The organism is Vitiosangium sp. GDMCC 1.1324, assembly GCF_003044305.1.
In the GTDB taxonomy this organism is placed as follows: Bacteria; Myxococcota; Myxococcia; order Myxococcales; family Myxococcaceae; genus Archangium.
The window spans coordinates 1-115,343 of record NZ_PZOX01000017.1; the positions used below are offsets into that span (position 1 = coordinate 1).

Genomic DNA, 115,343 nt, shown 5'->3' on the forward strand with positions numbered 1-115,343 from the left:
GCTGCGAATGAACCGGGCGACCGGCAGCTTCACTCCCTTGAGAGGGTGAACCGGCAACGTGACGGTCACGCGCTCAATTAAGGGTGGAGGACTTGTGGCAGTGTGTCGATGCCGTCGTGAAGGGAGCAGGAGGGGTGAGAGCGATTGTGGAGCACCTGGGGTTGCCCACGGCGAGTGCGCACCTGGCCCCTGCGCGAGGGCCGCCCCAGAGCGCGTGGTGTTGAAGCTCAAGCCGCCACAGCCAGCCAAGAGAGCCAGGCACCTGCCGCGCCCCTCCTGGGAAGGCGGCTGGGGTAGGCGTGTACCCCAAAGTGGCTGCGCGGCCTCTCCACCGGCTTGGCACACAGCCCACATGTCCCCCTCTGCGGTCGTCCTCGGCCCTCCTCGGCCCCTCTGCACCAGCCCTCACCCTCAGCACAGCTCCTATCTGTCTTAGAACCTGGAATCTGTAGAGCCAGCGCGTGTCCAGGCTCGCATGCTGGCTCGGTAGACGCCCGCCAGGATGGCGGCCCCGCAGCCCTTGGCATTCAGCGCCCCGGCAGAAGTAAGGCGACCAACCGCGCCAGTGCCTTGATCCTCGGACTGTCCAGGCGAGCGAGGCGGCGCAATAGGCGGCGCTTCTCGGGCGTGTCACTCAGGCCGGGGGGCACCGTGTTTGCCCCGGGGGCGCTCTGCCCCGGCTCCACCTCGGCAAACCCCATCAGTTCATGGGGGCCGCTGCCGAGAATCAGGCACATGCGCAACAGCGTTGGAACGCTCGGCAGCACGCCCCCCCGCTCCATGCGCCCGTACACCTCGGGAGCGATGCCGATGCCCTCGGCTGCTTCTGCTTGAGTCATGCCTGCCCGCTTGCGTGCCTGCTTCAAGGCCGCGCTTAGGGTAACGGGTAATCGGCGCTGCCGGATCTCGATGACGTATAGGCGGGAGAGAGGCCCTGTTGAGGGTGAGGGCTGGAGCGGAGGGGCCGAGGAGGGCCGCTGACGGGGCCTCCCGAGCGATGCTCCCGGCCGGTGGACAGACCGCTTGAACCCCCTTGGGGTACACGCCTGCCCAGGCCTCGCTCCCATCAGGTGCGTGGCTGGGGCCGCCGGCCTGGTGGCTGTCTTGCGCCTCAACACCTCGCGGCCTGGGGTGGCCCCCGTGCCGGGGCCAACCTCGCACAGGCCGTGGGCAAGCCCAGGTGCTCCACAATCGCCCGCCCCCCGGGGGCCCCCTTCACCTACGCCAGCTCCTTTCGCCTGCCTCCACACCGCGGACAGGCGAAGCCCGTCCAGGGCTTTCCGTCCTGCGCAGCAGCCCGGCCCACTCCACCCGCGCCGTCCTCTGCTTCCTCGGCTCCTCCACCGTCGCGGCCTAGCAGAGGCTCTCCTTCTGTGGGCCCGCCTCCCTCCCCGCTTGAGGGAACAGGGCGTAATGGAGGGCTCTTTTCCCTCTGTCAGCCCCCTCGCACCGCGCCTATGACAGACCCCCCTCGAACCACGCCATCGATTGCTTGTCGACAGTGCCCTGGTCAGCTTCGTGAAAGGCACATCATCCCTGGCTCATGATGATCCGCGAACCCCACTCGCAGCAGGAAGAAGGCCATGGAAGGCTCAACCCCGAGAGAGCAGCGGAATCCGTCCGATAGGAGCGATCGGCCGAAAACGCTGTGGAAGCTGAGCCACTGGTGGTGGCGCTACTTCCCGCTGCTGGGCATACAGGTGTTCGACACCTTCGGTCTATTGCTCATCGGTCTGCAGGCCGACAAGGGCAGGGTCCCTCTCGCGCTGCTGTGGAGCATGGCCTGGTTTGGAATGGGCTCGCTGCTGGGGTTCCTCTTTGGAATTCCCCGGGTAGTCCAGGGCACGCTTCCAGCGCCCCATGCCCCGCGAGATCCGACCGCTGAAGATCCCCCTCCGACTGCTGCTGCATCCGGCGCGCCCCTCTTCTATGACCAGAGAGTCAATACCAACCTGGAGCAGATCTCCGACTGGCTGACCAAGATCCTGCTCGGTGTCGGGCTGATACAGATCAAGGAGCTTCCGAGCACTGTAAAAGCCATTGCCTGGTACATGGCAACCGGACTGACCGCCTCGACGGACGCAGGAGCGCCTCCCGCCCAAGCACAGGGCCTGGCGACGGCCATCGTGCTCTACTGTGGCACCATGGGCTTTCTTGGCTCCTACGTCTGGTCGCGGATGTACATCGCCCGCACGTTCCGCTGGGCGGACCAGGCAGAGAGGCCGCGCGTGGCACCCAGGGGTTGAGTGCTCTTCTCCCGGCGGTCAGCAAGCCTTCAGGCTCGGCTCGTCGCCACCAGCCGCGCCTCGTGTCGGCCCTCGTCCGTCCAACCCTCGGTGAGCGAGAGGATCTCCAATCCATGGAGGAGCCGGGGCAGCTCGCCGTCCTCCAACAGGAAGCGGGCCGAGGGATGCGGGTTGCGTTGCAGGTTACTGCGAGTGGGCTGCGCGAAGACGAACAGTCCTCCCGGCGCGAGCACCTGGGGAATCGCAACGAACAGAGGCAGCCAGAGGTAGTTCAAGCAGAGCACGACGTCGAAGGGTCCGGGAGGCAGCGGCTCGCGCTCCACGTCCAATCGCTGGATGTGTTCGCCTGCGTGAGGTGTAGAGGCAGGCGTCAAGTGCTGGCATACCTGACGGCCCTGCCTCAATGGTCCCCCAAAAATTCGAGGCCCCCCCTAACCCCTGGGGCCATCTCGAAGATGGAGGGGGCCCACTTCTTGGGCGGGGCCGGTGGCCTCCGTGTCTCCACAGGCCGCGAGCGAGAGCGACAGACAGGCTGCGAGCAATCGAGTGCGCATCGGGCGCTTCCTCCGTCAGCGGCGGGATGTCGCGTGGGGAGGAATCATGCAGCCCGGCTATTCACGTAAGTCCAGCAACTCTAGTGGTTATTTAAATATGTGTCTTTTTCACTTCAGGTGTGCACCCGGGGGTCGGCGGAGGCTGGCAGGCCGTGCTACCCTGGCATGTCATGCGCTCGCGTGTGCAGTCCACTCTCCTCCTGTGGCTGTCCTCTCCTGGCTCCGATGGCGCTGGAGCGCTCGAACACGCGCACTCCAAGCGCTTCTGGAAGCGAGGGCGCGTGATGTGGATATGTGCCCTGATTCTGTGCCTGTTCTCCGCTCCCGCGAGCGCGTACCGCACCGTCTTCAAAAATAGCTGTGAGGGTAAGAAGGTTGGTGACGCGTGCAACGACCGCTACAGCGATAGCCAGCCAGGGATATGCGTCGAGAGTCGATGCATGGACTCCTCAAATTTCTTCGCCATGGGCGCGGATGAGGATGTCGAGCCGGTGTGGTTTGACTGCTACTCTTGTCGGAACCCGGAACAGCTCGCGAAAAAGCAGCTCGGGATTCGCATCATGACGATGCTGGCGCTGGGCGCGGTGGGTGCCTCCACGTTCGCCTTGTACCGGTGGCGTCGCCGCTCCAGGGCCATGAGCTCCCCACCCCAGGGGCAATCCTGAGCCTCGCCGTGCATGCGACCTCGTTTTCCACCGAGGCCATCCGACAAGGCTTCTGAGCCTGCCCGGTGCTGGGGCGCGTGATGATGAATCCCATCATCGTGGACGTGACGCGGGCAACGCACGACGAGCGCCCGCTCACGGCGACGCTGCTCGGCAAGGATGGGAACGAGCACCTGCACGCGGAGCACTTGGCGGACGGGGCGCCCACCTGCGGCAAGTGCTACACAGTATCCGGGCAGACCCAGCCGCCACCCCAGTCGCTCGGGCAGTGAGCGGCGCGAGAGCGGCCCTCGCACGGCAGGGCTCACGCGGAGGGCGGAGGGGACGCCCGCTCCGCTCCGCGCGGAAGCACCACCGTGAAGGTCGAACCCTCTCCGGGCGCGCTCTCGACGGTGATGGTTCCCCCATGGGCCTCGATGATCTGCCGGGTGATGAAGAGCCCGAGCCCGAGCCCGCCATAGTGACGCTCGGAGACCGCCCGCTCGAACTTCTCGAAGATGCGGGCCTTGGCCTCGCTCGGGAAACCGATGCCCTGGTCCCGCACCACGAGCCGCACCGTGTCCGTCTCGGGCTCGACCCGGACCTCCAGCGGATTTCCCTGTCCGAACTTGATGGCGTTTCCGAGCAGGTTGCTCACCACCTGCTCCAGCCGGTGCCGATCCCACCACCCGATGGCAGGACATCCGGTCCGAAGCTCCAACCGGGAACCGCAGCGCGACAGTTGCTCGCGGAGGGCCTCCACCACGTCCTGGACCACCTGGCAGAGCTCCACCTCCTCACGGTTCAGCTCGATGCGCCCCGCGCCGATATGCGAGACATCGAGCAGCTGCTCGATGAGCTGGTGGAGCCGATCGGCCTGGGCTTCGATGCGGGGCAGTTCTCGCAGCAGGGCGGCGGTGCGAATCCCCTGCTCCGGCGCCTCATGGGCCAGGCGGCGAAGCTTCGCGAGGCGGAGCTTCAGGGACGTCAGGGGCGTGCGAAGCTCATGGGCGGCGATCATCAGGAAGACATCCCGGATGCGAACGGCCTCCTGGGCTTGCTGATACAGCCGGGCATTGTCGTACGCGATGGTGGCGCGCCTGGCCACCTCCTGCGCCAGCTCGAGCTCCTTCGGCCCGTAGCGCCTTCCCGGTGTCCCCGAGCCCAGGGTGAGCACTCCGATCAGGTGTCCTCGCGAGATGAGCGGCACCGAGAGAGCGCTCCGGGTTCCGAGCGCGAGGATGAGCTGCGCATGCTCCTCGCTCTCACTCGTGGCCCGGACGTCAGCCTCCGACAGCTCGGGGTAGAGAAGCGGCTGACGGGTCCGAAGCACCTCGCTGGCCGGACTGAGGCCTCCCATCCGGGCCGGATGGCGTTCGGCGAGCGCCTCGAGCAGGGGCCGCTTCGTGGGGCTGATATGGGCCCCGGCGATCCGGCGGACCCGATCCTCCGTCACCACGTCGATGACGCACCAGTCGGCGAGGTAGCGCACACACAGGTTCCCCAGGCGGGAGAGGGTCACGGAGTAATCGAGCGTCTCGGAGAGGATGACGCTCACCTCCGCGAGAAACGAGACGTTGCGATGCGCCTCCGCGAGGTCAACGGTTCGCGCCTGCACCTGCCGCTTCAGCGCCTTGTTCCAGGTGATGACCGACCCCACCACCACGCCCACGCCCACCGTCACGATCGCCACGAACCGCCAGAAGAGGGGATCCAGGTAGAACGGCGACTCCCACGTGTAGACCCATTTCCTCCAGATGCGCGCCCGTTCCTCATCCGAGACCTGGCTCAGTCCTTTCTGGAGGATGCTGTGCAGGATCGGCTCGTCCCGCCGGATCGCCATCGCAATGTCATAGAAGTAGGGAGTCGTTCCCGCCACATGGAGGTTCGTCAGGTTCTCCTGGGCGATCAGATAGGAGGAGGTCGCAACATCGGCGATCACCGCATCGACCTCACCGGTCGCCAGGCGCAACAGGGATTCGAGATCCGTGGACACGGGGACGAGCTGAAGCTCGGGATGCTGTCTCGTCAGGTAGTCATGGACTCCGAAGCTCCTGCCGACAGCGATCCGCAGCCCCTTCATCTCCTCGAGCGTGAGCCGCTCCCACGTCCCCTGGCGCACGATGATGAGGGTCGGGATACGGACGTACGGCTCGGTGAAGAGGAGGTACTCCGAGCGCTCGGGCGTGGGGGCCAGCCCGCTGGCCACATCCACCTTCCCCTCGCGCATGTTCTGGAGCAGCACACTGACGCTGGTGGGAGCAGCCCTGCGGAACGTGAAGCCGAGGTTCCGCTCCACCAATCGGAGATAGTCCGCGGCGATTCCGCTGAACGTCCCCTGGTCATTGATGAAGGAGAGGGGGGGAGAGTCGGGATAGGACTGGAACACGAGGGAGTCGGCATGGCTCTTGAGCCACTCCCGCTCCTCGGGAGTGAGCGCATCCGGGGCGCGTCTCTGGAGGATGCCGCTCCCGAGCACGAGGGCCACTCCCGCCAGGAGGACCAACCCGGCGAGGAGAAACCAGCGGTGTGCTCGGTCCAGGCGCATAGGAGGTCTGTGCGTAACCTCCGCTCCCCATCGGCAACGTCCTCGAAGGGAGTCAGAAGGCCTCGCGCAGCAGCGCGAGCAGATCCTCCTGGGTGCACGGGCGCGGGTTGCCCCGGTGCGAGGCATCCTGGAAGGCCTTCTCGGAGATGCGCGCCAGGTCCTTCTCCTGCACGCCCGCGTCGCGCAGACGCGAGGGAATGCCGATGGCGGCGTTCAGCTTGCGCACCCGCTCGACGGCGTTGCCCGCGAGCACGTCCTCACGCGCATTCGAGGTGTCTCCCATGGCCGCGGCCACGCGGGCCAGTCGCGCGGTGCTGACCGGGCGGTTGAACTCCATCACCACGGGCAGGACGATGGCGTTGGCCAGGCCGTGGTGCACGCCGGAGATGGGCGTGAGCGCGTGCGCCAGCGCATGGCAGGCCCCGAGCCCCTTCTGGAAGGCCATGGCGCCCTCCATGGCCGCCACCATCATGTCGGTGCGGGCCACCAGGTTGCTCCCATCCTGCACGGCCGTGGGCAGCGAGCGCGCCACGCGGGCGATACCGTCGATGGCCACCGCGTCCGAGAGCGGGTGGAAGCCATTGGACACGTAGGCCTCCAGGCAGTGCGTGAAGGCATCCATGCCGGTGGCGGCGGTGGGCCCCGGAGGCAGCCCCAGCGTCAGCTCGGGGTCGCAGATGGCGGCCCTGGGCATGAGGAACGGGCTGAAGATGACCGTCTTGCGCCCCGTGTCCGAGAGCGTGGCCACGCCCGAGCGGCTCACCTCCGAGCCCGTGCCCGCCGTGGTGGGAATGGCGATCAGCGGCGGCATGTTGTCGCGCACGTACTGGTCCCCGCCCGTCGCGTCGTCATAGCGGGAGAGCGGCGGCTCGTGCGTGGTGAGGACCTGGACCAGCTTGGCCGCGTCCAGCGGACTGCCACCGCCCAGGGCGATGATGCCGTCGCACTTGTTCGTCCTGTAGGCAGCCAATCCCGCGAAGGCATCGCGCTCGGTCGGGTCCGGCTTCACTTCCTCGAAGGTGGCGAAGGACACTCCGGCCGCCTTCAGCACGACGTACAGGCGCTGCGCCAGTCCGGCCTTCACCACACCCGCGTCCGTCACCACCAGCGGGCGCTTCATGTTCAGCCTCGCCACCTGGGCCGGGAGCCGATTCAGGGCACCCGCCCCGAGGACGATCTTCGTGGGCCAGGACATCTCGGTGATGCGCGGCTCGCCCGGCATGTCGAACGGTTTCATCGGTGCCTCCCCCTAAATCAGCTCCATGTAGCGCTCGAGCTCCCAGTTCGTGACGGCCCGCTCGAAGCGCCGCGCCTCCCAGTCGCGCGTGCGCACGTAGTGGTCCACGAACTCCTCGCCCAGAATCTGCCGGGCCCGCTTCGAGCCCTGAAGGAGTCTCACCGCCTCCTTCAGCGAGCGCGGCAACGGAGGCGCCTCGGTCGAGTACCCGTTGCCCGCGACCGGCTCGGGAGGCTCCACCTCGTTCTCGATGCCCCACAGGCCCGCCGCGAGGCTCACCGCCATGCCAATGTACGCGTTCATGTCCGCGGCCGTCTGGCGGTATTCGATGCGCATCGACTTGGGGCTGTCTCCAATGACTCGCACCGCCGTGGTCCGGTTCTCCCGGCCCCACGTGACCGTCACCGGCGCCCACGTGTTCTCCACGCTGCGCTTGTAGCTGTTCACCGTGGGCCAGTAGAGCGCCGTGAGCTCCGGCATCAGCTCCAGCACCCCGCCGAGGTAGTGCCGCATCGTCGTGCTCATGCCGTCGCGGGACTCGGGGTCGTGGAAGACGTTCTCGTGGCTCTTGAGCGACCACAGCGACTGGTGGATGTGCCCCGAGCACCCCGGCAGCTTCTCGTTCACCTTGGCCATGAAGCAGGCCGTCAGCCCGTGCCGCGAGCAGATCTCCTTCGCCACCGTCTTGAAGAGCGCCGCCTTGTCCGCGGCCTTCTCCAGGTCGTCGTAGCGGATGGCCGCCTCGAAGACGCCCGGGCCCGTCTCGGTGTGGAAGCCCTCCAGCTCCACCCCGAAGTCGCGGCACCCATCGATGATGGCGTGCACCAGCGGCGCGTTGAGCGACGTGCGCAGCCACGAGTACCCGAACATCCCCGGCGTCAGCGGCGTGAGGTGCTCGTAGCCCTTCTCTTTCAGGGACTGGGGCGTCTCCTTGAAGATGAAGAACTCGTACTCGGCGCCGAACTTCGGCAGGAAGCCCATGTCGCGGGCACGCCGGCCGATCTTCTGCAGGAGCTGGCGCGGGCTCGGCTCGAAGGGCGAGCCATCCGGGTTGAGGAAGTCCAGGAGGAAGGCGGCCGTGTCCGGCTCCCACGGGATGATGCGCCCGGTGGTGGTGTCCACGCGGCACAGCCCGTCCGGATAGCCGGTGTGCCAGCCCGTCACGCGCGTGTTGTCGAGCAGCTCATCCGTGATGTCCCAGCCGAACACCACGTCACAGAAGCCGAGCCCGCTCTTGCAGGCGGAGAAGAACTTCTCCAGCGACACGTACTTGCCGCGCCAGACGCCGTCCACGTCGAAGCCGCCCATCTTCACCTGGCGGATGCCCTTGTCCTCGAACCACTTGTGCAGCACGTCCGAGTCCGAGGGCTGGCCCAGCGGCCGGGCAGCGCCGTGCTCCTTCTCCTTCGCTCGCACACGCCTGCCCGCCGGCGCTGGCAGGGTGATGACCTTCGCCTTGGAACGGTTCGCCATTGGTCTCCGCCTCCTCCTTCGCCCGACACCCATGACCGTGCCCGGCCCTTTCTCTCAGATATCCGCGGGCAGCTTCGTCCACACCGCCTTGGTCTGGAGGTAGCCCTCCAGGGCGTGGTGCGACAGGTCCCTGCCCCAGCCGGACTCCTTGTAGCCACCGAAGGGCGCGGCATCGTCGAACTCGTTGAAGCAGTTGACCCACACCACGCCGCTCTTCACCCGGCGCGCCATCGCGTGGGCCTTCGCCACGTCCCGCGTCCAGATGGAGGCCGCCAGCCCGTACGGCGTGCCGTTGGCGATCTCGATGGCCTGCGCCTCGTCCTTGAAGCGCAGGCAGCTGAGCACCGGACCGAAGATCTCCTCCTGCGCGATGCGCATGTGCGGCTGCACGTCTCCGAAGATGGTGGGCTTCACGAAGTTGCCCTTCGCCTTGGCGCCCTCGGTGTCGCGCCCGCCGCCCGCCAGCACCTTCGCGCCCTGCTGCTTGCCGCTCTCGATGTAGCCGAGCACCGTCTCCAGTTGCTTCGCGCTCACCTGTGCGCCCATCTCGGTGGCGGGGTCCAACGGGTCGCCCACCTTCATCTTCCGGGCGCGCTCGGTCAGCCGCGCCACGAAGGCGTCATAGGCCTGCTCGTGCACCAGCACGCGGCTGCCCGCGTTGCAGATCTCCCCCTTGTTGCTGAAGATGCCCCAGAAGCACGCATCCACCGCCCGCTCGAAGTCCGCGTCCGGGAGGATGATCTGCGGGCTCTTGCCACCCAGCTCCAGGGTCAGTTTCTTCAGGTTGCTCGACGCCGAGGCCTGCAGGAGCCGCCGCGCCGTGCGCCCCGAGCCCGTGAAGGAAATCTTGTCCACGTCCGGGTGCCGGGCGAGCGCCTCGCCCGTGGGGTCGCCGTAGCCCGTCACCACGTTGAGCACACCAGGAGGCAGCCCCGCCTCCAGCGCGAGCTGCCCCAGCCGCATGGCCGTGAGCGGCGTGAGCTCCGAGGGCTTCAGCACCACCGTGCACCCCGCCGCCAGCGCCGGCCCCAGCTTCCAGCACGCCAGGCACGTGGGGTAGTTCCACGGGACGATCGCCCCCACCACGCCCACCGGCTCCTTCAGGCAGTAGGTGAGGAAGGGCCCGTCCACTGGCAGCACCTCGCCGATGATCTTGTTCGCCCAGTCGGCGAAGTAGGACAGCGTCGCCGCACCGGGCCCCACGTCGCCGCGGATGGCCTCGCGGAACGTCTTCCCGTTCTCCGTCGACTCGAGCAGCGCCAGCTCCTCGCGGTGCTGCCACAACTGCTCGGAGAAGCGGCGGATGATGCGGCCGCGCTCGCTGGCGTTCATCCGGCCCCAGGGACCGGACTCGAAGGCCCGCCGAGCCGCCTTCACCGCCTTGTCCACGTCCGCCGCCGTGGCCGAGGGCACATCGCACAGCTTCGCACCCGTGGCCGGGTTCACCACCGGGAGGGTTCCGCCCTCCACGGGGTCCACATGCTGGCCGTCGATGAGCAGCTTGAGGACCGGGAGCTGGAGGGAGAGCGAGCGAGCGTCGGTCATGGGAACTCCTCGGGGCAACAGGAAGCGGCAGCCGAAGCTAGGGAGCGACATCCGACGCGGCAACCCGACCCACCGAGAGGCGCGATGAGGAACGTTCTGCTGTTGAAAGCCGGTGATGCGGCCCACTCCGTGAAGCTCAGCGTCGGTGACTATGAGCACTGGTTCGTCGAGTCGCTCGGACCCGGGGGCTGCCAGTTCGACATCCTCCACGTGCACCGGGGCGCCCGGCTGCCAGACCGTGCGGCGGGCTACGACGCGGTGATGATGACGGGCTCACCCGCGTCCGTGACGCAGCTGGAGCCGTGGATGGAGCGCGCCGCGGACTTCATGGTGGGCGCGGCGGCCCGGGGCATACCGGTGCTCGGGGTGTGCTTCGGGCACCAATTGCTCGCGCATGTCCATGGGGCGCGAGTGGTGCGCAACACGCGGGGGCGGGAGATCGGCACCGTGGAGGTCGCCCTGAGCGAGGCGGGCCGCGCGGACCCGCTCTTCCACGGCCTGCCCGAGCGCTTCACCGTCCAGGCCACCCACGAGGACATCGTCGAGCAGACCCCAGCCCACGCCACCGTGCTCGCGGGCAACGCGAGCACCGCCGTGCAGGCACTCGCCTTCGGGCCCCTCCTCCGCGGCGTGCAGTTCCACCCCGAGCTCCACCCGGCCGCCATGCGCGCCCTGATTCTGGCCCGAGCCGAAAAGTTGGAGGTCGAAGCAATAGCCCGGGGCCACACTCCTGGAGAGCGGGTGCAGAGGCTGCTGGCGGGGATTGCTCCCTCGCCCGGCGGGCAGCGCATCCTGCGCAACTTCGTGGAGCGGTTCACCTGAGAGCGGGGCTGGGGTAGGTAGTGTCCCATGGCCTCGCGTTGGGACTACCTCTTCGAGACGAAGCCCGTCCCGCTCATCGACCATCTGCTGGAGGAGGTGGCGAAGCTGCTGGCGAAGGATCTCCAGCAGTGGCCGCCGCCCGTGCAGGAGCTGGACCTGGAGGTTGGAGGCCAGTACGCGACGCTCTTCACCGAGCCGCCCCCGCGCCCGGTGCGCGCCGTCTATGACGAGGCGCTGCGGCTGTCGCGCTGGGAGCTGAGCCGGGAGCTGGACGCCTACGACGACTACATGCGCAACAAGCGCTACCTGGAGCGGGGGCTGGCGCCGACGGACCGGCTCGCCCTGCTCTTCCTGAACCGGTGGATCGTCGACCAGATGCTGGGCCTGGGCGAGGCCACGGAAGGCCGGGTCAACCGCCGGCTCATGTTGCAATGCCTCGACCGCCTGGAGGCCCGTCAGAGGCTGATCCAGACGACCCTCTCTTGAGACCTGACGGTCCCTCTGCCATAAGCCGCGCCATGCTGCAGCCCCAAGAGCTCTCCATTCCGGCGGACGTGCGCCGCAAGCGCCTCTACATCCTCGCGGGGCTGTGGCTGACCATCGCTGTCGTCCTGGCTCTGTTCCACTCGGTGCTGCTGCCCTTCGCGAGCGCGGCGTTGATCGCCTACCTGGTGCACCCGCTGGTGACGCGCATCACCCGCCTGCGGGTGCGGGGGCGGAACATCCCGCGCTGGGTGGGCATCCTGCTCATCTACGCCCTCTTCTTCCTGGCGGTGTACCTCTTCTTCATCGCCATGGTGCCGCAGCTCTACCGGGAGCTGGCACGCATCAGCCGGGATGGGGTGGCGTTCGTCAACTCGCTCACGCCCGAGCGGATCCACGTGCTGGCGGACCACGCCGAGGACTGGCTGCGCGCCAATGGCATCCCGGTGGCCATCGCCACGCCCGAGGACATCCGCAACGGCGTGCCCACCACGGGCTTCTCGCTGGACCTGGAGAAGACCATCCGGGACATCGCCATGAGCCTGACGGCGCTCACGCGCGAGCACATGGGCGACATCGTGACGGTGTCGCGCAACATCATCACGTCGGTGCTGGCCGGCGTGTTCATGATGTTCTTCATCCTGATGGTGGCGGCGTTCTTCTCCATCGATGCGCAGCCCATCGTCCGGTACTTCACCAGCCTGGTGCCGGTGGAGTACGGCACCGACGCGCAGGTGTTGCTGGAGCGGATCGACCGCTCGCTGTCCGGAGTGGTGCGCGGGCAGGTGACGATCTGCCTCGTCAATGGTGCGCTCACCTTCGTGGGGCTGATGCTGTTCGGGGTGAAGTTCGCGTTCCTGCTGGCCACGGTGGCCACGGTCTTCAGCCTCATCCCCATCTTCGGGACCATCCTCAGCTCGGTGCCCATCGTGCTCATCGCGCTGGCGGACGGCTTCCAGAAGGGGTTCGCCATCCTGCTGTGGATTGTGGGCATCCACGCGCTGGAGGCGTACTTCCTCAACCCGAAGATCATGGGCTCGGCGGCGCGCATCCACCCGGTCATCGTGGCCTTCAGCCTGATTGCCGGGGAGAAGATGTTCGGCCTGGTGGGCGCGCTCTTCGCGGTGCCGGTGGCCTCCATCGTGGTGGCCTGCTTCGACTACGCCCGGCTCAAGGCACAGCCCAAGCTGGGCGAGGTGCAGCTCGTCGAGACGTCGAAGTAGGGAGGGAGACCGGCGCTCCTGGCCCCGAGGGGAGTCGCGGCGCTCAGCCCTGGCAGGCGGCCTCGCAGCGCGAGTCCCGGCAGTAGACGTAGCAGCGCCCGCAGTCGAGCCCGTTCACCGGACAACTGCCGTTGCACCGGACGCCGCTGCAGTCGGGCCCGTCCTGCACATGGGTGGGGTTGGTGCCCTCACCGCAGCAGGCGTTGCCCGTGCAATCCGCGTCCGTGTAGCAGGTGCGGTCGGACAGCGGTGTTGGGATGTTGCCAAAATTCGGGTCGACGGGGCCGCACCCGGCGGCCAGTGTGAGCATCGCCCCCAGGGCGAGGGCGAGCGAAACGGAGCGGGTGCGGCACATATGTCGACTCCCTACCGGTCCTACCGGTTCATCGAGCCGAGGAATTCGGCGTTCGACGCGGTCGGACGCATATGCTTGAGCACGAATTCCATCGCGTCGATCGGCGTGAACGGGTGCAGTACCTGACGAAGCGCGGTGATGCGGATGAGGTCCGCGGGCCCCAGCAGCAGCTCCTCCTTACGAGTACCGGACTTGTTGATGTCCAGCGTCGGAAAGATGCGCTTCTCCATCAGCTTGCGGTCCAGGACGATTTCCGAGTTACCGGTGCCCTTGAACTCCTCGAAGATGACCTCGTCCATGCGGCTGCCGGTGTCGATGAGCGCGGTGCCGATGATGGTGAGGCTGCCGCCCTCCTCGATGTTGCGCGCGGCGCCGAAGAAGCGCTTGGGCTTGTGCAGCGCGTTGGCGTCCACACCGCCGGAGAGAATCTTGCCCGAGGCCGGCACCACCGTGTTGTAGGCGCGCGCCAGACGGGTGATGGAGTCCAGGAGGATGCACACGTCGTACTTCTGCTCGACCAGGCGCTTGGCCTTGTCGATGACCATCTCCGCCACCTGCACGTGACGCGTGGCCGGCTCGTCGAAGGTGGAGCTCACCACCTCGCCGCGCACGTTGCGCTCCATGTCCGTCACTTCCTCGGGGCGCTCGTCCACGAGCAGCACGATGAGGTAGACGTCCGGGTGGTTCTTAGAGATGGCGTGCGCGATGTTCTGCAGCAGCACCGTCTTACCGGCCTTCGGCGGCGCGACAATCAGGCAGCGCTGGCCCAGGCCGATGGGGCAGAACAGGTCGATGATGCGCGTCGTCATCTCCGACCCCTCGTGCTCCAGCTTGAGCTTGCGGGTCGGGTAGAGCGGCGTGAGGTTGTCGAAGAGGATGCGCTCGCGCGTGGCCTCGGACAGGGGGTCGGCGAAGTTGACCTTGTCCACCTTCTGCAGCGCGAAGAAGCGCTCGCCCTCGCGCGGCTGGCGGATGGGGCCCGTCACCGTGTCGCCCGGCCGCAGGTTGAAGCGGCGCACCTGCGACGGCGACACGTAGATGTCGTCCGGGCTCGGCTGGTAGTCGCTGTCCGCGCTGCGCAGGAAGCCGAAGCCGTCGCTGAGCAGCTCCATCACGCCCTCGGCGTGCACCTCGAACCTCTTGTCCGCGATTCCCGACAGCAGCGAGAAAATGAGGTCTTGCTTCTTGAGACCCTGATAACCCTCGACACCGAAGTCGTGGGCCATCTTCGCCAGGTCGGTGATCTTCATCCGCTTCAGGTCATTGAGCTTGATGACCTGCATGGGGGCGCCATCGCGCGTCACCTCGGTGACGACGGGGGCCTCGGCATGCTCGGGGGCCGCGGGCTGCACGGCGGGCTCCTCGTGAGCGGCGTGGGCGCGGACCTCCTGGTACTCCTCGTCCCGCACGGGGTGGGACGGAATGGGCGTCAGCACCGGGCGCGGAGTCTCGACGGCCGGAGCTTCGGCTTCGGCTTCGGCTCCGGTGTCCTCTTCCCGACGGGCGGCTGTCCGGCGGCGCGCCGGCTTCTCGGTGTCATCCCGCTCCGCCGTCTTGGCCCGCGTCGTGCGACGCTTGGGCTTCTCTTCTTCGAGTTCGACAACGGTGTCCAGGATCTTTTCTTTGGGGGAACGGGCTTTGGCCATGATTGGGGGGTTGCTGACGGGCGCCCGAGGGGCGCTCACGGGAATGTCGTGAAAGATGTCCGTGGGGTACGCGGGACGCGAAACACCCTCAGGGCGACACCCTGGATCCCTTCTTGCCGGGACCTCGCGGGTGGTGGAACCTTGTGGTGGGAAGAGATGGCGTCCTGAGGGTGCGACAACAGCCCTCATGAGCCGCTGCAAGAGGTTATTGACCACCTCCGGAGCTGTCAAGGCATCCTCGCTACCTGACCCGCCAGGCAACTGACACCCCGATTCTTTCAGCCCAGCCGAGTCCTCATCCGTGAACTCCTCGAAGACCGCCGACGCCACCCGAATCGAGCAGCTCCGCAAGGAGCTGGCCCACCACAACTACCGCTACTACGTGCTCGACTCGCCGGAGGTCAGTGACGCGGAATACGACCGGTTGATGCGGGAGCTGCAGGAGCTGGAGGCCCGCCACCCGGAGCTCGTCACGGTGGACTCGCCGACCCAGCGGGTGGGCGGCGCTCCGGCCGAGAAGTTCGAGAAGGTGGTCCACCGCGTTCCGATGCTCTCGTTGGCCAACGTCTTCAACGACGAAGAGCTTTCCGATTTCGACGAGCGGATCCGCCGCCAGACGGGCCTCGGGCAGGTCGCCTACGTCTGCGAGCCCAAGCTCGACGGACTGGCCGTCACCCTGCACTACGAGCAGGGCCGCTTCCTCCGGGGCGCCACCCGCGGCGACGGCACCGAGGGCGAGGACGTGACTTCCAACCTGCGCACCATCCGCAGCATTCCCATGGAGCTGCTGCCCCAGGACGGGGTGAAGGTGCCCGGCGTCCTCGAGGTGCGCGGCGAGGTCTTCATCGCCAAGAAGGACTTCAAGAAGCTCAACGACAAGCGCGAGGAGGAGGGCGAGCCGCTCTTCGCCAACCCGCGCAACGCCGCCGCCGGCAGCTTGCGGCAGTTGGATCCGCGCATCACCGCGTCCCGCCCGCTCTCCCTCTTCCTGTACGAGTGCGTGCCCGGCGAGGGCGTGCCCGCGTTCCGCTCGCACACGGAGAAGCTCGAGTACCTCAAGTCGCTCGGGCTGCCGGTGAACCGGTACGTGCGGGAGGGGAGCGTGGAGGGGGTGCGCGAGCAGAACCGCAAGTCCATCGAGGGCCGCCACGCCCTGCCCTTCGAGGTGGACGGCATGGTGGTGAAGGTGGACGAGGAGGACCTGCGCCAGCGGCTGGGACAGATTTCCAAGAGCCCGCGCTGGGCGGTGGCCTACAAGTTCCCGCCCGAGGAGGAGGCGACCCTGGTGGAGGACATCCAGGTGTACGTGGGCCGCACGGGCGCTCTCACGCCGGTGGCGCACCTCAAGCCGGTGAAGGTGGGCGGCGTCACCGTGAGCCGCGCCACCCTGCACAACGAGGACGAATTGCGCCGCAAGGACGTGCGCAAGGGCGACACCGTCTTCATCCGCCGCGCCGGTGACGTCATCCCCGAAATCGTCAAGGTGGTGGAGTCCAAGCGGCCCGCGGATGCGCAGCCCTTCATGTTCCCCACCGAGTGCCCCGTCTGCCACGCGGCCGCCGTGAAGGACGACGAGGGCGCCATCATCCGCTGCACCGGCGCCACCTGCCCCGCGCAGTTGGTGGAGAAGGTGCGCCACTTCGCCTCGCGCACGGCCATGGACATCGACGGCCTGGGCGAGAAGCTGGCCGCGCAGTTCGTGGAAACGGGGCTGGTGAAGAGCTTCGCGGACCTCTACCACCTCACCAAGGGCCGGCTGCTGGAGCTCGAGCGCATGGGCGAGAAGAGCGCCGACAACCTGCTGGCCAACATCGAGCGCTCCAAGCAGACCACCCAGCCCCGCTTCCTCTACGCGCTCGGCATCCGCCACGTGGGCGAGGCCACCGCCAAGACGATCGCCGAGGCCTTCCCCGACGTGCGCCAGCTCTACGAAGCCAGCCTCGAGGACATCACCCGCTGCAAGGACGTGGGCCCCACCATGGCCCAGGTCATCTACGCCTTCTTCCGCGAGCCGCAGAACCGCGACGCCATCGACGCGCTGCTCGCCGCGGGGGTGGTGCCGGCCGCGCCCCGCGTCGTCAAGACGGGCGTCTTCGCCGGCAAGACGGTGGTGCTCACCGGCGGCATGAGCGGGATGAGCCGCGACCAGGCCAAGGAGGAAATCGAGCGCCGGGGCGGCAAGGTGTCTGGAAGTGTCTCGCGCAAGACTGACATGGTGGTGGCGGGCGAGGACGCGGGTAGCAAGCTGAAGAAGGCCCAGGAACTCGGGGTAAGAATCCTGGACGAGCAGGCGTTCCTGCAGCTGCTGCAGACGGACGCGAGAGGGTAAAGGGGCGGCACCATGGACAGGCGGCGAGCAAGCCTCCGGATTCGAGGCAAGGTGCAAGGGGTGTTCTACAGGGAGAGCGCCCGCACCGAGGCCCTGCGGCTCGGACTGACGGGTTGGGTGCGCAACCTGTCGGATGGGTCCGTGGAGGCGGTGGCGGAGGGCGCACCGGAGTCCATCGAGGCATTCATCACCTGGTGCCGCCGGGGTCCCACCCAGGCCCGGGTCTCGGACGTGGAGCGCGCCGATGAAGAGGCGCGCGGGGAGTTCACCACCTTCACCGTGGAGCGCAGCTCATGACTCCCTACGCGCTGGCGTCCCTGCCGGCCATGCTGGGCATCAAGACGGGCAGCAAGGTCTCTGTCATCAACCCGCCCCGGGGCTTCGTCCAGAGGCTCAACCCCCTGCCCGAGGGCGTGGAGTTCCTCATCACCGCCCAGACGGGCCTGGACGTCATCCTCTTCTTCACCCAGGACGCCCACGAGCTCGTCCAGCGCCTGCCCGCCCTCTCGCGCGCCATGGCCCTCACCGGCGGCATCTGGGTGTGCTGGCCCAGCGGCGAGGGCATCAAGACGCCTCTCTCCGAGGACTTCATCCGCCAGGCCGCGCTCGACATCGGCCTGGTGGACAACAAAATCTGCATCATCGACAGCACCTGGACGGGCCTGCGCCTGGTCCGCCGCCCTCGGGGCAGGCTCGACAAGCCGGAGAACCGGAAACGCGCCCCGACCGCCCAGGCCTAGAGCCCGCCGAGCTGCCAGACGGCCGACATTTTCCATGTCTCGCCTTTACAGGTCGTATCAGGCGTGAAAACCTTTTGCCGTTTTCAGGGCCCGGGACGTTCCACCAGGGGTGGGGCGTTCGGGGTTCATGGATTCTTGATTTTTGAGACGGGTGCGTTCCCAGGACACCAGGGCGCGCTGACTGCACCGGGCCTCTGTCGCCCCCCCAAGGCGCCCGCGGATGGGCTCCGACCGGGTGTGGAAGGAAGAGGCAGGGCGGTACGAGCGCCAGGGCGACCTCGAACGCTCGATTGGGAGTAAGTCCCCGCCCGGCAGGGTGCCGGCCAACGCGGGGCGTCATGAACTCGGAGGAGCAGGTCGTGGTCCCCTCAACCCCCACCCGCGCGGAGACAGTCGGCCCCCAGAAACATGGGTCGGCCTCCGTCCGTGCGCGTCGGGGAGCCGGGGCCGCCTCTCCCCTCGCAGCGCGCTCGGAAGCGGGAGACGCCGTCGCCTCCCGTCCGCCGGAGCTCACGCATCCGCGCGCGCGCCCAGGATTCGTCAATGAGCAGCATCCTCGTCATCAACGCGGCGGGCCGGGAGACCCGCGTGGCCCTGGTCGAAGGCGGGCACATCGCGGAGTTCTACCTCGAGCGTAAGAAGGACAAGGGAATCGTTGGAAACATCTACAAGGGCCGTGTCGTCCGGGTGCTTCCGGGCATGCAGGCGGCCTTTGTGGACATCGGGCTGGAGAAGGCGGCCTTCCTCTATGTCAGCGACGTCGTCTACGACCCGGACTTCGCGCGAGCGCAGTTCGAGCTGACCGAGGGCGAGCACGACGAGGACGCTCCGGAAGTCCCCGAGGAGTCCGAGGCCGTGGCCGCCGAGGCCGCTCATGAAGCCGGCGCCGAGGTGGAGGCCGAGGTCCACGAGCACACCGCCGTGGGTGGCGAGGCCCCCGTTTCCGTGGAGGGCAAGCCCGAGCTGCACGCCGGGGAGCCCCGCGCCGAGGAGCCGGAGCACTGTGCCGAGGAACCCACGGTCCATGCCGAGGCACCCGCGCCCCGCGCCGAGGAGCCCGTCTCCATCGCTCCCGTCACGGCCGAGCCGGTGTCCGTGTCCGCCCCGTCCGAGCCGGTGAGTGCCGCCCCGGTGCCGGTGGCGCCGGTGGAGTCCGCGCCCTTGAGCGTGGCGGCCCAGGCGGCTCCGGCACTGGAATCCTCCGCAGCGGTGGCCACCACCGAGGGCTCCGTGGCCCTGGCGCTGCCCCCCGAGCCGTCCCTCATCGCCCCGAGCGAGCCGGGTGTCGCGGCTCCCGCGGCCCAGGCCGAGGCAGCCCCGCAGCCGCGTCCCGAGACGACCGCGGGTGAGCGCCGCGCTCCGCGTGAGAACCGTGAGGCCGCCCGCGAGGCCCGTGAAGCCCGCCGCGAGCAGAAGGATCGCGAGCGCGAGAAGGATCGGGAGAAGGACAAGGGCCGCAAGCAGCGCGAGGAGCAGCCGCGCAAGCGCGACGAGGAGAAGTCCAAGCCTCGCAAGACGGCCAAGATCGAGGAGTTGCTGAAGGTGGGCCAGGAGGTCGTGGTCCAGATCTCCAAGGATCCCATCGGCACCAAGGGCGCGCGCCTCACCTCGCACATCTCCATCCCGGGCCGCCACCTGGTGTTCATGCCCACGGTGGACCACGTGGGCATCAGCCGCCGCATCTCCAACGAGAAGGAGCGCAAGCGGCTGCGCGACATCGTCGACCGGCTGCGTCCCCCCGGGACGGGCTTCATCGTGCGCACGGTGGCGGAGAACGTGCCGCAGGAGAAGCTCGAGAGCGACATCCGCTTCCTCATCGAGGTGTGGAACCAGGTGGTGCGCCGCAACGAGAAGCGCGGTGGCCCTGGCCTGCTGCACCCGGACCTGGACCTCATCCTGCGCGCCACGCGCGACCTCTTCGCCCACGACGTGGAGAAGCTCGTCGTCGATGACCGCGAGGAGTACGAGCGCATCCTCGGCTTCGTGAACGCGCAGGATCCGGCGCTCAAGGACCGGGTGGTGCTGCACGAGTCGGACGAGCCCATCTTCGACGCCTACGGGATTGAGCACGAGCTGCAGCGCGCCACCCAGCGCAAGGTGTGGCTCAAGAGCGGCGGCTACCTCATCATCGACCAGGCCGAGGCGCTCACCGCCATCGACGTCAACTCGGGCCGCTACGTCGGCAAGAAGAGCCTCGAGGAGACGATCACCAAGATCAACGTCGAGGCGGCCAAGGAGATCGTCTACCAGCTGAGGCTGCGCAACATCGGCGGCATCATCATCTGCGACTTCATCGACATGGAGAAGCCGCAGAACCGGGACAAGGTCTTCAAGTCGCTGCAGGAGGCGCTGGGCCGGGACAAGGCCAAGACGAACGTGCTGAAGATCTCCGAGCTGGGCCTGGTGGAGATGACGCGCAAGCGCGTGCGCGAGTCCATCGGCCGCGTGCTGCACGAGGACTGCCCGTACTGCGACGGCAAGGGCTTCGTGAAGACGGCGACCACGGTGGCCTACGAGATCTTCGGGGAGATCCGCCGCGAGGCGCCGGGCTACAAGGACCCCACGCTGGTCATCAACTGCAATGCCGAGGTGGCGCGGCTGCTCCAGGGCGAGGAGCGGCAGGAGCTGCGCCACCTGATGGACCGCTACAACAAGTCCATCCAGGTGAAGGCGCAGCAGAACTACCACCGCGAGCAGTACGACATCTACGGACGCAGCGCTCAGGGCGGGGACCACAAGGTGGCCTCATCGCCGGGCTCGGGTGATGGCGAGCTGTCGATGCAGCGCCGGCCCGAGAGCGGCGGTGGCGAGCGGGGCTTCCGCTCCGAGGGAGGCGGCCGAGACCGGGACCGCGACCGCGACCGTGAGCGGGGGGGTGGCCGCGACCGCGACCGCGAGCGGGGGGGTGGCCGCGACCGCGACCGCGAGCGAGGGGGTGGCCGCGACCGTGACCGCGAGCGAGGGGGTGGCCGCGACCGTGACCGCAACCGGGGCGAGCAGCGCCGGCCCGAGCAGCGAGAGGGGCGCGGACAACAGGGTGGGCAGCAGGCACAGCAGCAGCAGGCACCTGCTGGCGAGCAGCCCACCGCGAGCGGCACGCCTCCAACGTCCTCTGGCGGTGGTGGCAACAACGAGTCCGGCGGAAATACCTGAGCCCGACCGCTCCGCTCCCTCCCAGGAGCGGAGCGGGGCGAGGGTGCTAGACCCACTCCGGGAGACCCTTCGGGTCGCGAGCACCCTCACCCCCTGGCCGAGCCTCCCTGGCATTGGCTAGCCTTGGCGCCCCCGGATGAGCTCCTTCACTCCCCTCTTCCTCCAGCGGCTGCGCGCCCGCGCGCTCGAATGGGCCAGGCGAACCTGGGCTCCGCTGGAGCGGACCCGGGCGGGCCGCTTCGCGGCGGACACGGTGCTGGCGCTGCGCAGCCTGGCGCGTGGCTTCCAGGGCGAGAACATCCGCCTGAGGGCCGCGGCGCTCACCTACATCAGCGTCTTCTCACTGGTTCCACTGCTGACGGTGGTGCTGGCCCTGTTGGGTGCCTACCACCAACAAGCGTTCCAGCAGCGCCTGCGGGAGATCATCTTCGCGGTGCTGGCCCCCGGCGTACGTGAGGAATCCGCGGCCTTCCTGGAGCGCTTCCTGAAGCCGGGCCACGCGACAGCCATCGGGAGCGCGGGCTTCCTCGGGCTGCTCTTCTCGGCGGGCTCCCTGCTACAGAACATCGACGTCTCGCTGAACGAAATCTGGGGCGTGAAGAACCATCGCCCCTGGCTCGTCCGCGCACTCATCTACGCGGGACTGCTGCTGCTGGGGCCACTGATGCTGGCCCTCTCGTTCGCAGGGACGAGCGTGGTGCACTCCTTCCTGGAGGGAACCCACTCGCCGCACTTCCTGGGCCTCTTCGAGCTGCTGTTCGGCGCTCTATCGCCCCTCACGGCGGTGGCCGGGCTCACCCTGCTCTACTACGTCACGCCCAACACCCACCTGCGCCTCCGGTCGGCACTGGCGGGAGGGCTGGTGGCGGGTGTGGCCTGGAGCGTGGCGCGGCACGTGTACACGGGAGCCGCCGCATACAGCTTCCGCAACAACCCGCTCTACGCCTCGCTGGGCGCCCTGCCCATGTTCCTCGCGTGGCTCTACGTGGACTGGCTCCTCATCCTCGTGGGAGCCCGCCTCTCCTACGCGGTGGAGCACGCCACCTTCCGGGACTCGCTCTGGGCCTTTGGCGCCCATCCGCGGGCACGGGAGTTGGTGGCTGCCCGGGTGGCCCAGGAGACCACGCTGGTCTGGTTCGACGGAGGGACGCCGCCCCTGCCTCGGGACCTGGCGCTGCGCCTCCGGGTCACCGAGTCGCTCGTCGACGAGGTGGTGGAAGACCTGGAGCGGGCGGGGTTGCTCGAACGCCACCGCCGGGGAGGCGTCCTACCGGCCCGCCCCCCCGCCGAGCTGACCCTGGCCGACCTGACGCTCGCCGTCCACGGCGTCTACAACCCCGTCGAGCCCGGCACGCACAGGAGCCCACGCGCTCCCGGTTTCGAAATCCTGGACGCCTTCTTCCGGGAGTCGGACAGGGCGGGCCTCGAGGTGCTGCGTCAGACGCGGTGGCTGGACCTCGCCATCCTCGTGCGCCCGGGGCTCGCACAGGTGCAACCAGAGCCCACCGAGGCCCCGCCTGCCTCTCCCCCGCCCCCTGTCGAGGCGGCGACAGGAAGCGGAAATCCGTAACGTTTCCAGGAGGTTGTCGGGCCTCGTGGCTTGCACGCGGGATTCGTTCTGTTATCTTTCCGGGATTCGACCACGGGCCAAGCGCCCTGTTTCCGAGGGGTTACGCGGTTTGCGGGAGCGTGCGATGCTCAAGTCCGATCTGATCAACGTCCTCGTCGGCAAGAAGGGGATGACGCAGAAACAGGCCGAGGCCACGGTCGAGACGATCTTCGAGTCCATGAAGGACGCGCTCTGTCGCGGAGAGAACATCGAGATCCGCGGGCTGGGTGCCTTCCACGTGAAGAGCTACCAGGGCTACCAGGGGCGCAACCCGAAGACGGGGCAGATCATCCCCGTGAAGCCCAAGCGGGGCCTGCTCTTCCGCACGGGCAAGGAGCTGCGCGACCGGGTCAACCGGCCAGCGCCCCAGACTCCACAGTCCGACATCTCCTTCGACCCCAAGAGCGGCAACGGCACCAACTACTAGCCTCCGCTCAGGACCCCAGGGCCACGGGTGACAGCCGTCCCAGCGGGCGAATCTGCAGGTTCATGTCCAGCTCGCCGTAGGTGAGCACCGCGACGTCCGGAAAGGCGCCCTCGCACAGCTTGCGCAGGGTGCGCCGGACGTCGGGCGCCGTGAGCAGCACCGCCTGCCCTCCCGTGGCGATGCGCTTCACCCCTTCCAGGATCTCCGCCACCCGCTCGGGAGCGGGCGCTGGCCCACGAGGCCCCGCGGAGCGCAGCGTCTCCTCGATGTCCGGATCCACCAGATAGGCGAAGAGCGGCCCGGACGGGGCGAACTTGTGGCTGAGGTAGCGGAACAAGGCCTGACGGCAGCGCTCGGCCAGGGCCGTGGCATCTCCCTCGGTGGTGGGAGCCACCAGCGCCTCGAGGATGGCCCGCATGTTCCGGATGCTCACCTGCTCCTCCACGAGCTTGCGCAGCACCTCGGTGAGGAGCGGCAGTGGGACCTTCTGGAGCGCTTCCTTCACCAACGTGGGGGCCTGGGCCTCGAGCCCGTCCAGCAGCCCCTGCACCTCCTGGATGCCCAGGAACCCCGCAGAACGAGCACGTATGACGCTCCGCAGGTGCTCGGCGATGAGTTCCCCGGAACTTCGAAGCGGAACCTGCGCCATCTCCAGGCGGGCGCGCCCCTCCGCCGACACTCGGCTGATCGGCTTGCCGGTGGCGGGGTCCACCACGGACTCCGCCTTCAGCTCCAGGAAGGCCAGCTCCTCCGGCTGCGCCAGCGCGTAGAGCGCCCCGGGCACGACCTGGCCCATCCCCGCGGGAACCTCGTCAATCAGGATGCGGTAGGTCCCCGCTGGCAGGTACGCGGCCTCGGTGCGCACGCGGATACCCGGCACGCGCACACCGAGCTCGTAGAAGACCTCGTCCCGTATCCGATTGAGCACCTGGTGCACGAACGCACCGCCCTGCTCCTGTGCCAGCGGGGTGAGATCCGGAGCGAGATCCACTGTCAGGGGAGCCACTCCCACCGGTGCCGCCACGCTCTCCGGTGGTGCACCTGGTGCCCCCTGCGCCGTCGCTCCGGCATCGGGCTTGCCCTCGGCCTGGGCCTCGGCGGCTTGCTCCTCCTTCGCGGCGGCCTTCAGGCGCTTGAGGGAATGTGCGAGTCCTCCCAAAGCCGCTCCCAGCCCGAGAAACGTCAGATGCGGCATCCCGGGCATCGCCGCGAGCGCCACGCAGAGCGCGGCCACGACCCAGAGCGCCTTGGCCTCGCCGAAGAGTTGCGAGCCGATCTCCGAACCGAGCGAATCCTCCTCCTTCTCCGAGGCCACGCGCGTGACGACGAGGCCCGCCGCCACCGCGATGCACAGCGAGGGAATCTGCGACACCAACCCGTCACCGATGGCGATGAGGGCGTAGGTGGAGGCTGCCTCGGCCAGCGTCATCCCATTCTGCAGGATGCCGATGCAGATGCCGCCCAGGAGGTTCACCGCGACGATGACCAGGCCGGCGATGACATCTCCCTTCACGAACTTCATCGCGCCATCCATGGCACCAAACATCTGGGACTCGCGCTCGAGGTCGCGCCGCCGGCGGCGCGCCTGCTTCTGATCGATGGCTCCCGCGCGCAGGTCCGCGTCGATGGACATCTGCTTGCCCGGCATCGCATCCAGGGTGAAGCGCGCGGAGACCTCGGCCACGCGCTCCGCGCCCTTGGCCACCACGAGGAACTGCACCAGCGTAAGGATCGCGAAGACGACCGCACCCACGACATAGTCGCCCCGTACCACGAACTCACCGAAGGCCTGGATGACCTCTCCCGCGTGTCCCTCCGCGAGTGCCAACCGCGTGGACGACACGTTGAGCGCGAGCCGGAAGAGCGTGGTGAACAGGAGCAACGTCGGAAAGGACGTCACCTTCAGCGCATCCCGGGCGTAGAGCGCCGCCACCAGCAAAGCCACCGCCGCCGCCAGGTTGATGGCCAATCCCAAGTCCAACAGCCAGGGCGGCAACGGGATGATGAGCGCCCCCAGCACCGCGGCCATTGCCGCGGCCAGCACCACGTCCGAGGACTCGCGAGCCCTCAAGAGAATCTTCATCAGTCTGTTCACGATGTCTGCCTCCGTGGACGGCCGTCCACGTCCTGCGACTCCTGCGCCACCCGGAGGACCGCCGCGGCGGCCTGATACAGCTCTTCGGGGATCTCCTCCCCTACGTCGTAGTGGATGAGGCTGCGAGCCAGCGGCACGTCCCGAACCACGGGAACTCCGAGCCGTTCGGCCTCGCGCCTCAGCGCGAGCGCGTCCACCTCGCGCCCCTTGGCGACGAGGTAGGGCGCCTCACACTCCTCCGTGGCGTAGCGGAGCGCGACCGCAATGTGCGTGGGGTTGACGACCACGACACTCGCTTTCTGCACTCCACGTGCCGAGCCTCCCGCAGCCAACTGGCGATGCAACGCCTTGCGCTGGCTCTTGTGGTGGGGGTCGCCCTCGCTCTCCTTGTGCTCGCGCTTCATGTCCTCGCGCGACATCATCAGGTCCTTCACGTGCCTCCGGCGCGCGAGCGCGTAGTCCCCCACGCCCAACACCACGAGAACGCACGCGAGCCGGACAGCGAGCGGCCCGAGCCGGCCCAGGATGTGCTCCAGCCCCAGCGTTCCCTCCAACCAGGCCGTGCGGAGCACATCCGGCCCGGACTCCACGGCCGCGCTCCAGACGAGCCACACCACCACCGCGGCCACGAGCAGCGCCTTTCCCAACTCGATGAGCGGCCTCACGCTGAAGAGCTTCTTCAAGCCCGCCGCCGGGTTGATACGCTCGAGTTTGGGCGTCACGTGGTCCGCGTTCAGTTCGAAGCCCACCGTGGCCACGGACACAGCAAGGGACGCCAGCAGTGCGCCACCGAGCGCGGGCCCCACCAAGAGAGCCATCACCCAACCCGCCTCCTGCAACGCACCCGTGGGCTCCTGGTGCAACATCAACCGGGCCGTCCAGTCCTTCAGCCTCGCGAAGCCCTCGGGCGCCGATGTACCGAGGCCCAGCAGCCCCCCGAGTGTCACCGCGCTGGAGGATAGCAGGCGGCTGCGCGGAATCTGTCCCTTGCGACGGGCGTCGCGCAGGCGCTTCGCCGAAGGTTGTTCCGTCTTCTCGCTCACCGCGCCACCTCACCGAGCCGAAACAGCGCGCCCTCCACCGAGAGGAAGCTCGCGAGCAGCCGCTCACAGAGGATGCCCACCGCGAGCCACAGCAAGGCGCCTCCCGCGAGGATGCGCAGCGGTGCACCCATCTCCTGGAGGTTCACCTGGGGCGCGGCGCGAGACACCATTCCCAACAGACAGTCCACCGCCATGACCGCCGCGGCGACGGGTGCCCCCACCGCGAGCCCCGTGGCCATCGCCCCCCCAGCGAGCCCCACCACGTGCATCACCGCCGCTTCCGCGGGCACATACGCGCCAAGCCGCACCCATCCGAAGCCTCGCACCAGCCCCGAGAGAACGACGGGCATGAGCCCTCCCGTCACCACCAGTCCGACGAGCAACTGATAGAGCGCATCCCCCGTGGCCGACTCGCGCGTCCCCGTTACGGGCAGGCTCGCCTCCGCCGAGGTGCCTCGGAAGAGGTCGATGAAACGCCCGCCCATCCGCGCCGCGTCGAAGGGCAGCGCCGCCACGAGCCCCACGGACGTACCGTAGGAGAGCTCCTTCATCACCAGCGCGGCCAGCTGTATCGGCGTTTCCACCGGAGCCGGGAGGGACACGCCCGCCACATGGTGCAGGAAGAGTGCGAGGCTCAGCACCAGCGCGAGCTTCACCGTCGTCGGTGCCGCCTGTCCCCCCAACAAGGGGCACAGGAAGGCCACTGGCAGCAGGCGTGCGAAGCACAATGCCACCGCCACCACGCTCGGGCTCAGAAGGTCGATCTGGGCGCGAAGGAGCTCGAGGTTCATCCACCCACCTCCGCGATGACCATCAGGACCTGATGCGCGAAGAGGGTGAGCTGACCGGCGATCCACGGGCCGGCCACCACCAGCGCCAACACCGCCGCGCACAGCTTGGGCACCACCGTGAGCGTGCTCTCCTGAAGCTGCGTGGTGGCCTGGAAGAGGCTCATCAGGAAACCCACCACCAGGCTCGCCCCGATGGGTGGCAGCGACGCGAGGACCATCAGGAGCAGCGCCTCGCGGCCAAGTGCGAGCAGGACGTCCTGGGTCATGGCATCACCGGTAGCCGAGGATCAGACCGCGTGCGAGCAGCGACCAGCCATCCACAGCGACGAAGAGGAGGATCTTGAAGGGCAGGCTCACCTGGCTCGGGGACAACGACTGCATCCCGAGCGCGAGCAGGACGTTGGCGACCACCATGTCCAGCACCAGGAACGGAAGGAAGACGAGGAAGCCGATCTGGAAGGCTTCCTTCAGCTCAGTGATGACGAAGGCCGGGATGACCACGAAGAGGTCGTCCTCGTGGACCTGGCCGGCCTCCTCCGGCGGCCGGAGCTCTCGTGCGAGGTCCACGAAGCGGGCCCGCTCCTCCGCGCTGCCATGCTTCACCAGGAAGGCTCGCAACGGCTCGGTCACCTTGCCCACGGCGCTGATGATCTGCGCACCGGAGCCGACGTCCTGGTAGACGGCCTGCCCCACGTCGTACATGCGCTCCATCGTCGGAGCCATGATGTGTCCCGTCAGCACCGCCGCGAGCCCGGTGAGGACGATGGTGGGCGGCGCCTGCTGCGTGCCCATCGCCGAGCGTGCCAGTGACAGCACCACGGCGATCTTCGAGAAGCTGGTCAGCATCAGCACCGCGAAGGGCAGCAGCGACATCACCGCCAGCAGCCCCATCATCGACAGCGGGCTCCCCGCGAAGGACATCTGCGAGAGCGACGTCTCCGCCGCCAGGGCCAGTCCGGGAACGAGGAGGCCCAGCACGAGCAGCGCACGGCTCATGACAGGGTCTCCTTGTCCTGTGTGTGCAACACCACGCGCCGCCGCGACCGGGACTTCGCTCGCACGGGCGTATGTGCCCGGTGGATCTCCGCGAAGGAGTCTCCAAAGGCCACGAGGTAACGGCTCCCATCCACCTCCACCAGCGCCAGGCCGCAGCGCTGGGACAGGCCCGTCCTGGACACCACGTGCATGCGCTCGGCGAGCGAGAAACGGGACTCGGCCCGGCCACGGCGCACGAGCCACCAGCCAAGGCCCCCCAGGGCCGAGGCCCCCAACAACCCTCGCGCCACCGAGGTCGCCGAGGCCCCTCCCAACGGGGCCAGCGCGGCCAGCCCGAGGACAAGGCCGATTGCCAGGAACATCTTGGTCCGCGGAGACGCGGAATCGAACAGGGTCTTCATGGGAGGGCTCACGGCAGCAGGGTGAGGATGCGGGCTCCCACCTCGCCCTCGATGTCCACGAGCTCCGCCCTCGCCACCACCCGATCGCCCACGCGCAGCAGAACCGGTTCGCTCGCGTTGATGCGCAACGGCAGCAACGCTCCCGGCTTGAGCCCCGCCAACTCGGAGAGCGGCAGCATCAGCCGCGTCAGCTCGATTTCCACGTCCACTGGCAGCGGGGGAGTTCCCTCGCTCCGCTCGACCACGGTCACCATGTCCGACTCCTGGAGAAGTCCGCGCTTGTGCGCGCGGTTCAGCGAAAAACCCTCGGGGGTGAAGTCACCCGTCAGCTCGAAGCCACGCAGGACCAGTCGCCCGGCACCGAACAGTTCCCGTCCACCCCAGCGCAACCCATCGAAGAGGATGACGTCCCCCTGCCCCAGCCCTCCCAACGCCTCCCGAGACAACGACGTGCACCCCATGAAGCAACGCGCCTTCAGCCGCGCCGCCAGCACTTCGGGAGCAATCTCCACTTCACGCTCCGCCGGCAGGCCCTTCAGCGCCGCCTCGAGCACCACCGAGGGAAGCAGCAGCCGCCCGCCCGCCGTCGTCTGCCCCACCGTCACGGTCAACTCCACGCTCAGGTGGCGCTGCCGGGCATCGAGGCGCGCCAGCGCCTCCGTGCGATTCATCGTCACCCCGGTCAGGCGCGGGCCGAACCGCCGCCGCAGCTCCTCCTGGTCACGCAGCGCGTACAGCGCCGACAGACCCAAGAAGGCAAAGGAGGCTTCCTCCAGGCGAGTCAGGTCCGTGATGGGACCGGGCTTCGTCCCCGCCCCCGCCAGGCGTTCCAGCGCGGCGAAGAGCACCGACGGCTCCAGCTCCAGCACCGCTGTCCCCCCCATGGCCGACAGGTCCACCAGCGCGAAGGCCGCCGTATGCGCCAACCCCGCCGCTGGCATCACCACCGCCTCCAGCAACCGAGCCTCCGCACGGACGGAACATCCCAGCTCCCGGCCGAGCGCATCGCACACCACCGAGAGTGCCTGCCGCGCAAGCCGCACCGCCTGGGGCCGTTCGTTCAGCGTCACGTGGGCTCGCGACAACCGGCGCGTGCCAAGCCGGCGCAGCCGCATCGGCTTCAACGTCGTGGACTGGGTGGTATCTCCGAGAGGACTCTGCATGGTTCGCTCCGTGCCGCGGATGAACCGTTCCTCTTCATGACCGGTGCCAACGGCCGTACTCGCGAAATCGCCGGGTTGAGAGACGGGAGCATCCGCGAACGGGATGGGGTGTCCCGGTACGTGGCCGGCGCACCCACGCGCGATGTCAGCTTCATCGCGGTGTCCGAGCTCCTTGGGTACGAGCACCTGGAAAAAGACGGTCGTTCGAATCCGCCCGTCCCCTCCATACGGGTCGGCAGTGACGTGGGCCAGCGACTGCCCCGACTGCGCGACCGGGAGCGGACCCCGCACCGAGGAAGCGCGCGAGTACGCGGCCGTCACCCAGGGGCACCACTCCTGACCAGACCACCGACAGCATGGAGCACGCTGTCGTCACATCCCCGTCATCCAGCGCTCCCTGGCCGACAGCACAGCCGGCCAGGGCTGAACGAAACGAGGTGTTTCAGCGCGTGGCTTCGCGGATGAGCCGCTCGGCCAACGCGCACACCGACGGGGTGGCCGCTGCGTCGGGCGGCTCCACCTGACGCTCCGGAAAGAGGCTCCGGTGATAGGGCGGCAGCCTCCGGAAGATCTCCCGCCTCAACACCTCTGGAGACTCCTCCATCACCGCACGCAACCGCGCCGCCGCATCCGGCCGTACCCCGAACTCCACCGCCACCCTCGCCTGTCGCCTCGCCGACGAGAGCGCGGCGAACCCGGCCAAGTGATTCTTCGCCTGCCGCGCCTCAGGTCCCCTCAAGCCGTCGAGCAGCGCCTCCGCCCGCTCTCGCGCGAAGACCAACGCCACCAGCGCGAGCCGCTCCAGGGGCAGCGAACGTGGAGGTGGGGACTTCACCGGCTCCGGGCACGGCGGCTTCGTCGTGGGGTTGAGCGCTGGCTTCCTGGGAACCCGGCCCACCACCGTCTTCTCCGGTCCCGGTGTCTTCGCACCAGGACGCTCGATGCGCGTCGCTTCCATGTCTCATGCTCCCATGGAAGCTCACGCCACCTTGCGCGCGGCCCCAGGCGTCACCACGGGTCGGGCGGGTGCCGGAGGAACAGCGGGCTTCGCTTCCGCCCTGGCGCGATAGTGCCGCAGGCGCAGCGTCATCAGGATCAACCCCACGGACAGCCCCGTGACGGCCAGCGACAACACCGCCAACAGCACTCGCAACCGTGTCAGCGGAGAAGCCCCCGGCGTCGGTGCCACCACTCGCGTGGACACCTCGTCCACCATGAGCGACACCGCCTCGGAGGAGAGCCCCTCCACGCCTCCGGCGATGAGCGAGCGCAGCAACTCCCGGGAGCCCTTGATGGTGTCCGCGTAGCCGGGCGCCACGCGCAGCATCGCCGAGGCCTTCGCCGGCGCCGGCTGCTGCCCGGGTCTCGGAGGCGGCGGCACCACCAGGTGAACTCGCGCGAGGATGACCCCCTCCACCGTCTGCAGCGTCTTCTCCAATCCCTGCTCCATCACCCTCACCCGGCAGAGCTGCTCCTCCACCGGCGTCCTCACCAGCCCGCCTCCTCCGAAGACAGCACAGCCCGCCTCCTCCGCGGGCCTCGGCAATCCCAGCTCGGCGAGGATCCGCACCGCGTCCGAGGCCTGTTCCTCCGTCACCTCGATGGCCCACGTGGGCTTCTTGCCCGTTTCGGGCACCTTGCGCGCATCGAGCCCCCGCTCGACGAGCACCGTCTGCAGCTCGTTGGCCTGGCGCTCGTCCAGGCCATGTTGGATGCGCTCCTGGCACCCAGTGGCGCACAGGAGCAGCACGAAGAGACAGCGTCTGAAGAACATGGGAACTCCCTCACACCTGGGTCTGCAGCACCTGCTTGACGCCGCCGGTCGCCTTCTCAACGACCTTGCCGGCGAGATCGAGCTCCTGACTCGACCGGTACACCTGGGCCTGAAGCGCGAGCAGCTCGTTCGGGGAGAACGACCTGCCGGACTCGGCCAGCGCCAGGATGTGATCCATCCGCTTCTGCGCCTCGCTCACGCGGTCCAACATCTGCACCGCGTGCTGAGACCGCGCGGCCTGCACCGAGTCCACCCGTCCCCTGGCCTGAACCTCCGCCGTCCCCGCCGTGGCCTTCCCCACCCCCTCCGCCTTGCACGTGCCTCGGGCCGCATCCGTCCGTTCCGCGGAGACCGGCTGCGGAGCCCCCTCCGTCGCCACCCGAGGCCCCAGATGCTTCGCTGGCCCCTTCACCCCCTCCAGTACCTTGCCGAAACCCGCCTTCCCCGAGGGCTCCAGCGCGGGCGTCGCTGCCGCCCCGCCTATCGCCCCCACCTTGTCGATGGCCATGGCGCGCCCCTATCGGATGTTGTTGATGGCCGCCTTCGCCGAGTCGTGACGGACCTTCATGATGTTGGAGATGGCGTTGTGCGCCCGGCTCTCCTTCTGCATGTCGTTCTGCAGGCTCATGTAGGCCAGGTTCATCTTCGCCCCCTCGGCCTGCATCTCCTTCTGGGCCGCGAGCAGGTCCCACTGGTCTCCCTGCCCCGTGACCCCCAGCGAGCTCCCCGCGCCGCTCGTCCCGCCGGACAGTGCCGTTGCCGATGCACCCCGCCCCGACGATGCGCCCGCCGTCGACACCACCGAGCTGACGCTCGCCACCGCCGCGCTCACGACCGGCGAGCCCGGCACCAGCGCCGCCACCACCCCCGCCCCCGTCCGCACCACCTCCTGCGCCGAGCGCGCGAACACCGCGCCGAAGTCGTTCTGCGGCGTCTGCCGCGGCACCGTCGGGGTGATGGACAGCGTGCCAATCCGATTGCCGTTCTCCATGTGAAGCCTCCTCCGCTTGGGATGCGCCGGGGCCTCTTCAGCCGGCGTGCCAACCGGCGGGCGGAGTCATCCCGGGCATCTGGACGCACCCCCACCCGGGGGAGTCTCCACACCGTGGAGCGCGCATCCACGCGCGTGGACGGTCAGGCGGAAGGCGGACGAAAAGTTGCGAGCCCCGGAAGCTGCTCCAGACTCGTAGCTCCCTGTCGCACCCCAAGGAGGTCTCCATGACGCCGTCCACCGGCTCCACCCGTCCCCAAGGGCGCTACCACCCCCGCGTGGAGGCCAATTGGATGGTCAAGGTGCACATCGGCGAGCGCACCGTGCTCGTCAAGGCGCGCGACCTGTCCATGGCCGGCCTGTTCCTGCACGGCCACCCCGCCGACACCACCCGGCAGCTCACCCTCACGCTCCCGCTGCCCGGTATCGGGGACATCACCACGACGTGCGCCATCGTCCGCCGCGAAGCGCACGGCGTGGCGCTCGAGTTCGTGGACCTGGATTGGGATCACTTCCTGCTGCTGGCGCGCTACCTCCATCCGCGCCTGCCCTGAGCCGGGCTCGACACCCAGCGGCCTCTCTCCGCTCCCTCAGGCCGCCTTGCGCAGCCGCTCCACCAGGGCCATCAGCTCCGCGCCCTTGAAGGGCTTCTGGATGTAGCCATCCGCCCCCGCCAGCGTGGCGCTCTCCATGTCCGACTTCTTCGACTTGGCCGTGAGCATGTAGACGGGCACCTTCGACGTCATCGGATCGCTCTTGAGCATCCGGCACACCGAGATGCCGTCCAGCTGCGGCAGCACCACGTCCATCAGCACGAGCTGGAAGGGGCGGCTCTTGGCCAGCTTCAGGCCCTCGATGCCATTGGCGGCACACACCACCTCCACGGCCCCGTCGCTCAACATGGAACGCACGAGCTCCCGGATGACGGGCTCGTCCTCGACCAGGAGGATGTGGAAGGGATTCTGCAGGTTGGCAGCCATGGGACTCACTCGTAGGCGAGCGCCTCCACCACGTTCAAGGCGGCGGCACGGCGCGCAGGATACAGCCCAGCCAGGATGGCGCACAGGGTGGATGCAATTCCCATGACCACCGCCAACCGGGCGGGAAAAATATAGGGGAAACTCCACCCCGTGGCCTGACCGCCTACCACGTCGGTGATGAGGATGCCCATCCAGAAGCCCGCCAGCGCCCCGATGAGCCCTCCTGACAGCCCAATGAAGGCCGCCTCTCCCATGAAGAGTCGGACGATGTGGGACCGGGCCGCGCCCACCGCTCGCAGCAGCCCAATCTCCCGCGTCCGGTCCAGCACCGCCGCCAGGAGAGTGTTCACCACCCCCAGCAGCGCCAGCAGCACCGCCACCACCTCCATGGCGTAGGAGATGGCGAAGGCATCGTCGATCAGCGCCGTGGCCTCCTGGCGAAGGTCGGCGTTGCTCATCACGTAGAGCTGGTGGCGCTCGCCCCAGCGCTCGGTGATGGTGCGGCGCAGCTCGTCCAGGCGCGAGCGGTCCGTCAGGTACAGCTCGAAGGTGTCCACCCGGTCGTCCTCGAAGTGCTGCTGGTACACCTCGCGCGCCAGGAAGACGACTCCCTGGTCCGAGGTGTAATCCACCGCCACGGCGGCCACCGTATATGTACGCGCGCCGGTGGGCGTGGACATCTCGAAGGTGCTCCCCACGTGCAGATTCCTCCGGCGTGAGAGGTTCTCCGAGATGATGACCCGCCCGGCCAGGCGCTCCTCGCGCGTGGGCAGGTGGCCCTCAAGGAGCTCGGGTCGGCCATGGCGTTCGTAGATTTCGGGAATGAGCGAAACCACGTAGGCGCGCAGGCCGAGCACGTCATGGGGCAGCACTCGCACCCGGTCCACCTGCGCCACCCCGGGCAGCGCCGCGAGCTCCTCGGCCAGCTCCGGCGCCATGGGCTGGTTGCGGCTGCCGGCGATCCGGGCCGCCGAGGTGAGGAAGAGGTCCGCCGGCACCGACTGGTCCAGCCACCGGTGCGTGGCGGCCTGGAAGGAGCCCACGAAGCCGGCCAGGCACACCGACATGGCCACGCCAATGGCGAGCGCGGACACCGGCACCGCCGTGCGCCCCGGGGCTCGAGCGAAGTTGTCCGCCGCCAGCCGGCCGCTCACGCCCAGCACCGCCTCGCCCGGGCGCTGGTAGACGCGCCACAGCACGCGCAGCACCAGCGGGGCCAGCAGCGTGGTCCCCATCAACACGAGGAAGATGGAGAGGTAGCCCCCCACCGGCAGGTTCTCCAGGGGCGAGGGCAGCCACGAGACCGGGTAGACGAGCAGCAGGCACCCCACCCCGAGCACGGTGGCCAGGCGCGAGCCCCGCACCTCCGCCCCCTGGGCCGCGTCCCGGCGCAGCGCCTCCACCGGGGGCACGCTCGACGCATGCAGCGCCGGACGCAGGGCCGCGAAGCCACTGCCCAGCACCCCGAGCGCCACGCCCAGCCCCAGCTCCAGCGGCCCCACCGTCACGTCCCGCGCGTTCACCTGGATGTAGAGGCTGGAGATGGCACGGGACACCCAGCCGATGGCGACCCGGCCGACGAGCACTCCCAGCGGCAGCCCCAGCACCGTACCCGCCCCGCCCAGCACCATCGCCTCCAGCGTGAAGAGCGCCCGGAGGCGCAGGCGCGTGGCCCCCAGCGCTCGCAGCGTTCCAATCTCCCTCCGCCGCTGCACCACGCTGATGGCGATGGTGTTGTAGACGAGGAACACCCCCACCAGCAGCGCCACTCCCGAGCCCACGTTCAGGCCCATCTGGAAGCTGCGCACCATGGTGGCCACCGAGCCGCCCCGGCGCGATGGGCGCTCCACCTCGAAGGCACCGCCCAGGGCCGCTCGCAGCCTCGCCTGCACCGCGTCCACGCCCGCCGCCGGGTCCACCGCCACGTCGATGCGGTCCAGCATGCGCTCGCGCCCGAAGGCCGCCTGCGCCGACGCCACGTCCATCACCCCCACCGAGCCGCCGAAGGCCTTCACCGGCCCCGCCTCGCGGATCAGCGCGTGCACCACGAAGTCCTGCGGCCCGCTCGCGGTGATGAGCTGGAAGCCGTCCCCCACCTTCAGCCCGTGCTCGCGAGCGAAGCGCTCCGACACCAGCATCCGGTCCGTCGAGTTGAGGAACTCCAGGTCGTCCGAGAGCGTCCCGAGGTCCCGGTCCACGCCCTCGTAGGTGCGGAAGTGGCCGTCATCCAGCAGGTCCACGCCCATCACATAGAGGCGCTCGCCCGGAGCACCCTTCACCGGCGCAATCACCGTCATCGCCCCCGAGGCATGCGCCACCCCGGGCACCGCCCGTACCCGCTCGAGCACGGACTCGTCGAAGCCCGTCTGCGCGCCCGCCACCGTGAGGTCCGCCTTCCCGGCGATGGCGTCCACCGTCGAGCGGAACGCGTCCAGCACCGAGCCGTTGATGGACAGCACCCCCACCATGGTGGCCACCCCCACGGCCACGCCGAGCACCGTGAGTGCGGTGCGCAGCGGTGCGCCCAGGATGTGCCTCAGGGAGACGAGCCGGAGCAGCGCGAGCATGACCCACGCACCTTACCCCCTCTGAAGTGCCCTGGGGGGCTCGGATGCCGGGCAGGCAGGGAGTCATTTCGCGCCCGGGCTCAGCGGGCGCTCGGCGAAGGTGGAGTCGCGCGGCTCCACCTCCGCGGTGACCGGCCCTGGGTGATGCGCCTCAGAGCGCCTCGCAGTAGCCGTAGTTGCAGGCGGGCGTGGAGGACGGACAGTCCGCCGGGCCCGCGCACGGCTTGCACGACGAGGCGCCGTTGGCCACCAGGTCGAAGTAGCAGCCGCACCGGGAGTCGGTGGAATAGGGGCTCAGCGACCCCATCTCCGAGGTCCGCTTGACGCGCATCGCGCACTTGGGCACCAGGTGCTTCTGGATGACGACATCCAGCAGCTCCTTGTCGAGCCGGGCGGCGGCGAAGCGGCTCACCAGCGCGGCGGCGGCGGCGCTGGGCAGGCCGGCCTCGGTGCGCGTATAGAAGTGGACCGGCCCCCAGATGGGGTAGTGCCCATCACGCACGTTCACCTTGTCCTTGGCGAATGGAGTGGAGTCCGGAAGGAAGCCGCACGACTGCCCGGTGGCCTGGAAGGCCAGGATGCGCAGGTTGCTGCGCTCCTCGTCCGCGATGTCCGTGGAGATGATGCCCAGGGCCTTCTCCGCCGTCTCCGTATCCAGCAGCACCTTCATGTTGCGGCGTACGCCGTCGCTGCCGCCGCGATCCACGCCCCACCACTTGTCCGCGGGCACCCCGATGGCCCGCGCCAGCATCTGCTGCGTGCCGGAGCTCGAGTTGCGGACGAAGTACAGGTTCTGGTCCGTCCACGGAGCCGCCGCCCCCTGATTGCCTCCCGTCCCGAACACCATGTACGCCGCCTCGGCGCTGATGCTGCGCTGCGAGGAGGCCGCCGGGACGACGAAGGTCATCGGCTGGATGGGGCCCTCGTAGTCGGAGATCTGCACGTTGGCGGGTATCGTGTAATCACACGTGGAGGCGAACACGTCCGACACTCCCACGTCCACCACGTTGCCTTCCTGCGCCAGGAAGCACTCCTGCGCGGAACCGTCCGCGTTGAAGAGGATGGCGTAGTTGGCCACCTTGGAGCCGCTGGCGGGAATGTCCTTGATGACCCGCTGGGACGCATCCGTGCTGAAGATGGCCTTCACGCCCGTGCACGAGCCCTGCGACTGGTAGACGATGGAATAGGGAGTCGCCTCCTTGGCGAGCAACTGCGCCACCACGCCGAGGAAGGGACGGATGGCGGAGGAACCCGCCACGTAGATGACGTTGGGGCGGGCGCACTGGACGGTAGGGGTGTTGGTCTGCGCGTGCGCCACACCACCCACGAGGGCCAGGGCGAGCACGCTCCCACAGGCCGCCCGAGCCAGGCGGCGAAAGTCGTATCTCATGCTGCAATCTCCGATGTCGGGAAGGTGAGGAAGGCGCCACGTCCGGCCTTGGCCGGAGCCAGCGGCATCACGGCTTGGGAACGAGCGGCGGCAGGGCGGCGCCATTGCACAGCCCCAGCCTCGCGCAATTGTCGAAGGGGATGCACTGGGCCGTCGTGCACTGGTTCCGGTACTGCTCCTCGGTGCTGACCTCGCCCTTGAAGCATCCCGGCGGCCCCAGCCCGGAAGGCACGCACAGCCCCTCCTTGCACACGGGATAGGAACCGAACCGGACGCAGTCCTCGTCCGTCGCGCACTGCTGGGCGTCACTGTCGACGATGAAGGAGCACCCCGAGCTCGCCAGCAGCAGCGCCGCCAGCAGCCCCCTCCCCCATCCCACGAGGGAGCCGGAGGTGTCCGTGCGGCGGGAGGATCTGTCAGGGCCTTGAAGATGCATACACATGTCTCGCGAAGAGGAAGGAGCGTGGAGAGCCCCGGAGAAACACCCGTGGGGCCACTCCGGCGCTAGAAGGAGCCAGAGACGTCGACGCCGCCGGGACCCACACCCACGCGGACCCGCTCGGGAGCGGTGGGAGCGGGCGACGGCCGCAAGAACGTCAGGTAGGCGGAAATACCGGCGGCGACCACCGTGGCGCCGGTGAGCACATCGGTGGTGAGCGCCATCGTGCGCGTCCTGCTGCTGGCCGCGTCCAGGTCACCCCGGCTCACACCAAAGGTGTCCCGCTTCTCCCGCAGCGCGTTCGACGCGTTCAAGGTGAGCAGCGCGGAGACCCCCGAGGCCACCGCCAGCCCACCGGTCGCGGCCCACGGCACCCAGGAGGCGCCCCGCGGAGCATCCGAGCCGGCCACCTCGGCCGTAGCGCCCGAGCCACGCGTCTGGGGAGGCGGCGGCATGGGCGGCAGGGAGGAAGCGGCGGGAGAAGGCGCGGCCGCGACGGGCGCGGAGGTGGACACCAGCTCCAGCGAGACCTCGATGGAGTCCCGTCCCGCCACGTTCACCACCCGGCTCACCGGCACGTGTCCCGTCAACGAGACCGACACCTTGCGCCGCCCCGCGTTCACCAGGAGCGGCTCGCGCAGGGGTGCGGTCCCCACCGGCACGTCGTCCACCGAGATCTCCGCCCCCGGCTTGTTGACGGTGATGCGCACACGGGCCACCCGTACCTCGAGCCGGTCGATCTCCCGCTGCACCTCCTCGCGGCGCGGACCCGACAGCTCCGCCTCGCCCTCCTGGAGATACTGCTGGAAGCTGCCGAGCGCGTTCGCGTAGTCCTGCAGCTGGTACTGCACCTGGGCGATGTTGAAGAGGAGCCTGTAGCTCGGCGCGAGCTCGTAGGCACGCTGGAACTCCACCAGCGCGGCCTGGAAGTCATTCTCATCGTACAGCTCACGCCCTCGCTGATAGCGGCTCTGGGCTTCCTCGAGGGTCGCCTTGGTGGGGGTCTTTCGCCCCGCGGCACCAGCGCTCCCGGCCCACAGCCCCACCACGAGCGCGAGCATGACCGACCTGGACAAAAACATCGTCATTCCTTCCATGGGTTTGCCGAATCCAGCTTGCGCCTGCTCGAGTTCCACGGATCGTCCGCATCGAGGTTGCGCTTCTTCTCGTCCCAAGGGCTGTCCGCGTCGAGGCTGCGCTTCCCCTTGGTACCGCTGGCCGCGGGCTTCGCGGGCAGCTCGGTGAATCCATCGGCGGAGGCCGCTGCCGCGGGAGCCTGGGCCGGTGCGGCGGCAGTGGCAGCGGCGGCACGGCTTTTCGAGGGGCGCGTCCGGCGGAGGTCCGCGCCTCGCCGCTGGAGGCTGAGCTCCAGCATCATGTCCTTCTCGAAGCGCAGCTCCTTCACCAGCGGCTCGAAGCCCGCGGCGCTGATGCGCAGCTCATGCTGCTGGTCATCCTTGGTGAACCTGCCCGCGAACGGATTGCCCGTCAGTGGCCTGCCATCCAGCTCCACGCGCGCCCCACTCGGAACCACCCGGAGCGAGAACTCGATCTCCTCCGGCACCACCTCACGCTCCTCGGGCTGAGGGGCCGGCTGCTCGGGCCGTGCGGCGGCCACTGGTGGCGGCACGGGCACGGGCGCGGGCGGAGCGGCGGCAGGCGCCGGAACGGCGGCCACCACCGGAGCCATCGAGGAGGGGGCCGTGGACGGAGGAGGAGGAGCCGCTCCCCGCCCGGACAGGGCCACCACGCCCACGCCCCCGGCCACCAGCAGGGCCGCGGCCACCACCGCGGGCACGACCCATCGGCGCCCCGAGGCAGTCCGCGCCGGACCCTGGGAGGGCGCATCCATCACCTGGGAGATCGGCAGCAGCTCGGCCTGCGTCGCCTCGGAGGGAGGCGGAGGCGGGGGCACCGTCGGCACGGGCCGGGAAGTCGGGCTCACGGACAGCCGCCGCGCACCGCTGCCGGGAGCCGACCCACCGGGTGACGGCTGAACTCCGGAGGTGGGAGAGAGCTGCGCGACGAGCTCCGCCAGATGGATGGGGCCGACCGTCTGGCCGCACCCCAGCAGGTATGACTCCAGGTCCGCCTGCAACTCCCGGCAGCTCGAGTACCGGACCTCGCGATCCTTCGCCAGCGCCCGCTCCACGATGCGTTGCAGGGGCTCGGGGACCTCGGGCCGGCGCGCGGACAGCGGAGTGATGGGCTCATGGAGGATCGCGTTGATCAACGCGACCTCGCTGCTGGCCTCGAAGGGCTTGCGCCCCGCCACCAGCTCGTAGAGCACCACCCCCAGCGCGTAGATGTCGATCCGCAGGTCCGGCGGCTCGTTGCGGAGCTGCTCCGGCGCCATATAGGGGACCTTCCCCTTGAGCGTGCCGACCCGCGTCTGGTGCACCTGGTTGGTGGCCTTGGCGATGCCGAAGTCCACGACCTTCACCGCGCCCGTACGCGCCAGGAGGATGTTGTCGGGGCTGACGTCCCGGTGGATGAGCTGCAGACACTCACCGGTGGAGGGCTCGACGAACTCATGGGCGTAGGCCAGCCCCTCGCACACCGCGGAGACCAGCCGCGCGCACAGGGGCAACGGCAGCGGCCTGCCCATCGCGTGCGTCCGCCTCATCACCGCACGCAGGTTCGGGCCGTCGATGTACTCCATGGCCAGGAAGTACGTGCCTTCCGCCTCACCGAAATCGAAGATCTGCACGATGTTCGGATGGTTGAGCTGGGCGGCGAGCGTGGCCTCCGAGAGGAACATCTCGACGAACTGCGGCTCGTCCGCCAGGTGCGGAAGGATGCACTTGACCACCAGGGTCTTCTGGAATCCCTTCGGGCCCGCGACACGAGCCCGATACACCTTGGCCATTCCGCCGTGACCCAGCTCGCCGAGCAGCTCGTACCGGCCCAGTTGCTGATTGTTCATGATCATGTCACGAGGGCCGGGCATCCGTTGCCTCGTCGTTAAATGGGGCTTTGGGATATCTCTTTCCGCACAGCCTGTCGAGACAACCACCGTCGCGATGAAAGAGTTTTCCCCCGCTCCCGCAACCCTTTACACATTCGTGACATTCCAGCGAAACGGGGCCTCCGCCCGGCATTTCATAATTTGCAGATTCTTTACATACGCCCGATGGAATTTCTGTTCTCGAAGGCCCCCGCCGCGCCCGGGGCCCATGACTAACCTTGAAGGGTCATGAGCAAGGCCCTCTCGCCCGCCCTCGACACCTTCGTCCGGCTGCGCGCCTCGTTCTTCGAGCGCTACCTCCAGAGCCAGCCCGAGGAGGCCACCACCCTCGGGCTCCATGACCTGGACGACCGGCTCAAGGATCTCTCTCCGTCCGCGCTGGGCGACGAGTACGCCCTGCACCGCGACACCCTCGCGCAGCTCGAGCAACTCCCGCCCGAGGAGCTTCCCCCCGAGGCCCAGCTCGACCGGCTGGCCATGCTCGGCATCACCCGCTTCCACGTCCATTCCCACGAGGAGCTGCGCGGCCACCGGCGCAACGTGGAGCTATCGACCTATCCGCACACCATGCTGCAGTACCAGATAGGCCAGGCAGAGACGGCCGAGGACTGGTCCGCCATCGCCAGCCGCGCCGCGCGCATTCCCACCTTCCTCCAGCAGCAGGAGCAGCTCCTCGCCGAGGGACTCGCCACGGGCGAGGTGCCGGACCGGCACGTCGTCCAGGACTTCGCCGAGGACCAGCTCCCCGCCATCGTCCGCTACTTCGAACACCTCCCCGCCCTGCCCGAGGCCCATCAGGTGGAACTCTCCAGCGCCGGGACCCGGGCGCTCCAGCACGCCGCACGGGACGCCCGCGAGGCCTTCGCTGCCCACCACCGGTTCCTGCGCGAGCGCGTGCAGCCCCGCGCCCACCCCGGCGTGGTGCTCGGCGAGGACGAATACCGGTGGCGGCTGCGGCACCTGTTCGGCATCACCGACTCCCCCGACGCGCTGGTGCGCCAGGCCGAGCACGTGCTGGCCCGCGCCCAGGGCGACATCGTCCTGCTCGGGAGCAGACTCGGCACCCCGCTCGCCAACCTGGCGGAGGCCCGCGCCCTGCTCTCGCGGCTCGAGTCGGAGCACCCCGCCCAGGACGAGGACATCATCCCCCTCTACCGCGGGCTCATCGAGCGCGCCGAGGCCTTCGTCCACGAACGGGAGCTGTTCAACGTCCCCGAGGGCTACCGCCTGGGCCTCAAGGCCCTTCCCCCGGGCATGGTGGACGTGCGGGGCACCAACTGGCCCGCCCCGCTGCTGGACCCGCGCAAGCCCGGCTGGTTCGTACTGGCCCCCATGGCGGCCGCGCACCCCACCGTCTGGGCCGCGCTGCTCGCCGTGCACGAGGGCATCCCCGGCCATTTCCTGCAGAGCATCGCCTGGCAACGGGCCTTCTCCCGCCACCCCGCTCCCGTGCGCTTCCTGCTGGTGACGGACCACGTGGCCATGGCGCGCGGCCACTTCGGCCCCATGCTCAACATCGAGGGCTACGCCACCTACGCCGAGGAGCGCATGCGGCGCGCGGGATTCTACTCCGACCCCGAGGCCCTCACGGCCCTGGTGGCCCGGGCCCTGCGCGCCGTCCGCGTGGTGGTGGACATCGGCCTTCACACCCGGCGCATGGATGATGAGACGGCCGTGCACTACCTCGTGCACTCCGCCTGCATGCCGGAGCCCAACGCGCGGCGGGAGATCCTCCGCTACAAGCGCATCCCCATGCAGGCCATCACCTACCTGCTCGGCGCGCTCGAGTTCGAGCGGCTGGAAGAGGACTGCCGGCGCGAGCGCGGCGACCGCTTCGACGAGGCCCGCTTCCACGACGAGCTCTTCTCGTTCGGCCCGGTGCCTCCCGCGCTCCTGCGGCGCTTCATGCTGGGCGCCCCGTGACGCCGGCGAGCCAGCCCACGAAGCGGGTGTCTCCGCCTCTCTTGCCCCGCACGAAGTGCAGCCCCCGCTTGAAGAAGGCGTAGACGCGGAAGAAGGCCTCGAGGCCTGCCCGGTCCATCGGGCTCAGGGGCCGGGTGCTGCAGATGACCTTGGGATCCGCGCAGCCCGCATCCAGGAAGCCAATCACCCCCACCACCGGCACCCGCAGGCGATCGCCCCGGCGCAGGCGCGGGCCGAGCACCACCACGTCCAGCGGATCCCCATCCCCCGAGCCCAGCCCGGGGATGCAGCCGTAGTTGTAGGGACACGGCAGCGGGGAGATGAAGTCCACGCCCCCATCCGCGCGCCGCTTCACCAGGGACCAGCGGGGAGACTCGACCAGCACTTCGGGCTCGCTCGGAAGCTCCGGCGGAAGGGAGAACTCGGGCACGCCGGCTGTGTAGCACGAAGTGTCCCCCTGCCCGTCCAGCAACCAGGGAAGCAGGCATGCACCGCGCTCCGTCCTCAAAGGGACGCTCCCGCTGGGAAGTGCTCCACACAAATCCAGCGCCTCTGTGTACCCGGCCACGTCCGTCCCCATGGAAATTTCCCTCTCCCCTGGTCCCGGCCCTGGCCCCTCCCCACCTCCCTCCCCAGGCGGACAAGGAGGGCGACGATGCGGCGGTGGGCACATCTCGGGCTATTGGCCCTGGTGGCATGTTCGAACGGGAAGGAGGTCACGGGGCAGGAGAACGATGCCTGCGAGGGAGTCGAAGCAGGAGCCCTCCCTCCCAAGGTCCAGGTCTCGGATGGCCGGGAAGCCGTGCTCGTGCGCTACCGCTCCGGCACCCGGGTGAGCGCGGCCTCCATGGTGCAGCGCATGGGCGGACAGGTGACGGCCCAGTACCGCTTCGTCCCTGCCGTGGCCGCGCGGGTGACGCCCGAGGAACGTGCCCGGCTCGCTGCGCACCCGGACGTGGAGAGCATCGAACCGGACCTGGAGGTGCATGCGCTCGGCCTGCCCGTGATGGCCGGCTCCGTGGATGAGTACACCGACGCGCTGCGGCTCGTGCAGGCCCCGAAGGTGTGGGACGCCAACGAGGACGGAGTGATCGATCCGGGAGCCCCCATCGGCGCGGGCATCAAGGTGTGCATCATCGACAGCGGCATCGACCGGCGGCACCCCGAGCTGCTCATTCCCTACGCGGCCGGCCACGACTTCGTGGATGACGACGACGATCCGAGCGACGAGACGAATGGCGTGAGGGGCATCGGGCATGGCACCCACGTGGCGGGCATCATCGCGGCACAGCTCGCCTCGGGAGGCACCACCTGGCCGACCATGAGCCGGGGCGGAATGGTGGGCGTGGCCCCCGGCGTGGAGCTGTTGATCGCCCGGGTGCTCAACGTGCACGAGAGCGCCAGCATCAGCACCGTGCTCTCGGGGCTCGAGTGGTGCAGGGCGCAGGGGGCACACATCGCCTCGCTGTCACTCGGGTCCTCGCTGGACATGGGACGCACGGCGCACGATGCCTTCAAGGCCGCGAGCGACGCGGGGATGCTCATCGTCGCGGCCTCGGGCAACGACAGCGCGGCGCGCCTGAGCTACCCGGCGGCCTATTATGAGTACGTGCTGGCGGTGGGGGCCGTGGACATGCAGGAGCAGGTGGCCGACTTCTCCAATGGGGGCACCGGACTGAGCCTGGTGGCGCCCGGAGTGGACGTGCTCTCCTCCATCAGCGTGCAGGGAGCCACGGATCCGCGGCTCGACGTGGAGGGGCAGCAGTACACCGCCCGGTCGATCCTCTTCTCCCCCGTGGGTGAATACACGGGCGAGCTGATCGACTGCGGCCAGGGCGGAATCGGCGCGTGCAAGGGCGGCACCTGCGATGGCTTCGTGGCCTACGTGCGGTTGTCCCAGGGCGCATCGCTCACGCTCGTCGAGCAGAACGTGATGAAGCAGGGCGCGAAGGCCATCGTCTTCGGCATCGACAGCTCGGAGAACGAGTCCTGGTACATGAGCCTGGATGGACCGGGACGCAAGTGGGTGCCCTCGCTGGCGGTGGGCCGGGAGTCGCGGGCGGCGGTGCTCAAGAACGTGGGCAAGCGGGTGCACGTGAACCTGCGGGGAGTGGACTACGCCTGGTTCCCGGGCACCTCGATGGCCACCCCTCACGTGACGGGCGCGGCGGCGCTCGTGTGGAGCGCGCGTCCCTCGCTCACGGCCTCCGAGGTGCGCACCCTGTTGGAGAGCACCGCGAAGAAACTGGGCACGGGGGACGGTGACTCCCGATACGGCCACGGCCTGGTGCAGGCGAAGGCGGCGCTCGACGCGCTCCAGCAGATGCCGTGACGAAGCCGCTCAGTCCGTGGCCCGGGAGGGCTTCGTCCATGGGGCACCGAGAAGCTCCCGGTATGAGGGAGGCATCTCCCCATTGACGTCGCGGAGCGAATAGCGCCGCGCGAGCTCCGCGCCAATCAGCGTCCGGCCCGACAGGGACATCCGCTCCGGGTCCTGGAAGAGCGCGTCGATGAGCAACCCGGTGAAGAGGGGCGACTCGGGACGGAGCTCCGGAGGGAAGAGCTCCGGCTGGTGCTGCTTGAGCACCGAATAGCGCTCCGTCGCGATGAGCCCGGGCCAGAGCGACACCGCGGCGACATCATGCGGCCTCAGCTCGACGGCCATGTCCGCCGCCATCTTGTCGAGTCCCGCCTTTCCCGCTCCGTAGGCGGGGCCGTAGAGATAGTTGATGGAGCCGTAGGCCGAGATGTGGACGATGAGCCCCCTGCGGTGGCGGACCATGAGTGGCGCCGCGAAGTAGCTGGCCACGTAGTGGGACCGCAGGCCGACGTCCAGGATGTCCAGGACACCGAGCGGCTTCTCCCAGAAGGGCGCGGAGGTGAACAGCGCCTCGGGCAGGGCCGTGGCGTTGTTGACCAGGATGTCCAGCCGGCCGCTGTCCCGCGCCACCTGTTCGAACAGGGCCTTCACCTGCGCATCGTCGGCATGGTCGCAGGCGACCGCGATGCCCCGGCCACCGGCGGCAGTCACCGCCTCCGCCGTCTCGTGGATGGTGCCCGGGAGAGGGGCCTTGCCGGCCTCGCGTGTCCGGCCGGTGACGTACACGGTGGCGCCCTTCGAGCCCAGCGCGACCGCGACGCCCTTGCCAATCCCGCGACTGCCCCCCGTCACGACAGCGACGAGCGAGTCCGTTCCCGAATGTATCGAGCGTGCATGCATGGCGCCGGTGTCTCGCAAGCGCCTGCGACTGTGAAGTAGGCACGATAAAGTAACCACATGCCCGCGGTGTTCAAGAACCTGACGCCCCCGGATCAGGAGTGTCCCGTCAACCTCCTGCTCGCGCTCCTGGGCGGTCCCTGGACGATGTTCATCCTCTGGACCCTGCTCGACTCGGGCCCGTGCCGGTTTGGCGAGCTGAAGCGGCGCATCACCGGCATCTCCTCGCGGGTGCTTACGGAACGGCTGCGGATGCTCGAAGCGGAGGGGTTCGTCTTCCGGCACGCCGAGGAGACGGTTCCGCCCGAAGTGACGTATGGCCCGACGGAGCGCCTGCAACGGCTGCGCTCCGCCCTGGGTGCCCTCCGCGAGGTCGCGCTCGAGTGGCATGCGGAATCGGACCGGGCGCGGAGGATGGCCTCGGGCCGCGCGGCGAAGTGACCAGGCCGTTGAGGTAGTCTCGCGGCCACCCATGCCCGCCGAGTCCACCGTCCTGCGCTACATGACGCGCTTCCGCTGCATCGCCGAGCGCTGTGAAGACACCTGCTGCTCGGGGCTGAAGGTGCCGGTGAGCGAGTCACACTGGCACCGGATGCGAGCGGCGGTGGTGGGCAGCCCGGAAGAGTCCGAGCACCTGCGCCAGTGCGTGACTCTGAATCCCGGTGGTGCCTCCTCGGAGCACGCCTTCGTCCAGATGCGCCCGGACGGGCTGTGCCCCTTCCTGGACACGGAGCGGCTCTGCTCACTCCAGCGCCGTCACGGCGATGCCGTGCTGCCGGACATCTGCGCCACCTTCCCACGCGTCGTCACACGGAGGGGCGAGCAACTGGAGGTCTCGGGGACGCTGGCCTGTCCGGAGGTGGCGCGCCTGTGCCTGCTGGAGGAGGACGCGGTGGAGCCGGTGCCACTGGCCACCCCGTCACCGCATGTCTCCCGTCCGGAGACCGCAAGGCACATCCCCGAGGACCCGGAGGACGCCGACACCTTCCACGCGGAAACGGTGCGCACGGCCATGCTGCGACTGCTGCACCGACGCGAATATCCGCTCGGCTCGCGGCTCGCCATGCTCGGGCAACTGGCGTACGGACTGGACGGCTTCTCTCCGCAGGAGACCGGCTCCCCATTGAGCGAGGTGCTCCAGCGCTTCGAGGCCCCGGACATCCTGGACGCGATACACCGGGACTTCGCCGAGCTCGCGCTCCCAGGAGGCCCCTGCGTGGGCCTGTTCACCTCGGTGCTGAAGGCGCGGATGGCGGCGAACCGGGGCGAGCGATTCACCACCTGGGCCCGAGGCATGCTGCAATCCCTCCAGCTCGAGGAAGGTGGCGACAGCGCGCTGGGAGCGGCCTGGCAGACCTACGCGGAGCGATGGCACCACCTGGAAACCCAGCACGGTGAGCGGGTGCACCGCTACTTCCACAACTACGCCGTGCATCAGCTCTGGCGCAGCCCCTTCAGCGACTCGCCGAGCCTGCTCGCCTACGTGTTCCGACTGGCGTTCCGGGTGGCGCTGCTCCGCCTGACACTCGCGGGCCATCCCCGGGTTGAGGAACTCTGCCGAGAGCCATCCCCCACCCACGAGGCCCGGGAGCAATTGGACCGGGCGGCGGTGGAGACCTTCCAGCTCGTGGCGAAGCACGTGGAGCAGGCGCCGGACTTCCTCTCGCTCGCCGAGGGCCTCGTTGGCACGGGACGCGGCGAGGAGACGCTGGGCAAGGTGCTCGTCTTCGCGACGTTCTGACCCGGGAGAAGAGTCCGGAGGTCAGCGCGGGACGAGCTCGATGGAGAGCGCTGCACCCGGCGGGCGATGGCTCCACTCCTGGAAGGACGCACGGAACTCATCCACCGTCCGAGCGAGCGCGCTGCCGGGACGTATCGATAGCGCGTCACCGCCGTCAGGACCTCGCGTGGAGAGCCCGATGACGAAGGGGCCTCCGGTCTCCGCGCTCGGGAAGGGCCGGGCGAAGAGCCTGCGATCGGCCTCCATCCGGTACACCAACGCCGTGAGATGCCCGAGCACCCAGCCCGAGGCCGCCTCATGCGCCTCGGGCGAGGACGCCTCGACGGAGACCACCAGCCGCACGGGCAGCTCGCTCTCGAGGTCCGCCGGCTCGAAGAGCGAATCCCAGGCCGCCACGGTTCCCTCGGCACGCGCCCGCCGCACCACCTCACGGGCTCGGGAGAGCTCGTCGCGCATCACCTGGAGCGTCGAGCGAGACACGTTGCGAGCGGAGTTGCGCAGCGGCAGCGTAGGCGCCACCACCGGCATGAGATCCCTCCGATTGCCGAGCTGGTAGTTCGCGGTGTCAGCGGTCAACGTCACGGGCTTGGGCCACGGCCAGGCGGCGAACGTCTCGAAGAAGTGCGCGAGCAGCCCGCCATCCGAGCTCATGGCCTCGCGGGGTGCGCGAGTGCACGCCCAGGCCACCATCACCGCCCACGACAACCCGCCCAGGTAGCCCTGCGCGTGTGAATACACGCCACGAGCCTTCGCCCAGGCACGTACGGCGCGCAACACCGTGCGGAAGCGCTCGGGACCGGCGCCCTCCCGTTCCACGCAGTCGAGCAGCGCCCTCGTGTCGGTCCAGCCGTTGAGGGCGCGAAAGCTAGGGACATCCAACTGCTCGCCATACCGGGCCAGCAGCTCCGCCGGTGGGGAGGGCTCCACCCCTTCGGGCCGGCGCGCGTACGACACATCGAACGAAACGCCGTCGAGCGACAGCTTCACCATGGGAAGGGCGGCATCGGCCACAAAGCGCGCACTCGCACTCCCCTCCTGCTCGGCCAGAAGCCGGGTGAGCGCATGCGCGAAGTCCTCGCGAGACAAGCTCGCGGGTCCGACCGCCACCGCGTCCACATCGCTCCTCGCGCTGTCCGTGCCGAGCAGGTACGAGCCATACGGATGAAGCTCCGCGCCGAGCCGGGCACACAGGGATTCGAGCTTGCCCACCACGGTCTGGCGCACCTGCCGCGTCTCATCGGACTGACACTCGCCACGAGCCGACAGCACGTCCCGGAGCGCGTCCTTCTTCTCCGGAATGGAGCGGCGAGGATCTCCGCCGAGCGGCACGCGTCGGCGTACCTCGAAGGGGCCATCGCCTCGCTTGCTGGTGAGGCATACGTCACGCACTTCGAAGCGGAGCGGGCGCCAATCCCGCTCCCATCCGGCCAGGGTGCGCCGGGTGTTGGCGGCCGCCGCACGCGGGAGCTGCCCGACGGTCAGGTGCGGTCTGAAGTCGTGCACGGTCTCGCCGTCCCGCACCTCGCCCCGAGGGAACACCGCCTCGAGCGCGGCGTGCAGCGCCTTCAGCGCACCATGCGGGCGATCCTCCGGACGAAGCCAGGCCGTCACGCTGGAGCTCTGCTCGAAGTACCCGAAGCCCGACAGTGTCACCTCGAAGGGCTCGATGTCCCGGACGGCTTCCGCGATGAGCGCCTCCGCCTCGCCGAAGTGCGCCTCTGGCACGAAGGGGAAGAGCAGCGTCATGTGCGGCATCCAGCGCTCGTACTTCGAGTCGTGCACCGCACGCAGGGCTTGGATGGGAGCCCAGAGCTCCTCGGGAGGAATGAGCACCAGGACCGATTGGCGGACGAGCGGGGCGGTGTACACCCGGGGCGCGGCCCTGGTGGGCACAGGCGCCGGAGCAGGACGAGCCTCGGCGCCCCGGCGCAGCACACAGCTCAGCCCGAAGTGGTCCGAGGCGAAGAGCGCATCCCCTCCGGGAGCAGGAGGACCCGAGAGAGGCGCCTCGGCGAAGAGGCCCACCTGGTGAGGAACGAGCCGGCCCGACGTCGAGCGGACGAGAACCCGGTCGAGCCGCTGGCGCCGGCCCGAGGTGGTCGTGAGCGCGGCGAGCGCATTGCGCTCCGGGTCATACGTATACCCCGCGTCACCGGGCCTCAGCGCGGCCCAGGCATCGATGAAGCCGGCCCGCTCGAAGTGCTGGAGCTCGGGGGCGTCGTCGCCGAAGTTGAAGTCACCCACCAGCGCGACATCGGGCGACTCACGCCCTTCTCCGAGTGACCGTGCCCAGTCGATGAGGGCCTGAACCTGGAAGGCCCGCGCCCCGCCACCCGAGGGATCGCGGTTGCTCGTCAGGTGGAGTGTGGCCACCCACAGCGCGCCGCCTGGAAGCGCGAGCTCGCCCGCGATGATGCGCTTGTCACGTGAGAAGACGCACTGGCTCAGCGAGGCGAACGGAAAACGGGAGAGGAGGACCTGACCATAGGGCGTAACGGTGGAGGCTGCCGGTCCCTCCGAGACGAAGAAGTGCTCACGTACCCACCGCGTCTCGAGCAATGCGCGGAGGAAGGGCTCGGTGACTTCCTGCAGGGCGATGATGTCGGCATCGACCGAGCGCAGCAGGGAGATCGTCGCAGCGGTCCGCCGCCGGGTGTCGAGCAACTCCGGGTCGTACAGGTCGAACAGGACGTTGAACGTAGCGACCGTGAGCTCCGCGGGAGAAGGGAGCGCCTCCGTATCGCTGGCCGGCTGTGCCACCTCGACCCAGTCCCTGGCCCGCGCGTCGTAGCGGTAGAGAGGCAGGGGGGTGAACCGAGGAGCGGTCTCGGTTGGGGGAGGAGGTGGCGGCGGAGGCGGCTGCGCGGGCGCCTCCGAGGATTCGACCGCGAGCGTGGACGTCAGATCGATCCGCTCACGACGGTCCCACACCACCTGATGGCCGCGCCGGAAGTACCAGACGCGGTGCCAGGGAATCTCCCCGTCGGGGACGAACGCAGAGAAGGGAACCTCCTCCATGCGCTCGCCACGTGCGTCATAGCCGATGACGAACTCGTGCGCGTCGAGCCGTGGGTCCCAGCGGATGCGGTGGTAGACCTCACGGCTGGTCTGGAATCTGTCCTGAGACATGGGAGTGGCCCTCGCGAAACGGATTGAAGCCTCGGAGGACCCTCGATGTCAGGGCCGGGAGAGACCGAGCGCACGCGGGGGAGTCCTCGCGCGACGAGCCAGACGCCATGCCCGCACCGGGACTGACAACCGGCTCAGGCCGCCTGCCCCTTGAACAGCCGTCGCAGGTTGCGATGCCTCCAGTGGAAGCTCATCCGGAAGATGACGAGTTGCAGGGCCCCGAGCGGGCGCAGCCTCGGGATGAACCGGACCGAGTCCGTGAGCCGGCACCCCGTCGCGGTGGGAATGACGATCCGCTCGTGCACCCACTGCTTCTGCGTGAACATCACTGAGGACTCGAGGAAGCGGCGGCCGGGCTCGAACTCGACGAGGGTGAGGTCATCGTAGTCGATGGGCAGCAGCCCGAAGAGCAGGATCCAGCTCCGGAACAACCGCTGGCCCAGTGGAGGTGGCGAGGGCAGCCGTCCGTCCGGCCCGGGCCACGTCATGCGCGCCAGCGGGAAGAACTCCCGATTGACGCCCGGCATGTGGGTCGCATGGGACCAGACCTCTTCGGGTGACGCTCGAAGGTCGGAGGAGAAAGAGAAGCTGTACTCCCGCATCGGCCCTGGCATGTGCTCGCTCACGCGGCCTGCTCTTGCACCCGCTCGTCGCCGACGATGCGCCCGTCCGCCAGGCGCACGATGCGGTCTCCCACCGCCGCGGCCTTCGAATCGTGCGTCACCATCACCACCGTCAGCCCGTGCTGCCGCGTCGCATCGCGCAGCATCCGCAGCACCTCGGCGCCCGTGCGCGAGTCCAGGTTTCCCGTGGGCTCGTCCGCCAGCAGCACCGCCGGCTCCATCAACAGCGCCCGAGCCACCGCCACACGCTGCATCTCTCCACCGCTCAGCTCGTCCGGCCGATGGTGCGCCCGGCCCCCCAACCCCACCGACTCCAGCAGCACCTCGGCCCGCCGCCGCAGCTCCGCCTGCGCCCGGCCCGACAGCAGGCCCGGCAGCATCACGTTCTCCAGCGCCGTCAGCGTGGGCATCAGGTTGAAGAACTGGAACACGAAGCCCAGCCGCTCGCGCCGGAAGGCGGACAGGTCGTCATCCTTCATCCGCGACAGCTCACGTCCATCAATCCGCAGCGACCCCGAGCCCGGCACATCCAGCGCGCCCAGCAGGTTCAGCAGCGTGCTCTTCCCCGAGCCCGACGGCCCCATCACCGAGAGGAACTCCCCCTTCGGCACCGTCAGAGACACGCCCGCCAGCGCCCGCACCTCCGAGCGCCCACGCCGGTACACCTTCACGACCTCGGCGGCTTCGATCATATCTCCGCGATGCCCTCGCGCTCGGCCCAGCCCTCCAGACCATTGGGCAGGCGGATGCGCACGTAGCGCCCCGTCTCCTCCATGACCCGCACCTTCAGGCCGGGGTGCACCTCGAAGGACACCTTGGCCTCCTCCTTGGGGAACTCGCGGGCGCGCAGCGTTGGCGCGATGACCACCGCCTCGTGCAACGTCTCGTGCACCCAGACGTGTGCGGCCAGCAGCGCGCCGGACGGCAACGACGCGACCAGCAGCACGCCCGCCACCACCGCCGCCCAGGTGCGCCGGCCCGGGCGCAGCACGCGGAAGAGAAGCAGGAAGGCGAACGCCGCCCCCCAGGTGCCCAGGAAGAGCCACGACACCAGGTTGCCGCTCGTGGCCGCCACCACGCGATGCAGGAAGGGCTCCTCGGGCGCGTTGCCCACCACCTTGTCGAGCTGCTGTGCCTTGGCGAGCGCGAAGTTCGCCTCCAGGTCCGGGCCTTCACCCCCGGCCCGACGCGAGCGCTCGAAAGCGAGCACCGCGTGCCCCAGGTCTCCCTGTGCCAGGTAGGTGGTGCCCAGGTTGTAGTGGATGTCGGGGCCACCGAAGCCGTGCGAGAGCAGCTTCTCGTAGCCGTCGCGCGCCGCGGGGTAGTCCTGCTTGAGGAAGGCCTCGTTGGCCTGCTGGAAGAGGGTCTGGGCCTCCTCGGGCGAGTAGTAGCCCTGCCCCAGCAGCGTGGCCACGAGGATGGCGGTGATGGCGCTCACTTGTCCCAACCCTCCATGACGGCCGCGGCGTCATCCAGGATGCGCTCGCGGGCGGCCGGCTCGGCACCCGGGGCGAAGCGGCCGGCGTCACACGCTTCCAGCACGAAGCGCACGCGCTGGCGCCGCTCCGCGTCCACTCCGGCCTCGGCCAGCTTCGCGTCCAGCGCGTCGCGGGTGAGTCCTCCCACCGGCGCGTGCAGCCGGGCCTCCAGGAAGTTCAACACGGCCTTCTCCACCTCGCCGTAGAAGGCGCTGGAGCTGCCCGCGCGCAGCTTCTCCGCCTCGGCCAGCCGCTTGCGCGCCGCCTTGGCCCGCTGCCGGTTGCGGCTTCCCTCGTCCTGACCCGACAGCCGTCCGCGCACCAGCCCCACCAGGCCCAGCGCCAGCACCAACCCCACGGGCGTCAGCACCGCCGGCACGAAGAAGGGCCGCTGCCACACGGCCGCCACGGGCTCCTCGAAGCGGGCCTGGTAGCGCAGGGGGCGCAGGCCGCTCGCGGTGAGGACGTTCTTCTGCTCGGACGCGGCGTCCGCCACGTGCGAGGGCGAGGCCACTGGCCCGGCGGAGGAAGCCACCCCACCCGCTCCGGGCTCCACGACAATCTCCACTGGGTCGGTGCGGGACACCGCGTGGCGGCCCGTCTTCGGGTCGAAGTAGGGGAACTCGAGCGAGGGCAGCGTGAAGGTGCCCGTGCGCTGCGGCATCACCAGGTACTCCTGCACCCGGCGGCCCTGAATCCGCCACTTGTTGGGCGTCACCTTGTCGGAGGTGGTCGGGTCGTACACCTTGAACACGGAGGGGGCCTCCAGCCGGGGCGGGGTGACGTTCTTCACGTTGCCCGAGCCCTCGAGGATGACCCGCACCGTCACGGGCTGGCCCAGCTCCACGCGCGTCTGGGACACCTCCACGGACAGCTTCCAGTCACCCACGTTGGCGCTCGACAGGCCCTTGGGCCCGCCCGCGGGCAGCGGCTTCACCTCCACGTCCAGCGCGTTGGAGGTGCGGTGCACCCGGTGGCCGGCGAAGAGGAAGCCGGTGGTGATGTCCGCCTCGGCGGCGGTGATGGACAGGCTGCCGCTCTTCATGGGGAAGAGCGCGCGCCGCCGCAACAGGTAGGTGCGGTAGGGAATGCCGTTGACGATGCGCTGCTCGCCGGAGAGCTGCGTGGGGCTCTCCACGTCCTCGCTCCAGAAGCCCTCCAGCTTGGGCATGGTCACCGCGTCCACGCTGGACAGGTCCACGCGCGAGTAGATGTAGAGCGAGAGCGTCACCTGCTCGCCCACGTACACATCCTTCTTGTCGAGCGTGGCGCGCAGGAACAGGTCCGAGTCCGCGCGAGGAATCCGGATGTCCTCCTGGGTGCGCCCACCCTGCTCCTCGTCCTCTTCGTCCGCGAACGGGTCCGGCATGTTCCCGCCGAAGCCCGGGAAGTTGCGGAACGGATCCGGCGGGCCCTGGCGCTGCGCCTGTGCGGCACCGCCGACGTGGCCCTTGCGCACCGTCATCTTGATGGACTCGGTGCGCAAGGTGCGGCCGCCGGTGGAGAGCGCGGCGGGGGGGATGGTGAGGGAGCCCGGGCGGTTGGCCCGCATCATCAGCACGTGCTTGCGCACCGTCTGGATGACGGGAGGCCCGCTCCCGCCCATCTCGATGGAGCGCTGGGTGCTCTGCGAGCTCGACAGCACCTCGAAGTCCTCGGGCGCGGGGAACTGCACCTGGGCGTTGTCCGGCGGATCCACCACCACCACGGTGAGTTGGAAGACGTCCTCCGTGCCCACTTCGGTGCGATCCACCGTCTGGTAGAACTCGACTCCTGCCCACGCGGGCATCGCCGCCAGCAACAGGGCGATCGCGGCCAGCGTCGCGTGACCGCTACCAGTCCTTCTCATTGGGATTCCTCGGCCGCTTCTTCTGCTGGAAACGCCACAACTGGAGATTCTTCTCGTTCTGCTTCATCGCATCCAGCAGGCGCTCGGCCTCCTGGCGATCAATGTCCGCGGGGTTGACACCGGCATCCACCTCGTCGGCCTCGCCCAGGGTGCCTCCGTCTGACTCGTGGCCCTCTTCCTCGCCCTCGCCACCATCCGCGTGACCGGCGTCGCCCTCGCCTCCGTCCCCCTGGCCGCCCTCAGGGCCCGCGTCGGCGCCACCATCCTGCGGGCCTCCGTCGCCCTGGCCGCCATCGCCCTTCCCGCCATCCGGCTGGCCCGCGTCGCCCTGACCTCCGTCCTGCTGGCCCCCATCCATCCCACCGTCCATGCCGCCATCCGAGCCCCCATCGGTGCCTCCGTCAGTGCCACCGTCGGTGCCTGCGTCCGCTGGCCTACCACCATCCTGCTGACCCGCGTCCTGGCCTGCATCCTGGCCCGCGTCCGGGCGGCCGCCATCCTGGCCCCCGTCCTGGCCACCATCCGTACCTCCGTCCGGCCCGCCCTTCTGGGGAGGAGGCAGGTTGCGCAGCAGCACCTCGTAGTTGTGCCGGGCCTGCTCGTCGGACGGGTCCATGGTGAGCGCGCGGCGGTAGGCCTTGAGTGCCTCGCGCGTGTTGCCCGTCATCGCGTGGACGTTGCCCAGGTTGTAGGTGGCCTTCTGGCGCAGGTCCTGCCGGGTGGACTCCGCCACGCTCTGGAAGGACTGCCGCGCCTCGTCGTAGCGGCCCAGCTTCATCAGCGCGTCGCCGCGGTTGAACTCCACCGCCGGGTCGTTCGGCCGCTCCTTCTTCGCCTGCTCGAAGGCCGAGAGCGCGTCCTCGTAGCGGCCCGCGATGTACGCCTCGCGGCCCTGCTGGATCAGCGGGTGGTCCTTCTCCAGCAGACCCGCGGCCCGCGCCCCGGACGGCAGCGCCAGCCCCACGGCGAGGAGCACCCATACCCCCACGCGCATGCCCAGGAGTCCCCTGCTCATGACGACCTCCGGCGCGCGGACGGCAGCAGCAACATGCCCATCACCAGCAGCGCGAGCCCCGGCAGGGCGAACATCTGGAAGCGCTCGTCGTAGCGGACGGTGACGCGGCTCTCCAGCTCGCTCTTCTGCATCTGCTCGATGCGCTCCAGCACCTGGGCCATGGCCACGCCGCGCGGCTGGTAATAGAAGGCTCCGCCCGTGGCCTCGGCGATGGCGGTGAGGCCTCCGCGGTCCAGGCGGGTAATGACCGTCTCGCCGCTGCTGTCCTTCTTGTAGTCCACGAACTCGCCGCGACGGTTGTAGACGGGGATGGGCTCGCCCTGCTCGGAGCCCACGCCCACGGTGAGCACCTGCACGTTGGCCGCCTTGAGCGCGGACACGGCCTCGCTCACCTCGCCCACCAGATCCTCACCGTCGGACAGCAGCACCACCACGCGCTCCTTGGCGCCGCGGTCCGCGTTCTCCAGCACCTGCTTGGCGAGGATGAGCGCCTCGCCGATGTTGCTGCCACCCTGGGGCATCTGCTCCGGATCCACCGCGCGCAGGAAGAGCTTCACCGCCGAGTAGTCCGAGGTGAGGGGCGACTGCACGAAGGCGTCACCGGCGAAGGCGACCAGGCCCACCCGGTCCCCCTTCAGCTCGTCCAGGAGCGTGGTGAGCTCCAGCTTGGCGCGCTCCAGGCGGCTGGGCTGCACGTCCCGCGCGAGCATGGACTTGGAGGCATCCAGCACCACCACCACGTCGATACCGCGGCGCTTCGTCAGCTCGCTCTTGGTGCCGCACTGGGGCTGGGCCAGGGCGAGCCCGAAGAGCAGCAACCCCAGTCCGTAGAAACCGCCCTGCACCGCCGGGCGCCAGCGCGAGGTACCGGGGGCCAGCTTGTCCACGAGCCGCTCGTTGAGCAGCGCGCGCACGCGGGAGCGCCGACGCAGCGCCGACACCAGGGCCAGGGTCCCCACCAGCCCGCCCACGATGCACAGCGAGAGGAAGAGGGGCTTCGCCAACCCCATCTGGTAGCCGAGGAAGGTGAAGCGCCAGGGCTCCGACAGCGGCTTCAAGAGGTCCGGCAGCGTCACGGGAACACCCTCAGGAAGGTGGCGCGCAGCAGCAGCTCCAGCGCGGCCAGTCCGAAAGCCACCAGCAGGTAGTCGTGGTAGTCCTCGCGGTAGTTGGCCGAGGCCCCACCCTCCATCAGCTTGGAGCGCTCCAGCGAGTCCAGCACCTTCTGGAGGCCCTGCTTGAGGCCCTCGGGGTCGGTGGCGCGGTAGTACTCGCCGCCAGTGGAGCTGGCGATGTCCTGGAGCAGCTCGGGGTTGATGGGAATCTCCGTCTCGCGCCAGACGGTGTTGCCGAACAGGTCCGTGCCCTGGGGGAAGGGCACCTTGCCGCCCTTGCCCACGAGGATGGTGTAGACGGGGATGTGCAGCGACTTCGCCATGCTGGCGGCGTCCAGCGGGGAAATCTTCCCGGCGTTGTTGTCACCGTCGGTGATGAGCACCACCACGCGGCTCTTGGCGTCCGAGTCACGCAGGCGGTTGAGCGCGGTGGCGAGCGCGTCGCCAATGGCGGTGCCGTCCTCGAGCACGCGGGTGCGCAACTGCCGCAGCACCTCCTTGAGCACGCCGTAGTCGAGCGTCAGGGGTGCCTGCGTGTAAGCCGCGCCGGCGAACACCACCAGGCCGATGCGGTCGTTGACGCGGTTGGTGATGAACTCGGCGAGCACCTCCTTGGCCACGTGGAGGCGGTTCTGCGGGCGGAAGTCGCCGGCCTCCATGGAGGTGGACAGGTCGAGCGCCACGACGATGTCGATGCCTTCCACGCTCAAGTCCCTCACGCGCGAGTCGCGGGACTGGGGCCGGGCGAGCGCGACGATGGCGGCGGTGACCGCGAAGGCGCGCATGAAGGGCAGCATCGGCAGCATGTACGTGCGCAGGCCGCGCCCCTGCTGGGCGAGCACGTGCGCCGCGGAGAAGCGCAACGCGGCACGGGAGCGCCGCTCCCGCCAGGCCCACGCGAGGAGGACCGGCACGAGCAGCAATCCCCACAGGAATTCAGGGCTATGAAACGCGAGGTCCGGAAGCATGGGACACGGGGGCCGCCTCGGGAGGCGGTGGAGGGGGCCAGGTCTTCTCCAGCAGCTCGTAACCGAACGTGAGCGACTCGCTGCACATCTCCGGCGAGGACTCGGCCCGGGCGTACTTCACCAGGTCCGACTCGGAGATGAAGCGCATGAGCTTGTCCTCGGGCAGGCCGGGAGGGTTCTTGCGCCGCAGCTTCGTCATCAGCTCCGAGCTGGTGCACTCGAGGGCATCGAAGTCGTAACGCTCGCCCAGGTAGCCGCGGACGATCTCCGACAGCCGGAAGTAGAAGTCCTTCACCTTGCCCTGGGAGGGAAGGTTCTCGGACATGAGGACGTCCAGCGCCTGACGGGTGCGCACATCCAGGGGCTTCAGCGGCTCGACCACCGCCTTGGGGCGGTTGCGGTACTTCTGGATGAGCCGGTACGCCACCACGCCCACCAGCACGGCGGCCAGCAACCCGAGCAGCCCCCACAGGAGCATCCAGGAGCGGATGGCCACCTCGGTGGGAGGCTGGATGTCGCGCAAGTCCTCGCCCTTGGCCTGGGCGTCATCGGGCAGGGTGGAGCCCACCTCGAGGGTGCGGCCCGGGGCCACGAAGCGCTTGGGGCCCTCCGGCGTGGACACGAGGAAGGGCACGTCGGGCAGCGTGAGCATGCCCAGGTTGAAGGCGGACATCTTCAACCGGAACGTGGTGACCGCCGGCTCCTTGCCCACCTGCGGCGGCAGGCGCGACTGGGACAGCAGCTCGAAGTCCCCCAGATCCGAAGGCAGCGCCAGCTCGTAGCGCTGCTCCGACGGGTGGGTGATGACGAGCTCGTAGATGAAGGGCTCACCGACGGTGACGCGCTCGGGCTGCACGCTGGCCTGGAAACCCGAGGGCTCCACCTCCGGCAGCTTCGCGAGGGCCGGAGCGACAGCCGGGGCCGCGGCGGGTGCCGGAGCCTGGGCCAGGGCCGGCGAGACGAGGAGGAATGCGCAAAGAGCCAACCACCTCATGCCGCCATCCTCCGGGACCGGGCGCGGAAGAAGCGCACCAGGGCCATGGCATGGTCATCGCCGGTGCTCAGCTCCACGTGGTCCAGCTCCAGCTTCTTGAAGAGCCTGCGCCGCTCCTCGCGTCCGGCCTGCATGGCGCGGGCGAAGCGGCCCCGGACGAGCGGGTCGCTCGTGTCCACCACGAAGCGCTCGCCCGTCTCCGGGTCCTCCATCTCCACGAGCCCCAGCCGGGGGAACTCCTGCTCCAGCGGATCCTCGATGACCACGGGCACCAGGTCATGCTTGCGGCCCACCAGGCGCAGCGGCTGCTCGAAGCCCATGGCGAGGAAGTCCGAGATGAGGAACGTCACCGTCTTCCGGCGGGCGACCCGGTTCAGATAGGTGAGGCCCGCGGCCAGGTCCGTCCCCTTCCCCTTCGGCTGGAAGGTGAGGATGTCGCTCACCAGCCGCATCACGTGCGTGCGGCCCTTGCGCGGCGGCACCACCTTCTCCACCCGATCCGAGAAGAGGATGAGCCCCACCCGGTCGTTGTTCGCGATGGCGCTGAAGGCGATTTGAGCGGCCACCTCGGCGGCCACCTCCGACTTCGAGCGCTCGCGGGAGCCGAACTCCTTGGAGGCGGACACGTCGACGAGGAGCATCACCGTGAGCTCGCGCTCCTCGGTGAAGACCTTGACGTAGGCCTCGTTCATGCGGGCGGTGACGTTCCAGTCGATGATGCGGATTTCGTCACCGGGCTGGTACTGCCGCACCTCGGAGAAGGCCATGCCCCGGCCCTTGAAGACCGAGTGGTACTGGCCCGCGAGCATGTCCGACACCACCTTGCGGGTGCGGATCTCCAACTTGCGGATGCGGCGGATGATGTCCTTGGCGAGCACGACGCGCTCCCTGGCCTCTCCCCTGCGTGAGCCGGTTTACGGGACCTCGACGCGGTCGAAGACGCGCTGGATGAGCTTCTCGGTGGTGAGCTCCTCGGCCTCGGCCTCGTAGGTGAGGGCGATGCGGTGGCGGAGCACATCGAAGGCCACGGCCTTGACGTCCTCGGGCGTGACGAAGCCGCGGTGGCGCAGGAAGGCGTGGGCGCGGGAGGCCTGGCTCAGCGCGATGGTGGCTCGAGGGCTGGCGCCGAACTGGATGTAGTCCGCCTGGTCCTTGAGGCCGTAGCGCCCCGGCTCGCGCGTGGCGAAGACCACGTTGAGGATGTAGTCCTTCACCTTCTCGTCCATGTAGATCTGCGTGACGAGCTCGCGGGCGCGCACCAGATGCTCCAGCGCGATGACCTTCTGAGCCTGCGGGGGCTTCCCGCCGCTCATGCGGTCCATGATGACCTTCTCCTCCTCGCGCGTGGGGTAGCCGACCCGCACCTTGAGCATGAAGCGGTCCACCTGGGCCTCGGGCAGCGGGTAGGTACCCTCCTGCTCGATGGGGTTCTGGGTGGCCAGCACGAGGAAGGGCGAGGGCAGCGGGAAGGACTGGTCACCGATGGTGACCTGACGCTCCTGCATGGCCTCGAGCAGGGCCGACTGCACCTTGGCGGGGGCGCGGTTGATTTCGTCCGCGAGCACCACGTTGGCGAAGACGGGGCCCTTGCGGACGGTGAAGTTCGCCGCCTGCTGGTTGTAGATCATCGTGCCCACCACGTCCGCGGGCAGCAGATCCGGGGTGAACTGGATGCGCATGAAGGACGCGCTGATGCTGTCGGCGATGGTGCGAACCGTGAGCGTCTTGGCGAGTCCCGGCACGCCCTCGAGCAGGACGTGGCCATTGCACAAGAGGCCGATGAGGATGCGCTCCAGCATGTAGCGCTGGCCGACGATGACCTTGCCGACCTCCTGGTTGAGGAGCTCGACGAAGCTGCTCTCCTGCTGGACGCGCTCGGTGAGCGCCCGGATGTCCGTGTTCATATGTACCGTCTCGACTGTCCCTGGAGGAGGCGGGCAGCCTAGGGTGATGTAGGTACGCGGCTCAACAACGCAGTACGCCGCGCATTCCGGTAATTTCGGGAGTCTGGAGTCCACCCAGGGAGGGACCCGGAATGACCGGAAGGGGCATCCTGAAGCACATCGCGGCGGCGGACGCCAATCTTTCGGAGCGGGCGGGCAGCCCCGCCGGGCAGGAAGCGGCCCTGTGAGCCCCCGCGCCCCGGGGCCGGTGGAGACGGAGCTGCTGGGGCGGTTCGCCCCGGGGATGGCCGCCCGGATGTGCCCGGTGCCGGAAGGAGGGACGCTGCGGCTGCTCGAGGGGGGAGAGGGCGCGCCGCTGGTCCTCCTCCATGGGCGGGGGAACGCGGCGAGCATGTGGCTCCCCCTGCTCCCGGAACTGGCTCGGGAGCACCGGGTGCTGGCGGTGGACCTGCCGGGCTTCGGGTGTTCCTCGGTGCCCCAAGGACCGTGCCGGACGGCCGAGGACGGGCTGCGCTACTTCGTCGAGCCGGTGGAGCAGGTGCTGGCCGAGCTGGCGCCGGGGCCGATGACCCTGGTGGGGCACTCGCTGGGCGGGCTGGTGTCACTGGAGCTGGCGCTGCGGGGCCACGTGCCGGTGGAGCGCCTAGTGCTGGTGGACGCGATGGGACTGGGCCCGGAGATGGCGTGGGATGCGCGCCTGTTCTTCCGCGTGGGCCCGGAGCGCGTGGCGCGAGTGCTGGGACCGAGGCTCTTCAGGCGCCTCGCGCCGCTGCCGGATACGCCGGAGAACCGGCGGCTGGAGGCACTGGGTTACGAACTGCTGACGGTGCCCGGAGGAAGACCCGAGGCCACGCGGGCCTTCAACACGCTGGTGCCACTCACGGGTGGCGTGTTCCACCGCTTCGAACGCCTGGGCGAGGTGAAACAACCCACCCTGCTCTTCTGGGGCGAGCACGACACGGTGTTGCCCGTGTCACTTGCCGAGGCCGCTGAGAAGGCACTGCCTCACGCGAGGCTCGTGCGAGTGCCGGCCGGGCACAGCGCGCACCTGGAGCAACCAGAGCGCATCCTCACCGGGATGACGTAAAAACATCTCCCCTGTCGCCCCCCCAAAAACAAGTGGCCGCCATATCTCCACAACATGGCGGCCGCAGTCGCACAACGCATTGGAGCACTTTCGTGCAAGTCACAACCTGGTTCATCGCGAAAGAAGACGAGGCGGAGGCAATCGAGTCGATCGTCACGACCGAGGAGCACTCCCCGGAAGATTGGACATACATCGAGCTCCCGCTCATCGAGATGGAGTTGATGGCGCTCTCCGCCGCACTCCGGGGAACTGAAGACATCACGAGCGAACGTACCCTGGAGAAGCCGCTCGTCTTCCGGGAGGAGGACGGTCTGATCGTCGCGCGCGTGGTGGATTCCTTCATCCAGGCGCTCGCGCGGATCACGGAGGGGAACGTGCCCGACCTCGCCGATGCCTGGGCGGAGCGGACAGACCAGGAGCACCACGAGCCGGAAGAACTGCGCGAAATCCTCTCGGACATGGCGGACTTCGCGCGGCAGGCAGTGGCACACCGCAGCCCGGTGCTGTCGCTCGCCACGTTCTGACGCATGGCCGTCAGGAGTCCACACCAGTAACGTCCATGGGCACCTTGTACTCCCCTCCCGGAGGCGCCCATGACCCGCGGATCCAAGACTCCCGAACAGGACACGGCCGAGGGCTCGGCCCGTCTCCGTGGCTATGAGCAGGTGGACCGGCTCTCCGTTCCCCTGCCCCACGGCACCGAGGTGACGACGCGCGTGGAGCGCGTGGCCGGAGACCGGCGCATCCCGCAGGGCGTGGTGGGCCGCGTGGTGCGCGCTCGCGGCGGCGGCTTCGACGTGCAGGTGGTCGGCGTGGGCGAGCTCTGGTACGCCCGTGACGAGCTGGTGCCTCGCAAGCCCGGCCAGCTCCAGTTCGCGCTCCGGCGCGCCGCCACCTGGGATGCCCTGCGCCCCTGCGTGGTGCTGGAGACCGTGGTGGGCTCGCAGGCCTGGGGCCTCGCCAACGAGTCCTCCGACGTCGACCTGCGCGGCGTCTTCGGCCTCCCCCTCCCCTGGCACTTCGGCCTCGCGGACAAGGCGCGAGACCTCGTCAGCGCCGACGGCAGCCACACCTACTGGGAGCTGTCCAAGGCGGTGGAACAGGCTCTCCGGGCCGACCCCAACACCCTGGAGATGCTCTTCGTCCCCAGCGCTCGCGCCTCGGACGAGCTGGGTGAATGGCTGCTCGCCGAGCGCGAGGCCTTCGTGTCCAAGGCCATCTTCGGCAGCTTCGGCCGGTATGCCATGAGTCAGCTCGACAAGCTCACGCGCAGCCAGCGGCTCGCCGAGCACCGGGACCTGGTCATCGAGTGGTTGTGCGAGGAGCCCGCGCCGAGCCTGGACGAGGTGGCCCGGCGGCTCGCGGCCATCTCCCCGCGCGCCCACCCCACGCCCGAGGACGCGCTGCTAGCGGCCAAGACGTACCTCAAGCAGCTCTACCGCTCGCTGTGGGACCAGGGCCTCATCGAGGCCAACGACTTCGCCGCCCTCACCCGCTATGCGCGGGGCGGCGGCCAGCGGCCTCCCAGCGCTCGTGAGCTGCGGCCGAAGAACGCCTACAACCTGCTGCGCCTGGTGGTGCTCGCCACCGGGTGGCTGCGGGAGGGGGTGCCCACCTTCGAAGTCACCGGCACCTACAAGGCGCGCATGTTGGACATCAAGGCCGGACGCGTCCCGCTGGAGGAGGTGCTGCGGGATGCCGAGGCCCTCGCACCGGAACTGGAAGAGGCCCACCGCACCAGCAAGCTGCCGCAGCTCCCGGACTACGGGCGCGCGGACCGTCTGCTGCGGCGCGTGGGCGAGGAACTGGCGCGGCGCTGGGTGCTCAAGGAGCCCGGGCCGCTCGGCCGCGATGCCCCCGCGCCTCCGGCCGTCGAATGGAAGGAAGAAGAGTCATGACGGACAACCTGATGACGGAGCACCAGACCCGGGTGGTCGACCGCGTGCTCGACGAGGAGTCCGCGCGCCGGAACCACCTCGTCGTGTCCCTCTCGGGCGCGCACGCGTACGGCTTCCCCTCGCCCGACAGCGATGTGGACCTCAAGTGCGTCCACGTCACCCCCACCGCCCACCTGCTCCGCCTGGAGCAGCGCGGCCCCGTGTCCGCCGAGCGTCTGGAGGTGGTGGACGGCGTCGAGGTGGACTACTCGTCCAACGAGCTCGGCTCCGTGCTGCACGGCGTCCTCCAGGGCAATGGCAACTACGTGGAGCGGCTGCTCGGAAGCCAGACCCTGCGCGGCTCGGCCGAGCTGGAGTCCCTGCGTCCCCTGGTGCGCCGGGTGTTGTCGCGGCGTCTGCACAGGCACTACCGCGGCTTCGCCCACGGCCAGCTGCGCGAGTGGGAGAAGACGGGCTTCCGCTCCACCAAGAAGCTCCTCTACGTGCTGCGCACGACGCTCACCGGCACCCATGCATTGCTCACCAGCGAGGTGGTGATGGACCTCACCGCGCTGATGGACCGCTACGGCTTCGGCGAGGCGGGTGAGCTCGTCGCCTGGAAGCGCCGAGGTGAGCGCAGCGATCTGCCCGAGGCCCTCTCCGAGCACTGGCGTGGACAGGTGGGACGGGCCTTCGAGCGGCTCGACTCGGCCTGTGAGCGCTCCGTGCTCCCGGAGGACCCCGCGGGCGCCGAGGACCTGGAGGCATGGCTGCTCGAGCTGCGGCGCTCGCGGTTCTGAGTCAGGGACGCTTCATGTAGTGCTCGCGCTTCTCCTTGGGGAACTTCTCGATGGCGTAGCGCAGCATGGTCCTCGGCATCTTTCCGGCATGGCGGTCGAGGAAGGACTCCTCGGTCGCCATGTCCCTGTTGCCCACCTCGCGCAGCATCCAGCCCACCGCCTTGTGCATGAGGTCGTGCTTGTCGTGGAGCAGGACCTCCGCCAGCTTCAGCGTGTCCGTGAACGCTCCTGCCCGGATGAACGCCTGGGTCGCCAGGATGGCGATGCGCCGCTCCCACAGCACCGGCGAGCGCGCGAACTCGTAGAGCAGTGGCTTGAGCTCGGGATGCTCGAGCAGATACGCGCCGATCACCCGGGGCGCCACCGTATCCACCAGGTCCCAGTTGTTCAGCCCCGCCAGGTGCTCGCGGCAGAACAGGAAGAGGCGCTCGCGTCCGGCCTCGTCTGCCCGATCGAACTGCTCCACGAGGATGAGGAAGCCGGTGAGCCGGTGCTCGTGGACCTTGCTCCGCAACAGCTCGCCCACCTGCGCCTGGGGAAGGGTCTTGTGGCGCCGGGCGATCCTTCGCTGCTCCGGTACGGTCACGCCGATGAACACGTCCCCCTCCGCGTACTCCCCGGGGCCCGTCTTGAAGAACTTCGGATAGAAGGCGGCCTTCTCGGGGTCGGCCACGCGTGCCAACTCGTCCTGGATGCTTTTGGCTGAGGCGGTACTCACGCGCGGGAGTCTGGCCGGGACAGGGCCCGAGAGGCTAGCTTCCTCTGCCGTGTCCTCCGATCTCCTCGACCTCGCCGCCACGCCCGAGCGCCTCCGCGCACTCGCCGATGCCGGTGTCCTGACGCCCCCGGACCTGGAGCGCGCCCTGCGGCTCGCCGTGGCCACTCCGGAGCGCCCCGCCTGGCGGCGCTTCCTGTCCACCGTGCTGCTGGGCTTCGGCTCGCTGCTGGTGCTCTCCGGCGTCATCTACTTCTTCGCCTACAACTGGGCGGCCCTCCATCGCTTCGGAAAGATGGGGCTGCTGCTGGCGGCCATCATCGCGGCGTCCGTCGCGGCCTGGCGCCTGGGCGAGGGACTCGCCGGACAGTTCGCCCTCCTCTTCGCGGCGGTGCTCGTGGGCCCGCTGCTCGCCGTCTACGGGCAGGCGTACCAGACGGGCGCCGACCCCTATGAGCTGTTCCTCGGGTGGAGCCTGCTCGTCCTGCCCTGGGTGGTGCTCGCCCGGTTCGAGCCGCTCTGGTTGCTGCTGCTCCTCCTCGTGGACACGGGCCTGTGCCTCTTCTGGGTGCAGGTCGCCGACGGCGAGGGCACCACGCTGCTGTTGGTGCTCTCGCTGGTGAACGGCGGGGCCTGGCTGGCTCACGAGCTCCTCGCGCAGCGCGACATCCCCTGGTTGCACGGCCGTTGGCTGCCCCGGGTGCTGGCGGTGATGACCCTGGCACCGCTGGTCTCGTTGGCGACCTACATGGTGGCCGCGCCCCGCGAGGCGGATACCGCGAGCCGCGTGGCGCTCGGCCTGCTCCTGGCGGTGATGGCCGCCGTGTACTTCTTCCACCGTCAGGTGCGCTCCGAGCTATTCCTCCTCACCCTGGACGCGGTGAGCGCGATGACGCTCATCACCACCTTCATCGGCCGAGTCCTGTTCCGCTCGAGCCACGACGAGGTGGGCATCTTCCTGGTGATGGCGCTGCTCATCATCGGCGAGGTGGGGCTCGCGGTCTGGTGGCTTCGCGCCGAGTCGCGTGGCCAGGAGGAGGTGTAGCCATGGCGCTCAAACCCTCGCTCCGGGATGTGCTTCCCGCCGAGCTGCAGGACAGGGCGCTCGCCGCCCTCGCATCCCGCAAGGATGCCACCACCGGCATGCCCTGGTTCGTGCGCGTCCTCACCGGATTCGGCGCATGGCTGGCCTCCCTGTTCCTGCTGGCGTTCCTCTCCCTCGGCGTGGTGGTGGGCAAGGAGATGGGTGCCGTCGTCCTGGGCCTGCTCCTCACCGGAGCTGCCGCGGCCCTGCGCCGCACGGGGAACAACGTGTTCCTCACCCAGCTCACCTTGTCCACCGGACTGGCGGGACAGGGCCTCTTCATCGGCGGCGTAGGGGCCCTCACGGAGAGCGCGGAGGCAGCGGCACTCGCGACCTTCGGCATCCAGGCGGTGCTGCTCTTCGTCTATCCGGATGCCATCCAGCGCTTCCTGTCCGCCCTGTTCGGAGGCCTCGCACTGCTGGTGCTGCTGCGCCTCACCACCTCCGGTGTGCTGGTGGACGTGGCCCTGGTGGGCCTCACCGTGGCCGCGCACCTCCTGTTCCTCCACCAGGGCCGGCTCCAGAGTGAGACGTGGGGTGCACTCGTGACACCCGCGGCCTTCGGGCTCGTCACCACGCTCCTGTCGACCTTGGTGATGCGCTCCTGGTTCCATGACTTCTACGGGGAGATCTTCCGCCACGGCGCGGCGGAGCTGCCCTCTGGCGTGCTGACGATGGGGCTCGCCGTGGTGACGCTGTACTCGGCCTGGCGCGTGCTGGAGGAGACGGGCGCCGAGCCCGGTGGCATCGCGGGAGTGACGGCCTTCGCCGCGCTGGGGCTCCTGGCCATCCTCACGTTCCAGACGCCCGGTGTCATCGCCGCCACCGGCGTGCTCTTGCTCGGCTTCCACCGGCGCAGTGTGGTGCTGCTGGGCATGGCCGTGGTCTTCATCCTCGTGTTCGGCGTCGGCTACTACTACGACCTTCAGCTCACGCTGCTGGCCAAGTCGCTCGCGCTGCTGGGCGGCGGACTGGTGCTGCTCGGCCTGCGACTCTTCATCCTGCGCCGCTTCCCCGCGGCCGAGGAGGTGCGCTGATGCGCGCCCGCGTCATCTTCGGTGGGCTCGCCCTGGTGGTGGTGGCCCTGGTGGTGCTCGTCGTCCGCAAGGAGCAGGTCCTGGCCCAAGGCACGCCCCTGCTGCTGGAGCTTGCCCCGGTGGACCCCCGCTCGCTCATGCAGGGCGATTACATGGTGCTCGACTACGCCATCAGCCGCGAGGTGCGGAAGTCCGAGGACACGTTCGACACGCGCCCGGAGGAAGGTCGCCTCGTGCTCCGCCTCGACGAGAACGGCGTGGGACGCTTCGTTCGCCGAAACACACCAGGCACGCCGCTCGCCCCGGGAGAGCTGTTACTGCGCTACAAAGTGCGCAAGGGACGCGTCCGCCTGGGCGCGGAGTCCTTCTTCTTCCAGGAGGGCCATGCGGATCGCTACGACGGAGCGAAGTACGGGGAGCTGCGCGTGGCCGGTGACGGCTCCAGCGTGCTCGTGGGTCTGCGGGACGCCGAGCGCCAGCCGCTCGGCCGTGCGGTTCCGTGAGCCCCTATGGAAAATCTGCTCGAAGAGCTTTCCCGTCATCACTTCCCCAGTCCTCCCGCTTCCCCTGAGCAGATTGAAGCATTTGAGAGGCAGCACGGGTGGCGCCTGGATCCAGATCTGCGCGCATTCTACCTCCACTGCAATGGGGCAACGCTCTTCGAAAGACCAGACTCGCCTTGCCGAGTCCGCGCGTTGTCCCAGATTCGCCGAGCCCGCGTCGATATGCGCGGCTCAGACACAGATGAGTGGGGCCCGGCCTCCTGGTATGTCATCGCAGATCTCCCCGATAACGATCGCATCATCATTGACGTGAGCACACCGCTCAACGGCCGCTATCCCATCATTGACGGCTTCCATGAGGCCATGTTGAATCCGGAGGAGTGCAAGCGCATTACAGGCTCCTTCTCTCAGTTCCTTGAGCAGATACTGCGTCATCAAGGACGAGCGTTCTGGTTGAGTCCTCCCGCGGGTTGAGCCTGTCCTGAACGTGCGCCAAGAGTTGCTCGAAGCGAGCCACTGGAGAATCTGCGCGGGCGAAATCTGACGGACAGCCCCTCAACAGAAAAGATGTGGGCCTTTCGATTCACCCCAGGAGGATTCATGCATCGCAGCCGGCTCTGTGCCTTTGTCATTGACTGCAAGACCGACGACATCAACGTAGCAACGACCTTCTGGAGCAAGGCCCTCGGCAGGCCCGTCGTGCCCCATACTCCCGAGGTTGACAACTACCGCGAACTTTCGGCGGGAGACGATGAACCGATGCTCCTCCTCCAGAAGGTGGACCATCCCGGCCGTATCCATCTGGACATCGAGACCGACGACATCGAGGCCGAAGTGAAACGGCTCGAAGCGCTCGGTGCGAAGCGGGTGGAGTTCGTCAAACGCTGGTGGGTGATGGAGGCACCGACGGGTCAGCGCTTCTGTGTCGTCCGGCCCCAGCGCGGCCCCCTGGAGTCCCGCGCCAACGAGTGGAGTGGTGAGGAATGACAGACACGCGCCCCGCGCCGCTCACTGCCCGAGCGACTGGGGCAACGGCTGAGTACTTTTCCTGAGCGCAGCTCGAGAGCGTTTCGCCTTCCTGGGCGAGGAGTGGAGGAGGACCCCGTGATGAAGACCCGGATCACCCAACAGTACGGATTGGACGTTCCCATCATCAGCGCCGGTATGGCCTTCGTGGCAGGGCCTCCGCTCGCGGCTGCGGTGAGCAACGCCGGAGGAATGGGCACGCTGGGTGGGGCGATGCTCCCGCCCCCAGCCCTGGGCGCCATGGTTCGGGCGACCCGGGCGCTGACCGCGCGCCCCTTTGGCGTGGATCTCATTGGCAACTTCGTGGAGGACGCCCACATCGAGGTGCTGGCCGAGGAGCGGGTGGCAGTGGTGGTGTTCTTCTGGACATTGCCCCTGCGCGCGCACGTGGAGCGGCTACGGAGCGCGGGCACGCGGGTGTGGATCCAGGTGGGCTCGGTGGCGGAGGCGCGCGAGGCGGCGGCACTGGGAGTCGACGCGATCATCGCGCAGGGGGAGGAGGCCGGCGGCCACAACCGGGCGGAGGCGAGCACCTTCGCGCTGCTGCCGGCGGTGCGGGCGGCGGTGGAGCCCGTGCCGGTGATCGCCGCCGGGGGAATCGTGGATGGCCGGGGTCTGGTGGCGGCGCTGGCGCTCGGCGCGGAAGCGGTGTGGTGTGGCACCCGCTTCCTGGCCAGCCAGGAGGCGCAGGCCCATGACGAGTACAAGCGCCGGGTGCTGGCCGCGGGAGTGGGCGACACGGTGCGCACGACGCTGTTCGGCCCCGAGTGGCCCGGTCAGTCCATGCGCGTGCTGCGCAACCGCGTGGTGCGCGAGTGGGCCGGGCGGGAGGCCGAGGCCCTGGCGCTGCAGGCGACCGAGCCCATCGGCCATACCGAGATGGGAGGTCAGCGCGTGCCCATGCCCCGGTTCTCCGCACTCCTGCCCACCGTCCAGACCGAGGGGGACTTCGAGGAGATGAGCCTGACGGTGGGCGAGGCGTGCGGCAACGTGCACGAGTTGCGCCCGGCGGCCACCCTCGTCACGTCGATGGTGGCGGAAGCCCGCGAGGTGCTCGCCGCGCTCGTGCGGAGCGCGGGCTCGTAGTCACAGGCCCCGGCGGGGTGCGTCCAGGAGTCCATGGATGATCGAGGCGCACTGTCCCCGTCGAAGCTCGGCGAGGAAGACGGTGTCCGGGCTACGCCAGGTCGGTGGCGATGATCTTCGCCATGTTGCGTTCGGCGAGTGCGGTGATGGTGACGAACGGGTTCACGCCGATGCTGCCGGGTACCAGAGAACCGTCCATGACGTACAGGCCGGGATACCCGGGCAGCCGACCGTAGTTGTCGGTGGCCTTGTTCAGCACGCAGCCGCCGAGCGGGTGGTAGACGAAGTCGTCACCCCAGGTCTTGTAGGCACCGAACAGGTCGGTGCGGTAGACGGTGCCAGCCTTCTTGTTGATCGCATCGAACACCCGCCTGGCCGCGTCAATCGATGGCTGGGCGTAGGACGTCTGCCAGGAGAGGTCGACCTTGCCCGTCGAGGAGTTGAAGGTGAACCTGGCCCGGTTCGGGTTCTTGGTGATCGCCAGGTAGAGGTTGATCCAGAGTTCCGTGCCGGCCGGGAACGGGGCGATCTCGGCGAACACGGGACCGGCCGTGTCGGCCCAGTTGTCGATCCCCATGGTGGGCATGCCCGACTGGAGCGAGCCGGTGAGGTCCAGCCCGGCCCGCCCGACCATCACGTTGCCGTTGTTGCCCCATTCCTCACCAACCGCCGAGGGCAGGTTGGGCAGCTTGCCCTGGGCCCGCATCGACACCAGCAGCTTGCTGGTGCCAATGCTGCCGGCCGCGAAGAATACCCGGTCCGCGGTGACGGTCTTGGTGGTGACAGTGTTACCTGAGGTGTCGATCTGGGTGATGTCGACCGTGTAGCCTCCACCAAAGGCAGGAGCGACGGCGGTCACGATGTGCAGCGCCGAGATGGTGAGCCTGCCAGTGGCGGCCGCCGCGGCGAGATATGTCTTGTCCAGCGACTTCTTCCCGTAATTGTTCCCGTAGATCACCTCGGAGGCCAGCGCCGAACGGGTCACCTCGTTGGCCGCCTCGCGTTTCATGTAGTCGAAGTCGTAGACGTTGGGCACGAAGGTGGTCGCGAACCCGGCGTTCTGCGCCCGCATGCGGCTCACCCGCGCGTACTGGTAGCAGTCGGAGGTCTCGAACCAGGCGGAGTCGATGTGGTTCACCCCGAGGGTGGCGTTGGCGCGTGGGAAATAGATGTCATACATCTCGTCCGAGTCGACCGACGGCAGTACCTCTTCGAAGTAGCTCCGCCTCGGTGTGACCGCCATGCCGCCGTTGACCAGTGAGCCGCCCCCGATGCCGCGGCCCTGGTAGACCCGGATCCCGCCAAACGCCTCCGAGTCCAACACACCGGTGTGCCTGGGAATGTTCTTGTTGACGTCGATGCCCATGAAGTAGCCAACCGGCTGGTCGGTCCTGGTCCGCAGCCAGTAGGACCGGCCGTCGGGGTTGAGCATGTCGCAGAAGATCTTGCCGTCGGAGCCGGGGGTGGTCCAACTCTGCCCCATCTCGACGATATGCGTGTTGATGCCCGCCTGTGTCAGTCGGAGCGCGGCCACCGCCCCGCCGTACCCGCTGCCGATGACGAGCACCGGTACGTGAGCCCCGTTGGCGAGGGCCGTCCCGGCGGCGACCGCTGCCCTGGTCGCCAGCGAGGGAAACGCGAGAGCACCAAGAGTGGAACCGGTTCCGATGAGGAATCGGCGACGGGAGATACGGGCAGAATCACTCACAGGACGCATCAATCGACACCTCCGTGATTCATATCACCCCGCTGCCCTGGGGCGAAAAGTGAGATTCTTTATATAATCCAAATCAGCGCCCACCTCTGAGCTGGCAGGCCGCAGTGTGCAACATCAAACATCACCCATGAAAACGCAGTGATCGACCACCCATGTCATCAACGGCAAAAAATTACACGTTCGGAGCCGTCATCCGCTTGAAAGGCATCGCACTGCTGCGTTGGTCGCCACCTCAGAACTCTGTGCGTTGAGTTGGCTCCGGTCTCGTCATCCGGTGCTTCCGGTGCTCCCCTCCCATGGCCAGGGCCAGGGGGCGAGCTCCGCCTTGCTCTCCCCGGCCTGCCAAGCCGCAATGACGCGCTCACGCAGGTCGTGCGAGTGCCCGTAGGACATGTCCTTCTGCCCTCCTACGGGCTCAACACGCCCCGCCTGCTCAGCTCATCCCAGCTACACTGTAACACCTTCGTTCGCACCGAGCCGTGCCCCTGCGCCAGGAGGTGCATGGTGGCGCTGGAGAGTCCTACGCTACGGGTGGCACTCTCGTTCTCTCGTTCTCCGCCGGAGGCATTTTCCTTCTAGGAGGGCCAACGAGCTCACTTCTTCCCCAGCCAGTACACGGGACGTTGAGATCGCATTGCCGACTCCAAGAACTCCGAAAAGGAGCTAGCGACTGGCCCTCAGTACTCCGGGTTCGGCCACGCCTCATGGTAGCCGTCCATCAGGGGGTAGCGGCCATTCTCCTGTCGGCTCACGTCCACAAGGACGTAATCCCCGTCCTGTACGTCGCAGAGGGTGAACATCGAGGCGGGGCCCCACTTGTCATCATCCTCACCATAGATGGCCACTCGCGCTCGAACGATCTTGGACAGCGGGAGGATGCGATAGGGAGTGTCCGGCAACCGTTCAATCAACTCCGCCCCGTTGCAATGCAGGTAGAAGGCCCGCAGGTCCGGGTCCAGCTTCCAGCCTACCCTCCGCTCGAACTCCTCGATCTCCTTGGGTGTGGCGGGCGGATACGGGAAGTGGTCGTGCGAGACCTCTTCGAGCAGGCGACTCATGGGCGTGGCCATCGTCAATTGTCCGTGTAGGGCAGGTCGGGTCCCACTGTATTCCAGGGTGACTGGCCGCTGTAACAAGCGGGATAGGACGTGGAATACATGTTGTGGACGCCCGGCTGCGCGGGGAAGACGTCATTTCGACGGGATACCTGATGGGGTTCGAACCGCCGAAGCTGTAGGCTCGTGCAACCCAAACATGCCCCTCATTACCGAGTCATACGCCGCCCAGCATGCACGCTGGCCCGCCACGGGCCGGCACATCCTCGCCCAGCACGATGAGCGGTCCGTCGTCGTCTATCAGGCCTATGCGCCGCGCATCGGCCGCTTCGCCGCGGAGCACCGCTTCTTCGGCGGTGACTTCAAGCTGACCCGCATGAGTTGGATCAAACCCAACTTCCTCTGGATGATGTACCGCTGCGGCTGGGCAACGAAGACGGACCAGGAGACGGTGCTCGCGGTGTGGCTCCGCCGCGAGGCCTTCGAGTCCGTGCTCGCGCAGGCGGTTCATTCCAAACACGTCCCCGAGGTGTATGGCTCGCACGAGGCCTGGCGGGAGCAGGGCGCCCGCTCGGATGTGCGGCTACAGTGGGACCCCGACCACTCCCCCACCGGTGCTCCCCAGCAACGCCGCGCCATCCAGCTCGGCCTCCAGGGAGAGACCCTCCGGCGCTACGCGAAGGAGTGGATCCTCGACATCGAGGACATCACTCCCTTCGTTCGCGAGCAGCGCGAGCACATCGTCAATCATCGTCTCGGGGAGCTCATCACCCCGCGTGAGACGGTATTCCAGCCCGGGGACGAGGCCACGGTGCGGCGTCTGGGGTTGGATGCGCCGTCCTAGCCTCCCTGCCGTAGGAGCTGCCGGTACTGGCGCGGGCTCAGGCCCGTAATCTGCTTGAACTGGCGCGACAGCGCGCTCTGGTCGCAGAACCCCACCGCCAGGGCGATGGCCGCGATGGGCTGCTCGGAGCCGGACAGCATCTCCGAGGCCACATCGATGCGCGTCTTCATGATGAACTGCCCCGCCGAGAGCTGGAAGATGCGCTGCATGCGCCGCTCGAACTGCGCCGCGGACATGCCCGCCCGCCGGGCCAGTGAGTCGATGCGCAACCGCTCGCCATAGTTCGCCTGGATATGGTCGATGGTGGCGGCGAACCGCTCGTCCACCATTCCCGCCCGGCCGGGCTCGTGCACGTCCCTCGAGAGACACGCCAGCCCCATCACCGCTCCCGACGCATCGAACAGCGGCACCTTGTTCGTCAGGCACCAGCCCGGCTTGCGGTTGTTGAAGAGCGTCAGGTCCAGGTTGTCCACGAGCGGGCGGCCCGTGCGGAAGACCTGCTTGTCCTGCCGCACATAGCGGTCCGCCATGTGCCGGGGGAAGAGTTCGTGCGCGGTGCGCCCCACGCCCTCCGCCTTGCTCTTCAACCCGCAGCGTTCGGCACACGCCTCGCTAATGCACACGTAGCGCCCGTGGATGTCCTTCACCGAGAAGACGATGTCCGGGACTCGGTCGAACAGCGCCTCCGCGAAGAACGGGTTCGCCACCCGCTCCATGAAGCCGGCCCTCCAGGTCTCCAGTTCCTCGCGCGGCGTGAAGTCTCTCTGTGCGGTGCGTTCGGTGATTTCCATCATCTTCTCGGTGGGAAGTCACAAGATGGCCGGCGGCCGTATCTCTACTCTGTGACTCGGCGTGAAGTCACGCCGGTGTCACCCGGCACGTGCGTGTGGAAGGAGTTGGGGGGCCACGGGGAGGGCTGACATCGAGATGCACGTTCACCTACCACCGAGGAGCAGGAACCATGGGCAGTGTTTTCACCGCTTGGAGACGGTGTTGTACCGCATGGACGTTCTGTCTGGCCCTTGTGGGACTCGAGGCCTTCGGCGCGGCCCCACCCCCATCCCCAGCTCCGGCCCTCCAGGCCCACGCGCGGCCTCCCGCCCACGAGCGCATCCTTCCGGAACAGCGCCAGCCGGACGTGTCCCCTGAGCAGATGCGCGAGGCCCATACGCCCTCGTCGCGCAGGAGCGCGCTGCTCGCGGCGTGTGATACCAGCGCCTTCGCATCCGCCAGCGGCACCTCGCTCGTCACCCTGGTGAAGGGCTCGGCGGTGGACTGCGTCAACGAGTTGTTCGGGCTGACCGGAACGCGCGCCGGGCAGGTGTTCGGCGAGAGCAAGATGGTGACCATCGCCAACGCACTCACCGCGAGCGCGCAGCAGTACCCCGGGAACAACAGTGGCAGCACGTTGCAGCTCATCCTGTTCCTGCGCGCCGGATACTACGTGCAGTACTACCACTCGGGCGATGTGGGCAGTTATGGCTCGGCGCTGAGAGGGGCCATCCGGCCGGCCCTGGCCGCCTTCGTCGCCAACAGCCACTTCCACGACGTCAACGACGCGCATGGGGACGTGCTCAGCGAGTTCATCATCCTCATCGACAGCGCCTCGGAGAACGCGCTCCACCTGGGCACCTTCCAGTCGCTCCTGGACCAGTTCAACGATGGGTTCCTGTCCTACTGGGGAATGCGCGCCGCCACCAACAGTGTCTTCGTCGGCCTGTTCCGCGGCCACTACAACAGCGACTTCGTGGCCCTGGTGCAGAAGGATCCGTCCATCACCGACACCTTGAGCGGCTTCATCTCGCGCAACGAGCACCTGCTGGGGACCGATTTCCAATACCTCCAGGTCAACGCCGTACGCGAGCTGTCCCGCTTCCTGCAATACACTGGCGTGCTCCAGGACAAGGTGCGCCCGAAGGTCAAGGCGATCCTTGATGGCCATGCGATGACTGGCTCGGGCGCGGGAGTGTGGGTGGGTGCCGCCGAGATGGCGGATTACTACGACGGAGGCAACTGCGCCTATTACGGCATCTGCAACTTCCGGCCCGCGCTGGAGCAGGCCGTGCTGACGGTGAGTTACCCCTGCAGCTCCACCCTGCGCATGCGTGCCCAGGACATGAGCTCCACGGAGCTGAGCCAGAGCTGCGCGCAGCTCGCCACCGAGGAGACGTACTTCCACGACAAGCTGAAGAGCCGCCGCGTGCCCGTCGCCAATGACAACAACACGGCGCTGGAGATGGTCATCTTCAACAGCAGCCAGGATTACCAGACCTACGCCGGGGTGCTGTTCGGCATCGACACCAACAACGGCGGCATGTACCTGGAAGGGGACCCCGCCACTCCGGGGAACCAGGCCCGGTTCATCGCCTACGAGGCCGAGTGGGTTCGTCCCCGGTTCCAGATCTGGAACCTGGAGCACGAATACATCCACTACCTGGATGGCCGCTTCGACATGAAGGGGGACTTCGGGGTCAGCACCAGCCAGCCGACCATCTGGTGGATTGAAGGCCTGGCCGAGTACATCTCGAAGAAGGACGACAACGCCGATGCCGTCTCTCTCGGCTCCAGCAAGACCTTGCAGCTCAGCCAGCTCTTCCGGAACGACTACAACAGCGGTGTGGAGCGCGTCTATTACTGGGGCTACCTGAGCGTGCGCTTCATGTTCGAGCGCCACGCCGACCAGGTGGACACGATGCTCGCCCAGTTCCGCGGCGGCGACTACACGGGCTACCGGCAGTACCTGGATGGGCTCGGCACCTCGCATGATGTGGAGTTCCACGAGTGGATTGACTGCGTCGCGACCGCCACCGACCCCCGCACGTGCGCGAACCCGACGCCGAGCCCCGGCGTCCCCTGCACGGATCCCAACTCCATGGTGCTGGGCAATGGCTGCTACCGGGGCAACCTGGCCTCGAATGACGTGCTGTACTTCTATCTGTGGGTCCCCTCCGGCGCCCGCAACCTGCGCTTCCAGATGAGCGGGGGCACGGGCAACGCCGATATGTACATCCGCGCCGTCCAATGGCCGACCACCACCACGTATGACTATCGGCCGTACCTCCCTAACAACGAGGAGACGGTGGACATCCCCAACCCCGCGGCCGGTAACTGGTTCCATGTGATGCTCCGCGCCCGTGCTCCGTTCTCGGGTGTGAGGCTCGAGGCCCGCTTCGACGGGTGACCCTGGGCCCCGTCCCAGGTGGACTTCCGAGCCACCTGGGACGTTCACCCCCGCTTCAGCACGCCATCCACCGTGCGCCAGAGGTTCAGGGGGTTGGACTCCCGCAGCTCCGGGAGCAGCAGCGCGTCCGGCACATCCTGGAAGCACACCGGCCGGGCGAAGCGGCGGATGGCTCCGGTGCCAACCGCGGTGAAGCGGCCATCCGAACTCGCAGGATAGGGCCCCCCATGCACCATGGCCGCACAGACCTCAACGCCCGTGGGCACTCCGTTCACCAGCACTCGCCCGGCCCGATCCGACAGCACGGGCAGCAGCTCCGCAGCCAGCACATGGTCTCCCGCCTCCACCATCAGCGTCGCGGTGAGCTGTCCCTCCAGGTGCCCGGCCACCCGGGCCAGGTCCCCGACGGCTCTCGCGTGGGCCACGATGGCGCAGCTTCCGAACACCTCCTCGGTCAGCGCCGACTCCGACAGCAGGGCGTCCAGCTCCACCTCGAACAGGGCGGGCACCGCATAGGCGGCCCGGGACTCGCCCCCCACCTTCTGCCGTGTGTCCGGGCGCGCGGCGAGCCGGGCCACTCCCTCACGGAAGCGCTCGGCGATGCCCGGGGTCAGCATGGGCACCGCCGGTGCGGCCCCGAGCCGCTCGGCCAACCGCGCACGGAAGGCTTCATGACCCTCGCCTCCCGCCGTCACGATGAGCCCCGGCGAAGTGCAGAACTGGCCCGCGCCCAGCAACACGGAGGCGGCGAGCTGCTCGGCCAGCGCCTCGGAGCGCGCTGCCAGGGCGCCGGGCAGGATGAACACGGGATTGATGGAGCCCATCTCGGCGAAGACGGGGATGGGAACCGGACGGGCGGCGGCGAGCTCCATCAGCGCGCGGCCACCGGCCCGAGAGCCCGTGAAGCCCACCGCTCGGATGGAGGGGTGCCCCACCAGAGCTCGGCCCACATCGATGCCGGCATCGAACAAGAGCGAGAACACCCCTTCCGGAAGACCGCAGGCCTCCACGGCCTCGCGCAGGGCCAGGCCCGCACGCTCCGAGGTCGCCGGATGGGCGGGATGGGCCTTGGCGATGACCGGGCAGCCCGCGGCGAGCGCCGACGCGGTGTCGCCCCCCGCTACGGAGAAGGCGAGCGGGAAATTGCTCGCGCCGAACACCGCCACCGGCCCCAGCGGGCGGAGGACGGAGCGCAGGTCCGGTCTGGGCACGGGACGCCGCTCCGGCAACGCGTGGTCGATGCGGGCATCCACCCAGCTGCCCTCCTCGAGCAGCCGGGCGAACTGCCGGAACTGGTTCGCGGCGCGTCCGAGCTCACTCTGGATGCGCGCGGGCGGAAGGCCCGTCTCCCGAGGCGTGACGGCCAGGAAGTCGGCCTCGGCCGCGAGCAGCGCCTCGGCCGTGCGCTCCAGGAACACGGCCCGTTGCCGGGATGACAGGGCGGCGAAGAGCGGCGCGGCCTCCTGCGCGAGCCGGCAGGCCCGTTCGACTTCGTGAGGCAGAGCACCATGGTAGCGGGGCTCCAGCGCGGCGCCTTCCGCCGGATCCCAACCGTTGAAGGTCTCGCCACCCGGCTCGCCTCGCCCGGCACCAATCAGAGACAATCCCATCCATTTCATGCCGCGTGTCCTCGTGTGGGCGTGGCTACAACGTGGGCCGGTGGGCCAGGGCCTCGCGCAGCACGCGCAGGCACTCCTCGCGCTCGGCGCCGGCCAACTCCAGACGCGGCGGACGCACGCGCTCGTGGCCCCAGCCCATCTCCTGCTGCACCAGCTTGATGAGCTGGACGAACTTCGTGACGGTGTCGAGCCGCAGCAGCGGCAGGAACCAGCGATAGAGCGCGAAGGCTCCGTCGTGCTTGCCGGCGCGAGCCAATTCATACAGGCGCACCGACTCGGCCGGGAAGGCGTTCACCAGCCCCGCGACCCAGAAGCTCGCCCCCGCGCTCACGCCCTCGACCAGACAGTCATCCACGCCCACGCCCAGCGCCAGCCGGTCCCCCAGCAAGGCCCGGATGCCCGTGACGCGGCGCGCGTCGGTGGAGGACTCCTTGACCGCCGCCACGTTGTCGAAGTCGGCGGCCAGCTCGGCGATCTGCGCGGGACTGAAGTCGGTCCGGTAGGCCACCGGGTTGTTGTAGAGGAGGCACGGCAGCCGGGTGGCGCGAATCACCGCCGACAGGTGCGCCTTCATCTCTCGCCAGTCGCTGGAATAGACATACGGCGGCAACACCATCAGCCCGGAGCAACCCGCCTCCTCGGCGGCCTTCGCGAGGCGCACCGCCTCCGCCGTACCGAGCGCGGCAATGCCCGGAATCACCGGCGCCTTCACGGCCTCGACGCAGGTGCGCATCAGCGCGGCCTTCTCCTCCAGGCCCAGGGTCGCGCCCTCTCCCAGGGAGCCACAGGGGATGATGCCGGTACAGCCTTGCGAGACAAGCCAGCGCACGTGCGCGCGGACCGCTCCGTGGTCGATGGAGAGGTCCGTGTTGAATGGGGTGGTGATGGCGGGAAGGACGCCGGTCCAGAGGCTCATGATCTTCTCTCCTGGGTTGAGGGGATCTCTGCCGGCAGGCGAAGGCTGCCGACTCGTGCGGGAAGACAGGGGGGGCGCACGTCGTCGCCGGCCCAGCCGAACAGGGCCTCGGCGGCGGGCCCACAGGTGCGACCCTGACAGGCGCCCATGCCGAGCCGCGCATACAGCCGGGCCTCGCGCAGGTCGCGGCAACCGTCCAGCGCCGCGAGCGGGACGTCCTCGCAGCGGCAGAGCAGGGTCTCGGGCGTGGCGAGCCGCTTCAGCTCCGCACGAGGCGAGTAATACCGGTCCAGCAGCCGGGCGAAGGTCCGGGCCCGGTCCCATGCTGTCCACAGGCCATCGGGAATGGCTCGGTCCGCCGCCGCGAGGCCGGCGATCTCCCCGGTGACAAGGGCCTGGTCCACTCCGCCGATGCCGAGCAACTCACCCACCGCGTGGACGTGGGGGACGCTCGTTTCCATGCGCTCATCGACGGCGACCGCCCCGGCCGACACCGCGCAGCCCACCAGCCGCGCCAGCTCCAGGTTGGGCACCAGACCGAAGGCCGCGCCCAGGTAATCGCAGCCCATCCGCTCCTCCCGGCCCCGCACCGACAGGCGCACGTGCTCGAGCCGCCCGTCCCCCTCCGCGGCCACCACCCACGCATCCGTGGACGTGGGCACGCCCGCCAGCCCGGCCGCCAGCCCGGCCCCCTGGAGGAGCTTTCCCGGATGGCGCCAGAGCTGGAGGGCGAAGCCCCAGTGACTCGAGGCCGGTGCCTGCTCGGCCATGAACAGGACCTCGCCGCCTCGCGCGTGCACCGTCGCGGCGGCAGCGAGCAGCAAGGGCCCGGTGCCAGCCAACACCACGCGCTTGCCCTGGATGGGCAGGCCATCCTTGACGAGGACCTGAAGGCCACTGGCCCCCATGACGCCAGGCAGCGTCCAGCCAGGAAAGGGCAGGAAGCGCTCACGCGCGCCCGTGGCGAGCACGAGCCGCCCGTAACGCACGGCGAGCGGAGTCTTCCCTTCCTCTGTGAGCAACAGCCCCGGCTCGGGTGCGGCGACGACGCGCGTCCCCGGCCGGAACCGTGCCCCCGAAGCGGCGAAGCGGCTCAGCCATTTCCGGGCCACCGGGTTGCCGCCATGCCGCGTCTCCCCGCGCCAGACCTGCCCTCCAGGAAGGGGCTGCTGCTCCACGACGAGCACGTCGAGGCCAGCCTCGGCGGCCCGGCACGCCGCCGCGAGCCCACCGGGTCCAGCGCCGACGACGAGGACGTCACACGCCTCACGCATCGGTCACCACCTCCAGGTCATCACGGCAGGGCGTGAGGCAGGTGAGCACCTCGGGCTCGCCGTCGATGGTGGCGCGGCACTCGAAGCACACTCCCATGCCACACAGGGGCGCACGGGGGCGGCCCTTCAAGTCGCGGCGGCTGATGAATCCCTCCGCATGGGCGAGGGCCGCCGCGACGGTGGTGCCGGCGGGAACGGTGACGGTCCGTCCGTCGATACGCAGGGTGACGGACCCAACAGCGCTCTGCTTCGCGTCAGGCATGGAGGGCCTCCGCCGTGCGCGCCCGCTCCAGGAAACGCGCCGGCTCATAGGGCTGGACGGGAATCGCGCTGGCGCGGCCGAGCATCCGGTCGGTCAGGAGCCGGGCACTGCCGGTCGCGGTGGTGATGCCGAGCCCCTCGTGGCCGCACGCGAGCCAGAGCCAGGGCTTCGCCGGATGCGGTCCGAGCAGGGGCAGACCATCCGGAGTGGCCGGGCGCAGGCCGGTCCAGATGCGCAGGGCCTGAAGGTCCTTCAATCCCGGCAGGAAGAGCTCCGCGCGCTGGAGCATCCGCTCCAGAATGGAGGCTTCCACCTCACGGCTCGCCACGCCCGGCTGGCGCGAGGAACCCAGCAGCAACTGGCCCGTGGTGCGCGGCTGGGCATTGAACGCGACCGAGGCCCCTTCCGTCCCGTGGGCGCTCTTGAGATAGCCGAGCTCCACGAGCTGGTGGTGCACCACCGGCGCGCCGCGGCGGGTGATGAGCAGGTGTCCCTTGCGGGGCGAGATGGGCAACTCCGGGCAGAGCGAGGGGCTCGCGACACCCGCGGCGAGCACGATGCACCCGGAGGCCAGGACATCACCGTTGGCGAGCAGGACGGAGCCCTCGCGGAGGGTCCGCACCGGGGAGCCCGAAAGCAGCAGGGCGCCCCGGGACTGGGCTCGAAGAGCGAAGGTGCGCGCGGCGAGCGGAGGGTAGAGCACGGCATCCCCGGGCACACGCAACGCGCCCACGAGCCCCGGTGCCAGGGCCGGCTCGGCCTCGTACAGCGCGGAGGCGTCCAGCACCTCGGCGCGCAGTCCGGCCGCACGGTAGTTCGCGGCCTTGGTGGCGACGGCAGCCAACTCCTCCGCATCCGCGGCGAGCCAGAGCGTGCCGCAGGCGTCGTATTCCACCTCGGGAGGCAGGTGCCCGGCCAGCTCGCGCCAGAGCGCCACGGAGTAGCCCGTCAGCGCGAGTTCCGCCGGGTTGTCGTCCATGGCGACCAGATGGCCCATGCCACAGGCCGTGGTGCCCCCGCCGATGGAGCAGGCCTCCACCAGCGCGACGGACATCCCCTCACGCGAGAGCGAGTCCGCGAGCGCCGCGCCGACGATGCCGCCGCCGACGATGACACAGTCGAAGGCGCTCATCCGATGCCCCAGGCGAAGGGGTCCTCGGGATGCACGAGCAGCGTCGCCTCCGCGTTCACCGAGGCCGTGCCGGTAATGGTGGGCAGGACGCGCTCGCCGTCGCGGACGTAGCGAGCCTCGAACCGGCTACCGATGATGCTCTCCTGCACCCAGGTGGCGCCCTCCGCGAGCAAGCCTTCCGCGGCGAGGCAGGCGAGCTTGGCACTCGTTCCGGTGCCGCACGGGGAGCGGTCGTAGGCGAGGCCCGGACAGAGGACGAAGTTGCGCGCATCGGCACCGGGCGCGGGCGAGGGAGCGAACAGCTCGACGTGGTCGATCTCCGCACCGCCCGAGCCGGTGATGCCATTCGTGGCGAGCGCGTGCTTGATGGCGGACGCGTAGTCCGTCAGGGCCGGGATGTTCCCCAGCTCGAGCGGGACATGCCGGGGAGCCCGCGAGAGGAAGAACCAGTTGCCGCCCCAGGCGATGTCACCCCGCACCTCGCCGTAGCCGGGCACCGCGAGGGCGACATCGTGAGCGAGGCGGTAGCTCGGCACGTTGGCGATGCTGACCCGCCCATCCGCATGCAGGGTGGCCTGGACCACGCCCACCGGAGTCTCCAGCGCGTGCACGCCGGGGCCGATGCGGCCCAGGAACTCCAGCGTCTTCACCACGCCGATGGTGCCGTGGCCACACATGCCGAGATAGCCGACGTTGTTGAAGAAGATGACGCCGGCCACGCACCGGGGAACCGAGGGGGTGCACAGCAGCGCGCCCACCATCACATCGGAACCACGTGGCTCACAGACAATGGCCCTGCGAAAGGAGTCGAACCGCTCGCGAAAGCGCTCGCGCAGGGTCTCCATGTCGCCGGCCCCCAGCTCCGGGCCCCCTTCCGTCACCACACGGGTGGGCTCGCCACCGGTATGACTGTCAATGACACGAATGCGCCGCATGCCGCCCTGGGTCTTGGACACCATGGCGGCACCGTACGGATTGCGGCTCGCGATTTCTTGCGCGTTTCAGCCACGCTGGCGGGGCAATCCTGCAAATGCGCGAGCGTCTGGATCGCCGCGGAGCTTCCTCAACTTCTCAGGGGCTCATGGGTTGCAGGCCCGGGCCAGTTCGGCCTCGGTGCGCGCCAGATCAACGGCAGCCTCGAGCCGTTGGAAGAGCTCCCTGGCGCGCAAGAGATGGGCCTTGCGCTCGGGAGCCTCTGGGACCAGGTGCCGGCCCAGCTCGAGCAGGGCCCTGCCTTCCTCGTAGGGCATCGCCAATTCCACGGCGCGCTCGGCGCAGCGCCGCCAGGTCCGCAGCGCCACCTCGGTCCGCCCCGAAAGCCAGGCCTCCTGCCCGTTGCAGAGCAGGGAGACCGGCTCTCCGAGCGGGAAGGCCCGGGCGAAGGCCCGCAGCAACTTGCAGGATTCCTTCGCGGCCCGCGCCAACTCCCTCGCCTCGGCGGATGGGCCGCCCGGCGCTCGTTCCCATTCCGCCAGGTACACCTCGGTGACCATGCGTATTCCGCTGACCAGGAGGCTGACCACCGGCCTCATGCCCCTCATCAGCGCGAACCCCTTGGCTGCCATCTCGAGCGCGCGCTCCCGCTGCCCGCCGCGCGACAGCGCCAGGGCCAGCGAGCCGTAGAGCAGGATCTTCTCCGCGGCGTTCGCATGTGGCTCGTACCCGGGCAGCACCTGCTCCAGCTCGCGGATGGCTTCCGCGGTGTGGCCCAGACGAACGAGGCAGCGCGCCCTCTGCATCGGTCCCCAGTACAAGCTCTGCACGGCATTGCGCCTTCGTGCGGAGCGCTCGAGCTCATGCGAAATCTCGACACCTCGGCGGAAGCTGCCCTGGTAGTAGAGCGAGTTCGACAGCATGCTGCAGACCTGCTCGAACTGGCGGAAGTCCCTGGCGGTGCTGGCAAGCTCTCGGGCTTCCTCCACCCATGCCCCCACCTCCTTCCAACGGGCTTGACCGATGCCACAGATGCAACAGCGCACCAGGACGTAGATCACGCTGTCCGCGCCCCCCACCCGCCTGGCCATATTCAGAGCTCGCTCGCACCAGGCATCCACCCTCGGCCGCAAGGGAGGGATGGAGTTGAGCACCGTTGCCATGATGGCGTAGGCCCGCGCCAGGTCAGGCGAAGGGCCCGCGGGCTCCAGCAGGTTGACCAGCCGGAACGTCGACCAGATGGCGCGCAGGGGATTCTGCTGGAAGAAGTAGATCTCACTGAGTCTCGTCGTCAGGTGCCCGACCTCGATGCGCAGCTTGCGGCGCTCGGGCGACTGCTCCTCGAAGGACTCGGGCAGGGTCGCCTGCACGAGCCGCACGAGCAGCTCGCGGGCGAGGCCCAGGCGCCAGCCCCTGGGGCTCCTGGGCAGCGGCCAGCCCAGGTTCTCCAGGGCCTGCCCGGCATGCGTGACGCAGGAGACCGTGTCGCCGATGAGGTAGAAGGTCTCCGCCAGCCGCTCCTGCAGATGGCCGATGTGGTGCGCCTGCGCGGCCCTCGCCCGGGCAATCTCCAGGGCCCGCTGGAAATAGGGGATGGCCGCATGGCAGGCATAGACAGACATGGCCTGCGCTCCCGCCCGCTCCGCGTAATGGGCCTCCCGCTCCGTGTCACCCGCCTGGCCCCAGTGGTAGGCGAGCGCCGCCAGCCACTCGGACGCGTGGGGATGTGCTGCCTCGATGGAGAGCGCGGCCCGGTGGTGCAGCGCTCGCGCCTCGTCCCGTGGCAGGCTCGCCAGTGTGCCCTCGCGCAGCTTGTCGTGGGCGAACCGCCACCGCCCATCCGCGAAGTCCAGCACCGCGGCGCCCGCGCAGTCCTCCAGCCACCGCTCCAGGTCCTCCTCGGGCGCGCTGGCCCTCAGCACCGCCAGGTCCAGGTGGCGACCCACCACCGCCGCCAGCCGCAGCAACTCGCGCGCGGAAGCCGGCACCTTGTCCAGCCGCCGCTGGATGATCTGCCGCACGCCTCCGGCGAAGACCCGCTCCGGCAGTGGCACCGCCCCAATCCGCTCCAGTTGCCCCGCCTCCTCCGCCAGCGCGCGCACCACCTCCACCAGGAAGAAGGGATTGCCCTCCGTCTCCCGCAACAGCAGCTCCAGTACCTGCGGCGCGCGGCCGGCCTCGCCGATCATCGACTCGCTCAGGCGCGCCATCTCCTCCGCCTCGAGCCGCGGCACGCCCAGCACCCGCATGGCCGGCAGCTCCTGGGGCAGTCCGGGCCGCTCGTCATCGCGGTACGTGGCCACCACCAGCAGCGGCAGCGTCGCCGCACGCGCGGACAGCCGCGCCAGCAGCCGCGTGGACTCCGGCCGGCCCCACTGCTGGTCCTCGAGGAGCAACAGGGTCGGCTGGCCGATCCGCTCGAAGAGCGCCTCCACCACGCTCATCAGGCGCTCCTGGGCGATGTCACCTGAGATCTCCAGCGCTTCCGGCACCCGCCGCTGCAGCAGCGTCTCCAGGTTCGGCACCAGGGACTTGAGCACGCTGGCCTCGAAGTCGTCTGGCTCGGTCAACAGCGCCAGCCAGGGCAGCACCGGCCGGAAGTCCTCATACGGGCTGCCTCCGCTGCTGACGGCCTGGCCACGCAGCACCACCGCCCCACGTACCATCGCCAGCGTGCGCAACTCCTCCACCAGCCGCGACTTGCCCACCCCGCTCTCTCCGCCCACCAGCCACGCCTCACCCCGGCCGGCCAGGGCCCGCTCCAGCGCCTGCTCCAGCTGTTCGCGCTCGCGCTCCCTGCCCACGAAGCGCGCCGCCCGCAGGTAGCTCTCGCGCGTGGCCGTGGTCTCGAGCTGTACCCGCTGGCCGGCCAGCTCCCGCAGGCCCTTCAGCACCTCCTCGGCGCGCTGGTAGCGCTCGTGCCGGGCCTCCGCCATCAACCGTCGGAGGATCTCCACCAGACGCGGCTCCGGCGCCCGAGCCCCCACCACCATGCGCTGCGCCATCACCCCCACGCTGTACAGGTCCGAGGACTCCGAGGCCGGCTCGCCCTGGAAGAGCTCGGGCGCGATGTACCCCCGCGTGCCCGAGACCCCGCGCGCCTCGCCTCGCTCGCGTGCCAGGGCCAGGCCGAAGTCCAGCACCTTCACCTGCCCATCCACCACCAGCACGTTGCCCGGCTTCAGGTCCCGGTGGATGAAGCCCCTGCGGTGCATGTACGCGAGCGCCTGCAGCAGTTGCACCAGCAGATCGATCTGCACCATGGGCGGTTGGCCTCGCCCCGCCTCCACCAGCGTCTTCGCCCCCGCCAGCAGCTCCATGGTGAGGTAGGGCCGCAGCTCCTCGTCAAACCCGTAGTCCAGCACGTGGATGACGTGAGGGTGGCGCAGCGAGGTGAGCGCCTTGAACTCGGCGGCCAGATCCAGGGCCGTCTCACGCGAGAGGGTCGCCGTGGTGGAGTCGGGAGAGGCCTCTAACTCCAGGTCCATCACCGAGCGGTGCAGCCGTTTGAGTGCAATGGCCCCGCCCAGCCGATCCAAGGCGCGGTAGACGGTGCCCATGCCTCCACGGCCGACGATCTCCTGGAGCTGGTAGCGGCGGCCTACCAGTGAGCCCCGCGAGCTGTCTCCCGTGGCCTCTACCCTCTCGGTACCCGCGTGCCGCATAGGTCTCCCACGTCAGGCGGCCTGCCTCTGGCCTGGGGTCTTCACATCCCGGAATGCCAAGACGGGCGCCATCCTACCGGGACGATTTCCGGAGCGCATTCGCGCCGCGCTTCAATTCCAGGTGCGCCTCGTGTCCCCCTCCCCTCCCCTGAAATATTGGAGGGGCTCCTGCCACCACTGCAGGATGAGGGGCATGAACCTGACCTCCCTCCTCTCTTCCCACCTCCCTTCTCGCGGTGCGCTGCTGGCCGCGAGTGTCCTGTTCGGCGCCCCGGCCCTGGCCGGAAGTTTCGTGTACGCGGGCAACTCTGGTGGCACGGGTGTCACCGTGCTCGGCATGGCACAGCCCGATGGCATCGAGGCGCACCCCTCGGCGGAGAACCCCATCATCCAGGGCCATAACCTCTACGCGCCGGACCTGGTGCGCAACGGCGGCGTGTGGAACCTGTACTACGGCGGCTGGAAGAACAGCTCGGATGGCAACGACCGCATCTACTTCGCCGTCTCGGACGACCTGCTCTTCGAGGGCCCCTGGTCCGGCCAGTCCGTCATCATCGATCACGGCGCGTACATCCACGTGAATGACCCGTCCGCGCAAAAGCGTCCGGATGGGCGTTGGGTGATGGCGTACACGGTGGCGAACCAGGTGGGCTCGGACTACCGGGACTGGATTGCCGTCTCCACGAGCACGGATGGCGCGGCGTGGAGCCCGTCCGTGGCCACGTCCAGCACGGAGATTCGCATCACCAACGCGAGCTTCTCGGACATCGCCCGGCCGGCGCTGCTGTGGACGGGCAGCGGGTGGAAGCTGTGGTTCGACGGACGCGTGGACAACGGCGCGATGCACTCGTACCTGGCCGAGTCATCCGAGGACATTCCGCGCAACTTCACGCTGGTGCAGAGCTACGCGGACGTGGGCGGCTTCCCGGGCTTCATGGAGCCGGACGTGGAGCTGGTGAACGGGCGCTACGTGGCGGTGGTGCAGCGCAACTTCGCCACGCTGCACAAGCTGGAGAGCACGGACGGCCGCACCTTCACCGAGGTGGGCACGTTCCTGTCCGCCGCCTCGCCCACGTTCGGCCGCAAGTACGTGAGCAACCCCGGGCTCGTCTACGACAACGTGGAGCGCGTGGTGAAGGGCGTGGGCTTTGGCATGACGGACAACTCCGGCCTGACGGACCACGACATCGGCTTCGCGTACACGCAGTACCGGCTGAACGTGCTGTCCTGTCCGAGCACCTGGCACATCTACACGGTGGGCCGCTACTTCGATCAGGCCCAGCAGCTCACCTTCGGCAACGGCAGCTTCTGCCAGCTGAAGGTGGAGGACCCGCGCACCGGCCAGGTGCTCGCGAACCAGCCGGTGAGCTCCGTGGCGGGCGACATCTGGCGCTTCGTGCCGTAGCGCGGGTGACAATTTTCGCCCAGGCAGTGACGCAAAATGTCCGCTGTCCGCTGTCCGCGGCCCCGTCACCGAGAGTGGGAGGAGGGGCGCACGGTGCTGGCCTACCCGGTGCATCACCGGGCAGGCTCACCGCGCCGAAAGGGCTCGACATGTGCCGCAACCCGCTGCTGCTCCTCCTGGTGCTCCTCACCGCATCGGCCGCTTCCGCCCAGGACGACGAGGACGACGGGTACGACGAGGAAGAGGCCCCGCCGATACTCGAGGGCTCGGGCCGCATCTCGTTCCAGACCGGCTGGCGGTACACCCCCAACACCCGGTTCTATGATGAGTACTATTCGCAGACGGGGAACTTGCACCTGGAGCGCTCGGAGGGGGCGATCGGAGGGCCACTGCTGGCGGCCACCTTCGCGTATTCGCCGCTGGAGTGGCTGGAGCTGGGAATCGATCTGTCCGCCACCTACGAACGAATGCAGCTCACCGGCAAGCCAGGGCTGAACGCCATGACGCTTGGAGCACTCGCGGGCCTGCGCTTACAGAAGCGGCTGGAGATAGGACCCGCGGGGCTGGTTCCCTGGGTGGGAGTCATCCTCGGGAACCTGTTCGCCGCCTCGTACTTCGATGGAGGGCGCTCGGTGGAGACCGCCGCCGGGGCGCTCGGAGGTACGGTGGGGGCGACCCTGAGCCTCGGCGAGACATGGGGGCTCACTCTCGAGTACCGGCAGATCCTCGCCAAGGGCGAGGCGGAGAAGATAGGCGTTTACGATGCAGTCGGGAACTGGTTCTCCGTGGGCGTGACCTACCTCATCCCATCCGAGCCGGATCGGCCCATGAAAAAACTCTTCTAGCGTCCGGCCGGGGGTCGAAGAACCTCACGCCGGCTGCAGGAAGCGTCCGCCGACGAGGTGCTCGATCACCTCGCGTGCCGAGTGCGGGTCGAGCTTCACCTTCGCCCCCAGCTGTGCCACCGCGGTGGCGACCGTCGTCGGGCGCTCGAAGGCGGCCAGGGTGCTCAGGAGGACCCTCCCGTCCTCGCCTTGATCCAACGTTGGCTCGGTGAACTTTCGCGGGCTGACCGACGGGGCACAGGCCAGGCCCGTTCCGTTCACCGACCGCACCACGGTCACCGGTTCCTGCGCCACCTTCGCGGGGACCCGGTGATGTCCCAACCAATCCCCGAGCTTGAACTGCAGTGTCGAGGGGGCCGTGTTCAACAGGCGCGTGCGTCCGTTGAGCTCGACCCTTTGCTTCGCCGCTTCGTGCTTCCGCGCGAGGGCATCCACGTGCTCCGACGTGCGCTGCACCGCCTTCTCGAGCGCCGCGTCGCGGAAGCGCAGCATCGGCACCGACACATCGCCTGGCTCGCGTTGCTCGAAGTACTCGAGGAACTCCGAGAACGTTCGCGCTTCGGACACCATGTCGAACCGCGCGGGGTGCTCGGTGGCGAGCGCTCCGGGCTGCGCTTCGAGCCGCTGATAGCCCACCAGACAGTCGAGGCCGATCACGCGCTTCACCAGGCGGACTTCCTCTTCGAGCGTGGCGGCACTAGCGAAGGGGAGGCCCGCGATGCCAGAGACCTCGACGTCCAGGTTCTTGTGGCGACGGCAGTGATCGATGGTCTCGAGGAGCTGGGAGTCCGATGAGCACGGCTTGAGCAGACCGCGACGCATCTGCTCGTGCCGCTGCTGTTCCGAGAAGCAGCCGATGTCGAGCACCATATGGACGTGCTCGAAGCTCTGGGCCAGGGCGTCGATGAGCTCCATCCGGGGCACTCCCCACAGGAAATACATGCAGGAGTGGCGTGAGAGATCGACCCCCGCCCAGGTGCTCTGCAGGAATTCCGCCGAGCTTCCCGAGAAGTCGTAGCGGAACTGCCACGTCCGGTGGGCGATCTCCTGGTGGTCGCGGCGCACACTCTCCTCGGCCCGGAGAAACGGCTTCGCGCGTCCGAAGGCCGCCTTCTGGTTGCCGCGGGCCCCACCGCAATAGAGGCAGTTCTCGCCGCACCCCTTGCCGGGCGCGACCCACCCCGAGAAGGCATGGCGATCCTGGTGGCTCAGGAAGATGTCTTCGAAATGCGAGTAGTAGACGTCGTCGCTGTTCGTGGCGCCTTGCACGTACTCCAGGGGCAGCCGCGTTGGAGTGCCGTCTGGCCTCCGGGTGACGCAGTTGGGCGGGGAGGGCTCACCCTGGCAGAGCGCCAGCAATGGCCGCTCGCCATCGCCCAGGACGATGTGATCGATGCAGTCGAACGCGTGCAGCTCCCGCCACCAGTACGACGCGGTGTTGCCGCCCACGACGATTCGGATGTCGGGGTCGATTTCACGCAGCATCCGGGCCAGGAGCAGCGCGCGGTGGACGTGGTGGAACCATTTGAGGCTGATCCCCACGAGCCGGGGGCGCACACGGGCCACCAGGGCCTCGAGCGAGCGCATCACCTCGTCCTCGGATTCGTCCCCGTCGTAGAGCCGGACGAAGGCCTCGATTCCGCCGCGTCTCAGGTAGCCCGCGAGGTAGAGGATCCCGCAGGTGGCCTCGCCGGTTCCGGCGCCGAGAAGGAGGACTGGAGAGAGAACGCGGCGGCCATTCATGAAACGAAACCCTACCTCAAGCCCAGCCTGGGGCATTGCGCTGGCGATGGCTCATCGGCTTGGAGAGGGAACAGCCCGGTGAGCCCTGGGTCCCAGGCGGCCTGGGGCAGGCTCCATCCGCTGCCGATGCTCGTAGGCACGCGCGAGCTGGGTCACCTCGTCCGACACCGACTTCAGCATCAGGGACGCCTGCTGGGTCGAGTCGATGCGGCCGACCGTCTCTTCCATGATGAAGGAGAGCTGCTGGATGGCGGTGAAGATCTGCGAGATGCCCTCGTTCTGCTGGCGCACGGTGACGGAGATCTGCCGGACGCTGGAGGTGCTCTGCTGGATGATGTCGGACACCTCGCGGAAGTTGTCGCCGGAGCGCCTGACCATCTGCATTCCGTCCTCGAGCTGCTGCGTCCCCTTCTCGCCCATGTCCACCGCGTCCTCGATGGCGATGCGGATCTCCTCGAGGATGTCCCGGATGCGGCCCGTCGCGTTGATCGATTGGTCGGCCATGCCACGGATCTCCCGGGCGACCACGGCGAAGCCCTTGCCGTGCTCTCCCGAGCGGACGGCCTCGATGGAGGCGTTGAGCGCCAGCATGTTGGACCTATCCGCGATCCCCTTCACCGTCGAGGTGATGAGGCCGATCTGCTGCGCGCTGCCACTCAGGCGGGACACCTTGTCGAGCATCCCATCCACGAACTGGCGGATGGTGGCCAACCCCTCGAGGCTCTGTTGCAGGGCCTTCTCGCCAATGCGGCCCAGCTCCTCCACCCGCGCGGCCACCTGCAGCACGGCCTCGGCCTTCTGGGCGGCCGTCTCCGAGGTCTGCTTGATCTCCTCGGACGTCACATGGGCCTCCTGGAGGGCGGAGGCCTGCTGGGTGATGCTCTGGCGCTGCTGCTCGGTCGCGCTGCTCAGGCTGGAGCCCGCCTCGGACAGGCGGCTGGCCGAGGATTGCAGCGTGCGGGGAATCTCGCGCAGCTTGACGAGCACGGTCTTCATGCCGTCCGCCAGGTCTCCGGCCTCGTCGGTGGAGACCCACGCGGGCGCCTCGGGAGCCCCGGTGGCCAGCGCCTCGATGGCCTCGTGCACCGTGTTCATCGCCCGCGACTGCCGCCACACCTGCAGCCACGCCACCAGCGTGGGGCAGATGAAGACGAGCGCGAGGAGGCCCAGGAACGGCAGGCCCAGCTCCTTCACGAGCTCCCCCGAGGTGTGACGCATCTGCTGGGCCAGGAGCGAGGAGCCCTCCGCCTCGAGCGTCCGGGCGAACTGCTCCTGGACCCGGTTGACCTTGATGACCACCACCACCCCGGCCAGGAAGAGCGTGGAGATCAGCGCGCTGGCCACGGCATAGGGCAGGTACCAGGACTGGCGCGGCCAGAAGTAGCCGCTCGCGGTGACGCGCGAGCCCCCCAGACGCTCCTGCTCCGCCAGGGCGTGCTTCATCGTCCAGTGCTCGATGATGGGCACCATGGGGATGGACAGCAGGACGCCGAACGCGGTGGCAATGGCGGTGACGGGAAGGACCGCATCCAGGCTCTGTCCCGTCATCAGACAGACGCCGAGCATGAAGGTGGCACCGGCGTGGAACCACGTGAACTGCACGCAGAAGAAGGCGATGCGCGAGGGCATCTTGAGGATGCGCACCAGCCGGCTGCCGTCACCATCCGAGGGCAGGACCTCGAACGTGTGCCGCACCAGGAAGCGCAGCATCAGGAAGAGCACCAGGCTGGCGTTGATCACCACCACCACGGCCAGCATGGCGAGCACGGCGCGCACGTCCTGCGGCCGCTCGAGTCCCACGAACAGGCTCGCCGTATAGGTGGAGAAGGGCGTGATGGGAATGTTCGAGCCGATCAGCAACAACAGGATGCGGCGCACGAGCGCCCCCTGCTGCCGCGCGTCCGCCATGTCCACCGTGTTCATCTGACGAGTCACCTGCGACCTCTTCGATGCGCCCCAACCCGGGTTGCCCCGTGGCGCTTCGGGAATACCTTGCCTCTCGAGTGCGCCGGGACTGTCACGGAGTGACGTGTGGAGTCAACACCTGGGGGTCAACGCCTCAAGGACAGCGGACGAGCCAGGGTTCTCGCGGCTCCAATCTTTCTCGTTTCCCAGGGAAACGAGGGAACCCATAAGAGGATCTCAATTCTCGCCAGCCCGTATAAATCTTCTTGTGACGAAGGGAAGTGTGTGTGAAAGACGCCTTCGCCATGACCTCTTCCTACGCCCCCCGCTCCCGCTCTCGCCTCCACTCGGACGAGATGGGGAGCGCATGGATGCTCAATCCCACCCTGTCCACGCAGGATGCGGAGACGCGCGGCAAGCACTTCGAGGTCACGCGGACGCTGAAGAATGAGTACTCCGCCGAGGAGTTCGAGCTCTTTCCCCGGGGCTCACATGCGCGGGTGCTCGAGCTGTGCGGCAAGCTGGAGCCGGCGCTGGCGGAGTGGTGTGAGCGCTACCCCGCAATCGCGCCCTCGCGGTTGCAGTCCACCGCGCTGGTGGGAGCCGTCGCCGCCATCCCCGGTTCGACGTTCGAGCAGAACGTGCTGCTCACCAAGGTGGGCCTCATCACGTTCGCCATCGACGACATCGCGGATGGGGAGATCGGCGAGCTCACGGATGACGAGAGCCTGGGGATGGTGGACCGCTACCTGCTGACGGTGGAGTCCCCCGACAGCGAGAGCTGGGACGCGGCGCGCGGCGAGGCGGAGTGCATCGGGGCCGCGCTGCAGGAGCTGACCCGCGAGCTGATGGCCGCCGAGGGAGCGGTCCGCTTCGGCTGGCTCTGGCGGGAGCACTTCCAGCGGATGATCAGCGGCCACCAGGTGGAGCTGCGCACCAAGCGCCTGTACCAGACGCATCGGACGCTGCCGGCCTTCGAGGAGTACCTCCAGGCGGGCCAGTGGACCATCTCCCTGCCCATGTGGGCCGCGGCCGTCCTCATGGTGATCAACCCCCAGGTCGAGCACGACCTCTCGGAGGATCCGCTCATCGAGGACATCCTGCGCGAGCTGGGTCTGCTGGTGCGCTGGACGAATGACATCCGCAGCTTCGACCGGGAGTACCGCGAGGGGAAGTTCAACGGACTCACCCTGCTGATGCGGCGGGGCATGAGCGAAGCCGAGGCCGAGCGCGAGGCCGTGAATCGCTCGAGCCGGCACCTGCGCAAGCTGGAGTCCCTCACGGCGATGCTGCCCTCGAGCCTCGAGGAGTGGGGCAAGTCGGTGGTCCGCACGGGACGCTTCTGCCGCAATGTCTACCTGAAGCAGGAGTTCCACCACTGGAACTCGTAGTGCACCTGGCGCGGCCCACGCGGCCAGGCAGGCGGGCCCCAGCGCGCCGGATCCGTCCAGAGCGAGCGTTGCACGGCATCCGCCCCGCGGTTGGAGTCGGACGTGCGGCCCCTCCGGGCATCCCTGTCGAGCGGGACTAAATTCCTCTTCTGCTGATGTCTCAGTAGAGCGGAGCGTTTGTCTCCACTCTGGGGGAGGAGCCTCGCCGTGAACCTCGAGACCCATCGACCCACGAGCGCCCCTGCCTCCCTGGCGGACCTGTTGGAGTCCCGGCGAGACGGCATCACCCACCAGTGGTTCGAGCGGTTGCACGGAGGCCTGGCACCCGGCTCTCGGACGCGGGTCGAGCTGGAGGACCACATCGAGGGCTACCTCCAGGAGCTGGCCTCGGAGCTACACCGGGCCGGGGACGAGGAAGCCGCCGAGCTACCGGAGCGGAGTGCCGAGGCTCGCGCGCACGGGGGGCCGAGCCTGCGCACCGGCTTCGACCTGTCGGCGGTGGTCCGTGAGTATGGCGTGCTGCACGAGTGCATCCTCGACCAGGTGGGGGAGCCCGACGTGCGCATCTCCCTCGCCGATGTCCGGCGCCTGGTCTCCTTCCTCGTGACGGGCATTGCCGACGCGGTGGAGGCCTACACCCGCGAGCGCGACGAGGCACGGCACCGGGACGAGGTGCCGGAGCCGCTGCGCGAGGTCGAAGCCCAGCGCGAGTACCTGGGTTCGCTCTTCCAGGAGGCAACCGCGATCGTCGTCCTGCTGAAGGGACCCGAGCACATCATGACCCATGCCAATCCCCGCCTCTTCCAACTCACCGGAGCGCGGGACGTGGTGGGCAAGCCCATCCGGGAGGCATTACCGGAGCTCGAGGAGCAGGGCTTTCGCGTGCTGCTCGACAATGTCTACCGCACGGGCAAGCCCGCGGCGGGCCACGAAGTGCGGGTATGGGTGAACCGGCAAGGGCAGGAGGAGCCGGAGGAGTGCTTCTTCAGCTTCGTCTACGCGCCCACCCGGGCGCCGGATGGCCGGGTGGATGGAGTCTTCGTGCACGCGGTGGATGTGACGGAGTTGGTGCGCGAGCGCCAGAAGACGGAGGAGGCGCTGGCACTGCTGGACACCCTGCTCACCACCGCCCCGGTGGGCCTGGCCTTCCTCGACCGCGAGCTGCGCTACGTGCGCGTCAACCAGATGATGGCCGACCACTGCCAGCGCCCCATCGACGAGATCGTGGGCCACACCATCGGAGAGATCGTTCCCACCGTGGCCCCCCAGCTCGAGCCCATGCGCCGCAAGGTGCTGGAGACAGGGCAGCCACTCCTCGGCCAGGAGTTGAAGGGCACCCTGCCCGGGAAGGAGGACGAAGTCCGCTACTGGCTCGTCAATCAGGCCCCGGTGCGCAACCGGGCCGGCGAGGTCTTCCTCGTGGCCACTGCGGTGCTGGACATCACGGAGCGCAAGCGCGCCGAGAGCGCGACCGAGGAACGCTTCCGCCTGCTGGTGGAAGGCGTGGAGGACTACGCCATCTTCATGCTCGACCCCGAGGGCCGGGTGACCAGTTGGAATCCCGGGGCGGAGCGCATCGGAGGCTGGAAGGCAGAGGAGGTGCTCGGCCGCTCCATGTCCCTCTTCTATCTGCCTGGCGACATCATGGCCGGAGTGGCCGAGGAGACCCTGCGTACCGCCGCCGCCGAGGGGCAATACCGGGCGGAGGCGCTGCTCGTGCGCAAGGACGGCAGCCGGTTCTGGGCGGACGTCCTCCTCACCGCCTTGCGTAATGACCGGGGGAGCCTGCGGGGTTTCGCCAGCATCACCCGGGACATCTCGCCGCGGCGGCAGGCCGAGGAGGTGCTGCGCGCGACGACCCAACGGCTCCAGGCCATCCTGGAGACGGCGGTGGATGGCATCATCACCATCGACGAACAAGGGGGCATCCAGAGCATCAACCCGGCCACGGTGCGCATCTTCGGCTACTCGACCGAGGAGCTCCTCGGGCGGGACATTCGCCATCTGGTGCCCGAGTCCTCCCAGAGAAGGAACACCGGTGCGGGCGTGCGCAAGCTCAACGGGAGCGGGCGCGAGGTGTGGGGCCGGCACAAGGACGGGAGCATCTTCCCGTTGGAGCTCTCCGTCAGCGAGACGCTCCTGCCCCAGGGGCGCTTCTTCACCTGCATCGTTCGTGACATCACCGCGCGCAAGCACGCCGAGGACGCGCAGGCCCTGTTCGTCGAGGTGGGCACGCTGTTGTCCCAGTCGCTCGACGTCCACACCACCCTGAAGAGCCTCGCCTCACTCGTGGTGGCCCACCTGAGCGACTGCTGCCTGGTGTACCTGCTGGGCGAGGACGGACAGCTGCACCGGGTGGAGGTGGCTGCCCACGCGCCCGGGACGCAAGCGCTCCTCCACCAACTGACACCCCACCCGCCTCGAATGGACGGTCTCAACCCCATGGCCCGTGCCCTCGAGGGGGGCGTCCCCGTGGCGGTGCCGGAGGTCAGCCCCGAGTGGCTGGCGGCCGTCGCCTCCAGCGCGGAGCACCAGGCCCTCCTGGAGGCGCTCTCCCTGAAGTCCCTGATCCTCGCGCCCCTGGTGGCCCGGGACCGGAAGCTGGGCATCATCAGCTTCGGCTGGAGCCAGCCGCGCCCCACCTGTACCTCGACGGACCTGGAGGTGGCCCGGGGCGTGGCCGATCGCGCGGCCGTGGCCCTCGATAACGCGCGGCTCTACCAGGAGGCCCAGGAAGCCATCCGGGAGCGCGAGGACGTGGTGGCCATCGTCAGTCACGACCTGCGCACGCCCCTCAACGCCATCGCCCTGTCCGCCACCACCCTGCTCAAGCGAGAGGACGTGGACGAACGCACCACGAAGACGGCCAGCCGCATCCACACCTCGGCGGACCGGGCCAGCCGGATGATTCGAGATCTGCTCGACTTCACCCAGGCGCGCATGCGGGGCCTCCCCGTCCACCGCGAGCCCCTGGATCTCCACGAGCATGTCCGGCGGGTGGTGACGGAGGTGCGGCTTGCCTGGCCCGATCGGCTCATCACGTTCCAGGCCCACGGAGATGGCCGGGGCGAATGGGATGGGGACCGGCTGGCCCAGGTCGTCACCAACCTGGTGGGCAATGCGTTGCAACACAGCCCGAAGGGCACGCCCGTGCAGGTGTCTGCCCGGAGCGATGACTCGAGCTTCCTGCTCGAGGTGCACAATGAGGGGCGCCCCATTCCTCCCGAGGCGCTGCCACGCCTCTTCGAACCCTACCGGCGGGGGCCGGAGGCCGGGGCGGGCCAGGGGAGCCTTGGGCTGGGCCTCTTCATCACCCGGCAGATCGTCCTCGGCCACGGTGGCACCCTCGACGTGCGCTCCACCGTGGAGGAGGGCACCCGCTTCACCGTGCGGCTGCCGCGGCACCCATCACAGCTCCCGGTTCACGACGAACGGATGTCGTAGCCTGCTCGGCCCCTCAGGGGGCCACGCTGTCCGAAGCCAGACCCGCCTGTCACCAACAGTGTGCGGTTGTATGAGGGCTCGCCCCTCCGGGTGGATTGCCCCATCGCCGGGCGGACATGACGTTGCGCCCCATATCCCGACCAGAGGGGGGGAACATGGGACCGATTGGCAAGAGAGCCGCGCGGCTGGCGCGGTGGGGTGCTGTCTGGCTTGGAACGCTGGCCCTCGCGTGTGGGCCGCTGCCAGAGGACGAGCCCGACGCCGAGGGCCTGCCACTGGAGGCCCAGGCGGACGGTATGGAGTCGCGAGCCCCGGAGGCACAGCTCTCCGGCATCTCCGGCCCCTTCGACGTGAGCAAACCCGTCCTGGAGGCACAACGCACGGGGTTCACCGGACCCTCCGTGGCATTCGACGGCGAGGTGTACCTGGTCGTCTGGGAGGACTCACGCACCGGCCGCGTCTTCGGTGCGCGCGTGAAGCCCGATGGCCGCATCCTCGACCCGGCGGGCATCCCGCTCAACCTCACCACCGGCCTGAGTGGCGGCCAGCCCCGCGTGGCGTATGACGGCACCCAGTTCGTGGTCGTCTGGGTGAGCTCGGATGGCATCCTCGGCGCCCACGTGGAGGGCGATGGAGACGTGCGCCGCCATCTCACGCTCGGCTTCAGCGACGAGATAGGCGGTCCACCCGGTATCGCCTGTACGAAGAAGCTGTGCCTGGTGGCCTACACCGTCTCCGGTGATGACGAGAACGTCGTCGTCGCCGCGCGCGTGGACTCGCGGGGCAAGGTGCTCGAGCGGCAGTCCCTCTCCCCTGGGTTCAACAACGCGTTTGATCCCGCGGTGGCGTGGGACGGCAAACAGTTCCTGGTCGTCTGGAGCGATGAGCGCGGTGGGGATGGGGGAGACATCTTCGGGAATCGCGTCAGGAAGGACGGCACGGTGCTGGATGGAAGAGGCGTGCCCCTCATCACGGCGCCCGCTGGCCAGGTCAACCCCGACGTGACCTGGACCGGGGAGCGCTTCCTCGTCGTCTGGGAGGACAGCCGTGGCGGGGAGCCGGACATCTTCGGTGCCCGGGTGCGCCGCGACCTGAGCGTGGAGGAGCCCACGGGTTTCCCCATCGCCGCCCATCCTGGAGCACAGTCCGCCCCGCGGCTGGCTCACGACGACTGCGAATCGCTCGTCGTCTGGAGCGACACCCGCAAGGAGGACTTCCTCATTCGTGGCGCCCGCGTGTCGGATGACGGCGAGGTGTTGGATCCCTCGGGCTTCTCCCTGCCTTCCTCCGGGGATTTCCCCAAAGTGAGCGCCCCCGCGGTGGCTTCGAATGGCAACCACTACTTCGTCACGTTCAGCGACGAGGCCGCGGGCGCCGATCCCTTCAGCACGGTGAGCCACATCCTCGGCACCCGGGTGAAGCACGACACGACGGTCCAGGACTCGCCGCCCCTGCTGTTCACCCGCTCGGCCACCGCGCAGACGCTGGCTGCCTCCGCCTATGGCGATGGCCAGTACCTCGTCGTCTGGCGAGAGACACGCGCCGGCGAGAAGGAACGACTGCTGGCCACCCGCGTGCGCACGGATGGCCGCGTCCTCGGCCCTCCCTTCCAGTTGCCCACCGGGCTCAATCCGGGAACCGTCTCCGTGGCCTTCAACGGCTCCACCTTCCTGGTGGTCTGGGATGAGGACGTCTCGCCGGATACCTTCGACCGGGACATCCGCGGGGCCCGGGTGAGCAGCGCGGGCGTGCTGCTGGACGCCTCCAGTCTGCCCATCGCCGCGCTGGACGACATCCAGTCCAACCCCGCGGTGGCCGCCTCCGGAGCCGGATTCCTGGTGGTCTGGGAGGACGGGCGGACCAGCGGCGAGTTCGGCAACGTCACCGACATCTTCGGGACCCGCGTCAGCGCCACCGGCGGAGTGTTGGACCCCGGCGGCTTCCTCATCGCGGGCACCCTCGTTACCGAGGAGACGCCCTCGGTCATCCAGGCCGGTGACCACTCCTTCGTCAGTTGGGTGCACTTCGACTTCACGAAGTTCGACACGGAGACGAGCATCCGCGGCGCTCGCGTGTCGGAGAGCGGCACGGTGCTCGACTCACCGGGGCTCCTCATCGGTCCGGGTCCGGCCCTCAGCGAGGCACCCGCGCTGTCCTTCGACGGGACGAACGTGCTGGTGGCGTGGGCGGAAGGCTCGTTCGAGGCCGGCTGGAGGATCTCCGCGGCCCGCGTGAGCGCGAGTGGCGCCCTCCTGGACGCCACGCCCATCACCGTCTCAGCGGGTGAGGCCTTCCGGATGCGGCCCACCGCCACCTTCGATGGCTCGGACCATTGGTTGGTCTGGGAGGAGAACGGCTCGTTCATTCCCGAGAACGAGCCCGTGGACGTGCACGGAGCGCGCATCCGGCCCGACGGCTCGGTGCGCGACCCCGGTGGGAGGCCCATCGCCCGGCACGACGAGCCCGAGTACAACCCCATCGTCGTCTCCAACGGGGCCGGGCGTGCGGCGGTGTTCTACACGGAGTTCGTGACGAAAGAGGACGTGATGAACACCCGCGTCCAGGGACGGAAGCTCACCGGCTCCAGCCTCTCGGCCACCCGCGAGGAGGAGCCTCGGGAGGAAGCGTCCCACTGAGGCCACTGGGCCTGGGCGAGCGCTCAGGTCTCGACAGGCCGAGGGACACGGCTCGCGGTGAGGGCGGAGCCCGCGGACGCGGCGCTCACGAACAGCACCGCGAGCCACTGCAAAGCGGAGAGCTGCTCGCGCAGGAACAGCAGCCCCGCGATGGCCGCCGCCGCGGGCTCCAGGCTCATCAAGATGCCGAAGGTGCGGCTCGGGAGGACGCGCAGTGCCATCATCTCCAGGGTGAACGGCAGCGCGCTCGACAGCAGCGCGACCGCGAACCCCGCCGCGAACAGCGGGGGCGTCAGGCGCGACACGACTCCACCCGCGAGCGCCACGGGCAACACCACCAACGTGGCGAACAGCATTCCCACCGCGACGCCCTGCCCGCCGTCGAACACCCGCGACACGCGCCCGCCCAGCACGATGTACCCCGCCCAGAACGCGCCCGCCCCCAGCGCCAGCACCACGCCGAGCAGGTCCAGCGACTCCGCGCCCCCGCGCCACGGAGCCAGGAGCACGATGCCCGCGCCAGCGAGCAGCGCCCACAGGAAGTCCAGCGCCCACCGAGACCCGAACACCGCGAGCGCGAGCGGCCCCATGAACTCCAGCGTGACGCCCAGGCCCAGCGGGATGCGTTCGAGCGCCAGGTAGAAGCTGAGGTTCATGGCACCGAGCGTCAGCCCATAGGGGATGACCGCCACCCACTGTGCGCGGGTGAGGCGCGCGAGCGACGGACGAAGCACCGCGAACAACACGGCGGCGCTGAGCGTGATGCGCATGCCCGACATGCCCGCCGGGCCGAGCGCCGGGAACAGGATCTTCGCCACGGCCGCGCCACCCTGCACGCTCACGATGGAGAGCAGCACCGCGGGGATGGGAGGCACGGTCAGGGATGGACGGGCGTTGGGCTCTGCATTCATGACGCACCCAGGCTAATCGTCAGCTCCCGCCGATGCCCGCCTCAAGACGAAGATGCTGTCGAGTCGGATCTCGCCTCGCTTCCGGGGCGTATCCACCTGGTAGTCGAAGTCGTAGACCGCCAGCACCTGGAGCCCCGCCTTGCGGAACAGACTCCGGGTCTGCGTCAGGTCGTACGTGCGGAAATACCAGTGCGTCTCGATGAACAGGTCCTTCCCGGGCCCTGTAATCCGCAGCCGGTTGCGCATGGCCGAGCGCCTCAGACGGCGCTCCGGCAACCCCTCGTGGGTGTTGCACACCACCGTGTCCTTCCCGAGCCGCTCGACCCAGCGCTCGTGCTCCGCCTTGCTCCGCTCGTAGTCCGTCAGGTGGAAGCCGAGCACGTACAGGCCCTCGGGCTTCAGCAACCGCCGCGTCCCCTCCAGGTGCGCGAGCGCCGCCTTCTCGCTGTCGAGGTAGCGGAACGTGGACACCAGGTTGAACGCCAGGTCCACCTTCCCCTCCAGCTCGGGCTGGTAGAACGTCTCCATGCGTGACGGATAGAGGCGCACCCGCCGGCGCTGTGCCGGAGTGAGGCGCCGCCGCGCGTGGGCCAGCATCTTCTCGGAGATGTCGTAACCCACCATTTGGTAGCCCCGGCGCGCGGCCTCGGCCACGAACCGGCCCGCTCCACACGCGGGCTCGAGCAGCAGCTTGCCGCCCGTGCCATAGCGGCGGCCCACCTCCAGCAGGAAGTCCAGCTCCCGCTCGGTGTCCGTGCCGAAGATGGCCTCGTAATACTCGGGATGGTCGTACCAGTCGGAGAGTCGTTGCATGGGCTGGGATGCCGCGCTCGCGGCGGCGCGCATCCTCGGCGCTGCGGCATGAAAATCAAGCGCGGTCATCGGGACCCGGAGACAGCCGCGGCCGCCAGGTCCCTTGCCCTGGGATGAGCGCTCAGTGCCGTTCCTCCTGGCTCAGCAGCCGATCGGCGAGCCGGATGAGGTCCGTCTCCGTGAGGAGCCCCACCAGGCGGCCGCCGTCCTCCACCACCGGCACACAGCCGAACTTGCGGTCGAGCATCTTGTGGATGGCCTCGTGCACCGAGCTCGTCGGCTTCAACGTCTCCAGCGAGCGCGTCATGACGTCGCGCACCTGGGCCGGCGGCGCGCCCGGAGTCCGCTCGTGACGAGCCAGGGCCCGGATCAGATCCCGGTGGCTCACCAGTCCCACCAGCCTTCCGTCCTTCACCACGGGCAGGTGGCGGATGTCGTATTCGGCCAGCAGGTCATCTCCCCGGACGAGGTCGTCGTCCTCATCCAGGGTGACCAGATCCCGGGTCATCAGTTCCTCGACGGTGAGCATGCTCTCCTCCCGTTCGCACCACGCTCCAGGACTCAGGGTGGGGCTTCGGGGTGCGCCCTGCAGCCGGAGAGCGCCCGGCCAGCCCGGGGTTGCTCCCGCCGTCCGCTCACGATGCGGCCGCCTACCCGCTCGCCAGTGAGGCCGCACCACGCTCGAGCGCTGGTGAGAAGCCGGGAGCTGCGCAGTTCAGTGGTGCCCCGGGAGATCCATCACCTGCGCCAGCGCGAGCATCAGCAGCAGGCCCGCCGCGAGCGCCACCAGGTTGCGCCCCCGGTTGTCCTTCCCATGCCGGTTCACGTGCGGCAGCAGGTCCGACACCGCCACGTACAGGAAGGTGCCCGCCGAGAAGGCCAGCGCCTTCGAGGCCAGCGACTCGAAGCGCAGCACCGCGTCGAAGGCGAAGTACATCACCGCCCCCACCGGCACCATCAGCCCGTACAGCATCGAGAAGCCCAGGATGCGCGCCGAACTCTTCCCCTCGGCCTTGAGGATGGAGGCCAGGGACAGCGACGAGGGAATCTTGTGCGAGGTGATGGCCAGCAGCGCCATCAGCCCCACGCCCTCCTTCACCGCCGAGCCCAGCGCGATGCCGTCGAACAGCGTGTGCGCCGACAGCCCCAGGAACGCCGTCAGCCCCAGCGCGTGCCCGTGCACATGCTCCGTGCACTCGGGCGGCTCCTCGCAGGCGTGCGTGAGGACATAGCGCTCCAACACCATCAGGAAGACGAACCCCGCCGGCACCAGCGCGAACGCCCAGAAGCCTCCCCCGTGGTACGCCTCGGGAAGCATGTGGAAGAACGCCGCGCCAAACATCACCCCCGCCGCGAAGGCCAGGAACGTCACCAGCTTCGTCGGCGTCTGGGTGAACACCACCACCAGCGCCCCCACGACGGCGCCCAACAGGATGATCAGCGAATAGGAGGAGAGGGCTACTGCGACAGGCATGGGGTGTCCGGCTGGGGTGGCGACACCTAGCACAGATTGGTGCAATCGGGTGGCATCCTCTCCCGGCAGTGGAGAGCGAGGCGGACTCTCCGTCATAGCTGCGCCCTCCGCGGACGTGCGCCCGGCCTCTCCTCCACCTCCCGGGCAACGCGGGACTACCAGGTGACGGGCATCTGCTCGAACTTCTTGCGGATCTCCCGCTCGACCGTCCACTCCACGGTGCCCGTGCGCACGTTGTTCAGCTTCGCGGTCAGCTTGTAATAGACGAGCTGGTCGTTGCCGGCCCGGTGGACGAAGGAGGAGAGCTCCCCCGTGAGCACGTAGTCGGCGCTGGCCTGCTCGCCCGGAGCCGTGTCCAGCGGGGCGAACCGGCCCGTCTGGGCCAGCCCCGTCTGGATCGTGTCTCCGAGCGAGACCATGTCGATGGGCTCGGGCGTCTTGTTCTTCAGCGGGCCCACCCGCACCACCGGGAGCTGCTGGCCGGGCTGGGCGAAGCGCCGCGCGTTGGCCAGCGCGAGCACCATCTTCTTGGAGATGTGTTGCAGGTCGTTCTCGTTGAATGGACCCGACACCTTCTCGACGGTGTCCGGGTCCTCACCGGAGCCACGGGGGAAGATACGCCCGCCGCAAGCGGCGAGGAGTCCGGCGAGCGAGAGGGACACGATGAGGCGGGTCTTCATGGTGGCGAACACGCTCAAGCGCGAGGAGGACCGGGTGGTGGAGGCGATGCCTGCTCGCCCGCTGGGGGCTGGAGCGCCGCGCGCGACTCGGTGCGCGTGGTGGGCAGCCACAGGGGCCGCGAACGCAGGTACTCCATCATCTTCTCGCGCACCAGGCAGCGCAGGTCGAAGAGGGTCCCCGGCATGGTGCTCACCAGCACACGCACCTGCATCGTCCGGTCCAGGACATCCTCCACCACCACGGTGGCCACCCGCCCGTCCCACAGATCCTTGCCCTCGTTGTCCAGGATGCGCCGCAGCTCCATCCGCAGCGCATCCATGTCCGTGGAGAAGTCCACCAGCAATCGCACCGGGCCCAGCATGCTCTGCCCGCCCTTGCTCCAGTTCTGGAAGGGCTTGTCGAGGAACTGGGCAATGGGGATGACCAACCGCCGCTCGTCCCACACCCGCACCACCACGTACGTGAGGGTGATCTCCTCCACCGTGCCGAACTCGTTCTCCACCACCACCTGGTCCCCAATGCGGATGGGCTGGGTGATGGACAGCTGGATGCCGGCCAGCAGCGAGGAGATGGACTTCTGCGCGGCCAGACCGATGACGAGGCCGGCGATACCGGCCGAGGCCAGCAGCGACACGCCCACGTTGCGCACCGTCTCGAACTGCATGAGCAGCAGGGCGGTGGCGACGATATAGGTGGTCGCCTCGAACACCGAGCGCAGCACCGCCAGCTGGGTGTGCAGTCCCCGGGCGCGCGCGGCGTCCTTCGACTGCTTCGTCACCGACTGCTGGACGAACTGCGACGTCAACCGGAGGAAGCGCAGGATGAACCACGCCACCGAGACGATGGTGAGCGTGGTGAAGAGGTGGGTGGACAGGAAGCGGGCCGTGGGCGGCAGCAGCAGCAGCGTCGTCCCCAGCGCTCCGAACACCGCGAAGTACAGCAGCCGCAGCGGCCCCTGGCCCGCGGGCACCAGCGCGTCGTCCCACGTCACCCGCGTCCAGCTCGCCAGCCGCCCCAGCAGCGCCAGCGACAGCCGCTCGAGCACCACGCACAGCACGCCCGCCCCCACCAGCGTCACCAGCAGGCCCAGCCACTGCCACAGCTCCAACCCCAGCACCGGCTTCTCGAAGAACACCGGCGGCAGCAGCTCGCCCACCACCGGGCCGTACTCCGCGTAGAGCGGATCAATCGCCCTCGCCGTCGCCTCACTGAACACCCACACCTGCTCACCTCCGGCGTGCACGCGGGCGAGCCGGATGGGGAAGAGCGTGTCGCCCACCACGAGGGCGTCCACCTGGTCGAAGCGGGGATTCTCCGGGTCTCCCTCGGGCTCCCTGCTCAGGTTGGCGATGGCCCCCAGGGGCAGCTTGTGGTCCAGGACGTACTTGAGCCGCCGGGCCAGCCGGGCGCCCTCCTCCTTCTGCTTGGCCAGGGGGAGGAAGTCCAGGTCCAGGTAGTGCGCGGCCAGGCCGTAGTCCCCCCGGTGGACGGCGTCGGAGAAGCCCTTGGCCGCGGCGTAGGGCGTCTGCCGGTCCACCACGGACGGGGGCTCGCCCAGGCCGGCGTTGAGGGCCCAGGCCCTCGGAGGGAGGACGATGGACAGCAGGAGGCACAGTCCAATCAGGGCGCGGCTCATGGCCGCTTCTTACTGCCCACCCCCGCCCCGCCCCGCAAGACCAATGTGCTGGAAGGTTGCTCGGCCTCCAGGGGGGCTGACGGCTTCCTTCCCCCTGGATTCCAGCCGGGCGGGAAAGCCTTGGAGCCATCAACAGCGATAGGCTAGAAAAGGCCGCCAAGGTAAGAGGTCGCCGTGCAAGAGAAGCGCAAAATCCTCCTCATCGACGACAGCGAGATCACCCTCGCCATGGAGAAGGCCGTGCTGGAGGCGCGCGGCTACGAGGTCGTCGCCACGTCCACGCTGATGGAGTTCGAGAAGACCCTGCAGGCGTGGAAGCCGGACCTCATCCTCACGGACATCCACATGCCCGAGGCCAAGGGCACGGACATCTGCCGCACGCTCAAGAACGAGTACGGCACGCAGGACATCCCCATCATCCTCTTCTCCAGCCTCCCGGACGACGAGCTGAGCAAGCTGGCCGAGCAGGTCGGTGCCGACGGCAGCCTGTCCAAGGTGAACGGCCTGGAGGCCATGGGTGAGAAGATCGACGAGCTGGTGCAGAGCATCATCTGGTGACGCCGTGAGAGCGCTCGTCACCGGCCTGGTGCTGTGGGCGGCGCTGTCGGGATGCTCGCGCAAGCAGGAGCGGCCCGCCGAGGCGGAGTCCTCCTCGAGCGTGAGCGCCTCCACGAAGGCGGATGCTCCAGGCGCCATCCTCTTCCTGTCCGCCGACCTGCGCGGCTACCTGGGCCCCTGCGGCTGCAGCGAGAACATGCGCGGGGGCATCGCTCGCGCGGCCGCGCAGCTCCAGGAAGCACGCAAGGGCGCCCTGCCCGTCCTCTACGTGGATGGCGGCGACGGACTCTTCGGCAGCCCCACCCTGAAGCCGGACCAGGTGCCCCAGGAGGAGCGCAAGGCCCGGGCGCTCGCCGAGGCCATGAAGCGCATGGGCCTCGCGGTGCGCGCGGTGGGCGAGCTGGACGACACGCGGGGCGCCGACTTCCGCCGGGGGCTGGGACTGCCCGAGCTGGAGGCCGGCGGCGAGAAGGTGCTGAACGCGGGGGCGCGCAAGGTGGGCGTGGTGAGCGCCTCGGACGCGGCCGGGTTGAAGCAGGCCGCCGCCAAGGCCCGTGCCGGGGGCGCCTCCTTCGTGGTGGGCCTCTTCCACGGCACCGTGGAGGACGCGCAGCGGGCCGCCGCCACGCCGGAGCTCGGCGTGGACCTGGTGCTGGCCACCCATACCGCCTCCGAGTTCGACGGCGAGCAGAACAAGCTGACGCGCGACGCGGTGCCCGTGGTCGCGCTGCAGAGCAAGGGCCGCTCGCTGCTGCGCGTGGACCTGGCCTACGGCTCGAAGCCGGGCCGCTTCACCCTCCAGAAGACCGCCGAGGACAGCGAGAAGGAGGCCGCCTCCATCGACCGGCGCCTGGAGCTGCTGGACAAGGAGATCAACCTCCCGGGCGTTGATCCCCAGCTCAAGAGCCTCAAGCAGCAGAAGCGCGAGGAGCTGGTGGCGCGCCGGCAGGCCCTGCTCACCGCGCCCGTGGCCGCGACCGGGGACACCGACAGCTTCAGCCTGCGCTTCGTCCCGTTGGAGTCCACCCTCCCCTCGGACCCCGACGCCCAGGCGGTGGTGAATGCCTACGACGCGGATGTGGGGAAGATGAACCTCGAGTGGGCCAAGGCGCACGGGCAGGACTGTCCGGCCCCCGAGAAGGGCCAGGCCGCCTTCGTGGGCAGCGCCGCCTGCGCCGAGTGTCATGCGGAGTCCTTCCCGGTGTGGGAGGCCTCCAAGCACCACGAGGCCTGGAAGACGCTGGAGACGGTGGGCAAGCAGTTCCACCTCAACTGCACCGGCTGCCACGTCACCGGCTGGGAGAAGCCCGGCGGGGTGTGCCGCCTGGACAAGGTGGCCGGCCGCGAGAGCGTCGGCTGTGAGAGCTGCCACGGCCCGGGCTCCCTCCACGTCGCGGACCCCTCCCCCGACAACATCACCGCCAAACCGGGGGCCTCCGTGTGCGTCACCTGCCACAACCGGGAGAACTCGCCCCACTTCGACTTCGCGGCCTACGTCCCGAAGATCCTCGGCCCCGGTCATGGCCAGCCACCGGCAGTGAAGCGCGGACCGTGACACACATCCAGGCGGTACGTTTCTTCCCGTTCGCAGCATCCGGAGGGAAGATGGCCCGTCTGGATGCTTGTTTGAGTGGCGCGAAAAGCATCGAACACTTGTGACTCCAACCAGCCCGGCCCACCCGGCAGCCGGCTCCCAGGTGACCATGCCGTCCTTCAGCCTGATCCTCCTGGTCCTCGCCTCGGTTCCGCCGTCCCCGTCCAAGGACGCGGTGCCGAGGCCTCCGCCGCCTCCTGGAATGCGCGTGCTCGCCTCCGCCCAGGAGCCCGAGGTGCCCCTCCAGTCCGCCGAAGAAGTCCTCCAGGACCTGGAGAACGACCCGGGGGAGAACCCGGAGGCCACGGAGTCCACCGAGCTCGAGGAGATGCGGGCCCTGGAGGGCGCCACGTTGGACCCCGGCGCCAAGCCCAACGCCGAGGTGCTCCAGTCGCTGCGCCGCCTGGGCGTGGCCAACCCGCTGCGCCTGCGCATGCTGGACGCGCTGGAGGAGCCCACCTTCCGCGAGGACGAGGAGACCGGAGAGCTGCCGCTCATCACGGACCTGTCCAACTTCGACATCGCGCGAGTGCAGGCCCGCTACGACATCCCGGTGGAGATGCAGCCGCTGGTGGCCCAGTACATCCAGTTCTTCCAGGGGCCGGGCCGCAAGTGGTTCACCAAGTGGGTGGGCCGCTCCACGCGCTACCTGCCGGTGATGCAGCCCATCCTCGAAGCCCAGGGGCTGCCGCGCGACACGGTGTACCTGGCGATGATTGAGAGCGGCTTCTCCCCCAGCGCCTACTCGTGGGCGCACGCCGCCGGGCCGTGGCAGTTCATCTCCAGCACCGGCCGCCAGTACGGGCTGCAGCAGGACTTCTGGGTGGACGAGCGCAAGGATCCCATCAAGGCCACCTATGCGGCAGCGCGCTACCTGAAGGACCTCTACTCGGAGCTGGGCCACTGGTACCTGGCGTGGGCGGGCTACAACACGGGCAGCGGCCGGGTGAAGCGGCTGATGGACCGGCTGGGCACGAACGACTTCTGGGCGATCTCCTCTCCGGACGAGAAGGGACTGGCACTGGAGACGCGGCACTACGTGCCCAAGCTCATCGCCGCGGCGCTCATCGCCAAACACCCGGCGGCCTTCGGCTTCTCCGAGGGCGAGTTCGTCTACGAGCAGCCCCTCGATTTCGACGAGGTGAAGATCAACGACGCCACCGACCTGGACGTGATTGCCCGGGCGGCCGGAGTGACGGTCACTCAGCTCCAGGACCTCAACCCCGAGCTGAGGCGCTGGTGCACGCCGCCGGCGAGCGCGAGGAACCCCTACGTCCTGCGGCTGCCCAAGGGCACGGCCCACCCGTTCGCGGAGAACTTCGCCCGCATCTCGCCCAAGGAGCGGCTCACCTTCCGGGTGCACAAGGTGAAGCGGGGCGACACACTGTCGCAGATCGCCCTCTCCTACGGTACGGCGCCCGAGGCCATCCTGCAGATGAACCGGCTCAAGAGCGTGCGGACGCTGAAGCTGGGCGCGGAGCTGGTGGTTCCCGTGCCGGCCGGACGCGGTGGTGGCGGCAAGGACGCGGCCGGTACGGACAGCGCGCTGGCGCGCAAGGTGGCGCAGGCGCGGCGCAGTGGCGTGACGGTGCTGCGCCCCGAGGACGAGGTGCCCGCGGGGACGCCGCGAGGCCCGGTGGCCACCGGCCCCATCAAGACGGAGAGCATCAGCGGCCGCAAGCGCATCACCTACGGCGTGCAGTCGGGAGACAGCCTGTGGGCCATCGCCCAGCGCTTCCAGGTGAACGTGGACGACATGCGCAAGTGGAACAACCTGACGGTGCGCGCCAGCAAGAAGGCCCTGAAGGTGGGCTCGGTGCTGTACGTGTGGCCGGACAACGCGCCCAAGCAGGTGGAGGAGCGCGCGGGCACGGTCATCGCCCAGCGGGCCCCTGCGGGCAACGCGGGCCGCCCGGGCACCATCCACGAGCTGGCCGCCGGCGAGTCCCTGTGGAGCGTTGCCCAGCGCTACGGCGTGTCCGTGGAGGACATCAAGCGCTGGAACAACATCAAGGACACCACCCGGCTGCCCACCGGCCTGCGGCTGGTGGTGAGGGCGCCGTAGCCCGCGCGGCCCGGCGCCTCGGGGAGCGGCCTCAGCCCTGCTCGAGCAGCAGCTTCAGCTCGCGCACGCGCCGGGTGATGTGGTCCCGGTCCAATCGCCGGAAGCTCTCCGGCAGCAGCTCCCGGCTGGTGCACTCCTGCACCGCCACCAGGTTCTGCAACTCAATCTCCAGCGGGTAGCTCGGCGGCACGAAGTCCTCGAAGACGGCCTTCAGGTCCTCCACCGTCGCCTGCTCCCGCCCCTGGGCCAGCGCCCGGAAGCGCGTGCGCACCAGCACCGCCTCCATGTCCGCTCCGCTCAGCTGCCGCGTCCCCGTCGGAATCAGCTCCCCGATGGACGCCACCTCCAGCTTCAGGCCCGTCTTCTTCTGCATCACCTTGAAGAGCTCTTCTCGCTCCGCATCCGTCTCCGGATAGAACAGCGCCAGGTGCTCCTCCGCTCGGCCCTGCCGCTTGAGGTCGATGGGCAGCAGGTCCGGCCGCGCCGTCATCAGGAACCAGACGATCTTCCCGCGGTACACCGTGTTGCCCATGAACGAGGCGATGGAGCCGAACACCCGGCTGCTCGTCCCCGAGTCCCCTCCCGAGTCCCGGTTGCCCAAGAAGGTGTCCGCCTCGTCCACCATCACCGCCACCGGCCAGAGCGCCTTGAGCAGGTTGAAGATCTTCTCCAGGTTGGCCTCGGTGACTCCCTGCCACTGGCTGCGGAAGTTGAGGAACTTCACCACGGGAATCCCAATCTCTCCGGCGAAGCAGGACACCAGGAACGTCTTGCCCGTGCCCACCGGGCCGCTCACGAGGTAGCCCATCGGCATCACCTCGATGCGTCCCTTCTTCAGCGCGTTGGCCGCGTTGCGCAGCATCTCCTTCGCCTTGCCGTGGCCCGCCACCGCGTCCAGCGTGTGCACCGGCTCGATGAACTCGAGCAGTCCGTGGCACTCCGCCTGGATGAGCTCCTTCTTCTTCTCCTTGAGGAGATCGGAGGTAATCCGCACGCCCTGCTCGAGCGCCTCGGTGAGGACGCGGTCCAGGTTGATGCGCGACAGGCCCGCCGTCATCTTCGCCAGGCCCGCCAGCGGCACGTCCGACACCGCCGCCAGCTTCTTGCCCTCCAGCTTGTAGCGCACGTACTCCAGCCGCTCCTCCTCCGTGGGCAGGGGCAGCTCGATGGTGGCCACGTACGGGTTGCGCGACAGGCGCTGCGACATGTCCGCCAGGTTCTCCGCCAGCAGCACCACGGACATGTCTCCCGCGAGGAACTGCGGGTCGTGCGCCCACTTCTCCAGCGTGGCCAGCACGAAGCGGTCCTCGGCGGACAGGTGACTCATCTCCCCGCCCGGCACCAGCGTCTCGGCGAAGTCGATGATGAGCGCCAGCGACTTGCCCTCGCTCACGCGCATCCGCAGGAAGTTCTCCAGAATCTGCAGCGCCCGGGCCGGGTCTCTCGGCAGGCTCTTGGCGTAGTCCGTGCCGTAGACCGCGTCATAGCCGGCCATCGTCCGCTGCAGCTCCTTCTGCGTCTCCGGAGACGAGGCCCGGACGCCAGACGAGCGGTCGTAGAAGATGACGTGGTCCCGCCCGCCGAAGAGCTCCTCGGAGAGGAAGGTGCGCAGGGGCCCGAAGCTCCGGCTGCCGTCCTCCTGCGTGGTGGGCTGCAGGTCCCTCACCGCCCCATAGAGCAGGAAGGTGCTGACCGTCTTCGTGTAGTACTTCTGGGCCAGCTTCCGGGCCCACCCCGGCAGACCCGCGAGCGGATCCGCTGCATCCACCTTTCGTGACTTGGTCACGGACACACCCCTCCAGCCCCTTCACGGGGCACTCGCGCCCACCCCAGCCGGGTGGGCGCCTGTCTGGTTGTCAGATTACCGGCAGCCGCGCTGCTTCTTCAGCCGCTCCCTCACCGGGGCGGCCACGCCCCCGGCGGGATTCACATCCACGTCCACGTCATCATGACAACGCAGGCGCAGCCCCACCTGCTTCACGGACAGGGGCAGGCGCACCGTCTGGGGGGTGACGCCATACTCCTTGCCTCCCGCGACGATCGTGGCCCCGGCAGGCGTGGACAGCACCTGCACCTCGAAGCCATCCGGCTCGAGCTTGAGCTGCACGTCCATGGGCTTGTCGCCGCCCGACGGGTTGATGCGTTGCTGGGCGGGCTTGAAGCCCGGCGCGCTGGCCGACACCACCACCTCGGTGCCCGCCTGCACCTCGCCGATGTAGGTCGCGCTGCTGCCCTTCTCGCGCACCACCTTGCCATCCACCTTCAGCTCCGCGTCCGGCGGCTGGGTGACCACCACCACGCGAGCCAGCTGCACCTCGCGCTCGAACTTCACATCAGGCAAGGGGGTGGGCGTCATTCCCTCGTTGACCACCACCGTCTGGGTCACCGGCTTGTAGCCCTCGACACTCAGCATCACCACGGCGGGGCCGGCCTTCACGGATTGCAGGATGGGCCCGGTCTGGGACACGTCCTTCAGATCCTGACCGTTGATGTTCACCCGCCGCACCCCGGAGGGCAGATTCACGAAGATGAAACCGGTGGGCTCCGGCCGCGTCATGATGAAGCCCAGCACGCCCGCGAACACCAGCAGCACCGCGGCGGCGAGCCCCAGGATGAGCGGCAGGCGGTTGGGCGCCGCGCTCGCCTGGGCCTGCGAGGAAGGCGGAACGGGAGCCCGCGTCACGCCCGTGGCCGAGCGCATCGGCGTGGCGAGAGGCGTCGGGAACTCCTCCTCCTGCTCATCCACCGGCCCCGTGTCCTCGTCCAGGAGGGGCGGAGCCGACATCGTGGGCTGGAGCCGAGGGGCCGCCACGGGGAGGGACTGCGAGGGCCGCGGCGGCATGCCCACGGGCGGCTCGGAGACGGGAGGCTCCGACGGCCGGACGGTGCGCAGCCCATCCATCGTGTGACGGCCCTGACGGCCCACGGTGGTGCTCTCCAAGGCGGGCGGAGGCGCCGGAGGCCTCGGTGGGGGCGACATCACCGGCGGCATCCGCAAGCTGGGGACACGCTGCGGCGGCTGCTCGTCGATGATGGGCGCGCGCGGCACCTCCACGGGCGTCACGGTGCGCCCGGGGCCCACGAGCCCGGGCTGGGTCGTCGGATCCTCGAAATCGGGGCTGTTGACCACCATGGTCGCCCCGGACTCCTCCTCCGGCTTGGGCTGGGCGGGCGCGGCGGCCGTCAGCTTGGGCAGCGCGCCCAGCGTGGGCGAGCGGCGAACACCCCCCAGGGACGGGGTGGCGGGCATCGGCGGCGACACGGGCGGCAGGCTCGGCACCGGCGCGGGAGTGGGCGCCGGCGGAGCCGACGAGGCGCCGCTGAAGCCCATCTCGATGGCGGCCAGCATGCCCTCGGGCGTCTTGATGTCCGCGTACTCCTGCAGCCGCTGCTTCTCGCGCTCCACGTCCTCGGCGAAGGTGGACTTCATGTACTGCATGAGGTCCTTGCGCCCGAAGATGGACTCCGAGGTGAGGAGGAAGCGCTGCAGGTCGTCGCCCAGCTCGTTGGCGTACTGGTAGCGCTCGTCCACGTCCCGCGCGAGCGCCTTGAGGACGATCTTCTCCAGCGCCTCGGGGATGCGGCGGTTGTACGTGGAGGGCGGAGCCACCTCGGCCTTGCGCACCTTCTCCAGCACGCTGAAGTCGCTGTCGCCCACGAAGAGCCGCTCGCCGGTGAGCATCTCGTAGAGGCACACGCCGATGGCGAAGATGTCGCTGCGCCGGTCCAGCGGCAGGCCGCGGATCTGCTCCGGGCTCATGTAGCCGAACTTGCCCTTGAGGATGCCGGCCTGCGTCTTGGTGGCCTTGCCCGCCGCCTTGGCGATGCCGAAGTCGATGACCTTGACCTCGCCCTCGAAGGAGATGAGGACGTTCTGCGGCGAGATGTCGCGGTGGACGATGTTGAGGTCCTGGCCCTGGTTGGTCTTCTTGCGGTGGGCGTAGTCCAGGCCCTCGCACATCTTGGAGACCACGAAGGCCACCAGCGGCACGGGCGCGGGCTCACCCTTCTTCCGGCACCGGTCGAAGATGGCCCGCATGTCCTTGCCGGGGATGTACTCCATCGCGATGAAGTAGCTGTTGGAGATCTGCCCCAGCTCGTAGATCTGCGCGATGTTGGCGTGGTTCAGCTGGACGCTGATCTTCGCCTCGTCGATGAACATCGTGATGAATTCATCGTCCTCGGCGATGTTCGGAAGAATCCGCTTGATGGCGACGAGGCGCTCGAATCCTCCCGCGCCGAACATCTTTCCGCGCCACACCTCCGCCATGCCGCCGATGTTGATGCGGTCGAGGAGGAGATATTTCCCAAACGGGATGGGTTGCCGCTTCGGTTGAGTGGTCGTCACGGGGGGTTACGTGGCTCGGTGGTAGATGACCGAGCCTATCGACCGCCCCTCCACAGGGTCAACCGCGCGAAGTGACTCCACCCCTCCATCCCCCGCCCCCCTCAGGGAGTAGGAGCCGGGGCCACAGCCCCAGCGTCCGTGGCCTCCAGGGCAACATCGGGGGTCGGAGCCCCGGGCGCCACCTGGAAGGGCACCTCGATGGACTCCTCCTCCTCGCCCGCCTCGGGTGCCTCGCGCTCCTCGGGGAGTGCGGGTCGCACGATCGCCACGTGCGGCTGCCCCTCCACGGAGAGCACCGAGGGGAGGCCGAAGCGCTCGCCTGCTGGGAGGCCCACCAGGGAGACCCAGGCCGAGCCGCGCCCGGGGGCCACGCAGTAGATGAGCGTCCCCACCGCCAGGCCCGGCGCCTCCTGGACGGGGCCCTGGCACTCCTGACGCACCTGGAGCGACCAGGCCCGCGCGGGCACGCCTCGCACCAGGTACGGCGGCGCCCCCAGCTCCTTCAGCAGGGGCTCCAACACCGCCGGGTCCGAGGGGACCGTCTGCCCACGGGCCAGCGCCGAGGCCTTCTCCTGGAACTGGCTCAGCGCCAGGGCGGCCAGGTCCTCGGAGCGCAGGGGCATCTGGCTCTCGGCGAGCACCAGGTCGAAGAAGAGCGCGCTCACCAGGAGGATGGGCAGCAGCCGGTAGCCCTTGAAGCCCTCGGCGCGGTCCCGGGACACACCCCAGAGGACGGTCCCGAGCGCCACCGCCGTGGCGGCCAGCACGAGGGAGGGCCACACCACCGGGGGCGGGGCCAGGAAGGCGGAGACCTCGGCGCTTCGGGCGCGCAGGGCGTCGCGCAGGTCCCCCCCGTAGAGCCACCCGAGGGTGAGCAGACAGGCGGCGTTGGCGAGGAGCGTCTTGTACGTGGGCAGCTTCATCCAGCGAGCGTCCGGGCAGGGTCGGTGGCGGCAGCGCGGTGACTGGGGAACCAGGCTCCGGCCACCGCGGCGAGCAGCCCGAGCACCACTCCCCCCACCACCACGGGCCAGGGGAAGGAGAAGAAGCTGTCGGGCTTGAAGGGGAACTGCGGCAGATAGGAGACCGCGAGCCGGTCCATGAGCAGCGCCAGGAGGATGGCGGCGAGGGTGCCGAGGAACCCACCGACCAGGCCCACCACGCCCGCCTCGGCCAGGACGATGTTGCGCACGTCCGCGCGCGAGGCACCCACCGCCTGCATGACGCCGATCTCCTTGGCCCGCGCACGCACCGAGGCGCTCAGCGCGTGGGCGATGTTCACCGCCGCGAGCACGCAGATGAGGATGGACAGGAGGGCCAGCGCGGACGTGGTGAGCGTCACCGCCGCGCCCACGTTCTCCGCGAGCCGCCGCTCCTGGTCGTCGATCTCCAGGCCCATCTCCTTCACCGCCGCCACGAGGCCCGGCACCGCGCCGGGACTGGTGGCCACCAGGGTGATGCCGGTGTACGTCTCCGAGTCCTGGCCCAGCTCA

96 protein-coding genes and 2 pseudogenes (1 of these 98 running past the window's edge) are annotated in these 115,343 nt (G+C 68.9%); 37 read left to right on the forward strand and 61 right to left on the reverse strand.

Annotated features, from left to right (window positions below):
• Positions 1–527: 527 nt before the first annotated feature.
• Entirely contained in the window at positions 528–866 is a 339-nt protein-coding gene (locus DAT35_RS38205) for a helix-turn-helix transcriptional regulator (protein ID WP_108074215.1), read from the reverse strand.
• A 717-nt stretch (positions 867–1,583) separates the two neighbouring features.
• On the opposite strand from DAT35_RS38205, the gene DAT35_RS38215 reads away from it, so the two are divergent.
• Positions 1,584–2,246 (forward strand): hypothetical protein, encoded by a 663-nt coding sequence (locus DAT35_RS38215; protein ID WP_108074216.1) that lies wholly within the window; start codon positions 1,584–1,586, stop codon positions 2,244–2,246.
• 29 nt (positions 2,247–2,275) lie between these two features.
• On the opposite strand, the gene DAT35_RS38220 is transcribed toward DAT35_RS38215, so the two are convergent.
• Positions 2,276–2,620: a class I SAM-dependent methyltransferase gene (locus DAT35_RS38220; RefSeq protein WP_233261968.1), complete on the reverse strand. Its 345-nt coding sequence runs from the start codon at positions 2,618–2,620 to the stop codon at positions 2,276–2,278.
• A gap of 620 nt (positions 2,621–3,240) precedes the next feature.
• On the opposite strand from DAT35_RS38220, the gene DAT35_RS58450 reads away from it, so the two are divergent.
• Positions 3,241–3,465: a hypothetical protein gene (locus DAT35_RS58450; RefSeq protein ID WP_146210070.1), complete on the forward strand. Its 225-nt coding sequence runs from the start codon at positions 3,241–3,243 to the stop codon at positions 3,463–3,465.
• A 59-nt stretch (positions 3,466–3,524) separates the two neighbouring features.
• Positions 3,525–3,737 (forward strand): annotated as a pseudogene (locus tag DAT35_RS61935) (alanine racemase C-terminal domain-containing protein); the annotation flags it as partial.
• A 32-nt stretch (positions 3,738–3,769) separates the two neighbouring features.
• On the opposite strand, the gene DAT35_RS38235 reads toward DAT35_RS61935, so the two are convergent.
• From DAT35_RS38235 to DAT35_RS38250, 4 genes are read right to left on the reverse strand one after another with little or no spacing between them, the layout of a single operon-like run.
• Complete coding sequence (locus DAT35_RS38235) at positions 3,770–5,992, reverse strand: transporter substrate-binding domain-containing protein (protein ID WP_158502083.1); 2,223 nt, start codon at positions 5,990–5,992, stop codon at positions 3,770–3,772.
• A 52-nt stretch (positions 5,993–6,044) separates the two neighbouring features.
• Entirely contained in the window at positions 6,045–7,229 is a 1,185-nt protein-coding gene (locus DAT35_RS38240; protein ID WP_108074219.1) for an iron-containing alcohol dehydrogenase, read from the reverse strand.
• Between the two features lie 12 nt (positions 7,230–7,241).
• Positions 7,242–8,702 (reverse strand): glutamine synthetase family protein, encoded by a 1,461-nt coding sequence (locus DAT35_RS38245; RefSeq protein ID WP_108074220.1) that lies wholly within the window; start codon positions 8,700–8,702, stop codon positions 7,242–7,244.
• Positions 8,703–8,756: 54 nt separating this feature from the next.
• Positions 8,757–10,247, reverse strand: coding sequence for an aldehyde dehydrogenase family protein (locus DAT35_RS38250; RefSeq protein ID WP_108074221.1), 1,491 nt, complete (start codon positions 10,245–10,247; stop codon positions 8,757–8,759).
• A gap of 84 nt (positions 10,248–10,331) precedes the next feature.
• On the opposite strand from DAT35_RS38250, the gene DAT35_RS38255 reads away from it, so the two are divergent.
• The 3 genes from DAT35_RS38255 to DAT35_RS38265 are packed head-to-tail and all read left to right on the forward strand — an operon-like array spanning position 10,332 to position 12,775.
• Entirely contained in the window at positions 10,332–11,069 is a 738-nt protein-coding gene (locus DAT35_RS38255) for a glutamine amidotransferase (RefSeq protein WP_108074222.1), read from the forward strand.
• Positions 11,070–11,096: 27 nt separating this feature from the next.
• The gene (locus tag DAT35_RS38260) at positions 11,097–11,555 is read left to right on the forward strand and encodes a hypothetical protein (RefSeq protein WP_108074223.1); all 459 of its coding nucleotides are present in this window, start codon (positions 11,097–11,099) and stop codon (positions 11,553–11,555) included.
• A 32-nt stretch (positions 11,556–11,587) separates the two neighbouring features.
• Positions 11,588–12,775: an AI-2E family transporter gene (locus DAT35_RS38265; RefSeq protein WP_108074224.1), complete on the forward strand. Its 1,188-nt coding sequence runs from the start codon at positions 11,588–11,590 to the stop codon at positions 12,773–12,775.
• A gap of 43 nt (positions 12,776–12,818) precedes the next feature.
• On the opposite strand, the gene DAT35_RS38270 is transcribed toward DAT35_RS38265, so the two are convergent.
• Positions 12,819–13,130: a hypothetical protein gene (locus DAT35_RS38270; RefSeq protein WP_108074225.1), complete on the reverse strand. Its 312-nt coding sequence runs from the start codon at positions 13,128–13,130 to the stop codon at positions 12,819–12,821.
• Positions 13,131–13,150: 20 nt separating this feature from the next.
• Complete coding sequence (gene rho / locus DAT35_RS38275; RefSeq protein WP_108074226.1) at positions 13,151–14,776, reverse strand: transcription termination factor Rho; 1,626 nt, start codon at positions 14,774–14,776, stop codon at positions 13,151–13,153.
• A 301-nt stretch (positions 14,777–15,077) separates the two neighbouring features.
• Here rho and ligA point away from each other — a divergent pair, with 301 nt between their 5' ends.
• The 6 genes from ligA (at position 15,078) to DAT35_RS38305 (ending at position 23,034) form a co-directional block, all read left to right on the forward strand.
• Positions 15,078–17,105: an NAD-dependent DNA ligase LigA gene (gene ligA, locus DAT35_RS38280; protein WP_108074227.1), complete on the forward strand. Its 2,028-nt coding sequence runs from the start codon at positions 15,078–15,080 to the stop codon at positions 17,103–17,105.
• Between the two features lie 12 nt (positions 17,106–17,117).
• A complete protein-coding gene (locus DAT35_RS38285) occupies positions 17,118–17,402 on the forward strand; it encodes an acylphosphatase (protein ID WP_108074228.1) in 285 nt (94 codons plus the stop codon).
• Positions 17,399–17,845, forward strand: a complete 447-nt coding sequence (locus tag DAT35_RS38290) for a DUF3052 family protein (protein ID WP_108074229.1) — start codon at positions 17,399–17,401, stop codon at positions 17,843–17,845. The genes DAT35_RS38285 and DAT35_RS38290 overlap by 4 nt, the downstream gene beginning before the upstream one ends.
• A 543-nt stretch (positions 17,846–18,388) precedes the next feature.
• Positions 18,389–20,998: an Rne/Rng family ribonuclease gene (locus tag DAT35_RS38295; protein WP_108074230.1), complete on the forward strand. Its 2,610-nt coding sequence runs from the start codon at positions 18,389–18,391 to the stop codon at positions 20,996–20,998.
• Between the two features lie 136 nt (positions 20,999–21,134).
• Positions 21,135–22,568 carry a YhjD/YihY/BrkB family envelope integrity protein gene (locus tag DAT35_RS38300; RefSeq protein WP_108074231.1) on the forward strand — a complete coding sequence of 478 codons (1,434 nt, stop codon included), beginning with the start codon at positions 21,135–21,137 and terminating at the stop codon, positions 22,566–22,568.
• Positions 22,569–22,692: 124 nt separating this feature from the next.
• Complete coding sequence (locus tag DAT35_RS38305) at positions 22,693–23,034, forward strand: HU family DNA-binding protein (protein WP_108074232.1); 342 nt, start codon at positions 22,693–22,695, stop codon at positions 23,032–23,034.
• Positions 23,035–23,041: 7 nt separating this feature from the next.
• On the opposite strand, the gene sctV is transcribed toward DAT35_RS38305, so the two are convergent.
• The 11 genes from sctV to DAT35_RS38360 form a co-directional block, all read right to left on the reverse strand.
• On the reverse strand, positions 23,042–25,129 hold the full coding sequence (gene sctV, locus DAT35_RS38310) for a type III secretion system export apparatus subunit SctV (RefSeq protein ID WP_108074233.1): 2,088 nt from the start codon (positions 25,127–25,129) through the stop codon (positions 23,042–23,044).
• Entirely contained in the window at positions 25,126–26,172 is a 1,047-nt protein-coding gene (locus tag DAT35_RS38315; RefSeq protein ID WP_108074234.1) for a flagellar biosynthesis protein FlhB, read from the reverse strand. Before DAT35_RS38315 ends, sctV begins: the two co-directional genes overlap by 4 nt.
• Positions 26,169–26,963: an EscT/YscT/HrcT family type III secretion system export apparatus protein gene (locus tag DAT35_RS38320; RefSeq protein WP_108074235.1), complete on the reverse strand. Its 795-nt coding sequence runs from the start codon at positions 26,961–26,963 to the stop codon at positions 26,169–26,171. The genes DAT35_RS38315 and DAT35_RS38320 overlap by 4 nt, the downstream gene beginning before the upstream one ends.
• Entirely contained in the window at positions 26,960–27,229 is a 270-nt protein-coding gene (locus DAT35_RS38325) for a flagellar biosynthetic protein FliQ (protein WP_108074236.1), read from the reverse strand. The genes DAT35_RS38320 and DAT35_RS38325 overlap by 4 nt, the downstream gene beginning before the upstream one ends.
• Positions 27,230–27,233: 4 nt before the next feature.
• Positions 27,234–27,959, reverse strand: coding sequence for a type III secretion system export apparatus subunit SctR (sctR, locus tag DAT35_RS38330; protein ID WP_108074237.1), 726 nt, complete (start codon positions 27,957–27,959; stop codon positions 27,234–27,236).
• The gene (locus DAT35_RS38335; RefSeq protein ID WP_108074238.1) at positions 27,956–28,360 is read right to left on the reverse strand and encodes a flagellar biosynthetic protein FliO; all 405 of its coding nucleotides are present in this window, start codon (positions 28,358–28,360) and stop codon (positions 27,956–27,958) included. The genes sctR and DAT35_RS38335 overlap by 4 nt, the downstream gene beginning before the upstream one ends.
• An 8-nt stretch (positions 28,361–28,368) precedes the next feature.
• Entirely contained in the window at positions 28,369–29,523 is a 1,155-nt protein-coding gene (locus DAT35_RS61940) for a FliM/FliN family flagellar motor switch protein (protein ID WP_255415240.1), read from the reverse strand.
• Positions 29,524–29,965: 442 nt separating this feature from the next.
• Positions 29,966–30,481 (reverse strand): hypothetical protein, encoded by a 516-nt coding sequence (locus tag DAT35_RS38345; RefSeq protein ID WP_233261969.1) that lies wholly within the window; start codon positions 30,479–30,481, stop codon positions 29,966–29,968.
• 21 nt (positions 30,482–30,502) lie between these two features.
• Positions 30,503–31,297, reverse strand: a complete 795-nt coding sequence (locus DAT35_RS38350) for a flagellar M-ring protein FliF (protein ID WP_108074239.1) — start codon at positions 31,295–31,297, stop codon at positions 30,503–30,505.
• A gap of 10 nt (positions 31,298–31,307) precedes the next feature.
• The gene (locus tag DAT35_RS38355) at positions 31,308–31,805 is read right to left on the reverse strand and encodes an ATP-dependent helicase HrpB (protein ID WP_108074240.1); all 498 of its coding nucleotides are present in this window, start codon (positions 31,803–31,805) and stop codon (positions 31,308–31,310) included.
• 9 nt (positions 31,806–31,814) lie between these two features.
• A complete protein-coding gene (locus DAT35_RS38360; RefSeq protein ID WP_108074241.1) occupies positions 31,815–32,288 on the reverse strand; it encodes a hypothetical protein in 474 nt (157 codons plus the stop codon).
• Between the two features lie 227 nt (positions 32,289–32,515).
• Between DAT35_RS38360 and DAT35_RS38365 the strand changes: the two genes are divergently transcribed.
• A complete protein-coding gene (locus tag DAT35_RS38365) occupies positions 32,516–32,842 on the forward strand; it encodes a PilZ domain-containing protein (protein WP_108074242.1) in 327 nt (108 codons plus the stop codon).
• A gap of 36 nt (positions 32,843–32,878) precedes the next feature.
• Here DAT35_RS38365 and DAT35_RS38370 read toward each other — a convergent pair whose 3' ends face one another.
• The 6 genes from DAT35_RS38370 to DAT35_RS60175 form a co-directional block, all read right to left on the reverse strand.
• On the reverse strand, positions 32,879–33,268 hold the full coding sequence (locus tag DAT35_RS38370) for a response regulator (RefSeq protein WP_108074243.1): 390 nt from the start codon (positions 33,266–33,268) through the stop codon (positions 32,879–32,881).
• A 5-nt stretch (positions 33,269–33,273) separates the two neighbouring features.
• Positions 33,274–35,835: an ABC transporter permease gene (locus tag DAT35_RS38375; protein ID WP_108074244.1), complete on the reverse strand. Its 2,562-nt coding sequence runs from the start codon at positions 35,833–35,835 to the stop codon at positions 33,274–33,276.
• 151 nt (positions 35,836–35,986) lie between these two features.
• A complete protein-coding gene (locus DAT35_RS38380; protein ID WP_158502084.1) occupies positions 35,987–37,225 on the reverse strand; it encodes a substrate-binding domain-containing protein in 1,239 nt (412 codons plus the stop codon).
• A gap of 67 nt (positions 37,226–37,292) precedes the next feature.
• Positions 37,293–37,604, reverse strand: a complete 312-nt coding sequence (locus DAT35_RS38385) for a hypothetical protein (protein ID WP_146210071.1) — start codon at positions 37,602–37,604, stop codon at positions 37,293–37,295.
• A 125-nt stretch (positions 37,605–37,729) separates the two neighbouring features.
• A complete protein-coding gene (locus DAT35_RS38390) occupies positions 37,730–38,752 on the reverse strand; it encodes a PEGA domain-containing protein (protein WP_158502085.1) in 1,023 nt (340 codons plus the stop codon).
• Complete coding sequence (locus tag DAT35_RS60175) at positions 38,749–40,614, reverse strand: serine/threonine-protein kinase (protein WP_233261970.1); 1,866 nt, start codon at positions 40,612–40,614, stop codon at positions 38,749–38,751. Before DAT35_RS60175 ends, DAT35_RS38390 begins: the two co-directional genes overlap by 4 nt.
• A gap of 246 nt (positions 40,615–40,860) precedes the next feature.
• Here DAT35_RS60175 and DAT35_RS38400 point away from each other — a divergent pair, with 246 nt between their 5' ends.
• Positions 40,861–42,555, forward strand: coding sequence for a DUF885 domain-containing protein (locus DAT35_RS38400; protein WP_108074248.1), 1,695 nt, complete (start codon positions 40,861–40,863; stop codon positions 42,553–42,555).
• On the opposite strand, the gene DAT35_RS38405 is transcribed toward DAT35_RS38400, so the two are convergent.
• Positions 42,536–42,985, reverse strand: coding sequence for an inorganic diphosphatase (locus DAT35_RS38405; protein WP_233261987.1), 450 nt, complete (start codon positions 42,983–42,985; stop codon positions 42,536–42,538). The two genes, DAT35_RS38400 and DAT35_RS38405, sit on opposite strands and share 20 nt — an antisense overlap.
• Positions 42,986–43,210: 225 nt before the next feature.
• On the opposite strand from DAT35_RS38405, the gene DAT35_RS62190 reads away from it, so the two are divergent.
• Positions 43,211–44,887, forward strand: a complete 1,677-nt coding sequence (locus tag DAT35_RS62190; RefSeq protein ID WP_108074250.1) for a S8 family serine peptidase — start codon at positions 43,211–43,213, stop codon at positions 44,885–44,887.
• 9 nt (positions 44,888–44,896) lie between these two features.
• Here DAT35_RS62190 and DAT35_RS38415 read toward each other — a convergent pair whose 3' ends face one another.
• Positions 44,897–45,775 (reverse strand): SDR family NAD(P)-dependent oxidoreductase, encoded by an 879-nt coding sequence (locus tag DAT35_RS38415; RefSeq protein ID WP_108074251.1) that lies wholly within the window; start codon positions 45,773–45,775, stop codon positions 44,897–44,899.
• A gap of 57 nt (positions 45,776–45,832) precedes the next feature.
• Between DAT35_RS38415 and DAT35_RS38420 the strand changes: the two genes are divergently transcribed.
• Together DAT35_RS38420 and fliB are read left to right on the forward strand one after the other, a co-directional pair.
• Positions 45,833–46,213, forward strand: a complete 381-nt coding sequence (locus tag DAT35_RS38420) for a helix-turn-helix domain-containing protein (RefSeq protein ID WP_108074252.1) — start codon at positions 45,833–45,835, stop codon at positions 46,211–46,213.
• Between the two features lie 31 nt (positions 46,214–46,244).
• Positions 46,245–47,513, forward strand: a complete 1,269-nt coding sequence (fliB, locus tag DAT35_RS38425) for a flagellin lysine-N-methylase (protein WP_108074253.1) — start codon at positions 46,245–46,247, stop codon at positions 47,511–47,513.
• 21 nt (positions 47,514–47,534) lie between these two features.
• Here fliB and DAT35_RS38430 read toward each other — a convergent pair whose 3' ends face one another.
• The 11 genes from DAT35_RS38430 to DAT35_RS38480 all read right to left on the reverse strand — a co-directional run bounded on the left by DAT35_RS38430 (position 47,535) and on the right by DAT35_RS38480 (position 60,588).
• Complete coding sequence (locus DAT35_RS38430; protein ID WP_108074254.1) at positions 47,535–50,642, reverse strand: poly(A) polymerase; 3,108 nt, start codon at positions 50,640–50,642, stop codon at positions 47,535–47,537.
• Between the two features lie 134 nt (positions 50,643–50,776).
• The gene (locus DAT35_RS38435; protein ID WP_158502086.1) at positions 50,777–51,268 is read right to left on the reverse strand and encodes an SRPBCC family protein; all 492 of its coding nucleotides are present in this window, start codon (positions 51,266–51,268) and stop codon (positions 50,777–50,779) included.
• Positions 51,265–51,957: an ABC transporter ATP-binding protein gene (locus DAT35_RS38440; protein WP_108074256.1), complete on the reverse strand. Its 693-nt coding sequence runs from the start codon at positions 51,955–51,957 to the stop codon at positions 51,265–51,267. The genes DAT35_RS38435 and DAT35_RS38440 overlap by 4 nt, the downstream gene beginning before the upstream one ends.
• A complete protein-coding gene (locus DAT35_RS38445) occupies positions 51,954–52,703 on the reverse strand; it encodes an aerotolerance regulator BatE (protein WP_108074257.1) in 750 nt (249 codons plus the stop codon). Before DAT35_RS38445 ends, DAT35_RS38440 begins: the two co-directional genes overlap by 4 nt.
• Positions 52,700–54,592, reverse strand: a complete 1,893-nt coding sequence (locus DAT35_RS38450) for a BatD family protein (protein WP_108074258.1) — start codon at positions 54,590–54,592, stop codon at positions 52,700–52,702. Before DAT35_RS38450 ends, DAT35_RS38445 begins: the two co-directional genes overlap by 4 nt.
• The gene (locus DAT35_RS38455; RefSeq protein WP_108074259.1) at positions 54,576–55,607 is read right to left on the reverse strand and encodes a tetratricopeptide repeat protein; all 1,032 of its coding nucleotides are present in this window, start codon (positions 55,605–55,607) and stop codon (positions 54,576–54,578) included. Before DAT35_RS38455 ends, DAT35_RS38450 begins: the two co-directional genes overlap by 17 nt.
• Complete coding sequence (locus tag DAT35_RS38460; protein WP_108074454.1) at positions 55,604–56,617, reverse strand: VWA domain-containing protein; 1,014 nt, start codon at positions 56,615–56,617, stop codon at positions 55,604–55,606. Before DAT35_RS38460 ends, DAT35_RS38455 begins: the two co-directional genes overlap by 4 nt.
• A 62-nt stretch (positions 56,618–56,679) precedes the next feature.
• Positions 56,680–57,690 (reverse strand): VWA domain-containing protein, encoded by a 1,011-nt coding sequence (locus DAT35_RS38465; protein WP_108074260.1) that lies wholly within the window; start codon positions 57,688–57,690, stop codon positions 56,680–56,682.
• A complete protein-coding gene (locus DAT35_RS38470; RefSeq protein WP_108074261.1) occupies positions 57,665–58,684 on the reverse strand; it encodes a hypothetical protein in 1,020 nt (339 codons plus the stop codon). The genes DAT35_RS38465 and DAT35_RS38470 overlap by 26 nt, the downstream gene beginning before the upstream one ends.
• Positions 58,681–59,562: a DUF58 domain-containing protein gene (locus tag DAT35_RS38475; RefSeq protein WP_108074262.1), complete on the reverse strand. Its 882-nt coding sequence runs from the start codon at positions 59,560–59,562 to the stop codon at positions 58,681–58,683. The genes DAT35_RS38470 and DAT35_RS38475 overlap by 4 nt, the downstream gene beginning before the upstream one ends.
• Positions 59,563–59,598: 36 nt before the next feature.
• Positions 59,599–60,588 (reverse strand): MoxR family ATPase, encoded by a 990-nt coding sequence (locus DAT35_RS38480; protein WP_108074263.1) that lies wholly within the window; start codon positions 60,586–60,588, stop codon positions 59,599–59,601.
• 223 nt (positions 60,589–60,811) lie between these two features.
• On the opposite strand from DAT35_RS38480, the gene DAT35_RS38485 reads away from it, so the two are divergent.
• From DAT35_RS38485 to DAT35_RS38500, 4 genes are all read left to right on the forward strand, one after another.
• Positions 60,812–61,675, forward strand: a complete 864-nt coding sequence (locus DAT35_RS38485; RefSeq protein WP_369946307.1) for an alpha/beta fold hydrolase — start codon at positions 60,812–60,814, stop codon at positions 61,673–61,675.
• A 92-nt stretch (positions 61,676–61,767) separates the two neighbouring features.
• Complete coding sequence (locus tag DAT35_RS38490; RefSeq protein ID WP_108074264.1) at positions 61,768–62,199, forward strand: hypothetical protein; 432 nt, start codon at positions 61,768–61,770, stop codon at positions 62,197–62,199.
• Positions 62,200–62,268: 69 nt separating this feature from the next.
• Positions 62,269–63,573, forward strand: a complete 1,305-nt coding sequence (locus DAT35_RS38495) for a DNA polymerase beta superfamily protein (protein WP_108074265.1) — start codon at positions 62,269–62,271, stop codon at positions 63,571–63,573.
• Complete coding sequence (locus DAT35_RS38500; RefSeq protein ID WP_108074266.1) at positions 63,570–64,352, forward strand: DNA polymerase beta superfamily protein; 783 nt, start codon at positions 63,570–63,572, stop codon at positions 64,350–64,352. The genes DAT35_RS38495 and DAT35_RS38500 overlap by 4 nt, the downstream gene beginning before the upstream one ends.
• Before the next feature lies 1 nt (position 64,353).
• Here the strand turns inward: DAT35_RS38500 and DAT35_RS38505 are convergent, their stop codons facing one another.
• Complete coding sequence (locus DAT35_RS38505; RefSeq protein WP_255415241.1) at positions 64,354–65,235, reverse strand: DNA alkylation repair protein; 882 nt, start codon at positions 65,233–65,235, stop codon at positions 64,354–64,356.
• Here DAT35_RS38505 and DAT35_RS38510 point away from each other — a divergent pair.
• The 6 genes from DAT35_RS38510 to DAT35_RS38535 all read left to right on the forward strand — a co-directional run bounded on the left by DAT35_RS38510 (position 65,120) and on the right by DAT35_RS38535 (position 69,803).
• The gene (locus DAT35_RS38510; protein ID WP_108074268.1) at positions 65,120–66,112 is read left to right on the forward strand and encodes a DUF2157 domain-containing protein; all 993 of its coding nucleotides are present in this window, start codon (positions 65,120–65,122) and stop codon (positions 66,110–66,112) included. The genes DAT35_RS38505 and DAT35_RS38510 overlap by 116 nt on opposite strands.
• Before the next feature lie 2 nt (positions 66,113–66,114).
• Entirely contained in the window at positions 66,115–67,188 is a 1,074-nt protein-coding gene (locus DAT35_RS38515; protein WP_108074269.1) for a DUF4401 domain-containing protein, read from the forward strand.
• Positions 67,185–67,691, forward strand: coding sequence for a GDYXXLXY domain-containing protein (locus tag DAT35_RS38520; RefSeq protein WP_199243127.1), 507 nt, complete (start codon positions 67,185–67,187; stop codon positions 67,689–67,691). Before DAT35_RS38515 ends, DAT35_RS38520 begins: the two co-directional genes overlap by 4 nt.
• Positions 67,692–67,697: 6 nt before the next feature.
• Entirely contained in the window at positions 67,698–68,165 is a 468-nt protein-coding gene (locus DAT35_RS38525) for an SMI1/KNR4 family protein (RefSeq protein ID WP_108074271.1), read from the forward strand.
• A gap of 126 nt (positions 68,166–68,291) precedes the next feature.
• Entirely contained in the window at positions 68,292–68,678 is a 387-nt protein-coding gene (locus DAT35_RS38530; RefSeq protein WP_108074272.1) for a VOC family protein, read from the forward strand.
• Between the two features lie 120 nt (positions 68,679–68,798).
• Positions 68,799–69,803, forward strand: coding sequence for a nitronate monooxygenase family protein (locus tag DAT35_RS38535; RefSeq protein ID WP_108074273.1), 1,005 nt, complete (start codon positions 68,799–68,801; stop codon positions 69,801–69,803).
• A gap of 91 nt (positions 69,804–69,894) precedes the next feature.
• Here the strand turns inward: DAT35_RS38535 and DAT35_RS38540 are convergent, their stop codons facing one another.
• Both DAT35_RS38540 and DAT35_RS38545 read right to left on the reverse strand, forming a co-directional pair.
• Entirely contained in the window at positions 69,895–71,520 is a 1,626-nt protein-coding gene (locus tag DAT35_RS38540; protein WP_108074274.1) for a GMC oxidoreductase, read from the reverse strand.
• Between the two features lie 593 nt (positions 71,521–72,113).
• Positions 72,114–72,590: pseudogene (locus DAT35_RS38545) on the reverse strand (SMI1/KNR4 family protein).
• Positions 72,591–72,774: 184 nt separating this feature from the next.
• On the opposite strand from DAT35_RS38545, the gene DAT35_RS38555 reads away from it, so the two are divergent.
• Complete coding sequence (locus tag DAT35_RS38555; protein WP_108074276.1) at positions 72,775–73,419, forward strand: DUF4291 domain-containing protein; 645 nt, start codon at positions 72,775–72,777, stop codon at positions 73,417–73,419.
• Here DAT35_RS38555 and DAT35_RS38560 read toward each other — a convergent pair.
• A complete protein-coding gene (locus DAT35_RS38560; protein WP_233261972.1) occupies positions 73,416–74,213 on the reverse strand; it encodes an AraC family transcriptional regulator in 798 nt (265 codons plus the stop codon). The genes DAT35_RS38555 and DAT35_RS38560 overlap by 4 nt on opposite strands.
• Before the next feature lie 344 nt (positions 74,214–74,557).
• On the opposite strand from DAT35_RS38560, the gene DAT35_RS38565 reads away from it, so the two are divergent.
• The gene (locus DAT35_RS38565; RefSeq protein ID WP_233261973.1) at positions 74,558–76,600 is read left to right on the forward strand and encodes a M9 family metallopeptidase; all 2,043 of its coding nucleotides are present in this window, start codon (positions 74,558–74,560) and stop codon (positions 76,598–76,600) included.
• A gap of 44 nt (positions 76,601–76,644) precedes the next feature.
• Here DAT35_RS38565 and DAT35_RS38570 read toward each other — a convergent pair whose 3' ends face one another.
• The 7 genes from DAT35_RS38570 to DAT35_RS38600 form a co-directional block, all read right to left on the reverse strand.
• Positions 76,645–78,219 (reverse strand): aldehyde dehydrogenase (NADP(+)), encoded by a 1,575-nt coding sequence (locus tag DAT35_RS38570; protein ID WP_108074279.1) that lies wholly within the window; start codon positions 78,217–78,219, stop codon positions 76,645–76,647.
• A 25-nt stretch (positions 78,220–78,244) separates the two neighbouring features.
• Complete coding sequence (locus DAT35_RS38575; protein WP_108074280.1) at positions 78,245–79,135, reverse strand: dihydrodipicolinate synthase family protein; 891 nt, start codon at positions 79,133–79,135, stop codon at positions 78,245–78,247.
• Positions 79,132–80,409, reverse strand: coding sequence for an FAD/NAD(P)-binding oxidoreductase (locus DAT35_RS38580; protein WP_108074281.1), 1,278 nt, complete (start codon positions 80,407–80,409; stop codon positions 79,132–79,134). Before DAT35_RS38580 ends, DAT35_RS38575 begins: the two co-directional genes overlap by 4 nt.
• Positions 80,402–80,671, reverse strand: coding sequence for a (2Fe-2S)-binding protein (locus DAT35_RS38585; protein ID WP_108074282.1), 270 nt, complete (start codon positions 80,669–80,671; stop codon positions 80,402–80,404). The genes DAT35_RS38580 and DAT35_RS38585 overlap by 8 nt, the downstream gene beginning before the upstream one ends.
• On the reverse strand, positions 80,664–81,803 hold the full coding sequence (locus DAT35_RS38590) for an FAD-binding oxidoreductase (protein ID WP_108074283.1): 1,140 nt from the start codon (positions 81,801–81,803) through the stop codon (positions 80,664–80,666). Before DAT35_RS38590 ends, DAT35_RS38585 begins: the two co-directional genes overlap by 8 nt.
• Positions 81,800–82,738 (reverse strand): proline racemase family protein, encoded by a 939-nt coding sequence (locus tag DAT35_RS38595; RefSeq protein ID WP_108074456.1) that lies wholly within the window; start codon positions 82,736–82,738, stop codon positions 81,800–81,802. The genes DAT35_RS38590 and DAT35_RS38595 overlap by 4 nt, the downstream gene beginning before the upstream one ends.
• Before the next feature lie 144 nt (positions 82,739–82,882).
• Positions 82,883–86,401 carry an AAA family ATPase gene (locus tag DAT35_RS38600; protein ID WP_108074284.1) on the reverse strand — a complete coding sequence of 1,173 codons (3,519 nt, stop codon included), beginning with the start codon at positions 86,399–86,401 and terminating at the stop codon, positions 82,883–82,885.
• A gap of 193 nt (positions 86,402–86,594) precedes the next feature.
• Between DAT35_RS38600 and DAT35_RS38605 the strand changes: the two genes are divergently transcribed.
• Positions 86,595–87,806 (forward strand): hypothetical protein, encoded by a 1,212-nt coding sequence (locus DAT35_RS38605; protein WP_108074285.1) that lies wholly within the window; start codon positions 86,595–86,597, stop codon positions 87,804–87,806.
• 149 nt (positions 87,807–87,955) lie between these two features.
• Positions 87,956–88,651, forward strand: coding sequence for a hypothetical protein (locus DAT35_RS38610; RefSeq protein WP_108074286.1), 696 nt, complete (start codon positions 87,956–87,958; stop codon positions 88,649–88,651).
• 24 nt (positions 88,652–88,675) lie between these two features.
• Here DAT35_RS38610 and DAT35_RS38615 read toward each other — a convergent pair whose 3' ends face one another.
• Both DAT35_RS38615 and DAT35_RS38620 read right to left on the reverse strand, forming a co-directional pair.
• Positions 88,676–90,394, reverse strand: a complete 1,719-nt coding sequence (locus tag DAT35_RS38615; protein WP_108074287.1) for a radical SAM protein — start codon at positions 90,392–90,394, stop codon at positions 88,676–88,678.
• 51 nt (positions 90,395–90,445) lie between these two features.
• Entirely contained in the window at positions 90,446–92,329 is a 1,884-nt protein-coding gene (locus DAT35_RS38620) for a methyl-accepting chemotaxis protein (RefSeq protein WP_146210073.1), read from the reverse strand.
• A gap of 341 nt (positions 92,330–92,670) precedes the next feature.
• Here DAT35_RS38620 and DAT35_RS38625 point away from each other — a divergent pair, with 341 nt between their 5' ends.
• The 3 genes from DAT35_RS38625 to DAT35_RS38635 all read left to right on the forward strand — a co-directional run bounded on the left by DAT35_RS38625 (position 92,671) and on the right by DAT35_RS38635 (position 99,770).
• Positions 92,671–93,690 (forward strand): terpene synthase family protein, encoded by a 1,020-nt coding sequence (locus tag DAT35_RS38625; protein ID WP_158502087.1) that lies wholly within the window; start codon positions 92,671–92,673, stop codon positions 93,688–93,690.
• A gap of 207 nt (positions 93,691–93,897) precedes the next feature.
• Entirely contained in the window at positions 93,898–97,134 is a 3,237-nt protein-coding gene (locus tag DAT35_RS38630; protein WP_158502088.1) for a PAS domain S-box protein, read from the forward strand.
• A gap of 155 nt (positions 97,135–97,289) precedes the next feature.
• Complete coding sequence (locus tag DAT35_RS38635) at positions 97,290–99,770, forward strand: hypothetical protein (RefSeq protein WP_108074291.1); 2,481 nt, start codon at positions 97,290–97,292, stop codon at positions 99,768–99,770.
• 23 nt (positions 99,771–99,793) lie between these two features.
• On the opposite strand, the gene DAT35_RS38640 is transcribed toward DAT35_RS38635, so the two are convergent.
• From DAT35_RS38640 to DAT35_RS38665, 6 genes are all read right to left on the reverse strand, one after another.
• Positions 99,794–100,681: a DMT family transporter gene (locus DAT35_RS38640; protein ID WP_108074292.1), complete on the reverse strand. Its 888-nt coding sequence runs from the start codon at positions 100,679–100,681 to the stop codon at positions 99,794–99,796.
• A 12-nt stretch (positions 100,682–100,693) separates the two neighbouring features.
• Positions 100,694–101,494, reverse strand: coding sequence for a bifunctional 2-polyprenyl-6-hydroxyphenol methylase/3-demethylubiquinol 3-O-methyltransferase UbiG (locus DAT35_RS38645; protein ID WP_108074457.1), 801 nt, complete (start codon positions 101,492–101,494; stop codon positions 100,694–100,696).
• Between the two features lie 121 nt (positions 101,495–101,615).
• Positions 101,616–102,023 carry a CBS domain-containing protein gene (locus DAT35_RS38650; protein WP_108074293.1) on the reverse strand — a complete coding sequence of 136 codons (408 nt, stop codon included), beginning with the start codon at positions 102,021–102,023 and terminating at the stop codon, positions 101,616–101,618.
• Between the two features lie 186 nt (positions 102,024–102,209).
• On the reverse strand, positions 102,210–102,968 hold the full coding sequence (locus tag DAT35_RS38655) for a ZIP family metal transporter (protein ID WP_108074294.1): 759 nt from the start codon (positions 102,966–102,968) through the stop codon (positions 102,210–102,212).
• A gap of 155 nt (positions 102,969–103,123) precedes the next feature.
• Positions 103,124–103,648, reverse strand: a complete 525-nt coding sequence (locus DAT35_RS38660; RefSeq protein ID WP_108074458.1) for a penicillin-binding protein activator LpoB — start codon at positions 103,646–103,648, stop codon at positions 103,124–103,126.
• A 14-nt stretch (positions 103,649–103,662) separates the two neighbouring features.
• A complete protein-coding gene (locus tag DAT35_RS38665; RefSeq protein WP_108074295.1) occupies positions 103,663–105,285 on the reverse strand; it encodes a mechanosensitive ion channel family protein in 1,623 nt (540 codons plus the stop codon).
• A 174-nt stretch (positions 105,286–105,459) separates the two neighbouring features.
• Here DAT35_RS38665 and DAT35_RS38670 point away from each other — a divergent pair, with 174 nt between their 5' ends.
• The 3 genes from DAT35_RS38670 (at position 105,460) to DAT35_RS38680 (ending at position 109,502) form a co-directional block, all read left to right on the forward strand.
• Positions 105,460–105,843 carry a PleD family two-component system response regulator gene (locus DAT35_RS38670; protein ID WP_108074296.1) on the forward strand — a complete coding sequence of 128 codons (384 nt, stop codon included), beginning with the start codon at positions 105,460–105,462 and terminating at the stop codon, positions 105,841–105,843.
• Between the two features lie 4 nt (positions 105,844–105,847).
• Positions 105,848–107,398: a multiheme c-type cytochrome gene (locus DAT35_RS38675; RefSeq protein WP_108074297.1), complete on the forward strand. Its 1,551-nt coding sequence runs from the start codon at positions 105,848–105,850 to the stop codon at positions 107,396–107,398.
• Positions 107,399–107,546: 148 nt separating this feature from the next.
• Positions 107,547–109,502, forward strand: coding sequence for a LysM peptidoglycan-binding domain-containing protein (locus DAT35_RS38680; protein ID WP_108074298.1), 1,956 nt, complete (start codon positions 107,547–107,549; stop codon positions 109,500–109,502).
• A 31-nt stretch (positions 109,503–109,533) separates the two neighbouring features.
• Here the strand turns inward: DAT35_RS38680 and DAT35_RS38685 are convergent, their stop codons facing one another.
• The 4 genes from DAT35_RS38685 to DAT35_RS38700 all read right to left on the reverse strand — a co-directional run.
• On the reverse strand, positions 109,534–111,288 hold the full coding sequence (locus DAT35_RS38685; RefSeq protein ID WP_108074459.1) for an ATP-binding protein: 1,755 nt from the start codon (positions 111,286–111,288) through the stop codon (positions 109,534–109,536).
• A gap of 75 nt (positions 111,289–111,363) precedes the next feature.
• Positions 111,364–113,850 (reverse strand): serine/threonine-protein kinase, encoded by a 2,487-nt coding sequence (locus DAT35_RS38690; RefSeq protein ID WP_108074299.1) that lies wholly within the window; start codon positions 113,848–113,850, stop codon positions 111,364–111,366.
• 101 nt (positions 113,851–113,951) lie between these two features.
• Positions 113,952–114,773 carry a hypothetical protein gene (locus DAT35_RS38695; protein WP_108074300.1) on the reverse strand — a complete coding sequence of 274 codons (822 nt, stop codon included), beginning with the start codon at positions 114,771–114,773 and terminating at the stop codon, positions 113,952–113,954.
• Positions 114,770–115,343, reverse strand: the end of a protein-coding gene (locus tag DAT35_RS38700) for an ABC transporter permease (protein ID WP_108074301.1). Its footprint extends 710 nt past the window's final position; 574 of the gene's 1,284 nt are visible here — the last part of the coding sequence; the start codon falls outside the window, past its right edge; it ends in the stop codon at positions 114,770–114,772. Before DAT35_RS38700 ends, DAT35_RS38695 begins: the two co-directional genes overlap by 4 nt.

Excerpts from the sequence above, each read along its gene's own strand:
- DAT35_RS38625 (WP_158502087.1), top strand. The coding sequence starts at position 92,671 with ATGCTCAATCCCACCCTGTCCACGCAGGATGCGGAGACGCGCGGCAAG.
- DAT35_RS38560 (WP_233261972.1), bottom strand. The coding sequence starts at position 74,213 with ATGATGGAAATCACCGAACGCACCGCACAGAGAGACTTCACGCCGCGC.
- DAT35_RS38235 (WP_158502083.1), bottom strand. The coding sequence starts at position 5,992 with ATGCGCCTGGACCGAGCACACCGCTGGTTTCTCCTCGCCGGGTTGGTC.
- DAT35_RS38345 (WP_233261969.1), bottom strand. The coding sequence starts at position 30,481 with ATGGAAGCGACGCGCATCGAGCGTCCTGGTGCGAAGACACCGGGACCG.
- DAT35_RS38615 (WP_108074287.1), bottom strand. The coding sequence starts at position 90,394 with ATGAATGGCCGCCGCGTTCTCTCTCCAGTCCTCCTTCTCGGCGCCGGA.
- DAT35_RS38540 (WP_108074274.1), bottom strand. The coding sequence starts at position 71,520 with ATGCGTCCTGTGAGTGATTCTGCCCGTATCTCCCGTCGCCGATTCCTC.
- DAT35_RS38695 (WP_108074300.1), bottom strand. The coding sequence starts at position 114,773 with ATGAAGCTGCCCACGTACAAGACGCTCCTCGCCAACGCCGCCTGTCTG.
- DAT35_RS38610 (WP_108074286.1), top strand. The coding sequence starts at position 87,956 with ATGTGCCGCAACCCGCTGCTGCTCCTCCTGGTGCTCCTCACCGCATCG.
- DAT35_RS38555 (WP_108074276.1), top strand. The coding sequence starts at position 72,775 with ATGCCCCTCATTACCGAGTCATACGCCGCCCAGCATGCACGCTGGCCC.
- DAT35_RS38355 (WP_108074240.1), bottom strand. The coding sequence starts at position 31,805 with ATGGCCATCGACAAGGTGGGGGCGATAGGCGGGGCGGCAGCGACGCCC.
- DAT35_RS38270 (WP_108074225.1), bottom strand. The coding sequence starts at position 13,130 with ATGTGCCGCACCCGCTCCGTTTCGCTCGCCCTCGCCCTGGGGGCGATG.
- DAT35_RS38465 (WP_108074260.1), bottom strand. The coding sequence starts at position 57,690 with ATGCTTCCGGACCTCGCGTTTCATAGCCCTGAATTCCTGTGGGGATTG.
- DAT35_RS38295 (WP_108074230.1), top strand. The coding sequence starts at position 18,389 with ATGAGCAGCATCCTCGTCATCAACGCGGCGGGCCGGGAGACCCGCGTG.
- DAT35_RS38635 (WP_108074291.1), top strand. The coding sequence starts at position 97,290 with ATGGGACCGATTGGCAAGAGAGCCGCGCGGCTGGCGCGGTGGGGTGCT.
- DAT35_RS38535 (WP_108074273.1), top strand. The coding sequence starts at position 68,799 with ATGAAGACCCGGATCACCCAACAGTACGGATTGGACGTTCCCATCATC.
- DAT35_RS38660 (WP_108074458.1), bottom strand. The coding sequence starts at position 103,648 with ATGAAGACCCGCCTCATCGTGTCCCTCTCGCTCGCCGGACTCCTCGCC.
- DAT35_RS38290 (WP_108074229.1), top strand. The coding sequence starts at position 17,399 with ATGACTCCCTACGCGCTGGCGTCCCTGCCGGCCATGCTGGGCATCAAG.
- DAT35_RS38480 (WP_108074263.1), bottom strand. The coding sequence starts at position 60,588 with ATGAACACGGACATCCGGGCGCTCACCGAGCGCGTCCAGCAGGAGAGC.
- DAT35_RS38440 (WP_108074256.1), bottom strand. The coding sequence starts at position 51,957 with ATGATCGAAGCCGCCGAGGTCGTGAAGGTGTACCGGCGTGGGCGCTCG.
- DAT35_RS38460 (WP_108074454.1), bottom strand. The coding sequence starts at position 56,617 with ATGGGGTTGGCGAAGCCCCTCTTCCTCTCGCTGTGCATCGTGGGCGGG.
- DAT35_RS38400 (WP_108074248.1), top strand. The coding sequence starts at position 40,861 with ATGAGCAAGGCCCTCTCGCCCGCCCTCGACACCTTCGTCCGGCTGCGC.
- DAT35_RS38525 (WP_108074271.1), top strand. The coding sequence starts at position 67,698 with ATGGAAAATCTGCTCGAAGAGCTTTCCCGTCATCACTTCCCCAGTCCT.
- DAT35_RS38365 (WP_108074242.1), top strand. The coding sequence starts at position 32,516 with ATGACGCCGTCCACCGGCTCCACCCGTCCCCAAGGGCGCTACCACCCC.
- DAT35_RS38640 (WP_108074292.1), bottom strand. The coding sequence starts at position 100,681 with ATGAATGCAGAGCCCAACGCCCGTCCATCCCTGACCGTGCCTCCCATC.
- DAT35_RS38370 (WP_108074243.1), bottom strand. The coding sequence starts at position 33,268 with ATGGCTGCCAACCTGCAGAATCCCTTCCACATCCTCCTGGTCGAGGAC.
- DAT35_RS38655 (WP_108074294.1), bottom strand. The coding sequence starts at position 102,968 with ATGCCTGTCGCAGTAGCCCTCTCCTCCTATTCGCTGATCATCCTGTTG.
- DAT35_RS38470 (WP_108074261.1), bottom strand. The coding sequence starts at position 58,684 with ATGAGGTGGTTGGCTCTTTGCGCATTCCTCCTCGTCTCGCCGGCCCTG.
- DAT35_RS38515 (WP_108074269.1), top strand. The coding sequence starts at position 66,115 with ATGGCGCTCAAACCCTCGCTCCGGGATGTGCTTCCCGCCGAGCTGCAG.
- DAT35_RS38240 (WP_108074219.1), bottom strand. The coding sequence starts at position 7,229 with ATGAAACCGTTCGACATGCCGGGCGAGCCGCGCATCACCGAGATGTCC.
- DAT35_RS38360 (WP_108074241.1), bottom strand. The coding sequence starts at position 32,288 with ATGGAGAACGGCAATCGGATTGGCACGCTGTCCATCACCCCGACGGTG.
- DAT35_RS38500 (WP_108074266.1), top strand. The coding sequence starts at position 63,570 with ATGACGGACAACCTGATGACGGAGCACCAGACCCGGGTGGTCGACCGC.
- DAT35_RS38575 (WP_108074280.1), bottom strand. The coding sequence starts at position 79,135 with ATGAGCCTCTGGACCGGCGTCCTTCCCGCCATCACCACCCCATTCAAC.
- DAT35_RS38255 (WP_108074222.1), top strand. The coding sequence starts at position 10,332 with ATGAGGAACGTTCTGCTGTTGAAAGCCGGTGATGCGGCCCACTCCGTG.
- DAT35_RS38570 (WP_108074279.1), bottom strand. The coding sequence starts at position 78,219 with ATGAAATGGATGGGATTGTCTCTGATTGGTGCCGGGCGAGGCGAGCCG.
- fliB (WP_108074253.1), top strand. The coding sequence starts at position 46,245 with ATGCCCGCCGAGTCCACCGTCCTGCGCTACATGACGCGCTTCCGCTGC.
- rho (WP_108074226.1), bottom strand. The coding sequence starts at position 14,776 with ATGGCCAAAGCCCGTTCCCCCAAAGAAAAGATCCTGGACACCGTTGTC.
- DAT35_RS38420 (WP_108074252.1), top strand. The coding sequence starts at position 45,833 with ATGCCCGCGGTGTTCAAGAACCTGACGCCCCCGGATCAGGAGTGTCCC.
- DAT35_RS38450 (WP_108074258.1), bottom strand. The coding sequence starts at position 54,592 with ATGAGAAGGACTGGTAGCGGTCACGCGACGCTGGCCGCGATCGCCCTG.
- DAT35_RS38335 (WP_108074238.1), bottom strand. The coding sequence starts at position 28,360 with ATGAAGACCCTGTTCGATTCCGCGTCTCCGCGGACCAAGATGTTCCTG.
- DAT35_RS38300 (WP_108074231.1), top strand. The coding sequence starts at position 21,135 with ATGAGCTCCTTCACTCCCCTCTTCCTCCAGCGGCTGCGCGCCCGCGCG.
- DAT35_RS61940 (WP_255415240.1), bottom strand. The coding sequence starts at position 29,523 with ATGCAGAGTCCTCTCGGAGATACCACCCAGTCCACGACGTTGAAGCCG.
- DAT35_RS38455 (WP_108074259.1), bottom strand. The coding sequence starts at position 55,607 with ATGAGCAGGGGACTCCTGGGCATGCGCGTGGGGGTATGGGTGCTCCTC.
- DAT35_RS58450 (WP_146210070.1), top strand. The coding sequence starts at position 3,241 with ATGGACTCCTCAAATTTCTTCGCCATGGGCGCGGATGAGGATGTCGAG.
- DAT35_RS38320 (WP_108074235.1), bottom strand. The coding sequence starts at position 26,963 with ATGAACCTCGAGCTCCTTCGCGCCCAGATCGACCTTCTGAGCCCGAGC.
- DAT35_RS38390 (WP_158502085.1), bottom strand. The coding sequence starts at position 38,752 with ATGACGATGTTTTTGTCCAGGTCGGTCATGCTCGCGCTCGTGGTGGGG.
- DAT35_RS38580 (WP_108074281.1), bottom strand. The coding sequence starts at position 80,409 with ATGCGTGAGGCGTGTGACGTCCTCGTCGTCGGCGCTGGACCCGGTGGG.
- DAT35_RS38415 (WP_108074251.1), bottom strand. The coding sequence starts at position 45,775 with ATGCATGCACGCTCGATACATTCGGGAACGGACTCGCTCGTCGCTGTC.
- DAT35_RS38305 (WP_108074232.1), top strand. The coding sequence starts at position 22,693 with ATGCTCAAGTCCGATCTGATCAACGTCCTCGTCGGCAAGAAGGGGATG.
- DAT35_RS38265 (WP_108074224.1), top strand. The coding sequence starts at position 11,588 with ATGCTGCAGCCCCAAGAGCTCTCCATTCCGGCGGACGTGCGCCGCAAG.
- DAT35_RS38430 (WP_108074254.1), bottom strand. The coding sequence starts at position 50,642 with ATGTCTCAGGACAGATTCCAGACCAGCCGTGAGGTCTACCACCGCATC.
- DAT35_RS38605 (WP_108074285.1), top strand. The coding sequence starts at position 86,595 with ATGAACCTGACCTCCCTCCTCTCTTCCCACCTCCCTTCTCGCGGTGCG.
- sctR (WP_108074237.1), bottom strand. The coding sequence starts at position 27,959 with ATGAGCCGTGCGCTGCTCGTGCTGGGCCTCCTCGTTCCCGGACTGGCC.
- DAT35_RS38250 (WP_108074221.1), bottom strand. The coding sequence starts at position 10,247 with ATGACCGACGCTCGCTCGCTCTCCCTCCAGCTCCCGGTCCTCAAGCTG.
- DAT35_RS38350 (WP_108074239.1), bottom strand. The coding sequence starts at position 31,297 with ATGTTCTTCAGACGCTGTCTCTTCGTGCTGCTCCTGTGCGCCACTGGG.
- DAT35_RS38600 (WP_108074284.1), bottom strand. The coding sequence starts at position 86,401 with ATGCGGCACGCGGGTACCGAGAGGGTAGAGGCCACGGGAGACAGCTCG.
- DAT35_RS38380 (WP_158502084.1), bottom strand. The coding sequence starts at position 37,225 with ATGAGATACGACTTTCGCCGCCTGGCTCGGGCGGCCTGTGGGAGCGTG.
- DAT35_RS60175 (WP_233261970.1), bottom strand. The coding sequence starts at position 40,614 with ATGCCCGGCCCTCGTGACATGATCATGAACAATCAGCAACTGGGCCGG.
- DAT35_RS38645 (WP_108074457.1), bottom strand. The coding sequence starts at position 101,494 with ATGCAACGACTCTCCGACTGGTACGACCATCCCGAGTATTACGAGGCC.
- DAT35_RS38495 (WP_108074265.1), top strand. The coding sequence starts at position 62,269 with ATGACCCGCGGATCCAAGACTCCCGAACAGGACACGGCCGAGGGCTCG.
- DAT35_RS38665 (WP_108074295.1), bottom strand. The coding sequence starts at position 105,285 with ATGAGCCGCGCCCTGATTGGACTGTGCCTCCTGCTGTCCATCGTCCTC.
- DAT35_RS38215 (WP_108074216.1), top strand. The coding sequence starts at position 1,584 with ATGGAAGGCTCAACCCCGAGAGAGCAGCGGAATCCGTCCGATAGGAGC.
- DAT35_RS38375 (WP_108074244.1), bottom strand. The coding sequence starts at position 35,835 with ATGCTCGCGCTGCTCCGGCTCGTCTCCCTGAGGCACATCCTGGGCGCA.
- DAT35_RS62190 (WP_108074250.1), top strand. The coding sequence starts at position 43,211 with ATGCGGCGGTGGGCACATCTCGGGCTATTGGCCCTGGTGGCATGTTCG.
- DAT35_RS38245 (WP_108074220.1), bottom strand. The coding sequence starts at position 8,702 with ATGGCGAACCGTTCCAAGGCGAAGGTCATCACCCTGCCAGCGCCGGCG.
- DAT35_RS38680 (WP_108074298.1), top strand. The coding sequence starts at position 107,547 with ATGCCGTCCTTCAGCCTGATCCTCCTGGTCCTCGCCTCGGTTCCGCCG.
- DAT35_RS38590 (WP_108074283.1), bottom strand. The coding sequence starts at position 81,803 with ATGAGCGCCTTCGACTGTGTCATCGTCGGCGGCGGCATCGTCGGCGCG.
- DAT35_RS38325 (WP_108074236.1), bottom strand. The coding sequence starts at position 27,229 with ATGACCCAGGACGTCCTGCTCGCACTTGGCCGCGAGGCGCTGCTCCTG.
- DAT35_RS38585 (WP_108074282.1), bottom strand. The coding sequence starts at position 80,671 with ATGCCTGACGCGAAGCAGAGCGCTGTTGGGTCCGTCACCCTGCGTATC.
- DAT35_RS38260 (WP_108074223.1), top strand. The coding sequence starts at position 11,097 with ATGGCCTCGCGTTGGGACTACCTCTTCGAGACGAAGCCCGTCCCGCTC.
- DAT35_RS38285 (WP_108074228.1), top strand. The coding sequence starts at position 17,118 with ATGGACAGGCGGCGAGCAAGCCTCCGGATTCGAGGCAAGGTGCAAGGG.
- DAT35_RS38595 (WP_108074456.1), bottom strand. The coding sequence starts at position 82,738 with ATGCGGCGCATTCGTGTCATTGACAGTCATACCGGTGGCGAGCCCACC.
- DAT35_RS38650 (WP_108074293.1), bottom strand. The coding sequence starts at position 102,023 with ATGCTCACCGTCGAGGAACTGATGACCCGGGATCTGGTCACCCTGGAT.
- DAT35_RS38530 (WP_108074272.1), top strand. The coding sequence starts at position 68,292 with ATGCATCGCAGCCGGCTCTGTGCCTTTGTCATTGACTGCAAGACCGAC.